The organism is Glutamicibacter sp. AOP12-B1-11, assembly GCF_052379245.1.
GTDB lineage: Bacteria > Actinomycetota > Actinomycetes > Actinomycetales > Micrococcaceae > Glutamicibacter.
In genome coordinates this window covers 1-113638 of the sequence record NZ_JBQSYL010000008.1, presented here as the reverse complement: position 1 = coordinate 113638, position 113638 = coordinate 1, and the positions used below count along the sequence as shown (strand labels likewise).

Sequence of the window (113638 nt, the reverse complement as noted above, 5' to 3'; positions counted from 1 at the left end):
CAAGCGGCTGTCAATCCGCTTAACTACTTGAGGAGATTCTCCTTTGCCAATCTTTGATGCAGCCCGTAGCCCACGACTCGAGGCAATACGCCACGAGAACGTGAGGGCGGCAGCACTGAATATCGGCGAGGTGCTCTCTGAACTGAAAGACGAATTCCCACGGGTAACCGCCTCCAAGATTCGATTCTTGGAGGACAAGGGATTGATTATCCCGCAGCGCACCTCGGCCGGATATCGAAAATATTCCGCCTCCGATGTGAGTCGACTTCGTTTCATTCTCTCAGTACAGCGCGATCAGTACTTGCCGCTAAAGGTCATCAAGGACCATCTCGATGCCATCGACCGTGGTGAAGCTCCCGCAGCATTGCCCGGTGGAGCGCCCACAGCGCCGCAGGCAGTCAATAGCGATATGGTTGAGGCAGTCGACCGTCATTCGCGTCCTGTCTCCCTAGCGGAGCTGCAGGGGCTGACCGGAGCAAGCGAAGAGCTCGTCCATGAGCTAGTTAACTTTGGCCTGGTCGAGCCTGAATCGGGCAAATTCGATGCCCACTGCGTGCGGGTCACCAAGTCCGCCGTCGATCTCTCCAATCACGGTATTGAGCCTCGCCACCTTCGCCAGTTCCGTACCGCTGCAGAACGCGAGTTCTCCTTGATCGAGTCCATCATTGGTGCGGACTTGAAAAAGCCTGAAGTTTCCGCGCGCGCGAGAGCAACCGAAGAAGCTCAAGAAATCTCGCGACAGTGCCTAGAGCTTCATGAAGCGCTCGTGCAGCGTGCGATTTCGCAGCTTGATCGCTAGGCTGATAGCAGGAACGAGTTCGCAACGCTAGGGGGAGTGCATGCTTGAACTAGAATTTGCCGGTATTCGGATTCAGCTTCCATCGAATCAGCCGCTGCTGCTACTTAAGCGTCATGAGCAGAATTTGTATCTCCCTCTCTGGATTGGCGCACCCGAAGCGTCCGCTATCGCCATGTCGGAACAGGGGCTCACCCCGCCAAGACCGATGACTCACGATCTGATAGTTAACATGCTCGAAGCTCTTGAAGTGAGACTTGTGCGAATCGAGATCGTCTCGGTGCAGAATGCAATTTTCACCGCGGAGCTGGTGCTCTCCAACGGCAAGCGCGTCGACTCGCGGTCTTCTGACGCAGTTGCGCTGGCGGTACGTACGCAATGCCCGATCCTGTGCACCGAAGAAGTCATGGAATCAGCGGGGGTTGCCATCGAAATCGAGTCCGAAGACGAAGAGCTTCCCGAGGAACAAATGCGTGAATTCAGAGAATTCCTTGACAATATTGACCCCGAAGATTTCTCCGCCTAGCTCGTCTCCCACTCGTCATTTGCGACACGCCTTAAAGTTAAGCTTGAAGGTCTTTGACCAACGCCCCTTATAGCCGTACCGTCGAAGCATAGAGAAAATTTCTGTTGACCGATACCAGGTTCGTCATCACTCGCACCGGTCAGTCGCATGAAAGTCTCTGGCCTCTCAAATGAATGTGCATATACGCTAGGAGTATTTGGATGGAGTCTAGCCAGACCGGTCCTCGCCATGGGACCACCGGTGGCGTTCAGCGATCCAATACCCAAGGTTTGCTCTTCACCGATGATCTGCCCGAGCTGGATGAACATGCCGGCTACCGGGGACCAGTTGTATGCAAGGCTGCCGGGATTACCTACCGACAGCTGGACTACTGGGCTCGTACTGGTCTGGTTGAACCGGCGGTTCGTGAAGCCAAGGGATCCGGTACTCAGCGGTTGTATTCGTTCCGCGATATCCTGGTCCTGAAAGTGGTTAAGCGCCTATTGGACACCGGTGTCTCGCTGCAGCAGATCCGCACAGCGGTGAGCCACCTCCGCGAACGTGGTGTGGAAGATCTGGCTCAGATTACCTTGATGAGCGATGGCGCTTCGGTTTACGAGTGCACCAGTGCCGACGAAGTCATAGACTTGGTTCAGGCCGGTCAAGGCGTCTTCGGTATCGCCGTAGGCCGAGTGTGGCGCGAAGTTGAAGGAACGCTGGCCATGCTGCCATCGGAAAGCACGGGGGACCAGTTGGTCACCGATGAGCTCGCTTCACGACGCGCTGCTAAGGCCGCCCGTAACGTTAGCTGATGAGTACTTAGAATTGCAAAAGCTTCGGCTCGAACAAACTTCCATAAGTTTGTTCGAGCCGAAGCTTTCTTGTTTCTAAACCCTAGGACTGTGCGTTCTGTGTCGGCGCCGTGGACATGAGGTCCTTGAGTAGCGCATCGAACTGAGAAAGCATGGGGGCAGTGGCCTTGCTTGGCCACTGATGTACCGAATATGCTGCGCCCTGAATCTGCTGCCATTCTGGGTGCTCGGGGATCTCCGGCTTCACCATGGAATCGCCGAACATCTGGCGCATCTCGTTCACTCGGAACGTATGCTCGGCAGAATCCTTGCGCACACGGTTGGCTACCACGCTAACCGGGCCCAGGGACGGAGCGAATTCGCGGCGGAAGAGTTCAAGTGCTCGCTGTGTGCGTTCGGTTCCAGCTACTGAGAACAAGCTAGGCTCAGCGACGAGCAATAACTGATCTGAAGCGCTCCACGCCATGCGGGTTAGACCGTTAAGCGATGGTGGGCAATCGATAAGTACTAGCTGGTATCCGCTGGTGCGGCTCAATAGCTGCGAGAGGCGACGCAAATCTCGTGTACGAAGATCTGGTCGATCATAAATTCCGGTGAACGCGTCGCCCACGGCGACATCGAGTACCGGAATTCGGGTGCGCGATTTCTTCTCGGCAGCTTTTGACTGCCATGCGCTGGCTGCGACATTATCTTGAAGTCGCGCACGGCGAACATTCTTGAGCATTTGCCCAATTGGCTGTTTGCCGTTGGCTCGGGCGCCTAAGCCGGTGCTCGCGTCTGCATGCGGATCTAAATCGATCACGAGCGTCGGAATTCCGGCTGCGAGTGCTGCTGAGGCCAATCCGAGTGTTACGGAGGTTTTTCCTACGCCACCCTTGAGGCTGCTGATGCTCACTACATGCACGGACCAGACCACGCCTTTCACTGCTTGCTGATTAAACGTCCCACCGAATATTTAGTCTCTCTTTATCATAGTGTGCCACGCGGTATTTCCCCGACTCCGCAACGTGGGATTTTTAGCACGAATGTAACTATGTCATAAAAACAGCATGCGGACGCTAGAAAGTCATGTGGTCAGACCACTGGGCGAAATGTTTGGTAATTGTGCACCCCGTCACGGTAGGGTATCCACAGCAGCGGTTAAAAATATCCGTTATGCGAGGCCCTACACCCGGGAAAACGGGAACAAAGCGTCCCACGAAGGACGTTCCCCCGTCTTCCAAATGGGTGTGCTGAATCGATGTAGGGAAACTATGTTTGAGAAAATCTTGGTCGCCAACCGCGGTGAGATTGCAATTCGTGCTTTCCGCGCTGGTTACGAACTAGGCGCAAAAACAATTGCCGTCTACCCATATGAAGATCGTAACTCGATCCACCGCCAGAAAGCGGGAGAGGCCTACCAGATTGGCGAAGAGGGCCACCCGGTTCGCGCCTACCTGGACATTGACGAAATCGTCCGCGTCGCCAAGGAAGCCGGCGCAGACGCGATTTACCCAGGTTACGGATTCCTTTCGGAGAACCCAGACCTGGCCCGCAAGGCTGCAGAAAACGGTATTAAGTTCATCGGTCCAAAGGCGGACGTGCTTGAGCTGGCCGGAAACAAGGTCGCTGCGCTGAAGGCAGCGCGCAAGGCCGGCATCCCGGTATTGGAATCCTCCGAACCGAGCGACGATGTTGACTTCCTCCTAGCCGAGGCCGACCGCATTGGCTTCCCGATCTTCGTCAAGGCAGTTGCTGGCGGTGGCGGCCGCGGCATGCGCCGTGTCGACAAGCGCGAAGACCTGCCCGAGCTAATGGGTGCGGCAATGCGCGAAGCCGGTACCGCCTTTGGCGATCCGACCGTCTTCCTTGAGCAGGCAGTCCTTCGCCCGCGTCACATCGAGGTGCAGATCCTCGCCGATGAGCAGGGCAACGTGGTGCACCTGCACGAGCGTGACTGCTCCTTGCAGCGCCGTCATCAAAAGGTCGTCGAGATCGCTCCGGCACCGAACCTGGATGAGTCCATCCGTCAGGCGCTGTTCCGTGACGCCGTGAAGTTTGCGCAGACCCTGGGTTACCAGAACGCTGGTACCGTCGAATTCCTGGTTGATACCGTCGGTGAGCGGGCAGGACAGCACGTGTTCATCGAAATGAACCCACGTATCCAGGTGGAGCACACGGTGACCGAAGAAGTCACTGATATTGACCTCGTACAGGCTCAGATGCGTATCGCCTCCGGTGAATCGCTGAGCGATCTTGACATCAGCCAGGACAACATCGAGGTTCGTGGTTGGGCGCTGCAGTCGCGCATCACCACTGAGGACCCGGCAAATGGCTTCCGACCAGATGTGGGAACCATTACCGTTTACCGTTCTGCTGGTGGTTCCGGCGTGCGTCTTGATGGCGGCACCATCTACGCAGGCGCAGAAGTTTCCCCGCACTTTGACTCCATGCTGGTTAAGCTCACCTGTCGTGGCCGCGACTACAAGACCGCCGTAGCGCGGGCACGACGTGCGCTGGCCGAATTCCGCGTCCGTGGTGTGGCCACCAACATTCCGTTCATCCAGAATGTTCTCAACGATCCACAGTTCATCGCCGGAGACGTCGCGACCGACTTCATTGACTCGCGCCCGGATCTGCTGACCGGCAACGAATCTCAGGACCGCGGCACCAAGGCGCTGAACTACCTGGCTCACGTGACCGTCAACAAGCCGAACGGCGAACGAATCGATGGCATCGATCCACGCAAGAAGCTTCCGAGCTTCCCGGGGGACAAATCCTCGGAGCCGGAGCGTTCGCCATTCGACGGCCCTTCGAAATCGGTAGCAGCTCCAGCTGGCTGGCGTCAGAAGCTGCTGGATCTGGGGCCCGAAGGTTTTGCCAAGGCGCTGCGCGATGCGAAGGCCGTGGGCGTTACCGACACCACCTTCCGCGACGCACACCAGTCATTGCTGGCCACTCGCGTGCGTACCCGCGATCTGCTCGCCGCTGCGCCTGCCTACGCGCATACCGTGCCGCAGTTGTTCTCCATGGAAGTCTGGGGAGGCGCGACCTACGATGTCTCGCTTCGATTCCTGGGCGAAGATCCATGGAAGCGTCTAGAACTGCTGCGTGCCGAACTGCCGAATATCCCGCTGCAGATGCTGCTGCGTGGCCGCAATACCGTAGGTTATACCCCGTACCCCACCGAGGTTACCGACGCGTTCGTAAAGCAGGCCGCGAAGAGTGGCATCGACATCTTCCGCATCTTCGATGCGTTGAATGACGTCTCGCAGATGGCTCCGGCCATCAAGGCTGTGCGCGAAACCGGAACCGCCGTCGCCGAGGTGGCCCTGTGCTACACCGGCAACCTGCTCGATTCCAACGAGAAGCTGTACACCCTTGACTACTACCTGAATCTGGCTCAGCAGATCATCGATGCCGGTGCACACATTATCGCGATCAAGGATATGGCAGGACTGCTGCGTCCGGCCGCCGCAAAGAAGCTGGTCACCGCTTTGCGCGAACGCTTCGACGTGCCGGTTCACCTGCATACCCATGACACCTCTGGTGGACAGCTTGCTACCCTGATGGCAGCGATCGATGCAGGCGTGGATGCAGTTGATGTGGCTTCGGCTGCGATGGCCGGCACTACCAGCCAGCCTTCTGCCTCTGCCCTCGTGGCAGCGCTTGAGCATACCGAACGCGATTCAGGGCTTTCCTTGGACGCGGTAGCCTCGCTGGAACCGTACTGGGAGGCGGTGCGCGCGATGTACAAGCCGTTCGAATCCGGGCTGCCTGCACCAACCGGGCGCGTATACCAGCATGAAATTCCCGGTGGACAGCTCTCGAACCTTCGTCAGCAGGCCATCGCACTGGGGCTGGGCGAACGTTTTGAGGCCATCGAATCCATGTATGCCTCGGTCAACGCCATGCTCGGAAACGTGGTCAAGGTGACCCCGTCTTCCAAGGTTGTCGGCGATCTGGCATTGCAGCTGGTCGGCTCCGGCGTTCCGGCGGCAGATTTCGAAGCCAATCCGCAGAACTTCGACATCCCGGATTCGGTCATCCAGTTCCTCTCGGGTGAGCTGGGCAATCCTCCGGGTGGCTGGCCAGAGCCATTCCGCACGAAGGCATTGCAGGGCCGCAGCGTGCGCCCACGCGTTGAAGAGCTCTCGGACGAAGACTCGGCGGCGCTCAATGCCGACGACGAGACGATCCGCGCGACCTTGAACCGCTTGCTCTTTGCCGGTCCGACGCGCGACTTCGAGAAGTCCCTGGAGAACTACGGCGACCTGTCCGTGCTGCACACCCGCGACTACCTATTCGGCCTGACCCCAGAGGTTGAGCGCGTGGTGTCCCTTGGTACCGGTGTGCGCCTGCTGGTGAAGCTGATCTCGGTATCCGAAGCTGATGAGAAGGGCTTGCGCACCGTGGTGTTCTCGCTCAATGGCCAGTCGCGCCAGATCAAGGTGCGTGACGAATCGGTCGAGTCGACGGTGAAGAGTGCGGCAAAGGCCGATCCGACCAATTCGGGCCACGTGGCGGCACCGTTCGCCGGCGCCGTGACGGTCAACGTCAAGGTCGGCGACTTGATCGAAGCAGGGCAATCGGTAGCAACCATCGAAGCGATGAAGATGGAAGCTGGCATCACGGCCAACGCTTCGGGTGTCGTTTCGCAGGTAACGTTGGACGGAACCAGCCAGGTGCAGGGCGGCGATCTGCTGCTCGTCATCGAACCAAAGTAAGTCAACGAAGGCGCAGCATTCGCTGAGCAATAGGTGTGGCCCCGGGGACTTTGAACTGGTCCTTGGGGCCACACCTTTGCACATTGGCATCAATGCGCTTGTGCGCGGTCCACCGGAGTAGTACCCCAACGGGCAGATGTGGCACGATGCTCTCTGACGGCTTCGATTTTCACCAAGAAGTCCGGAGAGCTCAAATTCTTGTTCAAGGAGAGACATGAGGATAGCGCGTAAGTCAGGTCCGACGCTGAAGCCAGCCACGTTGCGAGCGAAAGCCATCGCGGCGGGCAAGGTGCGGGAGAACTTGAAAATTACCGTCTTCGCGCTTAGTGCGGCACTGCCGGCCGCAGAACTTGCCGAGTTCCTTGAAGGCCAGTTGGCGCAGCTAGCGCTGAACTCGCAGGTCCACGTCGCGGGCCCCGAACGAGTCAAGGCGGCACTTGCTGGACGCTTCAACGAGGCCGACGTGCTGGTCGTGGTGGGCGATGGCTCCGCAACTGCAGAGCCTGCACTGATGGAGCTAGTGCAGTGGCTACTGCTCAACGGCCGAACGGCACTGGCCGAGAACCTGGTGTACGTGCAGCTCGGTGCGAGAACCTCTGCCACCCCGGCGCCGGTCTTCGAACGGGTTGTGCTCCCAATGAATTTTGCCGAGCAGACGCAGCAAAGCGGCCGCAGGTTGCCCTGGGCCGCTGCATCCCACGAATCGTGGGAACTTGCCGATGCTGTATTGAACTATGCGACGGGCTTATCTGCCGAATAGATTTCGTCGATGACCGCTTCGTAATCCTTGAAGACCACGGCGCGCTTGATCTTCATAGAAGGGGTCAGATGTCCGGAAGATTCGGTGAAGTCCGTCGGTACAATCCGGAAGGCCTTGATCGATTCTGCCCGGCTAACAGAGTTATTGGCTTTGTCGATGAGGGACTGCACGTGGGTCTTTACCTGATCTAGGTCGCTAACCTCTTCCACGGTCAGCGCGGTATCGAGCTGGTGGCGCTCCAACCAACCATGCAATGCCTCTGGGTCCAAGGTGACCAGAGCCGAAATGAACGGCCGGCCATCGCCCAAGACGACACACTGGGAAACAAGCGAATCGGCGCGAATTTGGTCTTCAAGCAGTGCTGGAATTACATTCTTGCCACTGGCAGTAACAATGATTTCCTTCTTGCGCCCGGTGATTCTCAAGAAGCCGTCGGCATCCAGCTCGCCAACATCTCCGGTGCGGAACCAGCCGTCGACGAAGGTTTCGCCTTCCAGCTCGGGGCGGTTGTGGTAACCGCGCATGACACAGATGCCCTTGGCTAGAATCTCGCCATCCTCCGCGATGCGTACAGCGTTGCCCGGTAGCGGTGGACCCACCGTGCCGATCTTAATGCGATCGATGGTGTTCACGGTGATCGGAGCCGTAGTCTCGGTCAGCCCGTAGCCTTCGAGGACAGTCAGCCCGATCCCGTGGAAGAAATGACCGAGGCGTTCTCCTAGCGGGGCACCGCCGGAAACTGCATGGCGAATGTTTCCGCCCATCGCGGCGCGCAACTTGCTGTACAACAGGGCATCGAACAGCTTGTGCTTTAGCTTGAGGACCAGCGGAACCTTGCCGGCGCCTTGAGCTTTGGAATATGCGACAGCAACATCCACGCCGGCATGGAAGATTTTGCCCTTGCCGGCGTCTTCTGCCTTGAGCATCGAAGAGTTGTAGACCTTTTCGAAGACTCGCGGCACCGCGAGAATGAAGTTTGGCTTGAAGGACTGTAAATCAGGCAAGAGATTTTTGACATCCGGGGTGTGTCCCACACGGCAACCGGCGGAAACTGCCAGCACCGAGATGTAGCGGGCGAACACATGCGCCAGCGGCAAGAACATGATCGTCGCGGCTCCCGGATACACGCACTGCGGAAGTTCAGCTGCAGCGTTTTCGGATAGTTCAACGAAGTTTCCATGGGTCAGCTCGCAACCCTTGGGGCGTCCGGTGGTGCCAGAGGTGTATATCAGGGTGGCCACGTCGTTCAGCGTGGCCGAGGCGCGTCGTTCTTCCAACTCTTCGTCGCTAACATTTTCGCCGGCCTTGCGTAGCTCATCGAGGCCACCTTCGAATTGCCAGATGTTGTCCAAGGATTCGAGGGTTTCTTGATGGGCCGCCTGACGGACGACGTTTTCGTGGTTGGGTGATTCAACGACCATGGCGCAGGCTTCGGAATCGGCGACGATCCAGGCGACCTGGCTGGGGGAGGAGGTTTCGTAGATGGGCACGGTGACGCATCCCGCGTACCAGATAGCGAAATCAACGAGTGTCCACTCATAGCGGGTACGGGCCATGAGTCCGATGCGTGACCCCTGCTCAATGCCGGAGGCGATGAAACCACGCGCGATGGCCGAGGCATCGGCTGCGAACTGCGATGCGGTGATGTCCTGCCAAGCCCCACTGGCGGTCGGCACAGAGAATAAGGCAGGGTTGGCTGCCGAATTTGCATGTCGTAGGAGCAGATCGGTGATGTTCGAATTTTCCGGCGAGTGGATGCGAAGTGGCGAGCTAAATTCGCGCATCTGGTACTCAACTCCTGTGGTAAGTGTCCTAGGTTATAACGCCTCGTAAGCTGCGTCACATTTATATTACTCGATAGTAACGTAGCAGTTGCAGTGTTCCAAGTCGATTAGACCTTTGCCCCATCATCTCCCGGATCGCGCTGAGTCGGTAGTCTTCGCAGCAGGTAAAAAATGCCAAGAATCGCCGCTGCGGCCAAGCCCAGATAAATAAACCCCGGTGCACTGCGGAAAAAGATCACGCAAAACAGCAATCCAAAGGGTCCGCCGGCCGCGCCGACCCACGCCAAATTCAACATCGGATCGCCACTGCCCAGAGCGGCGGGCTCTTCGGGAACGAATTCGTCGGGAGTATCTACTGGTTCATAATCGCGTGGTCCGCGAGCGAGCGGCCCGGTGTTGAACAGCTTGTCCAATTGGGTGGCACGTTCGGCAGCGCTTGGCTCGCGAGGAGCCTGCGCGTCGAGACTTTTGAAATTCTCCACCAGTCGATCCCAGCGCGGGTCCTCGGCTTTTGAAGGCTCGTTCTCTGCAGGGCTCATTGGGCCTCTTCCCGTGCCGCGACGTCAGTAATGAAGCGCAGCGATTCCTTGAAAATTTTAGGCGCATCATAATCCAATGTCGCCACATGCCTACTACGTGACAACGCAATTCGCTCGCGCAGAATTCCCGGCCCGAGCCCGTTGAGCAAGGCGTGAACGGATGCATCCGAGACCACGTTGTCCACTGCGGAACGGAGTAACTGTACTGGTGCCGCCACCAATGGCAAACGAGCCCGCGTCTGCGCGAAAAGCTTGTACACCTCATGTACTGCCGCAACCGGCGTACGTTCGTAGGCATTCTCGTCGGCCCCGGGATAGGCAATGTCATTGCTTATCGGCGCGACTGTCCGAACCACCCGGCGCAGATAGCCCGCGTAGGGGGCAACCGGCGAATCGATGACCAAGCCAGGGTTCACCAGGGACACTCCGCTGACATTACGGCGTGATGCGAGGTGCAGTGCCAACGCCCCGCCCATCGAGAGCCCGGCGACAAAAACATGTTGATGCGCGGACGCCAGTTCATCGAAGGCATCCTCCGTCGCCTGGATCCACTGTCCGTAGGGTCGGCCGATCAGATCCTGCCAGCGTGTCTCATGTCCGGGAAGTATAGGTACGCTCGTGTGTACACCATGGCTCTGCAGCGAGTCAGCCCATGGGCGCATAGCCGTCGTGGAGCCGGTGAAACCGTGGATCAGCAATACAGCCACGTCCGAAGCGGACCCGGTTTCCGGGACCAAGGAAGTATCTTTCATCATGTGCACCCCTAAAATTCAACGGTTCACTGTCGAGCGTAGTGCACAATTGTATGGTGTGGGCTAAGGCGCCGTCCGGTTGTCTCCTGCGCAAAGTTGTTCGAAGACGAGAATAAGGAAATGCCACCCCGTGCTCTACGACTTTCTTAAACGGTTCGCGGTCCGGCCATTGTTGCGTATCTTCTTCAAGATCGATCTCCAAGGCATCGAAAATATCCCCGAACATGGTGCCGCGATCCTCGCCTCGAACCACCTGTCGGTCAGCGATTCGGTCTTTCTGCCCGCGAGTCTTGAGCGCCCGGTTATTTTTCTTGCAAAGGACGACTACTTCAACGGCAAGGGGCCCAAGGGACGCTTCGTCGCCTGGTTCTTTCGAAACATTAATCAGCTGCCGATGGACCGTTCCGGCGGCAAAGGCTCCGCGGCCTCGCTGGACAGCGCCAACCGGGCACTGCGAGAAGGCAAATTGCTTGGGATCTACCCGGAAGGGACGCGTTCGCCTGATGGCAGGCTCTACCGAGCCAAGCTGGGAGTAGCGAAACTCGCCATGGAATCCGGAGCTCCAGTCATTCCGGTCGCCATGATCGGCACGGATAGGGTTCAACCTATCGGGCAAGGAGTCCCGCGTCCGGGCCGTATCGGGATCCACGTCGGAGAACCCCTGGACTTCAGCAAGTATGCCGAACAGGTCGATGACCCGCAGGCGCTGCGTCACGTGGCAGATGAAATCCGCAAGGCCATCAACGAGCTTTCCGGACAGAACTATGTTGACGTTTACGCCCCGAAAAAAATCAAAAAATAGTTGGTCTCGCAACACGCCGGACTTCCAGAATCGGTGTGTTACGTCGAGTTGTTACATTCATCGCGGTGCTTTGATGCTCTCGGACGTAGAATTGTTAAGGTGAGCGAAGAAAACCGAACCCCATTGCCTGGCTCTTCTGTAGCCGGCCCCGCCACCGACCCTCAACTTGATGCGTGGCGTGATTTGCCTATTGCCCAACAGCCCACCTGGCGTGAGCACCCGGACTATAGTGCCTCAATATCCGAACTGGGTTCACGTCCGCCACTGGTATTTGCCGGTGAAGTGGATGTCCTCCGCGAACGCCTGGCCGCCGCGGCGCAGGGTAAAGCCTTCCTGCTGCAGGGTGGCGACTGTGCCGAGACCTTCGACGCGGCGACCGCGGATAAGATCTCAGCGCGCGTTAAGACCATTTTGCAGATGGCCGTCGTGCTTACCTATGGTGCTTCGATGCCAGTTATCAAGATGGGACGCATGGCGGGCCAGTTCGCCAAGCCACGTTCTTCAAATGATGAGACTCGCGATGGCGTGACCTTGCCGGCCTTCCGCGGCGACATCGTCAACGGCTATGACTTCACCCCCGAGTCCCGTGCGCATGATCCGAAGCGTCTGGTGCAGGCTTACAACACCTCTTCGGCAACGCTGAACCTGATCCGCGCCTTCACCCAGGGCGGATTCGCAGACTTGCGCAGCGTGCATTCATGGAATGCCGGCTTCATGGCTAACCCTGCGCACTCTGCTTACGAACAGCTTGCCGGAGAGATCGACTCCGCCATCCGCTTCATGGATGCCTGCGGAGCCGACTTCGAAGCACTGAAGCGCACCGAATTCTTCGCTTCCCACGAGGCGTTGCTGCTGGACTACGAGCGTGCCTTGACCCGTACCGATTCGCGTACCGGCCAGCCGTACGACACTTCGGGACACTTCTTGTGGATCGGCGAACGCACCCGCCAGTTGGATCACGCACATGTGGACTTCCTGTCCCGAGTGCGCAACCCGATCGGCGTCAAGCTTGGCCCGAACACCTCGCCAGACGATGCGCTGGAACTGATCGAGAAGCTGGATCCAAACCGGGAACCAGGGCGACTGACCTTCATTACCCGAATGGGTGCGCAGAACATTCGCGAGAAGCTGCCAAATTTGGTCGAGAAGGTCACCGCCTCCGGCGCCCAGGTACTGTGGGTAACCGACCCGATGCACGGAAACACCGTCACCAGCGAGAACGGCTACAAGACCCGCAAATTCGACGATGTCATGGACGAAGTCCGTGGATTCTTTGAGGTCCATGATTCGCTGGGCACCTTCCCAGGTGGCCTGCACGTGGAAATGACCGGTGACGACGTGGCCGAGTGCCTCGGCGGTGCCGACCCGATCCGCCAGGAACAGTTCGACGACCTCTACGAGTCGGTCTGTGACCCACGCCTGAACCACAAACAGTCCCTGGAAATGGCCTTCTTGGTTTCCAGTGCGCTGCAGAGCCGTGGTCGTCGCTAAACGCCCGCGGCACTAATTAACTTTGGCTTCCCGCGATTGCGGGAAGCCAAAGTAATTTAAAATAGCGAAGCCTTTGGTTTAGAACGCGTACAGTCTGACTTCACTGCCGCGTACGGCGCGCTGGTTCCGTGGGGTCTGCATGCGTACCGTGTCCGAGAAGCCGCCAAGCACCGATCGCGTCGAGACGGTGAATCCGGCTTCCTCAAGCGTTGCACTCGCCTCGGCCAGGCTTTGACCGATCACCGAAGGCACCTGAAGGTATTCAGGCCCCTTGGAGACATGAACGGTGACGGTGCTGCCAAACTCAACGGTTTGCTGCCGTGGGCTCTGATCCGCGACCAACCCTTGGTCAACTTTTGGCGAGTACTGCTGCTCGCCGAGCTTCAGCTTCAAGCCGACCTCGCTCAGCGCCTGCTCGGCGTGCTCCGGTGACATCCCAGCGAGGTTAGGTATCTGCACCGGTGCCGGACCCCGCGAGATCACCAATGCCACGGTGTTTTTCCGCCCCGCCAGTTCGCCGGCGGCCGGTGAGCTGGAAGTGACCTGTCCCTTGGCGACGGAGGAGGAATACTCTAGGCTCGTCTTCACTTTGGCCAAGCCCAGATCGGAAAGTTGCTCGGCGGCTTCCTCCTCGGTCACTCCTTCGAGCGCCGGAATTTCGAAGAGTTCCGGGCCGCGAGAAATCAGTAAATCGACGCCCTGAAACTTCATCATGCTTTCACCGGTGCGCGGCTGGGTTTGCACTACGCGGCCGACAGCGATCTCATCGTCATAGACGGAGTTCACTCGTACCGGTACGCCTTGCTCATCAAATTGGGCGACAACCTGGTTTTGCAACATTCCGGTCAGCGATGGGATGCGAATAATGGTTCCCGGGCCGCGGCCGAAGAACCATGCACCAGCAGCGACTAACGCGATGATAAAAATGAGTACCACCAAGATCACCGAACGCCTTCCGGCAGATTTTGGCTTCACCAGTTGATGGGTGGGTATTTGCGCGGTCTTGCGCCATTGTTTCGCCGCGCGTTTTTGCTCCTGCTTCTGCGCGCGAGCTGAACCATGGGTAGTAGCTGGTGCCACGGGTTTTTCGGCCACCAGAGCTGAATCGTCGAACCCAACTAAATCTTCGCGAGAATAAGCCGCAGTGGCGTCCGTTGCCGGTAACGCTTGGACTGGATCGCCGAGGGACAGCTGAGGTGTCACAGTGGTGGGCTGGGCCTCGCGAAGATCCAATACTTCGGTTGCTTGGGAGGCGCTGATGACCGCGGTGGCTTCTTCGAAGGGAACCGCAGAGTAGTCTTCGGTCGTCGAAGCGGCCGTCTCCCCGAGCGTGTTTTCGTCCAACCACCACGGTTGGCGTTGTTCCTCACGATAACGCTGCCACTCGTCTAGTCGTTGCTGCACGGTGGTAGGCATTGCCTCGGCAGCCAATGGGGCCAAGTCCGAAATCTGACCTAGAGAATCGGCATCAAGGTCGAGCTCCTCATCGGTGAGCGTGGAACGGATCTGGATGACATCATCGAGTAAGAAGCCGGCATTCTGCGGACGGAGATCCGGATCTTTTTCTGTGCAGTAGCGCACCAGTTCATCGAGATCTTCGCTGAGCCCTGGAACCATTGTAGAAGGCAACGGCATTGGCGAATCGAGATGTTGCTTCATCATCGCTGCGGGGTTGGATACCGGGAATGGCAACTGACCGGTGAGCATTTGATAGATCATGATTCCAACGGCGTAAATGTCGCTACGCGAATCGGAGGGCGCCCCTGAAACTAGCTCGGGCGAAACATGGGAGAGCGTGGCGACAAGCGTCCCGGACTGAGTATGCGCGCTGGCCGCACGAGCCAGGCCAAAATCGGTGATCTTGATTTCGCCATTATCTGAAAGGAGAACGTTCGCCGGTTTCATATCCCGGTGCACAATGCCTTCGAGGTGCGCGGCACGTAGGCCGCTGCAGATTCGCTCAAGAACGCTTAGCATCTGCCGTGGAGTAAACCGTCCACGTTCCTCGATAACTTGGGAAAGATTACGTCCGCGAACGTACTCCATCACCAGATACACGTGACTTCCGGAAACGGCATGGTCGCGGATGGACACTACATTCGGGTGGGAGATATTCGCTGCGATAATGGCTTCGGACTCGAACCGTTCGCGGACCATCGATTCGCTAGCGTAGTTCTCGTCCAGTACCTTGACGGCCACAGACCGGTGCAAATTCTGATCCATCGCCCGGTATACCCGTGACATCCCACCGAGCGCGATCAGCGTATCTAACCGATAGCGGTGACCAATTACTTGTCCGACGAGCGAGTCTGGTCGATCCGGGCTAATCAAAGAAAACTCCTGCCACAGGGGAGCACGGATGGCGAGTCTGGGACACGACCTTGCTCCTTTCGAACACAGATACTAAGTGTAGGTTACTCAGCTGGCCTGAGAATTTCACGGGTTAAAGTCGAAATCCGCCAGTAGAGTTGCCACTGACGGATTTCGGACAGCAACCCGGGTTGCGAGAACTACCTCGGGTGCAGCTATTACTCTAAGAAGCGCGACGGGCCCGTGCAGCACGACGCTTCAGGGCGCGACGCTCGTCTTCACTCATGCCGCCCCAGACGCCGGCATCCTGCCCGGACTCGATGGCCCACTGCAGGCAGGTTTCCGTGACGTCGCATCGACGGCATACGCTTTTGGCCTCTTCGATCTGTAATAGGGCCGGACCGGTGTTACCCACCGGGAAGAAAAGTTCCGGGTCCTTTTCCAGACACGCCGCGCGGCTACGCCAATCCATGCTTATTGATGCTCCTTGAAATATTTAGGGGAACGAAGACCTCCCAGAAATCGTCACAAACAGAAAACAACTGCGAATAGGAATTGCAGGTGCGTTACGTTGTGTGTACCGGAAAGGTCATCGATGAGTTGGAGAGGTACGAGCAGGGGTGTTCGTTTAACCAACCACATTAGGTTTTCATGTTACGAGAAAGTAAACAAGAGTCACGGAAGTGAAATGTGGTTGAATGCCTGAGTGCTTTCTCACATGGATTTCCGTGGCTCGCTGCGCTAACTGAAGGGGCTGTGGTCGGTGCCATATTCGCCTTCGATGTTGCGCGTTTGAGTTCCTGAGTTGCTTGCACGAAAATTGTTGTCGTGAGCAACAACGAATCTTCCGTATCCCGTCCTCCCAGCGTTTTGGCCGTCTCAGCCCTGACAATGCTCGAAGCGGTGGCGGTCCTGGTTTACGCGGTCAACTACCTAATGCATCTCGCTGACGCCGGGGACTTGAACATGGGCGGCCGAATCTTCATGCTCGTCCTGTGCTTCGCAGCCGGCGCCTGGCAGATCAGCGTTTCCTTCAACTTCTTCCAGGGGAAGGCCTTCACACGCGCACCGATTATCGTGTGGCAGCTGTTCCAATTGATCCTCTCGTTTTCCTTCTTGCAAGGCCCATTTAGCGGTATCGCGATTGCGGCCATCGTGATCGCCGGAATCATCGTCGTGATGTTGTTTGCACCCAAGACAACCATATTTCTAGGAGACCGCCCGCAATCCTAGAAGTCATCCATGTCGATATAGATGGCGCGTGGTTGCCCACGGTAACTGGCGACCGCGCGCCATTTGTTTACCCGCTGTCTCGATTCTTGAGAACTCAATGGCTCCCACGACATGGGTTGCATATCGTGCGGATGGTGGGCTTCGACTAATGCAACACAACGGTCATCGAGTGCCATGCCCGGCGCCCCGATCTCGTAGGCAAGTCGGCTGGAAGGCGGTACGAATAGCACCGGGATCACCGCACGGCTCAGCGCGGAATTTAGCAACCCGGCAAGTCGTGGGTCGTTCGTATGTTCGAGCACCAGCGCGATATTCCCCGGTGCCATTTGGTCAAGCCGTGATTCGAATTCGTCGATTCCGTGCAAGCGTTCTAGCGACCACCGGTGACACAGGCATTTGCTTAGCTCTTCTCGGATCAAAGGGTTTCCACAGATCAGGAGCGTCATCGCCGAGGCAGACAGACTTATCGTGGCATCTACAAATGAACGCTTGCCAAGCGGGAAAGCCCCTGGCTCGGCTAAGTAGGAAGAGTCATCGATATTCGCGTTCCACACGCCTTGTTCCAAGGCCGCGGGCTGGGGCGAACCTAACTGGATGGTGCGTGCAGCGTCGGTACCGCACACCATTATTCCTCGTCCGACCACGCTTGCAGTTTCGGGCAGGCGAGGCCAGGTCATTTTCAAGGATTCGGTGGCCTGAAAAGGAAAGTACCATTGCTCGGTGCACAGCCCTGCGGCTTTGAGCAGCGCCTGATCCCGATCCACCGCGAGGAGGATGGTGGTGCCACCGGCTGCACCGCGACGCAAGAGACCCCCGAGAACTTCGTCGAAGCGTTGAAAATGCTGTGGGTGCAGCAAGGATTGCAGCTGCGCGACACCATGAACTAGAACGAGTAGGCGCGTGTCTTCGCACCGTTCCTCGAGGTAGTCCAGCGCATCTAGAAAGTCGTAAACGTCTTCCCCGGTAATTTGTCGCAGGTGCGGGCTGCTGCGTTCATCTGCGTTCAGCGCGGGCCCGAAACTCAGTATTTTGCGCGGCAGCCGACACAGGCCGGTCAATAGCTGACGAGGGCCAGCCTCCGGAAGGCCACACACCAACAGGCTGCGCCTCGCCTCGCCACCAAGCTCTAGTGGCTCGAGGGCGCCGTGCTCTAGCTGGTCAATCAACCCGCACCAAATAGTGTCTGGCCTCATGGGTGACCAGTCCGAACCGGGTGGTTCAGGTTGCGCGGGTAGTGCCGGGGCAAACGGTGAGCGCGGTAATCGAAGCGTCGCCCAGCGCTGAGCCACAGTTTCCATCTGGTCGTGCAGTGCCTCCATAGCTTCGTAGGCAGTTGGGGGCGCCCCAAAGGTGCAGAGCTGCCGTGCGCGGAGGTTCATTGGCCCTCGTTCGGCCAGTTCACCATAGGGCGGTGGGTCGAAGGCGAGCGCAAATTGGAATTTTCGGGTCTGCCGCGTGGCGCAATGGATGATTGCTTGCCCGGGGTCCAACAGCGAGGCAGCGTCCCGGATACCGACCAGCTCAATGGATTCACCCGGGTCATTAACGCGCAGTGCGATCACGGTATTGAGGTTTGCCCGGGTTTGCCCGGTCAGGGTTCCTGCTGGCCGCTGGGTGCTAAGCAACAGGTGAATGCCCAGAGCCCGGCCCACGGCCGCGAGCCGGTCGATTCGTGGGCTGGCTTCCGGGATGGATTCGCTAAATACCCGAAATTCGTCGATCACCACCAACAGCCTTGGCAAGGCTGGCGCCGGATCGCTCAGTTGTTGGTATTCGAGCAGGTCGCTGCAGCGATAGTTGGCCAGCAGTTGTTCGCGGCGAGTGACCTCGACTTCTAATTGAGCCAGGGTGCGTTGCGCGGCCGCCGCGTCGAGGTCGCTGGCGAAGAGTTGGACATGAGGCAAGGCGGCGAAGACCGAAAGCCCGGCTCCGCCCTTGAAATCGACGAGGACGAAGGCTAATTCTTCGGGGGAGTAATCGGCAGCTAGTTCTTTGACAATGCGGCGTAGCGCCTCGGATTTTCCTGATCCGGTGGTGCCGCAGATCAGCATGTGCGGCCCGTCGGAGTCAAAGTCCAGAACCACCGGATCAAGCTGCGTGGTGGTGCCAATGTGGGCGGTCAACCCGGGTCGTACAGGCTGTCCCTCGCCCGTCGGCGGCGCAGGACTGCTGAGGGGACCGTGGGTTTCGGCGAGGTCCAGACATCGATCGATCAGCCGGGCGAAACGCGGTGCGCTCAGCCGCTGCACGTTCCGCAAGGCCAGCTGCGGATCTTCGAGCGAGGCTAGCGGCAACAGGGGATTCACCCACCAGGTGCCCTGCGGCACCGGGGCGCGGCTCAGCCCGAGCACTATCGACTCCTCGCAGGGCTGTGCTGCGGTGGCCAGCACGTACAGGGAGCGCACTTCGCCGGTCGCCGGTGCTGCCAGCAGGCTTGCGCGTGGAGCCGGTGGCAGCCCGGTGCTCACCCCGGGTAACAGGATCAGACTGGCCGGAAGGCATTCGAGTTGCGGGTCAAGTATCAGTTCCAGCCGTCCGGCAAGGACCGCGGGCAGGTAGCGGGCGAGCAGGGCAAACAGCAGTTCGCAGCTCGCCTTGTCCTGATCGCCGACGATCTGCCAGGCGCCGGGAACGCTGGCGGTGAACACCGGCGAGGGGCAGGGGGCATCCAAAGCGCTGCGCGGTTTCCTGCGCCGCTTCTTCTTCGGCGTCATCTCTTCCGCCGCCGGGGACCACAGCCCTCGGCCGAACACCAGCGGAGGCAATCCGGAATTCGGCATCCCCAACTCGGTACGATCCAACCCGGCGAGCAGAGCGATCCCCAACGGCGGCGCATAGGCCTCACGAGCTAGCGCCACCTGGGCGCGGTGCACCACGGCCTTGGCTTTCCACCGGCGACGCTCGAGGATCAGCTGCCCGGCAGGTACGATTCCCAAGAGGGCCGAAGCGCCGCTGAGCAACAAGAACAACATCGACCCGGTGAGCACCGCCAGCAACACCCCGGAAAGCATCGGAACCAGGGCAGCCAAGCACAAGGCGATCAATCGTTGTAGCTCCGGTTTGTCTGGCAGCTGCCAGCGCAGTTGCTCGGCCGACAGACTCTGGCCGGTATCAAGCAGTACCGGATCGCCGACGCACAATTCGGTGTCTCCCAAACAAAAGCGCGTTCCGCGGTGCAGCTGCAGACGGGTCACCGAACTCCGCTTCCCGACGCGGTCCTCCACCCCGATCGTATTTGCATCATCACAGGTCAGTACCAGGGCCGATTGGTCCACTGCAATTTGGGCATGGTGCCGGGCGATCAGCGGGTCCTGCAGCCACAGCGGGGCACAGCGCCCCAGCCGATGCACGCCTTGGTCCAGTCGCACGCTCGCCCCGGCGTCCGGCCCAGATGCGACAAAGAGTTGCAGCGCGGCAGGCATCCGGACCCCCGAGGTGGCAGTGGCTCGCGGAATATCGGTCAGCAACAGGTGAGTGCGCGCGCTGAGCATCCCACAATCTTCCAGAGCGGTGTCTGCCACAAACCAGCGCGTCGCGCCGAAGGAACCGGCCAAAATTTTGGCCAGCCCAGCGCCGTCTAGCTGCGCGGAAACGTCGAGCCTGAATTGGCGCGGCTGGGCGAAACACCGCGCCGCCAGCAGCAACTCATAGCGCACCATGAATTCTCCTCCTCAATCGCTAGCTGGGTCTTGGCAACACTTCAGCACGCACGATGGTCCACTATTCGAGCCGCACCTCGCACTGTGGAAAACCCGTCGGAGTTTATCCACATCTTCGGGCAAGCTATTGAAAGCGCTAGCCGGTGGGGCTAGGCTCCCTTGACATAGCCCTTCTAGCTAACCTCCAGAAAAGGGTTGCAAGACGCTGTGCCGGTGCCGCGCTCGCCGGTGTACCTCGAAGCATTCGGGAACGATTTTCATAGTTTCGGCTAAGGACTTTGACGTGGACGCGCTATCCATCGTGGAAGACGAAGTGCGAGAGCTGGTGCGCCGGCGCGGACTGGACCCTGGCAGACAACCTGCGCTCATCAGATCCCTGATCGACGATGTCTTGCGTGACTATGACGAACGTTCCCTGCTCGGCGCGGTCCCGGCCATCGGATCGCTCGATCAGGTTCGCCGTTCGGTCTTCGACAATGTGGCAGGATTCGGGGCGCTGCAACCGCTGCTCGATGACCCCAACGTCGAAGAAATATGGATCAACTCGCCGCAACAGGTTTTTTGCGCGCGTGGCGGGCAAAGCGAACTGACGCATATCAGGCTCGAATCCGACGAGGTAGCCGGCCTGGTGGAACGAATGCTGAAATCCTCTGGGCGCCGGTTGGATCTGTCCCAACCCTTCGTGGACTGCCAATTGCCCGATGGTTCCCGACTGCACGTAGTCATCCCGGACATCACCCACGAACACTGGGCGGTGAACATCCGTAAATTCATCGCCCGCGCAACGAAGCTCGAAGATTTGGTGGAAATCGGTTCGCTCAGCCAGGATGGGGCAGCCTTCTTAGGGTGGTCGATCGCCGCCGGGCTCAACGTGGTGGTCACCGGTCCTACCCAAGCTGGCAAGACGACGATGCTCAACTGTTTGGCATCCTCCATCGGATCGCGCGAACGCATCATCACCATCGAGGAGATCTTCGAACTGAATCTGGCCCTGCGCGATGTGGTCAGCATGCAAACCCGTCTAGCAAACTTGGAGGGCACCGGGGAAATCACCATGCGTCGGCTGGTCAAGGAAGCGCTACGCATGCGCCCGGACCGAATCATCGTAGGTGAGGTGCGCGAGGCCGAATCATTGGACATGCTCATCGCCTTGAACTCAGGCATCGCCGGACTGTGCACCTTGCACGCGAACTCTGCGCGCGATGCAATCACCAAGATCTGCACCCTGCCGCTGTTAGCCGGACCCAATATCACCAGCGACTTCACCGTACGGACCGTGGCCGCCTGCATCGACCTGGTGGTGCACTGCACCCGCGACCCGAGCGGAAAACGCTACGTCCAGGAAATCCTCAGCGTGCGGGGCCGGGTGGAGGACGGCCAGTTCGAAACCTCAACGCTTTTCGAATACGGGCAGGGCGAGCTGAACCAGGCATCAGGAGCCGACTGGGCGCACGAGAAATTCGCGCTCGCCGGGATTAACGTCGCCCAATTGCTGATGGAACGCTCATGATCGCATTTCTAGGATTACTCGGCGGGCTGGGCATCGCGTTGATAGTGGACTGGCTGCTTTTCGACCCCACTCCGCCGCGGGCCAAACGCCAGTCGGCGATCCGGTTGTCCCTGCTGCGTGCGGGCATCGTAAGCCTGAGCCCGGCAAAATTTGTGGCGATCTGCGCGGCCAATGGACTGGTGTTCGTGCTGATCACCCTCGCTTTGACCGGTTCGTGGCTTTTTGCCAGCGTGTTTTTGCTCTTCGGGCTGTGGGCGCCATGGGTGTATCTGCGCCATCAGGCGGCTAAACGACAGGCGGCGTTGCACGAACAGTGGCCAGAGGTGGTTGATCACCTGCGCAGCGCCATCCGGGCCGGGCTATCGCTGCCCGAATCGTTGAGCCAGCTGGGCAGCATGGGACCAGAACTGCTGCGCCCGGCCTTTCGCGACTTCGCCCTGGACTATCGGGCCACCTCCAATTTTTCCATTGCACTTGAGCAATTGGGTGCGCGGCTGGCGGATCCGGTCTCCGATAAGATCCTGGCCACGCTGCGCATCACCCGCGAGGTCGGCGGTACCGACCTGGGGCAAACCTTGAGCACCCTGGCAGCATTTTTGCGCGATGACGTGCGCACCAGGGGAGAACTGGCCGCCCGCCAGTCGTGGATCGTTTCCGCGGCCCGGCTGGCGGTTGCGGCCCCCTGGATCCTGTTGCTGGTGCTCGGTACCCAAGACGCGGCGAAAAACGCCTACCTGACCTCGGGCGGAGTGGTAGTACTCATCGCTGGACTGCTCATCTCGCTGTTCTGCTATCGGGTGATGCTGCGCCTTGGCACGTTGCCGGTCGAAGAGCGGGTGCTGGCATGAACTCGCTGATCCCGTGGGCGGTGCTGTGCGGCTTCGGCTTCGGCCTGGGCTTATGGATGATCATCGTCAACCTGCCCGCTTGGCGTCCGATGTCCTTCGCCGAACGCGTTGCCCCGCACATCCGTGTGGGCATGCGTACTTCGAGGATGCTCGAAGATTCCTGGCGGGCCGAATCGCGAAGCCCGGCGGTGGTGCAATTCGCTGCGCCGCTGCTGAACCAGATCAAACGCCTCGCCAGCCTGCACAGCCCCGGCACCGAGACCGTACGCAAGCGGCTTCGTGCCGCAGGATTGAAAGCCAGCGTTGTGGACTACCGCTCGCAAGAGATCATCTGCGCGCTGTTTGGCCTGCTGGCCGGCTCGGCGCTCATGGCCCTGCTCGCGCTGAGCCGGCCCACAAATTTCGCTTTCGCTCTCATCGTGGCGCTCGGCTGCGGCATGCTCGGGTTCATGGCCCGTGGATGGTGGCTGAACGAACAGATTCAGCGTCGTGCCCGCAAGGTTCTCACGCAATTCCCCACGGTTGCGGAGGTTCTCGCCCTCACTGTGGGAGCCGGTGAATCGACCACCGGGGCGATCGAACGGATCTCGCGTATCTGCCATGGGGTGATTGGCGATGAATTCACCGAAACGCTCAACGAAATCCACGCCGGCAACTCGATGATTCAGGCAATGCAGAATATGTCCGATCGTATCCAAGTTGGGGCGATGACCAGGTTCGTCGACGCGATCGTCGTGGCCACAGAGCGAGGCACGCCGCTGGCACAGGTGCTCCGAGATCAGGCTCAAGATGTGCGTGATGCCTCCAAGCGAGAGCTGATGGAAGTTGCCGGAAAACGTGAAATCAGCATGCTGATTCCAATAGTTTTTGGAGTCCTGCCGTTGACCATCGTATTTGCGGTGTTCCCCGGCCTAGCCCTCTTGGAGATGAGCTATTGACAATTTGCCGCAAGATCACAGTATTTGCCAAACGCAAAAATGTTAGGAAGTAATCCCATGTCAAGCTTCCAATCGTGGCTTCTGATCATGTCACTACGGCTGTCCGAAGGTTGCCAGAATTTCTGGCGTCAATTCACGGTGAAGCTGCGCGAAGAGCGCGGCGACGTCCCCGGATGGGTCATGATCACCTTAATGTCCGCTCTGCTCGTTGCCGCGTTGTTGGCCATCGCTGGTCCGCGTTTGCAAGACCTCTTCAACCAGGCGATCGATCGAGTCTCTGGATTAGGCTGAGCCAGGGGTCCGCGAAGATGAGCAGCGCCGCGACCGTGGTACGACGTCGCTTCCGGAGACAAGGCCCGGATGAGGCAGGATCGGCCGTGGCCGAATTCGTTATGATCACCAGCTTGCTGATCGTCATCACGTTAACGCTGATTCAATTGACGCTGGTGCTCCATGTGCGCAATACGCTCACCGACGCGGCGGCCAACGGCGCGCACTACGGGGCGTTGGCAAACCGAACTCCAGCCGACGCGGGCGGTCGAACCCGCCTGTTGATTGCCGAATCCTTGCATAGTGGTTTCGCCCAAAACGTGCAGGTGTCAACGAGCGCGGTTGGGGAAAGCCAGCTAGTGAGCGTCACCGTGTCGACGCGGGTGCCGTTGATCGGGCTACTGCCCAACGGGTGGAATTTGAGTGTTCGCGGCGATGCGGTGCGTTATGGCTAAAAGTACGCCCCGTGCCTCGCACGATGAAGGCAGCGCCATCGTGGAATTTGTGTTCGCCTCCACGGTTCTGCTGATCCCAATGATTTACCTGATCCTCGCGGCCGGTCAACTCCAGGCAGGATCCTATGCAGTGGTCGGCGCGGCCGACCAAGCCGCCAAGGTCTTCGCCGTCGCCGATACTCCCGCCCAGGCGCAGTCCAACGCCCATCAGGTGGTGGAGCGTGCGATGAATAACTTCGGTTTATCCGGTGCCAGCACGCAGATATCCTGCGATCTTGATTGTCTGAGCCCCGGTAGCATCGTCACGATTCAAGTGTCCTTGCGCGTGCAGCTGCCTTTTGTCTCCGACTACTTTGATGTCTCCGTTTTCACCGTCGACGCTGCCTCGACACAACGAATCGACCGTTTTGGATAGCGGCGGGAGGTGGCCGAGGTTGCTGCGGACTGCCCGCGCCGAGGACGGGCAGTCGCTGGTGCTTGCCATTGGGTTGTGCGCGATCACCTTGTTGACTATCTCGGTGGTGCTCGCCGCCAGCGCGGTGAACCTCAAAGCGCGCCAGCTTTTGTCCGTCGCCGATGGTGCGATTGTCGCGGCCGTGGATGAGTTCGAATTTGTAGCCGACGGAGGTCAGCCACGGATCGAACTGAACCAGGCTCAAGTGCGGGCGGCAGTTCAGCGCTATCTGCAGGATGTGGACGCGGGACAGCGTGTCGATAATCTTGCCATTGGATCGGTACAGATTCTGCCCGATGGCCAAGGCGCGCGTTTATCTCTGACTGGTTCGGTACAGCCACCGATCATCGGGTGGATCGTCCCGTCCGGGGTGAATATCAGCGTCAATTCCTCCGCGCGCACCGTTTTGAGCAGATAGTGTCGCGAGCTTAAGCCGTCCGCTTTCATGGCGTAGGCTTAGATAACTATGGCAAAAACTGACTTCTCCGCTGAAATTCGTTCGCTTCGATCCACTTTCTCTGCGATTGAGGACGTAAGCGACGTTGCTCAAATCAAGGCCGATATCGCCATGCTTTCGGAAGAGGCCGGTGTCCCTGACCTATGGGATGATCCAGCCAGCGCGCAAGTTGTCACCAGCAAGCTGTCCCATCGCCAGACAGAACTTGAACGCCTGAATAAGTTGCGCACGCGAATTGACGATCTTGAAGTTCTCGTGGAACTTGCCGAAATGGAAGACGACGACGAAACCCTGGTCGAAGCCGACAAGGAACTCATCTCGATCCACAAGGCGCTGGATGAGCTGGAAATCGTCACATTGCTCAATGGCGAGTTCGATTCGCGCGGTGCGGTGGTGACGATCCGTGCCGGAGCCGGCGGCGTCGATGCCGCAGACTTCGCCGAAATGCTGTTGCGCATGTACCTGCGCTGGGCGGAAAAGCACGGTTACAAGGCCACCGTAATGGATACCTCCTATGCGGAAGAAGCAGGGTTGAAATCCGCTACCTTCGAAATCGACGTTCCATACGTCTTCGGAACTCTTTCCGTCGAAGCCGGAACCCACCGCCTGGTACGGATCTCACCTTTCGACAATCAAGGGCGCCGTCAAACCTCCTTCGCTGCGGTGGAAGTTGTGCCCCTGATCGAACAGACCGACACCATCGAAATACCCGAATCCGAGCTTCGAGTGGACGTCTTCCGCTCCTCGGGACCAGGTGGACAAAGCGTGAACACCACCGACTCGGCGGTCCGCATGACGCACATTCCCACTGGCACCGTGGTGTCGATGCAGAACGAGAAATCACAGATCCAGAACCGCGCCGCCGCCTTGCGCGTCATGCAGTCGCGTCTGTTGCTGATTAAGAAGCAACAGGAAAGTGCGCAGAAGAAGGAGCTGGCTGGAGACGTTAAAGCATCGTGGGGTGATCAGATGCGCTCCTACGTGCTCAACCCTTATCAGATGGTTAAGGATCTGCGTACCGAACACGAGGTCGGCAACACTCAGGCGGTACTCGACGGTGAAATCGATGATTTCATTGATGCTGGAATCCGTTGGCGAGCGGGAAACCGACGCCCCGCGAACTAACTCAAAGGCCTGGAACTGAAATAGTTTCAGGCTTTTTTGTTTCCAAATTTCTCTAATTTTTAGAACTAAAAAGTTCAAGTTTATCGCCGATTTCGAGGCGATATCCTAGGAATTCAGCTACCTGAAAATCAAGTACATGCTAGGATGAAATGGTTGCTGCGGGCATTGCACCCTGCGGTTTTCGCGATTCTAGTAGCTCAGAACCCGCTCGATGTAGGCACCTTGGCCTCTTTGAAGCCGTCGGAAGCGCCATCGATAATGGCAGATAGACGCGAAAATTAGGTGCATCATTTTGCGAGACCACGGCAACGAATGAACAACCGAGAATCTATGGATTTGAACGGATGTTTGCGCGCAATTGTGTGTGGCATTTCGGTTTTTAAGGAAAGAAATCGCATTAATGCGACCGTGCTGTCCCGGAATCGGGACAGCTCTTTGCGTGCCAGTACGAGGATGCGAAGTAACTGAAAACGATACGTAACGATGAGTGAAGGAAGTGATTGATGGATAGAGGGCTTATGTACGTCGGCTAAGCGAATCCTCGCGAATCATTTCGCGGGATGAGACGTGCGAACCACGCATCAAAGGTTCCGAGGCTTGCCTCGGAAGATGCCAATTCTCAACTACGTCGTTTGAAGGAGGTGGCGTGTGAACAACCCGGAAACGGTCGGTTTCAGCGCCTTGATCATCGTACTTTTACTGGTCTTATTCTATGGGGGAACTTTTTTTGTTTCCACGAAGATTGGCCAGAAAAATGAAAACGCCGACGGTTACATGACCGCAGGCAATAAAATCGGATTCGGAATCTCCGCGGCCAGTATGACCGCGACATGGATCTGGGCATCCTCAATGTATGCCTCCGCCGCCTCGGGCTACACCTACGGCATCAGTGGTCCTATTCACTACGGTCTCTGGGGCGCCCTGATGATTCTGTTCATCTACCCGTTCGGTAAGCGGATCCGTAAAGTCGCACCGAAGGCTCATACCCTGGCCGAAGTTATGCACGCCCGCCACGGTCGCTCTAGCCAGCTGATGCTAGCCGGTTCGAACATCGTCGGTTCGGTCATTTCATTGATGTCCAACTTCATCGCCGGTGGCGTGCTCATCTCCATGCTCTCTCCCTTCAACTTCATTCAAGGCGTACTCGCGGTAGCCGGTGGCGTACTGCTCTACACGCTGTGGTCCGGATTCCGCGCCTCGGTTCTCACCGACTTCATGCAAGTTATGGCGATGCTTGGCGCCGTGGCAATCATCGTCCCGTTCATTTTCTTCGCTGCCGGATTCCCCGCGGCGTTCGAGACCGGTGCCGGCAACCTGAGCGCCCAACAGTCGAACTTCTTCTCTTCCGAAGCATTCCTGAACCAGGGTGCCCCGTATATCGCAGCGGTGTTGGCTTACGCAATCGGTAACCAAACCATCGCACAGCGTCTGTTCGCTGTTCGCGAGGATTTGATCAAGCCGACCTTCATCACCGCCACCATCGGCTACGGCGCCATGGTTATCGGTGTCGGCATGATCGGCGTACTAGCCCTGTACCTAGGCTTCGAACCAACCGATGGCAACGTCAACAACATCATTCCGGAAATGGCCATGAGCTACCTGCCTGGTATCTTGTTGGCTCTGTTCTTCGTGATGATCATCGGTGCGCTTTCATCCACCGCTGACTCGGACCTAGCTGCTTTGTCATCGATCATGATGGCCGATGTTTACGGTCAGAACGTTGCAGGCAAGAAGAAAGCCAATCCGAAGACCATGTTGTTGGTTGGACGTATCACGATGATCGTGGCAACGGTCTTGGCGGTCTGCCTCGCTAGTTTGCAATTGAACATCCTTGACCTTTTGGTCTTCGTCGGTGCACTCTGGGGAGCTTTGGTGTTCCCAGTGCTTGCCAGCTTCTACTGGAAAAAGGTCACAAACAAGGCCTTCACCGCAGCGGTATTGGCCGCCTTGGCTGTTTTCATTCCGGTGCGTTTCGACTTGATTCCAATGGTCGGATTCACCGCCATAGTCATTGAGCTCCTGGCGATTCTTGGTATCGGCATTGTGCTTGGTCTGATGAGTTTCGGCTTCTTTGGGCTGCGTCCTGCATTGATCGTCGGCACCATCGCCTCGCTCGTCGCAGCACCATTCTGCTTCGGCTTCTTGCGTGACTACACGACCTTGACCGCCTCGCTCGTCGCTTACTCGGTGAGTACCTTGATTTGTTACTTCATGTCGTTCCGTTCCAAGGAAGACTTTGACTTCGCGGTCATCGCCGAGCGCGCTGGCGACTTCGACCCGGTCGAAGAACTAATCAGCACCGCCACAAGTGGTGCGGATAAAACCGAAGGTACGAATACTCCGAAGGGGAAGGGATAAACATGCTGGCACTCACCATTTACGTATTGGCCTGGCCCGTGGTCGTTGCCGGAGTGGCGATCTTTATTGGCAGGGCCTTCATCATCGAGGCCCGCGCAGCAAAGCGCAATGGCCACCCGCTGATCTAGCATTCTAAATTCGGGGGTAAGTGCCGGTCATGTGCCGACGCTTACCCCCGAGATATTTAACGGCGGCCAGATCAAGATCCCTTGTTGGATAGGTCGGGCCCTTGAGTTATCCGGAAGTACCGCTGATGTGCGGAAGGTCACCGGGGCCACTTGTTTGACGAAAAAGTAGTCAGGTCACTGTGCTTCACGGTTTGCGCCAAGCCTGTGGAAACAGCATGAATGTGACAACACACCGTCCCAGCCGCACGCGATGTTCACGTTGCACCGATAAGGTTTGGAAGACTGGCGCATCAAAAACGTTCGATCTCGACCTGAGTTTCCGTGGGTCGCGCCCCGACGGCAACTAGCGATTGAAGACATGATTAAATTCGAAAATGTCTCGATGGTTTACGAGCCGAAGCAGAAGAATGCTGCTTTGAATGACGTAAACATCGAGGTTAACCGTGGCGAATTCGCCTTCTTAGTTGGAGAATCCGGCTCGGGAAAGTCTACTTTTCTGAGCTTGATACTGCGCGAAAAACGAGCCACGGACGGAGCGGTATACGTTGCAGGTCAAAACCTGAACCGTATCCCGAGCCGACGCGTGCCCAAATTGCGCCGCGACATCGGATTCGTGTTCCAGGACTTCAGACTGCTTCGCGAACGGACCGTGTTCGATAACGTCGCGTTTGCGATGGAAGTTATCGGTGCCTCACGCGCGCAAATTCGTGAACGTGTTCCGGACGCGCTGAGAATGGTCGGACTAGAAGATAAGGCCCGCCGTAAACCAACCGAACTTTCAGGTGGCGAGCAGCAGCGCGTGGGTATTGCCCGCGCCATCGTGAACAAGCCATCGATCCTGCTTGCCGATGAGCCGACTGGTAACCTCGACCGCAAAAACAGCGTCGAGGTCATGAACGTGCTTGATCGGATTAACCAGAATGGCACCACCGTGCTGATGGCCACGCACGCACATGAACTGGTCAGCGAATTCCGTCATCGCGTCATTGAACTGAGTAAGGGCAACGTCGTCCGCGACGAAGCTGATGGTCAGTACACGGCGATGACCACCGTAATTAATCAAGATGGTTCTCGCGAGCTGCTCACCGGTGAGGCCGCTAAGGAAGCATCTGGCGAGCTCGCAACGAACGTAGAGAAGGACGAGGACCAGTGAGACTAGGATTCATCCTCCGCGAGGCTGCTAAGGGCCTTCGGCAAAATGTCATCATGGTCGTCTCTGTTGTTTTGGTGACTTTCGTATCCCTGACCTTCGTGGGCGCTTCGGCGTTGCTGCAGCTGCAGATCAACCAGATGAAGGGTTACTGGTATGACCGCATGGAAGTTGCGGTCTTCTTGTGCGACGACAACACCGCCGCGCCGAATTGCGCCGGCGAGGGGGTCACCGATGAGCAGCGCACGAGTATCCAGCACCTGCTGGAATCTGACGAGATGGCTCCGTACATCAAGGAATTCGCGTATGAGTCGAAGTCTGATGCGCTGAAGAACTTCAAGGAGCAGTACAAGAACTCCTCACTTGTCGATCAGGTCACCGAAGATCAGCTTCCGGAATCGTTCCGTGTTGGGCTAGTTGACCCGGAGAAATATCCGGTGATCAACGAGGCGTTCTCCACAGTAGCGGGCGTGGATTCGGTGGTGGACCAACGCGAACTTTTGGAAAAGGTTTTCCAGCTCGTACGAGTAGCATCGGCCGCCGCGGCGGTGGTGGCGATCGTGATGATTGCCTGCGCGGTGCTGTTGACCGGCACGACCATTCAACTTTCTGCGATGCACCGGCGTCTGGAAACCACGATTATGCGTTTAGTCGGTGCTTCGAAAACGACCATTCAACTTCCGTTTATTATCGAAGGCGTGATTGCCTCCGTTATCGGTGGTTTACTTGCTTCGGGCACCCTGTGGCTGCTTGTGAAGTTCCTTGTTCAAGATAAACTCGCCAACGAAAACGTTGGAGTTGCCTTCATTTCGACGAATGAAGTTCTACTCGTTGCTCCAGGGCTCTTGATTATTGGTATCGTTTTGGCCACAATTTCTTCAGTGGTAACGTTGAAGCGTTACCTGAAGGTTTAGTTGTTCGTTATCTTTGGTCGAACTTCAGAACTTGATGCACAAAAACCTCTAAGGAGCAGTATGCTGTCCAACGCGGTGCGACGTAAGTTCCTACGCGCCACCATCGGTGGAGCCCTTGCTTTGTCACTTACTTTGCCGGCGGGGATCGTACTCGCCGACGAACTGGATGACCGTAAGGAAAAGGTCGAACAGAACATCGACAACCTCGAACAGGATATGGAAGTCCTAGACGCGGATATCGTTGAGACGGATCGCAAGCTGCGAGAGCAACAAGCACAAGTTCCGGTGGCAGAAGCGGCCTTGGCTGACGCGCAAAGCCGTGTAGCGAATGCCCAAGCCACCGTCGCTGACCTGACGAATCGGTTGATCAGCGCCCAGGCCACGCGTGACAAGGTTGCCAAGGCGATCGAAGAAAACGCAGCCAAGATTGCTGAAGCTGAAAACACCATGGCGCAGATCGCCTCCGAGGCATACAAGCGCGGTGGAGTTTCTAGTGGTCTAGACATGATCCTGAACATGGACTCAGCCACTGCCATGGCCGAAGGTCTCGACATGGCCAATAGGGCTATGGATTCTCAGAACGCCGTATATAACGATCTGGCGCAAGAGAAGGCAACGGACGAAAGCAACAAACTTCGCCTGGCCGCCGTAGAGGAAGAAATTTCTTCGCTCAAGGGGCAAGCCGAAGAAGCTCTCGCGCAGGAACAGGGCGCTCGCGATGCAGCGCAATCGGCCAAAGATGAACTGAACGCCCTCGTGGCCAGCACCGAATCACTCAGTGCCGAGCTGGAATCTAAGAAGCCGCAGATTCAGGCGAAGCTGAAGTCGCAAGAGCAGGAATACGCCACGGTTAACCAGCAGATCAAAGAACGCCAAGAGCGCTTGATCCGCGAAGAAGCCGAGCGCAAGCGCAAGGCGGAGGAGAAAGCTCGCAAGGAAGCCGAGGCGGAGCGTCAGCGCATCGCCAAAGAGAAGGCAGCCTACGAGGCCGAGCAGGAGCGCCAAGCCGCCGAAGCGAAGCGGAAGCAGCAGACGTACAAGAAGAAGCAATACGTCGCTCCCAAGGCAAAACCGAAAACCGAATCCCGCGCGGAACCAAGTAGCTGGGGCTTGATCAAGCCAACGAGCAGCTCGCGTATTACTTCCAGCTTCGGCTGGCGTCCGACCCCGGCGGGAACCATCGACTACACCGGTCGCGGCGGCTATGTTCACGCAGGCGTTGACTGGGGCTTCGGTGGCCAGTGTGGTTCGCCGGTTGTCGCAGCTACCAGTGGTGAAGTGTGGTTCGCCGGATGGGGTGGTTCCTCGGGCAACAAGGTGACTGTTTCGCACGGTGTCGTCAAGGGCAAGGCTTTGGCAACGAACTACCACCACCTTTCACGTATCGCTGTGAGCAACGGCCAGCACGTCAACCAGGGCCAGGTCGTCGGGTACGTGGGCACCACCGGCAACTCGACCGGTTGCCACCTGCACTTCGAAACGATCATCAACGGTTCGCACGTGAACCCATTGGGACTTCTCTAGCGTTAGACTTGTTATTTGTGCGCGGGAATCCGCCCGCGACATGCAAGGAGTGTCATGGCTAAGAAGAACCAAGAAGATCGCATCATCGCGAGCAACCGCAAAGCGCGCCACGATTTTGAGATTCTAGATACCTTCGAAGCGGGCATGGTGCTGACAGGGACCGAGGTCAAGTCGCTGCGCGAAGGTAAAGCTTCGCTGGTGGACGGATTCGGCCAGTTCTACCGCAATGAGCTCTACATTGAGAATTGCTACATTCCTGAGTACCTGAACGGTTCGTGGACTAATCATGCCGCACGCCGCCGCCGCAAGCTCTTGCTGCATCGTGCAGAACTGCTTAAGATCGAACGAAAAATCTCTGAGTCAGGCCTGACCATCGTCCCGCTGAAGTTGTACTTCAAAGACGGGCGCGCGAAGATCGAAATCGGCGTGGCTCGCGGTAAGCGCGAATACGATAAGCGACAGACGCTGCGTGAACAGCAAGATAACCGCGAAGCACTGCGTGCAATGCGAGAGCGTAATCGCGGACACGCATAAGCGTGAGGCGAAACTCGTTGGGATACCCTCCAAGATTGCGCTATGATTGTTTAACGCACCTTTGGTGTGGTTGTACCCGGGAAACCGGGACTGACAACAAAATACGGGGATGATCGGTTTCGACGGTGTGAGTCGCGACAGATGAAGCGGGCCGAGGATGCAAAGTTATCTCGTAAACGCTCTTTGCAAAACAATAAGTGCCGACTCAAAGCGCACTGACTTCGCTCTCGCTGCCTAAGCAGCCAGACAGTCCGTAAGCCAGGGGATGCTATCGCCCCTGTACCTTACGTCATTTAGATAGCCCCTGTATCCAGCGGCCGTTACCGCTGTTGGGTACATATTTTGGTAACTGTGCCTGGATCAACCACATGTTTGCGTGATGGTTGGGGCAGAGAAAATCCGCAGCAAACTGCGCCCGGAGAAGACCTGGCAACACCACATCGGACGGGAGTTCAATTCTCCCCATCTCCACGTATTTTAGCCCCGGGATCCTAGTGATCCCGGGGCTTCTTTTTTGCTCGACGCCCAAATCGGCTTGACCATTGGCCGCGCGACCATGGCTCAACACGATACGCGGCACCTCGTTACCTTCCAATCGTTTCTTTCAATCAAGGTCCGAGGGATCCTCGCGGAAAATGGCAACGCTACTGCTGCTGTCCGGCGTTCTCGGGGTCATATGACGCAGCTGAGGCGACGCGTATCCCACCCGGACATCACAGCCTCGGCGTAGGCATGCGCGGCCTGAAGGTACACCCAGTAGGCGTCCTCGACGGTGATCACGAATGAACTTGTCTCCGGCGATTCCCAGCTTGTGGTTCCGTGCTGCGGTGTCCAGCCTTTGAAGGCTGCGATGCTTCGAGCTACCAGACCATTGAGGTATTGGTTTATTTTCTCGTCGGCTGATTGCTGCGGGTTCTCCGGCGTGGTGAGCTCATTGGCATAGTAGCGCAGCTCGGTGGAACCGATGTTGGCCCCAGTTCCCGCCTCAAAGGCGGGCGTCATCCGAGATCCCGGGGCACTTCATCGGCGGTAAAGCCGGCAAGGGGCAGCGCAACTGCCAGGGGGTGCGGGGCTAATCTCGTCAGGAATCCTCCGTCAGGCATCGGCAGGAGTTGTATCGTTCGGGGTGGAGAAATATCGTCAGACGATGCAGAACCACGGCCACCCGCCTAGCGGTTTCGTGGGCAAATCCTTCGGCCGGCAATTTCTGCGAGCAATAATCCAGTGGATAGGGCAGGTCCAGGCAGGGTGGTCGAGGGCGAAATCCTTGCGGTGGCCGCGGCAATGAATATTGATGGCGCAACGTTTGCAACTCGACTAACTCCGGTCTCCAGCAGGCTTCGGACCACCGGTTTCGGGCCCTCCCAGCTGTGGATATGATAGGTAACAAGGAGCCTTGCGAGCGAGTCCATGTCGCGGGGCTGCCGTTTACCACCTAGACTTAAACAGAACGGCCAAGCCGATGGCCAGATCGCTGAAACGGAGTGAGATCGAAAACGATGGGTAAAAACGGTTCCCAGCGGGTATCACCGGCAATTTCGGCAATCTATGCTGTGATCGCGTTCCTCCTCGAGGTTGGATTGCTTTTCGCCGCCGCGCTGGCCGCCATCGCATTCATTCCCTGGCCGACGATTCCAGCGATCCTCGTGGTCGTGGTGCCTTTGCTGATCATCTGGGCGCTGTTCTTCTCGCCTAAGGCGAAGTTCCGGCTCCGCTTGCGCACACGCTTGATGCTCATTCATCTGATTTACCTGGTCGGTGCCTACGTGCTCTGGCTGAGCGTGGATCATTCATTCACCGATCAATCGCAAATCTGGGCGATCGCGATGCTTTCCTTGACTGGAATTAGCGCAATCTTGATTCTGGCTACCGGCGGATATGTGGTTCCACATGACCGCGAGAAGCGTGCACCGGTCGCGCCGCAACCTGCACAGGATGCCAAGCGCAGCCAAAATCGTGGACGCCGCGCGGCACGCTAAGTTTTCGCTGCAAGTAATGAGGGGCTCGGTCGGCTGACCGGGCCCTTGCTCATACCCGCCACGCAAGGTTTAGACGTTCAGCAACCAGCCCAGCAGCCCGGCGGTTCCGGCCAGTGACAGCGTGCCTAACAGGAACATGATGGCGCGGGCGCGGTTTACCTCGTAGAGCAGGTGGAAGCCGACGAAGAGGGTGCTTGCCGTCGTCAACGAACCGCAGAATCCGGTCGTCAGCAACCATAGCCGGTCCGCGGTAGATGTGCTGCCGGCGAAGTTATCCCGAGCGAGCTCTAGTCCGTGAGCGTGCGCATAGCCAAGGAAAAGGCCCAGCGCGAAGGTTCCAACGATGTTGGCGGCGAGGATTCCGAGCGGCCAGCCACGCCAGAGGCTGTGGGTATCGCCATGGGTGGCAGGAAGCGCTCTGTCAAGCAGATATCGTCCCACCGCGCCCAGCGCCCCAGCCAGCAGCAAGAGCCCGATCATGGGCGGCCCTCGGACGCTGGGACCAGACGCAGGATGACTCGGTGGGTGGTGAAGACCGCGGCCAGGCACAGGGCGACGGTCAGGGCCAAATAGCCCAGGTAGCCGGTGGCGCTCATCGCGGTGAAGAGCAGCAGCACGGTGGACAGGGTGGTGAATGCGCCACAGAAACCGGTACCGGCGGCCAGCTGGAGCAGCGGATTCAATGGCCTGCGGGCGCCGTAGGCGCTCAGCCCGGCCAGGGCGGTGCTGCCCAGCACATTGACCAGCAATGTCGACGCGGCCCACTCGTTGGCTGGCAGGAGCATGTCCACCCCGACCCGGACGTAGGCTCCGAGTGCGCCGCCAATTGCTACCGCAAAGAGCCGGTAGACGGTCTCCCTGCGGATCACAGTTCGCGAACCCAGATCAGCGATGCCGAGATGTAATCCAGGCCGTGCGGAATCTCGATAACCGCTCCGGGGACGAGCCCCAGGTCCTTGGCGCGGCGCAGGAAATCCGGGTCCTCGTCGCTGACCCGGCAAATGACCGCGCGCGGTCCGTCGAAGCGGTCCAGCCGTTGCGCATCGCGTGCGGCCAGCACGCCGGCGGCCGAGGGGATTGCGTCTCCGTGCGGGTCTACCGCCGGGTGGCCCAGACGTGCATGCAGCGCGTCGATGAATCGGTCGGTGACGGTATGCTCGAGCTGTTCAGCCTCGTCGTGGACCTCGTCCCAGCCGTAGCCGAGCTCATCGCGCAGGAAGGTCTCTAGGATGCGGTGCCGGCGCACCATGCGCAGCGCTTCGCGCCGCCCGGTGGCGCGAAGCGAGATGGCCCCGCGCGGAATATGGTCCACCAGGTTCTTGGCCGCCAGCTTTTGCACCATCGCGGTGGCCGAGGCGGGGGACAGGCCCAGCTGGTCGGCCAGCGCACCGGTGCCGACCGGTGTCTCTTCCCACTCGGTGAGCAGGTACAGCGCCTTGAGGTAGTCTTCCTCGCTGGTGGTCAGCTTGCGCGGATCATATCCGGGCATGGCTAGCCGCGGTTCAGATAGGGCAGGATCGCGTCGTGCAGCTTCCCGTTGCTGGCCAGCGCGTTGCCTTCGTGGCAGCCCTCCACGCCGGCGATGCTGGTGAAGCGGCCACCGGCCTCGCGTACGACGGGGACCAGCGCGGCCATGTCGTAGAGCTCCAGTTCCGGTTCGAAGGCGGCGTCCACCGCGCCCTCGGCGACCAGCGCGTAGGACAGGAAATCGCCATAGCCGCGGGTGCGCCAGGCCGTCCCAAGCAGTTCGAGCAGGCCATCGAGCTTGCCGCGCTCCTTCCAGCCGTTCAGCGACGCGTAGGACAGCGAGGCGTCGGGCAGTTCGGCCACCGCCGAGACCGCCAAGCGGCGTTGGCCTTCGCTGCCCGGCTCGGTGACGAACGCCCCCAACCCGGTGGCCGCATGCCAGCGGCGGGAAAGCGCCGGAGCGGAAACCACGCCGAGCACCGGCTCGTCGTCGATGAGCAGCGCGATCAGGGTCGCCCACACCGGCACGCGGCGCACGAAGTTCTTCGTCCCGTCGATCGGGTCGATGACCCAGCGCCGGGAACCGGTGCCGTGCACCCCGAATTCCTCGCCGAGCACCGAATCTTCGGGGCGGTGCGCGGCGAGCTCTGCGAGGATCAATTCCTCGGCGCCGCGGTCGGCGTCGGAGACCGGGGTCATATCTGGTTTGGTTTCCACCCGCAGGTCGTTCGAACCGTAGCGGGCCAAGGTGAGCGCATCGACCTTATCGGCCATCGCCAAGGCGAATTCAAGGTCTTGCTGCAAGGTGTATTCGGCCATGGTGTGGTGGCGCTAGAGCGCGCCCAGCTCCTTCTCGTGCGTGGTGTCCTCGGTGGTGATCAGTCGGCGGTAGGATGCCAGCCGGGAGGCGGCGGCCGGAGGCGTTGCCGGATCCTGCACCCAGGCTTCCAGCGCGCAGCCGGCGGCGTTGGCATGGTGGTTGCAGCCGCGCGGGCAGCCGGTGGCGATATCCGCCAGCTCCTCGAAGGCGCCCAGAATATTGTCCGGATCCACCAGGCCCAGCCCGAAGGACCGGATGCCGGGGGTGTCGATCAGCCAGCCGCCGGCGGCCTCGCCCAGGCGCAGCGCCAACGCATTCGACGAGGTGTGCCGGCCGCGGCCGGTCACCGAGTTCACCTGCCCGGTGGCACGGGTGGACCCGGTCAGCGCGTTGACCAGCGTGGATTTGCCCACCCCGGAATGGCCGAGCACCACCGACACGCAGCCGGAGAGCAGCTCTTCAAGTTCGTGCAGCGCGCCGACCGCGAGCCGGGCGCTGGATCCGTCGGCGCCGCGCGCATCCACGCCGGTGGCCTCATCCCCGGTGGTGCGCGAGATGACTACCGGCAGTGCCAGCCCCTCGTAGTGGCCCAGGAATTCGGCAGGGTCCTTCACATCGGCTTTGGTCACGCAGAGCACCGGCTGGATCCCGGCGTCATAGGCGGCCACCAGGGCGCGGTCCACGAAGCCGGTGCGCGGCTCGGGGTTGGCAGCGGCGACCACGATCACCAGCTTGTCGACATTCGCCACGACCACCCGCGCGGTCGCGTCGGTGTCATCGGCGCTGCGGCGCAGCAGCGTGGTGCGTTCCTCGATGCGCACCAGCCGTGCCAGGGTGTCCGGCTTGCCGCTGGTGTCGCCGACCAGCGCCACCAGATCCCCGGGCACCACCGCCTGGCGGCGCAGCTCGCGGGCGCGCGCGGCGACCACGATCCGCTCCTCGGGCGTGTCCTCGTCCAGAATCGCCGTGTAGCGCCCGCGGTCCACGGTGATGATGCGTCCGATGACCGCCTTCTCGTAGGCCGGGCGCTCCTTGGTGCGCGGGCGGGAGCCCTTCTTATTCGGCCGGACCCGCACGGTGAAATCGTCGTATTCGCTGTAGCTCATCAGCCAGCCTGACCCGGTGCGCCAGGCGCCGCGGTGCCGGCCATCTGCGCCCACAGCCGCGGGAAATCTGGCATGGTCTTGGCGGTGGTGGCGATGTTTTCCACGCGTACCCCGTCGATGGCCAGACCCAGCAGCGCGCCGGCGGTGGCCATCCGGTGGTCCTCATAGCTGTGCAGGTCCGCCGCCTGTAGCGCACCGGGTTCGATGCGCAGCCCATCCTCGGTGGCGCGCACTCGGGCGCCCACCTTGGCCAGCTCGGTTTCCAGCGCGGCGAGCCGGTCGGTTTCGTGGCCGCGCAGGTGCCCGATGCCGTGCAGCGTACTCGGCGCATCGGCCAGTACGCACAGCGCCGCCAGGGTGGGGGCCAGCTCGGAGGCGTCCGCGTAGTCGATCCCGTGGATGGTCCCGGAGCCGCGCACCGAGAGCACCCCGTCCGCGGAGCGCGCGACCTCGGCGCCCATGGCGCTAAGGATCTGCACCCATTTACCGCCGACCTGGGTGGTGTTTTCGGGCCAGAAGGGCACCCGCACGGTGCCTGCGGTGGCCAGCGCCGCGGCCAGGAACGGTCCGGCGTTGGACAGGTCCGGTTCCACGGTGACGGTGAAGCCGGCGATGGCCCCGGGGGCGATCTGCCAGCCGCGCCCGTCGGCGTCCTCCGCGACCGCAACGCCTAGTTCGCGCAGCGTGGCCACGGTCATCAGGATGTGGTCGGGACTGGCGATCTGCCCTGCGGCGGCCCGCAGGTGCAGCCCGCCGGGCAGCGCATGCCCGATGAGCAGCATCGCGGAAATGAATTGGGAGCTGGCCGAAGCATCGATGGTGACCGATTCGCGCGCGGCCACCGCGGAGGCATCCATGGTGAAGGGCAGCATGGAGGGCTGTGCGTCGAAGTCGAATTTGACGCCGAGCGCGGCCAGCGCGTCAAGCACCGGGGCCATCGGGCGCACCCGGGCGGCGGGGTCCCCGTCGAAGTGGACCTTCGCCCCGGTGACGGCCGCCAATGCGGGCACAAAGCGCATCACGGTGCCGGCCAGTCCGCAGTCCACGCGCGGGGTTTCGGCGCCCGCGGGGACACCGGGGGTGAGCACCACCGTGGTGGATCCGTCCTCCTGCGCGGTTCGCTGAACGCGCACGCCGAACTGCTCCAGGGCGCGCAGCATCAGTTCCGTATCGCGGCTGATCAGCGTGTTGTGGATCGTGGAGGGTGAATCTGCCAGCGCGGCCAACACCAGATACCGGTTGGTCAAGGATTTCGACGCCGGAACGCTCACCGTCGCATCCAGCGCGCCGGAGGCAAAAGGTGCCTCCCACCAGTTCAGCTCGCTTCCATGAGTGCTCACAGAGATAATCGCACTTCCTTCAAATCAGCCGTTGGACTCTTGGCATAATTCTAGCCGAGAGCGTGGCGGGAATAACCGCACAGCTACCGCGGTTGAGATAAGTGTGACGACGATTGAAGACATTCAGACGCAGCAGACGGCTTGCCCCGGTGTGAGCCGCACCCTGTCCAGCCATCGGGCCAAGCGCGTAGACTCTGTGGTGATGACTGATAACACCGTGGACACGGACTTGCCCGATGTGAGCAAGGAGACCGATCAACAACGTCGCGAGCGCTTCGAACGCGATGCGCTCGGCTATGTCGACCAGCTGTACTCGGCGGCGCTGCGCATGGCGCGCAACCCGTCGGACGCCGAAGATTTGGTTCAGGAGGCCTTCACGAAGGCCTACTCGGCATTCCATCAGTACAAGCCCGGCACGAATCTGAAGGCCTGGCTGTACCGGATTCTGACGAACACCTACATCAACCTGTACCGCAAGCGGCAGCGCGAGCCGCAACGCACCTCCACCGACACGGTCGAGGACTGGCAGATGGCCGCCGCGATGGAGCATTCCTCCACCGGGTTGCGCTCCGCGGAGGCCGAGGCCTTGGACCACCTGCCGGACTCGGATGTGAAGGCTGCGCTGCAGTCCATCGGCGAGGATTTCAGGATGGCTGTCTACTTCGTGGACGTCGAGGGCTTCAGCTACAAGGAAGCGGCCGAAATCCTCGGGGTGCCGATCGGCACGGTGATGTCTCGGTTGCATCGCGGACGCAAGTCGTTGCGTGAACTACTCGCAGATTATGCAGCCGACCGCGGCATCAAGCCGGCGGAGAGCAAAACCAAGGCCACAGCGAAGAAAGCAGAGAAGTAGCGATGGACTGTAACTCATTGGGGGATTGCGCCGATGACCGCATGGTGCGCATCTATGAATACCTAGACGGTGCGTTGACGCTCAATGACCTCAAAGACGTCAAGGCACACCTGGACCACTGCCCGGAATGCACCGAGCAGTACGACCTGGAATGCATTATCCGTTCGGTGGTGCGCCGCAGCTGCCAGGAGCATGCCCCGCAGCAGCTGAAGGCGAATATCATCACGCGTATTTCGCAGATTCGGATCGAATCCGGACACTGATTTTCACGCTTTTGCCGCCGGTGCGAGGCGCAGGCGGCCAAAGGGCATAAGAAAAACCCCGTATCCTTCGAAACTTCGAATGCTACGGGGTTCTTTTTACTCGCATCGCTTAGCTGTTTGGGCGCTTGCCATGGTTGGCACCGCCACGCTTGCGATCTTTACGCTTACGCGAACGCTTCGACATGGTGACTCCTTTGCGCGATCAATATTTCTCTTCCCGATTTCTCGGGTCGGCTAGTAGTCTTTCACACCTTGATGTGATTTCCCTAACCAGAGGCCCGGGCCGCGATTCGCGGTCCGACGGCTTAGCTGGCGTCGGGTTCGGGCAGGTCCAGCCAGGAGTACCAACCGCGGTGCAGCACCAGCCACGCCATCAGCCCATAGCCGGCCTGTCCGGGCACTCCGCCGGAAGCCGTCAGGTCGCTGCGCCACTGCGAATGCGCCCGCAACGGGGTGAAGGTGTCGATGTAGTGGTGGTTGCGGCGCAGGGCCACATCCGAATAGACCCGGTTCAATTCCGCGACACGTTCGTTGCGCGCGTCGTCCAAGCCCGGGGCCGGGCCGACGAGCAAGGCCTTGATGCTCATCTGCGAGGCCGAGTCGAGAATGTTGGCCAGGTTCAGCCGGCTGCGCGCGGTGGTCAGCCCGAGGTCGACGTCGCGATCGGAGAGCGCGATGACCAGGCGGTTTTCTACCTGATCGCCGAAACGGCGGGAGGCTTCCCCCATCCAGCGTTCGGCCAAGGCCTCGGAACCTTCGGCGGGGCTGGCGAGCACGAAGGACTGCAAGCGCAATGCCGGGTCCTGGGTCCGAGCCAGCACGCGGCCGAACCAGCCCAGCGCACGCGGGTCGCCATGTCCTGCAAGTAGCTCATCGCCGATGGCGGTGATGCGGATGGTGCGAAACTCCAACTTGGCGACCTTTCGTTGGGAAATCTGAATCTTTGTCAACCTTAGCAGTGTTGACTTGCCGGATCGGGGAGGACAAGGCGGGTTAAATGCCACAGCCGGCGAACCCGGCTCCGTGTTGACGGGGTCGGGTTCGCCGGCTGTGCGCCGTTCAACCGAGCGTGTCGGCTAGCGGGCGAAGGCCTGCTTCAGCAGCACCGCGGCTTCGGCGTCGTGACGCTTGGCGGTACCGGCAGAGGTCGCGGCCGAGGCCGGACGCGAGACAAGGGTGACCTTCTTCTCCAGCTCCGGGGCGACGTACAGGCCGAAGAACGGCCATGGGCCCTGGTTGGCTGGTTCGTCCTGAACCCACGAAACCGTGGCGTTCGGGTACTTGGCCAGCTCGGCAGCGATCTGCTCGGCCGGAGCCGGGTAGAGCTGCTCGACGCGGACGATCGCGACCTTCTCGTCCTGCGCCTTGGTGCGCGCGGCGAGCAGATCGTAGTACAGGCGACCGGAAACCAGCAGCACCTTCTCCACGGCATCCGCGTTGGCGATCGACTTGTCGCCGATGACCTCCTGGAAGCCGCCGGTGGTGAAGTCCTCCACCGAAGTGGCCGCGGCCTTCAAGCGAAGCAGCTGCTTCGGGGTGAAGACGATCAGCGGCTTGCGTGGCCGGGCGTAGGCCTGGCGGCGCAGCAGGTGGAAGTGGTTGGCACCGTTCGAAGGCTGGGCGACCACCATGTTGTTCTCCGCGCACATCTGCAAGAAGCGTTCGATGCGCGCCGAGGAGTGGTCCGGCCCCTGGCCTTCGTAGCCGTGCGGCAGCAGCATCACCAGGGAGGTGGACTGCGACCACTTCTGCTCGGCCGAGGAGATGAACTCGTCGATCACGGTCTGCGCGCCGTTGACGAAGTCACCGAACTGCGCTTCCCACATCACCAGCGCATCCGGGCGCTCCACCGAGTAGCCGTATTCGAAGCCGAGGGCCGCGTATTCCGAAAGCAGCGAGTCGTAGATCCACAGCGGTGCCTGGCCTTCGCTCAGGTGGTGCAGCGGGTACCACTCGTTGTCGTTCTCGCGGTCGTGGAAGACCGAGTGGCGCTGCACGAAGGTGCCGCGGCGCGAGTCCTGGCCTGCCAGACGAACCGGCACGCCTTCCATGGACAGCGAGCCGAGGGCCGCCAGCTCGGCGAAGCCCCAGTCGATGCCGCCTTCGCGGGACATCTTCTCGCGGCGTTCGAGCAATGCCTTGAGCTTGGTGTGCATGGTGAAGTCTTCGGGCACCGCCAGGTGGGCCGCGCCGATCTTCGCCAGCGTCTGCTCGCTGATCGCCGATCCGCGGGCGCCGTCGACGGTGTTCTCGTCGGCGGCCTGCGCGAAAGGCTTCTCCAGGTCGTTGATGGTCGAACCCGGGGTGATGATCGGGATCGGGGAGGTCTGGGCGGCATGCGTCTCGGAGAAGATGCGCTCCAGGTTCTCCTTGTATTCGGCCAGCACGTTCTCGGCTTCTTCCGCGGTGATGTCCCCGCGGCCGACGAGGGCCTCGGTGTACAGCTTGCGGGTGGAGCGCTTCGCCTCGATCAGGTTGTACATGATCGGCTGGGTCATCGAGGGGTCGTCGCCCTCGTTGTGGCCGCGGCGGCGGTAGCAGATGAGGTCGATGACCACGTCCTTGCCGAACTTCTGGCGGTACTCGAAGGCCATCTGGCCCACGTGCACCACTGCCTCCGGGTCATCCCCGTTGACGTGGAAGATCGGTGCCTGCACGGTGCGTGCCACGTCGGTGGCGTACACCGAAGAGCGCGAAGAACTCGGAGCGGTGGTGAAGCCGATCTGGTTGTTCACGATCACGTGCACGGTGCCGCCGGTCTTGTAGCCGGGCAGCTGGCTCATCGCGAGCACCTCGGAGACGACGCCCTGGCCGGCGAAGGCCGCATCGCCGTGCACCAGGATCGGCAGCACGTTGTTCTTCGAGCCCATGCGGTCCAGCTTCGCGCGGGTGATGCCCTCGAGCACCGGATCCACGGCTTCCAGGTGCGACGGGTTGGCCGCCAGGTAGACCTTGGTGGCGTTGCCGGCGTCCGAGGTGTAGGAGCCCTCGGTGCCCAGGTGGTACTTCACGTCGCCCGAACCCTGGACGGAGCCCGGGGTTGCGGTGCCTTCGAATTCGCGGAAGACCTGTGCGTAGGTCTTGCCGGCGATGTTTGTCAGCACGTTCAAGCGGCCGCGGTGCGCCATGCCGATGGCCACCTCGTCCAGCTGCTCGTCGGCGGCGTCGGAGATGATCGCGTCGAGCAATGGAATCAGCGACTCACCGCCCTCCAGGGAGAAGCGCTTCTGGCCGACGAACTTGGTCTGCAAGAAGGTTTCGAAGGCCTCGGCGGCGTTCAGCTTGCTCAGGATGCGCAGCTGCTCGTCGCGGGTCGGCTTCGCGTAGCCGGACTCCAGCTTCGCCTGGAACCACTCGCGCTCTTCCGGGTTCTGCAGGTGCATGTACTCGGTGCCGGTGGTGCGGCAGTAGGCGTCGCGCAGGATGCCCAGCACGTCGCGCAGCAGCGCGCGGTTCTTGCCGCCCAGCCCGCCGGCAACCCATTCGCGATCCAGATCCCACAGGGTCAGCCCATAGGTCTGGATGTCCAGGTCCGGGTGCTTGCGCTGGACGTATTCCAGCGGGTTGGTATCGGCCATCAGGTGGCCGCGCACGCGGTAGGAGTTGATCAGGTGCTGGATGCGCGCGACCTTGTTGACCGCCAGGTCGACGTCGACCTGGTTGTCGATGGCCCAGCGCACCGGCTCGTAAGGGATGCGCAGCTGCTCGAAGATCTCATCGTAGAAGCCCTGCTCGCCGAGCAGCAGTGCCTCGACCAGCTTCAGGAATTCGCCCGAACCGGCACCCTGGATGACGCGGTGGTCATAGGTGGAAGTCAGCGTGATGTGCTTGCCGATGCCGAGGGACGCGACGGTCTTCTCGGATGATCCGCGGTACTCGGCCGGGTATTCCAGCGCGCCGACACCGATGATCGCTGCCTGGCCCTTGGACAGGCGCGGCACCGAGTGCACGGTGCCGATGCCACCGGGGTTGGTCAGCGACACGGTGGTGCCGGAGTAATCGTCGGCGGTCAGCTTGTTGTTGCGGGCCCGCTTGATCAGGTCCTCGTAGGTGGCCCAGAACTCGTTGAAGCTCAGGGTCTCGGCGACCTTGATATTCGGGACCGCGAGCATGCGCGAGCCGTCCGGCTTTGGCATGTCGATCGCGATGCCGAAGTTCACGTGAGCCGGCTGGACGGCGGTCGGCTTCTTGTCGATCACATCGTAGGTGACGTTCATCGACGGGATCTGCTTCAGCGCGCGAATCACGGCGAAGCCGATCAGGTGGGTGAAGGAGATCTTGCCGCCGCGGGCGCGCTTGAGGTGGTTGTTGATGACGATGCGGTTATCGATCATCACCTTGGCCGGAACCGCGCGCACGGTGGTGGCGGTCGGCACGGTGAGGGAAGCATCCATATTGGTTGCGATGGCCTTCATTGGCCCGCGCAACGGGGTGCGCTTCTCCTCGCCGTACAGCCCGGTGGAAGGCGTTGCCTTCGGAGCCTGGGCCGGAATCGGAGCAGTCTTCGGCGCTGCTTCCTTTGCTGCTGGTTCGGCTTTGGCCGCGGCCGGCGCGGGAGCCGATTCGGTGCTGCGCGCCTCGGCCGCGGCGCGTGGTGCGCCCTGGCCGTTGGCTGCAGGAGCAGGTTTCGCCGCCGCTGCCGCCGCCGGCGGCGCGCTCGGCGCGGCCTTGGCCGCGGATGCTGCCGGTGCTGCCGGTGCGTTGTTTTCGGTGGTGAGGGACTCGAAAATGTCCCACCATTTCTTATCGACCGAGTTCTTATCGACGAGATACTGCTGGTACAGCTCGTCTACTAGCCACTCGTTTCCACCAAACTCTTCAGTAAGTCGGTGGTGTGCTTGCTCTGGCACGTGCAACGCCTCTTCCCTGATTTCTACGTTGTTCTAGCTTGAGCCGGTGGTAGCCCGAGGACGTGAATAATGGCCACCGATACTCACAAGATTTCTAGACCTGCGCCCCAGTCTAGTGACTTTTCCAAGGGATTTGCCACGAGTCGTCGGGAATCTCACGAAAGTGGCGCTTAACACTGCCCATTTAGCTTGTTTCCCGTACCGCTGGTCGTGCGTGCGTGGCTATTGTGCGCGAAGCGGGTTCATTGGATAGAATGAATCGCACTATGGAATCTCATTCTCCTAGCCGGACCGCCGCCCGCGGGCGCAGTGCCGGCCACCTTTGCCATCGTCCGGAAGGCTCCGCCTCCCAATTGGAGCCTTCTAGTTGCCGCTTACGGCAACATAGACGCAATTTAACCCATTCACCCCGGGGGCGTGGTTAGCCGCCCATGGAATGGATCTACATACTTTTCGGCCTGCTGCTGATTCTGGGCACAGGCTTCTTCGTGGCCGTGGAATTCTCCCTCGTTGCCCTCGACAAGAGCACCGTTCAACAGGCCATCGATCGCGGCGAACGCGGTTCCAAGGCGCTGTTGCAGTGCTTGACCTCGCTGTCCACCCAGCTTTCCAGCTGCCAGCTGGGCATCACCCTGACCACCTTGCTCACCGGCTATGTGCTCGAACCGGCGATGAGCAAGCTCCTGGCTCCGGTGCTCGAGAACATCGGCGTGGTGGGAGCCAGCTCCAAGGCCATCTCGGTGGTCATCTCCATGGTGATCGCCACGCTGCTCTCGATGCTGATCGGCGAGCTGGTGCCCAAGAACCTGGCCATCGCGAAGGCCATGGCCGTGGGCAAGGCGCTGGCCCGCCCGCAGCTGATCTTCACCGCCATCTTCAAGCCCGCCATTGTGCTGCTCAACGGCTTTTCGAACTCGGTGCTGCGCAAATTCTTCGGGCTGGAGGCCAAGGAAGAAATTTCGGCCGCCCGCAGCGCCCAGGAGCTCGCCTCGCTGGTGCGCCGTTCGGCGGAACTCGGCACGCTGGACATCCAAACCGCGCGCTTCGTGGAATCGACCATCGAATTCTCCGAACGCACCGCGGCCGATGTGATGACCCCGCGCACCTCGATGTCCACCATCGAGTCCGAGGCGGCACTATCCGAACTGATCCTGATGAGCGCGGACACCGGGTTCTCCCGGTTCCCGGTCACCGAGGGATCGAGCGATGACATCCAGGGCATCTGCCATGTCAAGGCCGTGGTCTCGGTGCCGCGCGAACGCCGCGCGGCGCTGCAGGTCGGCGAATTTGCGCGCGATGCGCTCTACGTGCCGGAAACCATCCACCTCGACGTGCTGCTCGAGCAGCTGCGCGCCGCGGAATTCCAGGTGGCCATCGTGATGGACGAGTACGGCGGAACCGCCGGGCTGGTCACCCTGGAAGATCTGGTCGAAGAGATCGTCGGAGAGGTCTCCGATGAGCACGACGAGGACGAGGAAGAGGCGGTCACCCAGCCGGACGGCAAATGGCTGTTCCCCGGCATGTACCGCCCGGACCAGGTCAACGAACACTTCGCGAGCGATATCATCGCCGACGATTCGGCCTACGACACCATCGGCGGGTTCATGCTCTCCGAGCTGGGGCGTTTGGCCGAACTGAACGATGCGGTGCAAACCGAGGCGGGAATTTTCACGGTGACCGAGCTCGATGGCCGCCGGATCGCCCAGGTGCGCTTCGAACCTGCCACGCACACCAAGGAGGAGTCCAATGAGTGATTTCATCGGGCTGGCCTGGCTGGTCGTGCTGCTGGCGGTCAATGCATTTTTCGTCGCCGGCGAATTTGCGGTGATGTCCGCGCGCCGCTCGCAGATCGAGCCGCTGGCCGACGAGGGAAACAAGCGGGCGAAGATCGCGCTGTATGCGATGGAGCACGTCTCCATCATGCTCGCGGTCTGCCAGCTGGGCATCACCGTCTGCTCGCTGCTGATCCTGAACATCTCCGAACCGGCGCTGCACCACCTGCTGGAGGTGCCGATGACGGCGCTGGGCATGCCGGAGCAGATCGCGGACACCGCCGCCTTCCTCATCGCGCTGGTGCTGGTGACCTTCCTGCACGTGACCTTCGGCGAAATGGTGCCGAAGAACATCTCGGTCTCCGTCGCCGACAAGGCGGTGCTGGTGCTGGCCATGCCGCTGGTGGGCGTGGCCAAGGTGCTCAAGCCGATCATCTCGATGCTCAACGGCGCGGCGAACCTGTTCCTGAAGCTCTTCGGCGTCGAGCCGCAGGACGAGGTGACCAGTTCCTACACCGCAGCGGAGGTCCGCTCGATCATCGACACCTCCTCCCAGGAGGGCACGTTGCGCAACGAGCATGCGCTGCGGCTGACCAAGGCGCTGGAATTCTCCACCGTCACGGCCGCCTCCTGCATGGTTCAGGTCGATGACCTGTTCACCCTGGAGTGGGGGCAGACCACCGCGCGCGAATTCGAGAAGAAGGTCGGCAAGACCGGCTACTCGCGCATGCTGATCACCCGCGACGAGGTGCCGGTGGGCTACTGGCATGTCAAGGACGTGATGCTGATCGACGACGCGCACTCCACCGCGCCGCTGCGCGACCTGCCGCTGCACCCGCTGGGCGTGGTCAAGCAGGACGCGGAAATCGAGGAGGCGCTGGAGAGCATGCGCCAGGAGGGCAACCACCTCTCGGCCGTGGTCGACGAGGCGGGGCACACCATCGGCGTGCTGTTCCTGGAGGACATCATCGAGGTGCTGGTCGGCGAGATCAGCGACTCGACGCAGAAGCGCCACGCTCCACCGAGCAAGGCGAACGGCAATTAGTCTCACAGCCAAACGCGTAATGCGAACCAGTCGCAACTGGTAGGATTGACTGCGGCACCGCTTCAGCGGTGCCGCAGTCTTCTTTAAGCGCGAAAGCCGGTTCATGAGCACATCCCCGATTGTCACCTTCGACGCCGCACGCCTGGCCTTCGGGTCCCGGGTGCTGTGGGAGGGGCTGGACCTGCAAGTGCAGCCCGGGGAGTTCTTGGCGGTGCTCGGGCCCAACGGCTCGGGCAAAACCAGCTTTATCAACACCATGCTCGGCACCACGGCCCTGAACGCCGGTACCGTGTCCATCGCCGGGGACCCGGTGCGCCGCGGCTCGGAGCTGGTGGGCCTGATCCCGCAGCAGCGCCCCTTCGGCGACAACGTGCCCCTGCGCGCCCGCGACCTGGTGGCCCTGGGCGTGGACGGCAACCGCCCCGGCATCCGGCTGGCCCGCCGAAAGGTTCACGCGAAGGTGGACGAACTGCTCGAGCTGGTCGGCGCGCAGGACTACGCGCACCGCCCGGTCTCCGATCTTTCCGGCGGCGAACAGCAGCGGCTGCGCGCCGCGCAAGCGCTCGCGGGGGATCCGCGGGTGCTGCTCTGCGACGAGCCGCTGCTCTCCCTGGACCTGCACCACCAGCAGGCGATCAGCGAGGTGATCCACCGCCAGGCCGTGCAGCACGGGGCCGCGGTCATCTTCGTCACCCACGAGATCAACCCGATCCTGCCCTATGTGGACCGGGTGCTCTACCTGGCCGAGGGCAAATTCCACCTGGGCAGCGTCGACGAAGTGATGCGCTCCGAGGTGCTGAGCGCGCTCTACGGCGCCCCGGTGCAGGTGTTGCGCGTCAACGGGCGGATCGTGGTGCTCAGCGGCGACGGGAACCGGGCGCTGCCGCCGGACGGGCATGAGCACCCCGAAGACCACGCACTAGAGACCGGAAGGTAGGCGCGCGATGAATTTCGCAGACTTCCTGGAGCGCACGCTGAATTTTGATGACTACGCGCAGCTGCTGCCGCTGGTGACCAACTCGCTGATCGCCGGGGCGGCGCTGGGCATCGTCGGCGGGCTGATCGGCATCTTCATCATGATGCGCGATATGGCCTTCGCGGTGCACGGCATCGCCGAACTCTCCTTCGCCGGGGCGGCCTTTGCGCTGCTCATCGGCGTGGATGTGGTCACCGGCTCGGTGTTCGGCTCGCTGGTCGCGGCGCTGGTGCTCGGCGTGCTGGGCACCCGGGCCAAGGACCGCAACTCCATCACCGGGGTGCTGATGCCCTTCGGCCTGGGGCTCGGGATCCTGTTCCTCTCGCTCTACGAGGGGCGCAGCGCCAATAAGTTCGGCCTGCTCACCGGGCAGATCGTCGCGGTGGACGATGTGCAGCTTTCCGGCATGCTGGCCCTTTGCGCGGTGGTGGTGCTCGCGCTGCTGGTCGTCTGGCGGCCGCTGACCTTCGCCTCGGTGGACCCGGTGCTGGCCAACGCCCGCGGGGTGCGCACCGGCGGGCTGTCGATAATCTTCATGGTGATCCTCGCCCTGGCGGTGGCCGTCGCCATCCAGGTGGTCGGCGCGCTGCTGGTGCTGGCGCTGCTGATCACCCCGGCCGCCGCGGCCCTGCGGATCAGCTCCAACCCCGGGCTCACGGTGTTCCTGGCGATTCTCTTCGCCGAAATTTCGGTGCTCGGCGGGATCCTGCTGGCGCTGGCCGGCTCGCTGCCTATCAGCCCGTATGTGACCACCATATCCTTCGTGATCTACCTGGTCTGCCGGGGGATCGAGGCGCTGCGCTCCCCGCGCAAGCACCTGGTCTAGCCGAGCGGCCCAACGGCCCGCTCGGCGCAGCGCGAAGGCCGCCCACCGTAAATGGGGGCGGCCTTCGCCTTTGGGGTTCGATGGAGCCGTTCAGCTGGCCTTGCGGCGGCACTCTTCGCAGAGCCCGTAGATTTCCACGGTGTGCTCCGGGTCGGTGAAGCCGTTTTCCTGCGCGACGCGCGCGGCCCAGCGCTCCACCGCCGGGGCGAGCACCTCCACGGTCTTCGAGCACACCCGGCAGACCAAGTGGTGGTGGTGCACCTCGGTGAGGCACTGGCGGAAGCGCGCCTCGCCGTCGCCGCTGCGCAGCACGTCCACCAGCCCGTCGTCGGCCATGGACTGCAAGAGCCGGTAGACGGTGGCCAGCGAGACCTTCTTCTGCGTATCCACCAGCCAGCGGTGCAGTTCCTGGGCGGTCGCAAAATCATCGACCTCGCCCAAGGCCTCGGCCACCGCGAGCCGCTGCTTGGTCACGCGGGTTTCTGGCTGCACCATCGACTTGCACCATTCCTTCTGAAAAGCTGTTTCGGGCGAAACGCGTTCGGCCCCGTTCCACCCAATTTTAGCCAACTTTTCGGCCGAGTGCGTGTCAGTGGCTGGCCGAGGGCGCGCCGTCGGCCTAGGCTGAAGCTATGCGCATCACATTACGCGGGCATTCCTGCTTGGAAGCCACCACCATCGACGGTTCGCTGCTGCTGGATCCGGGCAGCTTTTCGCAGCTGGACGGGGCCTTCGCCGGCATCAGCGCCGTGCTGCTCACCCACCAGCACCCCGACCATGCGGACCAGCGCCAGATCCTCGCCGCGGTGCAGGACAGCTCGCTGCTGCGCGTGTATGCCCCCGATGCGCTGGCCCGGATCCTGCGCGAGCAGCTGCCGGCGCCCAAGCGGGCGCAGATCATCACCGTGGCGCCGGGGGAGGACTTCGTGGTCGGCGGCATCCGGGTGCGCACCTTCGGCGGAACCCACGCCACCATCCACGGCTCGATCGAGCTGGTGGCCAACGTCGGCTACCTGCTGGGCGACGAACAGCTCTTCCACCCGGGAGACAGCTACCAGGTGCCGATCGGCATCCGCCCGCAGGTACTGCTGCTGCCGCTGATGGCCCCGTGGGCGAGGATCGGGCAGACCATGGACTTCGCCACCGCGCTGAACGCGCCGGTCTGGGTGCCGATCCACGACGGGCTGCTCAACGAACGCGGACTGAACCTCTTCGACACCATGCTCGGCGCCCGCGCCGAAGCCAACGGCAGCCTGCTGCGCCGGCTGGAGGCGGGCACCACCTACCTGCTCGACGAGCTGGCCGAAGGCAGCGGGCAGAATTCCGGAACACCGGCGGGAGACCGAAAATGAACACGCTGATCAGCGCCGCGGAACTCGCCGCCAAGCTAGCCGATGAAAGCCTGGTGCTGCTCGATGTGCGCTGGGTGCTCGGCCGCGACGACGGGCAGGAGCACTACGCCGCCGGGCATATCCCCGGCGCGGTGTTCGTCGAGATGGAAACCGAGCTTTCGGGGGCGACCGGAGCGCATACCGGCCGCCACCCGCTGCCCGAACCGGCCGACTTCGAGGCCGCCGCGCGCCGCTGGGGGATCGGAGCGGATTCCTTCGTCGTCGCCTACGACGATTCCGGGGCGCTGGCCGCCGCCCGCGCCTGGTGGCTGCTGCGCCACGCCGGCTTTGAGAACGTGGCCGTGCTCGACGGGGGACTGGATGCGTGGAAGGAACGCGGCGGCCACCTGGCCACCGGGATCGAGACCAGGGAGCCGTCGGAGGTGGCGCTGAGCTGGGGCGGGATGCCGGTGCTCGAATACCAGGAGCTGGCCAGCTACTCCGGCACGCTCATCGACTCGCGCGCCACCGCCCGCTACCTGGGCATCCAGGAGCCGATCGACCCGGTAGCCGGGCATATCCCCGGGGCGCGCAACCGGCCGACCACCGACAACCTCGACGCGCAGGCCAAATTCTTTTCCGCCGAGCGGCTCGCGGCGGCCTTCGCCAAAATCGCGCCGGAAAACCTTCCGCTGGCGGCCTATTGCGGCTCCGGGATCACCGCCGCCCACCAGGTGCTCGCCGCCGAGCACGCGGGCCGCACGGCCGCCCTCTACCCGGGCAGCTGGTCGCAATACTGCTCCTACCCGCAGTCTCCGATCGCCACGAGCGATGAACAACACCGCCACTAACCGAGCCGAGAAAGGCCGCCATGAGCACGCTCTTCACCAAAATTATCGACGGCGAGATCCCCGGACGCTTCATCTGGTCCGATGAGAGCTGCGTCGCGTTCCTGTCCATCGGACCGCTGACCGACGGGCACACCCTGGTGGTCCCGCGCGCGGAGATCGACGAATTCACCGACGCCGACGAGGCGCTGCTCAGCCACCTGAACCTGGTGGCCGCGAAGATCGGCCGCGCGCAGAAACGCGCCTTCAACGCGCAGCGCGCCGGGCTGATGATCGCCGGTTTTGAGGTGCCGCACCTGCATGTGCATGTCTGGCCGACGAACTCGCTGGCCGATTTTGACCTGTCCAACGCGATGCTGAACCCGGAGGCGGCACGCATGGACGCGAGCGCGGCCAAGCTGCGTGCGGCCCTGCGCGAAGACGGGCACAGCGAATTTGTGCCCGCCGATTGAGCCTGCGCGGTTCATCCGCTACCAGTCGCTGGTGCCCAATCAACGCGGGGTGCACCCCGGCATTTTCGCGCTGGTCAACAAGCTGGGCGCGCAGGGGGAACTGAGCCCGGCCGAGCACGCGCGCTGGCGGGCCGGAAACGACTGGTACAACGCGGCCTACCCGAATCCGAGCCTCAGCGACCCGCAGGTCTACGACCGGGCGCTCAACCCGGGCGCGGCCGCCTGGTTCAAGCACGGCGCCGTGCACCTGCTGGCGCGCGTGGAGCCCTACCTGCTGCTGCTCGATGCGCACCAGATCCGTTGGGAACGGCTGGAAACTGCCGATCCGGGCCGCATCGTCTACGAGGACCCGGTGCAGGTGATCGCCGCCGGCGGGCCCCGCGGCTAGAGCGCCGCGAGCCCGTCCTTGATGGCCTTGCGGATGCGCTTCTCGCTGACCGAATAGGCGGTGCCCAGCTCCTGGGCGAACAGCGAGATGCGCATCTCCTCGAGCATCCACTTCACCTCGCGCAGCCCGGCCGGGGTGCGCGCGCCCTCCGGCACCCGCCCCAGCGCGCCGTCGTAGTCGTCCTCCAGCTTCTGGATCACCGTCAGCGACTGCCCGTCGCGGGTGACCGCCCCGGAATTGAGCTTCACCAACCGCGATTCGATGCCCGCCAGGTAGCGCGGCAGGCGCATCAGGTGCGCGGCCCCGGTGGCGGCGATGAACCCGGGGTAGATCAGCTGCTCCAGCTGCGAGCGGATGTCGCTGACCGCGGCGTACATCGCCAGCGACTTGGTGGACTTCAGCTGATTCGCCACCCGGGTCGCGGCGCCGAACACCTGGGAGATCACCGAGGTGATCGAGAAGACCGTGTCGATCTGCTCGGCGCGCACGGTTTCGAAGAGCTTCTCATAGCCCGCCTCATCCATCGGTAGCGCCTCGGGCACCAGCTTGTCCACCGCGGCCATGGTGCAGTCGGCGATCAGCTCGTCGATCGACCCGTGCGGGTTCTGGCTGAACGCCAGCCGCTCGGCATTGCTCAGGTGCCCGATGACGAACTTCGCCGCCGGGGGCAGGCGCAGCATCAGCAGCCGGATGATCCCGGCCCGGTGCGCGGCATCGCGTTCGGCCGCGGTGCGGTAGACGCTCAGCGCCGCATCCCTGCCGGCGTCGTGCAGCCCCGGATAGGCGGTGATCTCCTGGCCCATCACCGTGGTGGTGACCTGGGCCGGCAGCGCGTTCCCGGCCGTGCGCAGCTTCGGCCAGCCGGTCAGCCCGCGCTGGTCCCACTGCCCGGAGCCGGGCGCCGACTTCGGAGCCTTGGCCGGCGGGGTGCCCTTGGATCCCTTCGCGCCCTTGGCCTGCGCCGGGGCCGCGGCGCGCACGGTGGCGGGGGAGTTGACCTGGCTGGACAGCGCGGCCCGGTTCGCCGCGGCCAGCTTGTACTGCAGGGCGGAGAGGTCATCGCCGTGCCCCAGCAGCTTTCCGGCGGCGTCCACCACCTCGAAGCCGAAGCGCAGGTGCGCGGGCAGCGCGGAGAAGTCGAAGATCGCCGGGTCCACCACGATGCCGCGCAGCCGGCGCAGCACCAGCGCCAGGGAAACGGCCAGGTCATCGGTGCCGGGATCAAAATCCGCGTCGAGCATGGCCAGCGCCTGGCCTGCCACATCCGGGGCGGGCACGAAGTTCTTGCGGATCGCCTTGGGCATGGAGCGGATCAGCGCGGTGAGCAGCTCGTGGCGCAGCCCCGGGATCAGCCAGGCGAAGCGCGCCGGATCGAGCTGGTTGAGGAACACCACCGGCACCTGCAGGCTCACCCCGTCCCCTTCGGCGTCGGCGGCGGCCGGGTTGTACTCGTAGCTCAGCGGCAGCGCGATGGACCCGTGGGACCAGGTGCGCGGGAACGCGGTCTCATCGAGCTGCTGTGCGTCGCCGGCGAGCACCGCGGCCGGATCGAAGTCCAGCAGGCCCGGATCCTTGGCCGCCGCGCGCTTGAACCAGCGGTCGAAGTGCCGCTCGGAGACCACCTCTTCGCCCAGCCGGGCATCGTAGAAGTCGAACAGGTCCTCGTCGGAGATGCGCAGATCGTGGCGGCGCATCCGGGTTTCGAGCTCCTCCACCTCGGCGAGCACCGCCCGGTTGCGCGCGAAGAACTTGTGGTGGGTGCGCCAGTCGCCCTCCACCAGCGCATGCCGGATGAACAGTTCGCGGGCCAGCGGCTTATCCACCCGCCAGTAGTGCATGCGGCGCTTGAGCACGATCGGCAGCCCGAAGAGCGTGACCTTCTCGTAGCCCATCACCGAGCCCATTTTCTTGGACCAGTGCGGCTCGGAGTAGCTGCGCTTGAGCAGATTCGGGGCGAGCTCCTCCACCCAGGCGGGGTCGATGACCGCCGCGGTGCGCGCCCAGAGCCGGGAGGTCTCCACCAGCTCGGCGGCCATCACCCAGGTCGGGGACTTCTTGAACAGCGCGGAGCCGGGGAAAATCGAAAAGCGCCCGCCGCGCGCGCCCTGGTAGTCGCGTTTGCGCTCGTCATAGAGCCCGATATGCCCCAGCAGCCCGGACAGCAGCGACTTGTGGACCTGATCCTCGTTGGCCGCCGGGTCCACCGGGGCCGCGGCGACGGTGATGTCCAGCGACTTGGACAGCTGGCGCAGCTGGGTGAACAGGTCCTGCCATTCGCGCACCCGCAGGTAGTTGATGTGCTCGGCCTTGCACAGCCGGCGGAAGGCCGAGGAGGACAGCTCCTTCTGCTGCTCCTGCAAATAGGCCCACAAGTTCAGCAGCCCGATGAAGTCGGACTTCTCATCGGCGAAGCGCTTATGCAGTTCGGCGGCGCGTTCGCGCTGCCCGGTGTCCTCGCTGGGCCGCTCGCGCGGATCCTGGATGCTCAGCGCGGCGGCGAGCACCATCAGCTCCTTCGCCACCCCGCGCTCCGCGGACTCCAGGATCATCCGGCCCAGGCGCACGTCCAGCGGCAGTTGGGCGAGCTTGCGGCCGATCTGCGTGACCTGCGCGCGCTTGTCTTCGCCCAGTGCGCCCAGTTCGCGCAGCAGATTCACCCCGTCGGAGATCGCCCGCGCGTCCGGCGGCTGCACAAAGCCGAAGTCGGCCACGTCGGCGGCGGTGGCCACCACGCCCATGGAGATCATCTGCAGGATCACGCTGGCCAGCGAGGTGCGCAGGATCTCGGGGTCGGTGAATTCCGGGCGCGCGGCGTAGTCCTCTTCGGAGTACAGCCGGATCGCGATGCCCTCGGAGACGCGCCCGCAGCGGCCCGAACGCTGATTCGCGCTGGCCTGCGAGACCCGCTCGATGGGCAGGCGCTGGACCTTGGTGCGGTGCGAATAGCGCGAGATGCGTGCGGTGCCGGTGTCGATCACATATTTGATGCCCGGCACGGTCAGCGAGGTTTCGGCCACGTTGGTGGCCAGGATCAGCCGCGGCGCGGACCCCGGGTGGAAGACCCGGTGCTGTTCGGCCAGCGAGAGCCGGGCGAACAGCGGCAGCACCTCGTAGCGCGGCAGCCGCTTGTTGCCGGCCACCATCGCGCGCAAGGCATCGGCTGCGTCGCGGATCTCGCGCTCCCCGGAGAAGAAGATCAGGATGTCTCCCGCCTCCTCGGCGGACAGTTCGCGCACCGCGTCGGTCACCGCATCCAGCGGGTCGCGGTCGTCTTCCAGCGCGTTCGCATCCGCCTCGTCCGGCTCTTCGCCGCCGGCCTCCAGCGGCCGGTAGCGGATTTCCACGGGGAAGGTGCGCCCGGAGACCTCGAGGATCGGCGCGGGCACCAGCGCACCTGCAGCATCGAGGGTGCCGAAGTGCGCGGCGAAGCGTTCGGGGTCGATGGTCGCGGAGGTGATGATGATCTTCAGCTCCGGGCGCTGGACCATGATCTGCTTGAGGTAGCCGAGCAGGAAGTCGATGTTCAGGCTGCGCTCGTGCGCCTCGTCGATGATGATCGCCGAGTACTTCTTCAGCAGCCGGTCGCGCTGGATCTCGGCGAGCAGGATGCCGTCGGTCATCACCTTCAGCTTCGTCTGGCGCGAAACCTCCCCGGTGAAGCGCACATGGAAGCCCACCTCGTCGCCGATGCTCGTGCCCAGCTCCTCGGCGATGCGCTCGGCCACGGTGCGCGCGGCCAGCCGGCGCGGCTGGGTGTGCCCGATCATGCCGTGCTTGGCCAACCCGAGCTCGAGCAGCATCTTGGGCAGCTGGGTGGTCTTGCCGGACCCCGTTTCGCCGGCGATGATCACCACCTGGTTCTGGCGCACCGCATCGAGGATGTCGGCGCGGCGGGCAGAAACGGGAAGGGCTTCGGGATAAGAAATGGTGAGGGCCATGATGTGCCCATTCTATTCCGGCCAGGCGGCTGCCGGCAGACACCGCGACTCAGCGCGCCCGCGGGGGCGCAAAACCGGCCGCGCGCCGGCAAAAACCCTTGATCTGCGTCACAGTGCGGCGAAGTCAATTTTTAAATCCGTCCACCGAAATGCCGGCAGCCTCGCTGGCCCGAATACGGATTCGCGCCCGAGAGCACGCCAAATGCCCACTTGTGTCCGGCATTGGCCGAATCAAGGGGCAAACGTCTTTGGCATCACCGGGTTCATCGGCGAAGTGAGGTCTTTCACATGTAAGATCGTGGGTAATCACCTGCACGTGGTTCGGGCAGTTCCCGGTTCGCTTGTCTTCGCCGATGAGCTGGCTACCGGGCCAACGCGCACAGGGACATCACTCGCACAGGGAACATGTTGAAAGGATCACCATGAAGCGATTCACAGCTTTGAAACTAGCCGCAGTGGCTGCCACCGGCGCCTTGGCGCTCACCGCCTGCGGCTCGGACACCGGCAGCGAGGGTTCCGGCGACGGCGGAGCCGCCGCCGAGGGCCCGGTCAAGATCGGCATTTTCCAGTATGTCTCGCACCCATCCCTTGACGCCGTCACCAAGGGCTTCAAGCAGGGCATGGAAGACGCCGGCTACACCGGCGACAAGATTTCCTACGACGACAACAACGCGCAGGGCGACCAGGCCACCAACGCCTCGATCGCCGGCAAGCTCGCGGCCGACAGCGACATCGACCTGGTCTTGGCGATCGCCACCCCGTCGGCGCAGGCCGCGGCCCAGTCGATCACCAGCATTCCGGTGCTCTTCTCCGCGGTCACCGATCCGGTGGACGCGAAGCTGGTGGCCTCCAACGAGGCTCCGGGCGCCAACGTCACCGGCACCTCGGACAAGAACCCGGTCAAGGAGCAGCTGGAACTGCTCAAGACGCTCTCCCCGGATGCGAAGAAGGTCGGCATCGTCTACTCCTCGGGCGAGGCGAACTCCGCCATCCAGGTCCAGTGGGCCGAGGAAGCCGCCGGCGAGCTCGGCCTGACCATCGAGAAGTCCGCCATCTCCGCGCCTTCCGAGGTGCAGCAGGCGGCCAACTCACTGGACGTCGACGCCTACTACGTGCCCACCGACAACGCGGTAGTCTCCGCGCTGGAAGGCCTGCTGCAGACCGCGCAGGGCAAGAAGGTCCCGGTGATCGCCGCCGATGGTGACTCCGTAAAGCGTGGCGCCACCGCCACCTACGGCATCAACTACGAGAAGCTCGGCGAGCAGACCGCGATGATGGCGGACAAGCTGCTCAAGGGCGAGGCGGAACCGGCCACCATGCCGGTGGAAACCCTCACCGAGGTGGAGCTGTACCTGAACGAAACCGCCGCGAAGAAGATCGGCATCGAGTTCTCCGCGGAACTGAAGTCCGAGGCGGTCGAAACCTACTAGGGCCAAAGCACCACCCACCTGCGAGGAAGGCGAGGCGAGCACGTAGACGCCTCGCCTTCCTCGTGACCAAGAACTTTCCCACAACTCAAGGATCCAATTATGATCACAGCGGTTGAACTCGGGCTCATCTACGCCCTGATGGCGCTCGGGGTATATCTGACGTTCCGCATCCTGGATTTCCCGGACCTCACCGTCGACGGCAGCTTCACCACCGGTGCCGCCGTCGCCTCGGTGGGCATCGTGAACGGGATGAACCCCTGGCTTGCCACGCTGCTCGCCTTCTTCGCCGGCATGGTCGCCGGCGCGATCACCGGCCTGCTGCATACCAAGGGCAAGATCGACGGCCTGCTCGCCGGTATTCTGACGATGATCGCCCTCTATTCGATCAACCTGCGCATCATGGGCAAGGCGAATACGCCGCTGCTCGGCGAGGACACGCTGATCAGCCCGCTGCGCACGGCGGGAATTCTCGGCTCCGCGGGCTCGATCCTGATCCTCTTCGCCGTTGCACTGATCTTCGTGGCCGCGATCGTCTGGTTCCTGCACACCGAAATGGGCATGGCGATGCGCGCCACGGGCGATAACCACGAGATGATCCGCTCCTTCGGGGTGAGCACCGATAACCAGAAGATCCTGGGCCTGGCCCTGTCCAACGGCTTTGTCGCCCTCTCCGGCGCGGCGATCGCCCAGTACCAGGGCTTCGCCGATGTCGGCATGGGCATCGGCGTGATCCTGATCGGGCTGGCCTCGGTGATCGTCGGCCAGGCCATCTTCACCCAGCGCTACATCTGGCTGGCCGCGCTGGCCGTCGTCTTCGGCGCGGTCATCTACCGGCTGGTCATCCAGTTCGCGCTAGTCGCCGGGCTGGAGGTCAACGACATGAAGCTGATCTCCGCGGTGCTCGTGGTGGTGGCGCTGCTGCTGCCGAAATGGAAGGGCTTCCAGAAGATCGTGAAAACCTTCAAACGCAAGGATTCGGACGCCGCGCCGATCCAGGAAGAGGTGCGCAGCAATGCTTGAAATTTCCAACCTCTCACGGACCTTCTTCCCGGGAACCGTCAACGAGCGCAAGGCGCTGCGCAATATCAACCTGAACCTCGGACCCGGCGAATTCGTCACCGTCATCGGGTCCAACGGGGCGGGCAAGTCCACGGTGCTGAACATGGTCGCCGGCAAGCTCTTCCCGGATACCGGGACGGTCACCGTCGACGGCAAGAACGTCACCAAGATGGCCGACTACACCCGCGCCAGGTACATCGGCCGGGTCTTCCAGGATCCGATGGCCGGCACCGCGCCGACGATGACCATCGAAGAGAATATGGCCCTGGCGCACGCCCGCGGCCGCTTCCGCGGTTTGGGCATGGGGGTGGGCGCCAAGCGCCGGAAGCTGTTCGTCGAGGAGCTCAAGTCCCTGGAGCTGGGGCTGGAAAAGCGCTTGAAGACGAAGGTCGGGCTGCTCTCGGGCGGCCAGCGCCAGGCGCTCAGCCTGCTGATGGCCACCTTCTCCAAGCCGAAGATCCTGCTGCTCGATGAGCACACCGCCGCGCTGGATCCGCAGCGCGCGGCCCTGGTCTCGCGGCTGACCAACGAGATCGTGCAGCGCCATGCGCTGACCACGCTGATGGTCACGCACAATATGGAACAGGCGCTGGCCCTGGGCACCAGGCTGATCATGATGCATGACGGGCAGATCATCCTGGACCTCGACCAGGAGGCGAAGAGCAAGATGACGGTCAAGGGCCTGCTGGGCGAATTCGAGAAGATCAAGGGCGCGCAGCTCGACGATCGCACGATGCTGCAGTAGCTTTTTCTTGGCTTTTGCCTCCGCTGGCCGCCGGTGTTCCCTGTAGTTCAGGGTTCGCCGGCGGCCATCGGTGCTTTAACCGGACAACGCGGCGGCGCGGGGCGTACTAGGGTTGGAGCGGTTGATGTTTCCCGCTCGCGGCTTCCGCAGCCCCGGCGAGCACCGCATGAAAGGTCCAGGTGGATAGATGGCACGCAGGCAGATTCCGGTGATCGCGCTGACCGGATACTTGGGGGCCGGCAAAACCACCGTGCTCAATCACCTGCTGCGCACCCCGGGGGCGCGCATCGGGGTGGTGGTCAACGATTTCGGGACCATCAACGTCGACGCCGGGCTGATCACCGGGCAGGTGGACGCCGCGCAATCCATCGCCGGCGGCTGCGTGTGCTGCCTGGACGACTCCGGGGGGCTGGATGAGGCCCTGTCCAGGCTCGCCGCACCGCGGCTGCGGCTGGACGTGATCATCATCGAAGCCAGCGGGGTGGCCGAGCCGCTGTCCCTGGCCCGGCTGATCCGCTTCAGCCAGGCGAAGAACATCCGCCCCGCCGGGCTGATCGAGGTGGTGGATGCGGCGAACTACTTCGAGACGGTGGACACCCATGCCGATCCGCCGGCGCGTTTCGAGGCCGCCTCGCTGGTGGTGCTGAACAAGCTCGACCAGCTGGAGCAGGAAGCCCACCCGGGCGCGGGCCAAGCCGACGTCCTTGAGCGCATCACCGAGCGCATCGCCCTGCGCAATCCGCGCGTGCCGCTGGTGCACGCGGTGCGCGGGGCCATCGACCCGGAGCTGGTATTCGACGTGGCGCTGGCCGAAGACCCCGAGGACCAGCTGCCGCTCGGCGCGCTCATGCGGGCCGAACACGGCTCGCACACCCACCAGCATGCCGCCTCGGTGAGCGTGACCGCCGGCGCACCCATCGCCGCCGGCGCGCTGCTGGACCTGCTCGAGCGCCCGCCGTCCGGGGTCTACCGGCTGAAGGGGATCGTCCAGGTGGCCACGGCCCGCGGCGCGAAATCCTGGGCGGTGAATCTGGTCGGACGCCATATCCATGTGGCCGCGCATCCTTCAAGCGATGCTGCGGGGCTGGTGGCCATCGGCGTCGGGATCGATGAACATCTGGTGCGCGGAGCGCTAGCGCAAACGCTGCGGCCGGCACAGGGTCCGGACGCGGAAGGGATGCGCCGGCTGCAGCGCCATGCCCGGCTGAGCGCCTGAGCGCCAGCCTGCCGAGGCGGGGCAGCGATCGAGCGAGCGCGGGGAAAAGAAAAAGGCCCCGCGACTGCGGAACCTTTTTGCTGGTGCCCCTGAAAGGAATCGAACCTTCGGCCTTCTGCTCCGGAGGCAGACGCTCTATCCACTGAGCTACAGAGGCATGTTGCTGGGCAACAGGAAAAATACTATCAGGTGAAAGCGCCATCTGCGCAATTGGCCCGGCGGCGCGCCAACGCGGGTGATGCCTGCAGCATCACAGGGGGCAAAGTCATCAATGCCCAAGATGCCTGCGAAAAACCGCTATTCTTGAACGGTGACTCCTGAAGAACTCTCCGCTGCCATATCCGCATGCCTGACGCAGGCCGTAGCCGCCGGCGAAATCGCCGTCGAGGTACCCGACACCGTGCGCGTCGAGCGACCCAAAAGCCGTGAGCACGGCGACTGGGCGACCAACATCGCGCTCCAACTGGGCAAGAAGGCCGGCATGGCCCCGCGCGACTTCGCGCAGATGCTGGTGCGCCGGCTTTCCGAAGTCCCGGGCGTCGGCGCGGTGGAGATCGCCGGACCCGGCTTCCTGAACATCACCGTGGACGCGGCGGCCGCCGGCGAGCTGGCCCGCTCCATCGTCGAGGCCGGGGCGGGCTTCGGGCACAACCAGGCGCTGGCCGGGCACGTGGTCAACATGGAATTCGTCTCCGCCAACCCCACCGGCCCGCTGCATATCGGCCACACCCGCTGGGCGGCGCTGGGAGACGCGATCGCCCGCGTGCTGCGCGCCTCGGGCGCCGAGGTGACCAGCGAGTACTACATCAACGACGCCGGCAACCAGATGAACGTGTTCGCCCGCTCGGTGTACAACCGCATGCATGGCCTGCCGGTCCCCGAGGGTGGCTACCCGGGGGAGTACATCAAGGAACTGGCCGACATCGTGCAGGCCGCCGCCCCGGAACTTGCCGAGCAGGACGAGGCCACCGCGCTGCCCAAGCTGCGCGAACTGGCCTACACCGCGCAGCTGGCGGACATCAAGTCCACGCTGGCTGACTTCGGCGTGCACTTCGACGTGTTCTACTCCGAATCCACCCTGCATGAGGGCGGTGCGGTGGCGGACGCCGTCGCCCGGCTGCGCGAACAGGGCCACATCTTCGATCTGGAGGGCGCGGTCTGGCTGCGCACCACCGACTTCGGCGACGACAAGGACCGGGTGCTGATCCGCGCCAACGGGGAACCGACCTACTTCGCCGCCGACGCCGCCTACTACCTGTCCAAGAAGGACCGCGGCTTCAGCGAGAAGATCTACCTGCTCGGAGCCGACCACCACGGCTACGTCAACCGGCTGAAGGCCATCGCCGCCTGCGCCGGGGACGACAAGGACAAAAACATCGAGGTGCTGATCGGCCAGCTGATTTCCGTCAACGGGGCCAAGCTCTCCAAGCGCGCGGGCAATATCATCGAGCTGCGCGATTTGATCAACTGGATCGGCGCCGACGCGCTGCGCTACTCGCTGGCCCGCTACCCGGCCGATTCGCCGATCGCGCTGGATCCGGAGCAGCTGAAGAAGAACACCAACGACAACCCGGTGTTCTACGTGCAGTACGCCCACGCGCGCTCCTTCGGCGCCTCGGCGAACGCGGTCGCCAAGGGCGTCACCCGTGAGAGCTTCGACGCGGCGCTGCTCACCGACCCGAGCGAGAACGAACTGCTGGCCGTGCTCGGCCAATTCCCCTCGGTGGTCGCCGGGGCCGCGCAGTCGCGCGAGCCGCATCGCATCGCCCGCTATGTGGAGCAGGTCGCCGGGGCCTACCACTCCTGGTATGCGGCCACCCGCGTCACCCCGCTGGGCGACGAGCCGGTGCAGGAAGTGCACCACACCCGGTTGTGGCTGAACGACGCCACCACCCAGGTGCTGGCCAACGGACTCGGACTGCTGGGCGTTTCGGCCCCGGAGAGGATGTAATTCTTATGACCGCTTCACCACTGGCTCCGGCCTGGCTCAGTTTCCCCGCCGACCCCAACGCGCTGCGCGAGGTGCAGTGGGCCTCCGGAGTTTCCCGCGATGCCCACGGCGAGCTGGCCGTGCAGGGCGTGGCGGTCTCGGAACTGGCCAGGGAATTCGGCACCCCGCTGTTCGTGCTGGACGAAAACGACTTCCGCGCCCGCGCCCGCGGGTTCAAGACCGCCTTCGATGCCGCCTTCGCGCAGCTGTGCGGCGCGGTGGACGTGTACTACGCCGGCAAGGCGTTCTTGTGCACCGAGGTGGCCCGCTGGGTCACCGCCGAGGGATTGCGCCTGGACACCTGCTCCGGCGGCGAGCTCGCGGTGGCCCAGGCCGCCGGAGTGCCCGGGGCGAAGCTGTCGCTGCACGGGAACAACAAGTCCGTGCCGGAGATCGCCCGCGCCCTGCACATGGGCGTGGGACGCATCGTCATCGACTCGCTGGACGAGCTGGAACGCGTGATCTTGGTCGCAGCCGCGGAGGGGGTCACGGCGCAGGTGATGCTGCGCCTGACCCCCGGGGTGCACGCCTCCACCCACGAGGCCATCGCCACCGCGCACGAGGACCAGAAGTTCGGGCTGTCCATCCAGCCCGGGCCCACCGGCACCTCCCCGGCGCTGGCGGCCATCGCCCGCGCCCTGGAGGCCCCGGGCATCAACCTGCTCGGCCTGCACGCGCATATCGGCTCGCAGATCTTCGACGCCGAGGGCTTCGCCATCGTGGCGCGCACGATGCTCGGCATCCTCGCCGAGGTGCGCGAACGCCACGGGGTCACGCTGCCCGAACTGGATCTGGGCGGCGGCTACGGCATCGCCTACACCGAGGCCGACCACCCCTCCACCCCGGCGAAGCTCGCCGGGCAGATGGCCGAGGTGGTCGCCGCGACCTGCGCGCAGCTGGGCATCGACTGCCCGCGCCTGTCCATCGAACCGGGCCGCGCCATCGCCGGGCCCTCGACCTTCACCCTCTACGAGGTGGGCGTGCGCAAGGACGTGTTCGTCGAGGACGGGGCCGGGGGCACCGCGCCGCGGCGCTACGTGTCGGTGGACGGCGGGATGAGCGACAATGCCCGGCCGGTGCTCTATGACGCGGATTACAGCGCCGTGCTGGCCAACCGTGTGACGCAAAGCGACGCGATTATTTCTCGCGTAGTTGGGAAACACTGCGAGTCGGGTGACATAGTCGTGAATGACGTTTACCTGCCCGAGGACGTAGCCGCCGCCGATTTGCTGGCGGTTCCGGGCACCGGCGCCTATTGCTGGGCGCTGTCGAGCAACTACAACTACCTGACCCGTCCGGCGGTGGTTGCGGTGCGCGACGGCCAAGCCCGTCTGATCGTGCGCAGGGAAACCGAATCCGATTTGTTGGCCCGTGACATGGGAGTTTAAGTGAGCGGTGAAAAAAGCCTGAAGGTCGCCCTGCTGGGTTGCGGCACGGTAGGTGCCCAGGTGGCACGAATCCTGATCGAGGACAGCGGCGCCCTGGCGGCCCGCTCCGGCGCGAGTTTGGAACTGACCGGGATTGCCGTGCGCAACCTGGAGGCCAAGCGCGATGTGCAGCTCGACCAGCAATTGTTCACCACCGATGCCAATGCGCTGATCGACGGCGCCGACGTGGTGATCGAGCTGCTCGGCGGCATGGAGCCGGCCGGGGAGTACATTTCCCGGGCGCTGGCCCGCGGGGCCAGCGTGATCACCGGGAACAAGGCGCTGATCGCCGCCCGGGGCGCCGAATTGAACGCGCTGGCCGCCGCCTCCGGCGCCCAGCTGCGCTACGAGGCCGCGGTGGCCGGGGCGATTCCGATCCTGCGCCCGATCGCCGATTCGCTGGCCGGGGACCACATCACCAAGGTGATGGGCATCGTCAACGGCACCACCAACTTCATCCTCGACGCGATGGACACCACCGGCGCCGCCTTCGACGACGTGCTTGCCGAAGCCCAGGCGCTGGGTTATGCCGAGGCCGATCCGACCGCCGACGTGGGCGGGCACGATGCCGCCGCGAAGGCCGCGATCCTCGCTTCGCTGGCCTTCCACACCACCGTCTCCTCGGACCAGGTGCACACCGAGGGCATCACCGAGGTGACCGCCGCCGACGTATCCGCCGCCGCCGCGGCCGGCTACGTGATCAAGCTGCTGGCCATCGCCGAGAAGTCCGAGCAGGGCATTTCGGTGCGCGTCTACCCGGCGCTGGTAAACCGCAACCACCCGCTGGCCACCGTGCACGGTGCGTTCAACGCGGTGTTCGTCCAGGCGCAGAACGCCGGGGACCTGATGTTCTACGGCGCAGGAGCCGGCGGCAACGCGACCGCATCGGCCGTGATGGGCGACGTAGTCGCCGTCACCCGCCAGCTGGCCGCCGGGGCCCCGCTGCCCAATGGCTCCGCGGATGCCGCCGCGAGCCTGATGGACTTCTCCGCGATCACCACGCGCTACTGGATCGGCTTGACCGTCTCCGACGAGCCCGGAGTGCTCGCGCGCATCGCGGCGATCTTCGGCGAGCATGGGGTCTCCATCGAATCCATGAACCAGCAGGCGGCGCTGCCGGATGCGGCAGCCCAGCTGCGCATCCTCACCCACCAGGGCACCGAGGCCGCGCTCAGCTCCACCGTGGCGGCGCTCACCGCGCTGGACGCGGTGGATTCAGTCCTATCCGTAATGCGAGTTGAAGGAAACTAAGTGGCGCATCAGTGGCGTGGAGTCATCCGCGAATATGCCGACCGGCTGCCGGTCGATGAGAACACCCAGGTCATCACGCTCGGCGAAGGCGGGACCCCGCTGGTCTTCGCCCCGGCGCTGAGCGAATTGACCGGATCGAGCGTCTATCTCAAGGTCGAGGGCATGAACCCGACCGGCTCCTTCAAGGACCGCGGCATGACCATGGCGATGACCGCCGCGGTGGCCGCCGGCGCCAAGGCCGTGGTCTGCGCCTCCACCGGCAACACCTCCGCCTCCGCCGCGGCCTACGCCACGCAGGCCGGGCTGAAGTGCGCGGTGCTCGTCCCGGAGGGCAAGATCTCCATGGGCAAGATGTCCCAGGCGATCGCGCACGGCGCGGACATCATCCAGATCGACGGCAACTTCGACAACTGCCTGGACGTGGCCCGCAAGCTCAGCGAGAACTACCCGGTGTTCCTGGTGAACTCCGTGAATCCGGCGCGCATCGAAGGCCAGAAGACCGGCGCGTTCGAGGTCGTCGACTTCCTCGGCGACGCCCCGGACTACCATGTGCTTCCCGTCGGGAACGCGGGCAATATCACCGCCTACTGGAAGGGCTACAAGGAGTACGCGGCCGAGTACACCACCCAGGCCGGCGGCAAGCTGCCGGCGGTCTCCACGAAGACCCCGATCATGTGGGGCTTCCAGGCCGCGGGCGCCGCGCCGATCGTGCTGGGCCACCCGGTCACCGAACCGGACACCATCGCCACCGCGATCCGCATCGGCAACCCGGCCAGCTGGGAGCAGGCCGAGGCCGCGCGCGATGAATCCGGGGGACAGATCGATTCGGTGACCGACGAGGAAATCCTCGCCGCGCACCGCTGGCTCTCCTCCCGCGAGGGCGTGTTCGTGGAACCTGGTTCCGCCGCCGGGGTTGCCGGGCTGATCAAGCACCACGGCGCCGGCAACGTGCCCAAGGGCAAGAAGATCGTCATCACCGTCACCGGCCACGGCCTGAAGGACCCGAACTGGGCCCTGCAGAACCCGGACGGCACCACGGTGGAACCGACCAAGGTCGGCTTCGACGTGGTCGAAGTTGCCACCGCCCTGGGCCTGGCCTAAAAAATGCAGCATCGGCCCGCCGCATCATCCCTCGATGCGGCGGGCCGAGCACTATCCGAGCCAAGATTGATACGCCGATGAACCCCGAACTTCTCGAAGGAACCATGACGCAGCAGATCGCCCTGGGCCAGCACCTCATCGTGGCCCCTCCGGCCACCAGTGCAAACCTCGGCCCGGGCTTCGACTCGCTGGGCCTGGCGCTGGAATACCGCGACCGCCTCGAAATCCGCACGGTAGAGCAGAGCTCCGTGACGCTGACCGGGCAGGGCGCGGACACGCTGCCCACGGACGAGTCGCACCTGATCATCGCGCAGATGCACGGCTACTGGAAGGCGCGCGGTTTCGCTCCGGTGGGCATCGAGCTGAAGGCGGAGAACAATATCGAGCATGCCCGCGGCATGGGATCCTCCGCCGCGGCCATCGTTGCCGCCTTCGCCGCCGCCGACGCCTTGCTCCCGGAAGATGCGCGCGGCGGCATCGACGCCATCTTCCAGGCCGCCGCCGCCTGGGAGGGGCACCCGGATAACGTGGCCCCGGCCGTGTACGGGGGATTGAGCATTTCCACCACCGATGCGGCAGGTAGCTTCACCACGGTGGCCGTGCCGCTGCACCCGGCGGTGCGCGCGGTGCTCGCCGTGCCCTCGAACGGGCTCTCCACCGAGGCCGCCCGCGGGGTGCTGCCGGCGCAGATCGACCACGCGCAGGCCTCGGCGAACTCCGCCAGCGCCGCGCTGCTCATCCACGCGCTGAGCAATGACCCAAGCCAGCTGCTCGGCGGAACCCGGGACTACCTGCACCAGGACTACCGGGCGGTGGCCATGCCCGAAAGCGCCGCGCTGCTGCGCGCCTTGCGCGGGAATTCGCTGGCCGCGGTGGTCTCCGGGGCCGGTCCCACGATCTTGACCCTGGTCTCCGATGAGGCCCAGCTGCAGGCCGCCCGCGCCGTAATCGAGTCATTCGCCACAGGATCTTCGGTGTCGTGGAGCATTAAAGTGCCCGAACTGGCCAAGAACGGTGTTACAGTAGAAGTGCTGTAACACTCACGGCAGACCGGATTGCTGAGCGCATTGCGCAGTAATGAATCCACTTGGCCAGTGTTGATCGGGCGAAATCGGTTTACCGAACTTTCGTTCGTCCAGCCGTTCCGGATCTTTTCTGCAGTTCGCAGCACCTCTGATATCCCACGTTTGTGCACTCCTCGTGCCGTCGAGATATCAACCTTTTAAGTCCAGCGTTTGCCTTACACAATCTTTTAGCGTGAGCGGCCTGGATGGCGTGACGACCATCGAATCTCGGTCGTGACGCCTATACATACGGCACAGTGGGTTGCTTGAACCAGCCCATCCTACGAGTCAGAAGGAACTTTCGTGACCGAAACCACAAGCCTCAACGAAGGCGTGGACACTAAGACTTCCGAAACCAAGAGCGCCGGCCTGGCCTCTTTGAAGATGACCCAGCTCCAGCAGCTGGCCTCCCAACTAGGCATTACCGGCGGATCGCGCATGCGCAAGGCCGATCTGGTGAAATCCATTGGCGATCATCAGCGCGGTGGCTCTGTAGCCTCCAAGGAAACCGGCAAGGAATCCGCCAAGGCAGCCAAGGCTCCGGCCAAGGAGCAGAGCGAAACCGCCGAAAAGGCTCCTGCGAAGAAGGCGGCGGCCAAGGCCCCGCGCGGTCGTCGCGCACCTAAGGCCGAGGCCGAAGCGCCAACTCAGGGCGAGGCTTCGACCCAGGCGGCAGCTCCGGCAGCTGCGGCAGAGCCGAAGACCGAGCAGGCCGAAAAGCCAGTGCGGGCACGTCGCACCTCGCGTCGCGTCACCGACTCGGGCAAGATCAGCGCTCCGGCAGCCGAAGGCGGCGAAACTCCGCAGCCAGCGGCCGAGCAGGCTCCGGCCGCGAAGGCCGAGCAGACGCAGGCTCCACGCCAGCGTCGTAACTCGCGTGCGAAGGCCGAACCGGTCGCCGCGGAGAACACCGAAGCCGCTGCGGAAGCCAAAGCAGATGCTGGCGCATCGGCCCCGGCCGCCGAGGGCGAAAACCAGCCGGAGGCCCGCGAAGAGCGGCGCGAACGCGGCAACCGCCGGGAACGCAATTCCAATCGTCGCGAGCGCAACGCCGACCGTGGCGAGCGCACCGAGCGCAGCGAGGCCGATACCGACCGCAACGATCGCGAAGAGCGCGGCGAACGCGGCAACAACCGCAACGAGCGTGAAGAGCGCGGCAACAACCGCAACGAGCGCGAAGAGCGTGGCGAGCGCGCCAACGACCGCAATGACCGGCGTGAGCGCAGCAACGACCGCAATAGCGACCGCAACAACGAGCGCAACGACGAGCAGGGCGCAAACGACTCCGAAGACCGCAATGAGCGTTCCAACGATCGCAATGACCGCAATGCCGAGCGCAGCGAACGCAACCGCAACCGCCGCGAACGCAACCGCGGGGACCGGAACGACCGCAGCGATCGTAGCGACCGCAATGATCGTAACGATCGCAACGACCGGAACAACCGCAACCGCCGCAACCGCCGTGATGACCTGGACGAGCCACAGCTGAGCGAAGACGATGTCTTGCTGCCGGTGGCTGGCATCCTGGACGTGCTGGAGAACTACGCGTTCGTCCGCACCTCCGGTTACCTGCCAGGCCAGAACGACATCTACGTCACCCTGGGCCAGGTCAAGAAGTACAACCTGCGCAAGGGCGATGCGATCGTCGGTGCGGTCCGCGCTCCACGCGATGGCGAAACCCCGAATCCGCGCCAGAAGTTCAACGCCCTGGTGCAGCTGACTTCGGTGAACGGCAAGAAGCCCGAAGACAACAAGGAGCGCGTCGAGTTCAACAAGCTCGTCCCGCTGTACCCAACCGAGCGCCTGCGCCTGGAAACCGATCCGAAGCTGGTCGGCCCACGTGTGATCGACCTGGTCGCCCCGATCGGCAAGGGCCAGCGTGGCCTGATCGTTTCGCCTCCGAAGGCCGGCAAGACCCTGATCCTGCAGGCTATCGCGAACGCGATCACCATCAACAACCCAGAAGTGCACCTGATGATGGTGCTCGTTGATGAGCGTCCCGAAGAAGTCACCGACATGCAGCGCACCGTGAAGGGCGAGGTCATCGCCTCCACCTTCGACCGTCCGGCAGATGACCACACCACCGTCGCCGAGCTCGCCATCGAGCGCGCCAAGCGCCTGGTGGAAATGGGCATGGACGTCGTGGTCTTGCTTGACTCGATGACCCGCCTGGGCCGTGCGTACAACCTGGCCGCTCCTGCTTCCGGACGTATCCTGTCCGGCGGTGTGGATTCGGCCGCGCTGTACCCGCCGAAGCGCTTCTTCGGTGCCGCCCGCAATATCGAGAACGGCGGCTCGCTGACCATTCTGGCCACCGCGCTGGTGGAGACCGGGTCCAAGATGGACGAGGTCATCTTCGAGGAGTTCAAGGGCACCGGCAACATGGAGCTGCGCCTTTCGCGCAAGCTCGCCGACAAGCGCATCTTCCCGGCGGTCGACGTCAACGAGTCCTCGACTCGCCGCGAAGAGCAGCTGATGAGCGCCGAAGAGGTGCGCATCATGTGGCGCCTGCGCCGGATGCTCTCGGGCATCGATCCGCAGCAGGCCCTCGAGGTGCTCACCGGCAAGATTCGCGAAACCGAATCGAACGCCGAATTCTTGATGCTGGTCAACAAGACCACTCCCAACAAGGATTAGCACCCCTGACCGCCATGGCGTTCAGGCAGTCGGCATTTCACGCCGACCGCCTGGACGCCATCGGCGCGTCACACGACATAGACTTTGACTACAGCGCGCGACGCACGATCCGTGGGCCGGGCAACGCATAACAGGAAGAACAGCCAACATGTTTGAATCCGTCAAGACGCTACTTGAGGAGCACGCCGCGATTCAGGCGGAGCTTTCAGACCCAGCAGTCTACGCCGACCAGGCCAAGGCCCGCAAGCTCGGACGACGTTCGGCTCAGCTCAAGGGCATCGTCGACGCGTACAACAAGTGGAAGCAGGCCACCGAGGATCTGGAAGCCGCGCAGGAAATGGCCGATGAGGATCCGGAGTTCGCCGAAGAGGTTGAAACCCTCAAGGTGGCCTTGCCCGAGCTGGAGGAGAAGCTGCGCCGCCTGCTGATCCCGCGCGACCCGAACGACGCACGCGACGTGATCCTGGAGGTCAAGGGCGGCGAAGGCGGCGACGAGGCGGCGCTGTTCGCCGCAGACCTGCTGCGCATGTACACCCGCTTCGCCGAGCACAAGGGCTGGAAGGTGGAGATGATCTCCTTCAACGAGTCCGATCTGGGCGGCTACAAGGACGCCCAGGTGGCGATCAAGGGCAAGTCCAACGACCCGGCCGAAGGCGTCTACGCGCAGCTGAAGTTCGAGGGCGGCGTGCACCGCGTGCAGCGCGTGCCGCAGACCGAGTCCCAGGGCCGCATCCACACCTCGGCCGCCGGCGTGCTGGTGCTGCCCGAGGTGGACGAGCCCGAAGAGGTGGACATCCACGCGAACGACCTGAAGGTCGACGTGTACCGTTCCTCCGGCCCCGGCGGGCAGTCCGTGAACACCACCGACTCCGCGGTGCGCCTGACCCACATCCCCACCGGCATCGTGGTCGCCATGCAGAACGAGAAGTCGCAGATCCAGAACCGGGAAGCCGCGATGCGCGTGCTGCGTTCGCGCCTGCTGGCCCACCAGCAGCAGATCATCGACGAAGAGAACTCCGCCGTGCGTGCCAGCCAGATCCGCACCATGGACCGTTCCGAGCGCATCCGCACCTACAACTACCCGGAAAACCGCGTCGCGGATCACCGCACCGGCTACAAGGCGTACAACCTGGATGCGGTGATGGACGGCGAGTTGGCTCCGGTGATCGAATCCTGCATCCAGCTCGATGAAGAAGAGCGCCTGGCGGCGCTGGGCGAACGCTAAGCGGCAAAGAGCCATAGCGTGGAGCAGCTGAATACCGCGCGGCGGGCCGCCGCCGCGGTTCTCTCCGACGCCGGGGTGCCAAGCCCCGGCGTCGATGCCGACCTCTTGCTGTGCTTCGTCACCGGGGACAGCCGTGCCGAGCTCAAATTGCGCGAGCTGCGCGGGGAAAACCTCGACGAGGCACAGTACGCACAATATCTGGACCTTGTAGACCGACGGGCGCGGCGCATCCCGCTGCAGCACCTGACCGGAGAGGGCCATTTCCGCTACCTGACCCTGCAGGTCGGGCCCGGGGTATTCTCGCCGCGCCCGGAAACCGAGTCGGTGGTGCAGGTAGGCCTGGACTTCATCGGCTCGCTACAAGGTTCACGTTGTGTAGACCTGTGCTCCGGGTCCGGGGCGATCGCCGCCGCGCTGGCCACCGAACTGAGCGCATCCACCGTGTGGGCGGTGGAACTCTCCGCCGAGGCGATCGGCTATACCCGGGCGAACTGCGAACCGCTGGGCGTGAGAGTCCTGCACCAGGACGCGGCGCAGCTGCCCGTTGCCCTGCACCGAACCATGGACCTGGTGATTTCGAACCCGCCGTACATCCCGCCCAACGCGATCCCGCGCGAGGTCGAGGTGCGCGAGCACGACCCGCAGATGGCGCTGTACGGGCTGGGCAGCGACGGGCTGCGGATCCCGCGGGAGGTTTCCGCCGAAGCCCTGCGGCTGCTGCGCCCGGGCGGCATGTACGTGATGGAACACGCGGAGGTGCAAGCCGCCAGCGCCGCCGCGATGCTGGCCGAACTGGGTTTCGAGGCGGTTACCGGGCACCAAGACCTCACCGGACGGGCACGAGCCACCAGCGGCCTTGCCCCGTTATCCTCCGACCGCATGAAAGAATAAACCCGTGAGCACAACATTTGATGTCAGCAACGCAGAGCAGCGCGCCGCAGCGATCACCGCAGCCAAGGAAACCCTCGGCGAGAAGCGCTGCATCGTCCTACCCACCGACACCGTCTACGGGATCGGCGCCGACGCATTCAGCCCGCAGGGCGTCGCCATGCTGATGGCCTCCAAGGGCCGCTCACGCAATATGCCGCCTCCCGTGCTGATCGCCCAGGTCGCCACCATGGACGGGCTCGCCCGGGACATCCCCGATGAAGCCCGCAAGCTCGCCGAGGCCTTCTGGCCCGGCGCACTGACCCTCATCCTGCAGGCACAGCCCTCGCTGACCTGGGATCTGGGGGAGACCCGCGGCACCGTCGCGCTGCGCGTGCCCAACGACGACACCGCGCTGGAACTGCTCGGCGCCACCGGACCGCTGGCCGTCTCCTCGGCCAACCGCACCGGCCAGCCGGCGGCGACCACCGTGGACGAGGCGATCGCGCAGCTCGGCGAGAGCGTGGACGTGTACCTCGACGGCGGCGCGCGCGGCAGCTCCGATGGCGGCGCCACCCTGCCTTCGACCATCGTCGACGCCACCGGCGAGACCCTCCGCGTGGTCCGCGCCGGCGCCATCGACATCGGCGAACTGCGCGTCGTGGTCCCGAACATTGCGGATGTGGAGCCCCAGGCTCCGAGCCAGGACGCATGAGAAGCTACGTCCTGCTGATCGCGTTCAGCTTCGCCACCTCCTTTTTGCTGACCCCGATCATCCGTTCGATCGGCCACCGCTTCACCCGCAGCCAAATGGTGCGCGAACGCGACCAGCACAACGCGCCGATCGTGAAATTCGGCGGGTTGGCGATCATGATCGCCTTCGGCGCCGGGCTCTGGCTGGCCAGCCACTTCAGCTTCTTCGCCGGGGTCTTCGAAAACGGGCTGACCATCCGCGGCATCGCCATCGCACTGGTGATGATCGCGCTGCTCGGACTGTGGGATGACGTCGGCGACCTGCGCTGGTACTACAAGGCGGCAGGCCAGGTGGCCATCGGCGCGGTGATCGCCGGACACGGCATCCTGATCCGCTCGCTGCCGGTTGGCACCTGGCGGATCGAGGAGCCCTGGGCACAGGGAGCCCTGACGGTGTTTCTGGTCGTGCTGACCATGAACGCCATCAACTTCTCCGACGGGCTCGACGGGCTCGCCGCGGGCCTGGCCGCTATCGGCGCGGCCACCTTCTTCCTCTACTCCTACATCCTGGCCACCCATGTGAGTGCCGATGACTACGCGAATGTCGGAGCGCTGCTTTGCGCTTTGTTACTCGGTGCGTGTGTGGGATTCCTGCCACATAATTTCAACCCCGCGAACATCTTCATGGGGGAGACCGGGGTGCTGACCATCGGGCTGATCCTGTCGGTTTCGGCCATCGCGGTCACCGGCGACGTGCAGGGGCTCGATGCCCATCGTTTCCGCAATGTGCCGGCCTACATGCCGATGGTGCTGCCGATGGTGATCGTCTTCCTGCCGGTGCTCGATCTGAGCCTCTCGGTGGTGCGCCGCCTGCTCAACAAGCGCTCGCCCTTCTCCCCGGATTCCAAGCACATCCACCACCGCATGCTCTCCCAGGGCCACTCGGTGCGCAAAAGTGTGGTGTTGCTCTACATCTGGGCGGCATTGGTGGCCGCTACGGTCGTATCGATCGCCTTCATACCGCTGGTCATCTTGATTCCGGTCATCGTGATTCTGGTTATCGGAGCCGCCTTGCTCACCTGGTGGCCGCTGGTCTCGGTGCGTTACACCAACCTTCGAGCCAAGCTCGGGAAGTAACCAGAACCCAAGCAGTTTCTATCTCGTGTAGAATTCATGGTGGATCATCTCCCGCGAGGGCAATAACCGCGCGGGGGAAATGAGTATCATCAGCATCATCCGGTGCCCGATGGATCGTCGAAAGTGAACAGAGGAGGATGCGGAGATGAATTCACGTTCTGACCGCATAACCGCCTCTGCCGCTCCGAAGTCCATCTGGCTGCCAATTCTTGGTATCTCCGTGCTGTACTCGTTGATCGCAACGGCCGCATTTTTCCTGATTTCGTGGCTGCTTGCAGATTTGCGATACGCACTTTCCGGGGCGTTTGCCGCCGGCTTAGTGATCGGCTTCTTCGCCGTCAGCATCTTGATTGCTGAGGCCGCCGGACGAATCCGCAGCACGTGGGCGATGCCCGCGTTTCTGGGAACATTCGTCATCAAGGTATTTGGCATTGCCTTCGTGCTGTTGAACCTGGGGTTGCCCGAATGGGTCAACCGTCAGGGATTCGTGCTCGCAGCTGCGGTCTCACTCGTTGCCTGGCAGGTCGGCGAGGTTCGCGCCTTCATGAAGACGCGCCTTGCCATCTACAACGAGTCATAGACATTTAGCCCGCGACGTTTATGTCATGGGTGAGCTGTGAGTTTGATAGGCTTACTACGGGTCATTTTCGGCAATTCGTTTAAATACGAGGGGCCGTCTCCGAAAGGCATTCTCAGGGGAACCTGAGGGTGGCACTTCATCAACGTCGATGTGCTATGCAAAAGCGTTGATGGAACCCGTTTGATTTTTTCTTCACAAGGTGAGAGGCAGTTACCGCCAGTCACCGCCTTTTGCCCGTGACCGTTACTGCAGAGAGGACAGCGCGTTGTTCGCGTTTGCGCTCCCAATGGCCTCAGAAGAAGGCGGATTCATTCCGCCATCCGTATCCGATACTCACCTCCCAGATATTTTCCCTTGGATGGTTGAGTACGGCACCGGTTTCGGCAAGCAGATGCTCATGATCGTGCTTTCGATCGTGCTCATTACTTGGTTCTTCACCGCGGCCATCAAGAACCCGAAGCTGGTTCCAAGCAAGACGCAGTACCTCGCCGAGTCCGGCTACGCCTTCGTGCGTAACGGAATTGGCCGCGACATCATTGGTGAGAAGAACTTCCGTCCTTGGATTCCTCTGCTGTTCGCGACCTTCTTCTTCGTCCTGCTGAACAACCTCTTCGGAGCAATTCCGTTCCTGCAGATTCCATCGTTCTCACACGCTGGTTCTGCATACGCGATGGCCATCATCATCTACGGCACCTGGATTGCCGTGGGTTTGAAGAATCATGGTATTCGCTACTTCAAGTTGGCCGTCGTTCCATCCGGTGTTCCGGGCTGGATCATGCCACTGATGATTCCACTGGAAATCATCTCTAACTTCATCGTTCGCCCACTGACGCACTCGCTGCGTTTGATGGCAACGATGCTGGCCGGTCACATGATCGTGATGCTGGCAGCTGCCGGCGCACGTCACCTGATCGTTGTTCAGGATTCCTTGGCTATGAATGGTCTTGGCATCTTGGTCATCCTCGGATCGGTCGCAATGTACTTCCTGGAACTGCTGATCATGGTGCTGCAGGCGTTCGTTTTCGCCTTGCTTACCGCGATCTACCTCCAGGGTGCAATTGAAGCCGACGCCCACTAAGGCCAACACTTCTTCTAACCACTAAAGATCTTCCTTGAGTCGCTCAAGGAATACCTCACAACCTACCGGCAAAAGTTCGGTATCTTGAAAGGAACATAATCACATGTTGCATGGCTCCCTGAATATGATCGGCTACGGCCTGGCTGCAATCGGTTCGGCAATTGGCGTGGGCTTGATCTTCGCTGCTTACATCAATGGTGTTGCACGTCAGCCAGAAGCTCAGCGCATCCTGCAGCCAATCGCAATGCTTGGCTTCGCACTTGCCGAAGCACTTGCAATTTTGGGCCTGGTTTTCGCTTTCGTTATCGGCGCCTAGTCTTTTCGCGACTGTAGTAGTGGCCTCGCCACTGTTGCGAGGCGTACACACATGCGGAAACTAGTAGATAGGAATAGTGAGAATGAACAGCACTGAATTCATCCTCGCTGCGGGCGAATCGGTTAACCCGCTGTTGCCGAACCCGTGGGAGATTCTCGTCACGGGCGTTGGCTTCGCGGTATTGCTCTTCATCGTCATCAAGGTGATTGCTCCGAAGTTTGAGCAGTCCTATGAAGATCGCGTCACCGCGATCGAAGGTGGACTTGAGAAGGCTGAGGCCGCTCAGAAAGAAGCAGAGGAGACCTTGGCTCAGTACAAGGCCCAGCTTCTGGAAGCGCGCACCGAAGCTAACCGCATCCGTGAGGAAGCACGTAGTGAAGGTGCACAGATCCTTGCCGATCTGAAGACCAAAGCAACCGATGAGGCTACTCGTATCACCGAGCAGGCTCAGCGTCAGATCGAAGCAGAGCGCACCAGCGCCCTTGCTTCGCTTCGCAGCGATGTTGGCTCTTTGGCCACCGAGCTTGCAAGCAAGATTGTTGACGAAGCTCTGCAGGACGATACCCGTGCACAGCGCGTGGTTAATTCGTTCCTGACCGATTTGGAAGCTCAGCAGAATGCAGGTGCATCGAACTAATGGCAAGTGTATCGAGCGAGTCATTGGCAAAGGCCTTGGAGTTCTTGGAACCAAAGCTGGCGCAGGCATCTGTTGATCTGCCGAAGGATCTGTTCGCGGTCCTGGAAGTACTGGATGCAAATGCCGGTCTTCGCCGCGCATTGACTGATCCAGCACGTGAAGCTGCCGCTAAGGCAGGCCTTCTGGCCCAGCTGTTGCGCGGAAAGGTTTCGGCTGACGCCGAAGCAATCGTCGCAGAGTTGGCTTCGTACCGCTGGAGCTCGGAACGCGACATTAGCGATGCGCTCGAAACGCTGGCAGTCACCGCGGTCACCGCGGTGGCAGAGCAGCAGGACGGCGCTTCGGGGCTGGCCAAGCTGGAGCAGGATCTGTTCTCCTTCATCGAGGTAGTTCGTTCTAACCATGAACTACAGCGTGCGTTGGATGAGGCGCAGGCCCCAGCCGAAGCAAAGAGCGCCCTGGCGCTCAAGCTCGTGCCTAACGCGTCGCGAACCTCGAAGGTATTGATCCAGCAAGCGGTGGCAGCTCCTCGTGGGCTCAAGCCAATGGCCTTGGTGGAACGTTTCGTTGAGTTGGTGGCCAAGCGCCAGCAGCGCTGGATCGCTACGGTGACCAGCTCTGTCCAGCTTTCCGAGACTCAGCTTCAGCGACTTCAGCAGGGCTTGAACAAGTTCTACGCTCGCGAGCTGAACCTCAACACCTCCATCGACCCAAAGTTGGTCGGCGGATTGGTGGTCAAGGTTGGCGACGAAGTTGTCGACGCTTCCGTGGCATCACGCGTGGCCGATTTGCGCCGCGCACTGGCTAGCTAGGAATTTTCGGTGGGGGAGCGATCCCCGCATCGAAGTCCTAGCTAACCAGGACCACAACAGACTTCATTCATATTCGATTCGTAATCTTTTTCTACGGATCACAATTTAGGAGAGCAGGGACTGCAGATGGCCGATTTGACCATCAATGCCGACGACGTCCGTAATGCCCTAAACGAGTTCGCTACTTCCTACGAACCGGGTAAGGCAGAGCGTACCGAGGTGGGACGCGTCGTCAGCGCGAGCGACGGCATCGCCAAGGTGGAGGGTCTTCCTTCCGTCATGGCCAACGAGTTGCTCAAGTTCGAAGACGGAACTCTGGGCCTGGCCCAGAACCTTGACACCCGCGAAATCGGTGTTGTCGTGCTTGGTGACTTCACCGGCATCGAAGAGGGCCAGAAGGTTGAGCGCACCGGCGAGATCCTTTCGGTTCCAGTAGGCGACGCCTTCCTGGGCCGCGTGGTTGACCCATTGGGTGAGCCAATGGATAACCTGGGCCCAATCGAGGCCGAGAGCCGCCGTGCACTGGAACTCCAGGCACCAGGCGTCACCCAGCGCAAGAGCGTGCACGAGCCAATGCAGACCGGTCTGAAGGCTATCGACGCCATGATCCCGATCGGCCGTGGCCAGCGTCAGCTGATCATTGGTGACCGCCAGACCGGTAAGACCGCTATCGCGGTTGACACCATCTTGAACCAGCGCGCCAACTGGGCCTCCGGCGACGAGACCAAGCAGGTTCGCTGCATCTACGTAGCGGTTGGACAGAAGGCATCGACCATCGCTGCCGTACGTCAGACCCTCGAAGAGCAGGGCGCTTTGGAGTACACCACCATCGTGGCCTCCCCGGCATCCGACCCAGCTGGCTTCAAGTACCTCGCCCCTTACGCAGGCTCGGCCATCGGCCAGCACTGGATGTACGGTGGCAAGCACGTGTTGGTCGTCTTTGACGATCTGTCCAAGCAGGCTGAAGCATACCGCGCCGTGTCGCTGTTGCTGCGCCGTCCACCAGGACGCGAAGCCTACCCAGGCGACGTGTTCTACCTACACTCCCGCCTGCTTGAGCGTTGTGCCAAGCTCTCCGACGAACTCGGTGCAGGTTCGATGACCGGTCTGCCGATCATCGAGACCAAGGCAAACGACGTGGGCGCGTTCATCCCGACCAACGTGATCTCGATCACCGACGGTCAGATCTTCTTGCAGTCGGACCTGTTCAACGCCAACCAGCGTCCAGCCGTCGACGTGGGTATCTCCGTATCCCGCGTGGGTGGTTCGGCACAGGTCAAGGCCATGAAGAAGGTCTCCGGTACGCTGAAGCTCGAATTGGCCCAGTACCGCGACATGGCGGCCTTCGCCATGTTCGCTTCGGACCTGGACGCCGCTTCCAAGCAGCAGCTCACCCGTGGTGCACGTCTGATGGAACTGCTCAAGCAGGGCCAGTACCAGCCGTACGCCGTGGAAGATCAGGTTGTATCGGTTTGGGCCGGCACCAACGGCTACCTGGACGATGTTCCAGTGGAAGACGTCCGCCGCTTCGAAACCGAGTTCATCGATTACCTGCGTCACCGCACTCAGGTGCTGACCGTTATCGGCCAGACTGGCAAGCTGGAGAACGAGACCGTGGAAGCCATGAAGGCTGCCGTCGTCGACTTCAAGGCTGGCTTCTTCGGTGAAGGCGATGACCAGCTGGTTGCAGCCGGCCACGAAGAGCATGACGCTCTGAACGCCGAGTCCGTCGACCAGGAAAAGATCGTCAAGCAGAAGCGCTGACATTTTCTTTACGCAGGGGTGGGGCGCTGCTAGCGGCGCCACGCCCCGATCGTAAGGATTAAGGAAAGGACACACATGGGAGCCCAGATTCGGGTCTACCGCCAGAAGATCGGTTCGACTTCGTCGATGCGCAAGATCTTCAAGGCGATGGAACTGATCGCTGCATCCCGCATCGGCAAGGCACGTGCGCGTGTTTCGGCTTCATTGCCGTATGCCAATGCGATTACCCGTGCAGTAACCGCCGTCGCGTCCCAGGCCGATGTCGATCACCCATTGACCACCGAGCCGGCGCAGGTTCGCCGCGCCGCGGTCTTGGTTATGACGTCGGACCGAGGCCTCGCCGGGTCCTACTCCGCCAGCGTTCTGAAGCAGGCAGAGCATCTCGTGGAACTCCTGCGTGAGGAAGGCAAGGAAGTCAAGACCTATTTGGTCGGCCGCAAGGCTCAGGCTTACTTCGATTTCCGTTCGCGCGAGTACGCCCGAGTGTGGACCGGGGACACCGATTCCCCGCGTTTCGAAACCGCACGCGAGCTGCGCGAAATCCTCCTAGAGGACTTCGCTACCGATTACGAGCAGGGCGGTGTGGAGGAGATCCACGTCGTATACACCCAGTTCAAGTCGATGGTCACGCAGGAACCGACGGTCATCCGTCTGTTGCCGTTGGAGGTAGTCGAGGATGAGACCGAGACGCCAACCGACGAGTTGTTGCCACTGTACGAATTTGAGCCATCGCCGGAGGAAGTGCTTGACGCGCTGCTTCCGCGGTACATCGATTCGCGATTGTTCAACGCCCAGCTGCAGTCCGCAGCCTCGGAGCTCGCTGCTCGTCAGCGTGCGATGAAGGCTGCTGGCGACAACGCTGGCGAACTAATCAAGAAGTACAAGCGATTGCTCAACAATGCCCGTCAGGCTGAAATCACCCAGGAGCTTTCGGAAATTATTGCCGGCGCAGACGCGCTGAACAGCTAAATTTCGAAACTCCGACCAGACAAGAAGTGAGAAAGATGACTGCCCAACTCAACGAGCAGGTTACCGCAGGGGCCACCGGTCGTATTGCCCGCGTGATTGGCCCGGTCGTGGACGTCGAGTTCCCTGCCGATGCACTGCCTTCAATCTACAACGCCCTCACCGCCGAGCTAACCCTCGCCGGTGTAACCAAGACCATTACCTTCGAGACCAGCCAGCACCTCGGTGACAACATGGTCCGCGCGGTATCCCTCCAGGCCACTGACGGCCTGGTACGCGGTACCCAGGTAATCGACACCGGCGCTTCGATTTCCGTCCCTGTTGGCGACGGCGTCAAGGGCCACATCTTCAACGTTTTGGGCGAAGCCCTGGACGTTGACAACTCGGAGATCCAGGTCACCGAGCGCTGGCCAATCCACCGCCAGCCACCTAAGTTCGCAGACCTTGAGGGCTCGACCGAGATGCTGGAAACCGGCATCAAGTCGATTGACCTTCTCACCCCGTACATCAAGGGTGGCAAGATTGGTCTGTTCGGTGGCGCAGGTGTGGGTAAGACCGTGCTGATCCAGGAAATGATCACCCGTGTGGCACGTAACTTCGGCGGTACCTCGGTATTCGCCGGTGTGGGCGAGCGCACCCGTGAAGGCAACGACCTCTGGGTCGAAATGGAAGAAGCCAACGTTCTGAAGGACACCGCCCTGGTGTTCGGCCAGATGGATGAGCCACCTGGAACTCGCTTGCGCGTGGCACTGTCGGCACTGACCATGGCGGAGTACTTCCGCGATGTGCAGAACCAGGACGTGCTGCTGTTCATCGACAACATCTTCCGCTTCACCCAGGCCGGTTCCGAGGTGTCGACCCTGCTGGGCCGCATGCCTTCGGCCGTGGGTTACCAGCCGAACTTGGCCGATGAGATGGGCCTGCTGCAGGAACGCATCACCTCGACGAAGGGCCGCTCGATCACCTCGATGCAGGCCGTCTACGTCCCGGCCGATGACTACACCGACCCGGCTCCAGCTGCAACCTTCGCTCACTTGGATGCAACCACCGAACTGTCGCGTGAAATCGCGTCGCGTGGTCTGTACCCGGCGATCGATCCGCTGACCTCGACCTCGCGAATCCTGGATCCGCAGTACATCGGTCAGGCGCACTACGACACTGCCATCCGCGTGAAGGCTATTCTGCAGAAGAACAAGGAACTGCAGGACATCATCGCGATCCTCGGCATTGACGAACTGGGCGAAGAGGACAAGATCGTCGTGTCGCGTGCACGCCGTATCCAGCAGTTCCTGTCGCAGAACACCTACACCGCAAAGCAGTTCACCGGTGTTGAGGGTTCGACCGTTGAAATCAAGGACACCATCGAAGGCTTCACGGCCATTTGCGATGGCGACTTGGACCACATCGCAGAGCAGGCGTTCTTCAACATCGGCGGTCTTGATGACGTCGAGCGCCAGTGGGCCGAAATCCAGAAGGCCAGCTAACCATGGCCGAACTTCAGGTCGAAATCGTTGCGGCGGACCACTTCGTGTGGTCCGGCGCTGCGAAGCTGGTCAAGGCACGTTCGGTTGACGGCGAGATCGGCGTTCTGCCCGGTCACGTTCCGATGCTGTCGGTGCTTGCCGCTGGGGATCTGGAAATCGATCCAGTTTCCGAAGCGCGCTTCTCGGTGCAGATCGACGGTGGCTTCTGCTCCGTCGATTCGGATCGCGTAGTGATCGTCGCCGATAACGCTGTGATTGGTACCGCAGCGTAGGCATTGAATTGATCGAGATAACCGCACCAGTTCTGATAGCGCTGCTGGTATTAACCTGCATCGTGTTGTTCTTCGGTGCCATGGGTGTGCGCCGCATTCAATTGCGGCGCACCCTGGGCACCTTCGACGCCTCCATCCGCACGCCCAAGGGCCGCTGGATGATGGCGATCGGCCGCTACGGCGGGGGACATCTGGACCTGTTGCGGTTTTTCTCTGTCTCCCCGGTGCCCAGCTACGTGCTGCAGCGCCGCGGATTAGAAATGAACGGTTGGCGTCGGCCCAGCGAGGATGAAGCGATGCAGATTCCTCAGGGGTTCGTCATCGTGCAGCTCACCCAATCGGGCGAAGAGCAGCTGCTTGCGATGGACTACCGCGACTACACGGGTTTCTCCGCCTGGCTTGAAGCCGGGCCGATCGCCGGCAGCTGGCAAATCTGAGCCAGCGCCGCAAAAACGCAACCCGCCGTGTCCACCCATTGGGTGGACACGGCGGGATGCGCTGTTTAAACCGGATGCGGGCTAGAGGACCTGCCCGTTGCGGATCACCTGCTGCAGCTGCAGCTTCGCGTCAAGCATCACCACGTCGGCGCAGAAGCCATAGTGCAGGCTGCCGACCTCGTCGGCCAGGCCGATCAGCGCGGCGGGGATGGAGGTGGCGGACTCGATGGCCCGGGTCAGCGGGATGCCCGCGTCGACCGTGCAGCGCAGCACCTCAAGCAGGGTGCTGGTGCCACCGGCCAGCGAACCGTCGGCCAGGCGGGCCTGCGAATCCTTGACCTCAACCTGCGCCGGGCCCAGCGAGTAGTGCCCGTCGCTCAGCCCCGTGGCGGCCATCGAATCGCTGACCAGCACCACATGGCGCCCGCCGATCAGGTTGAACACCAGGCGGACCGTATCGGGGGACAGGTGCACATCATCGGCGATGAGTTCCACGAAGGCGTTGCCGCGCGAGGCCTCCTCCAGGCAGGCGGCCACCGGACCGGGCTCACGGTGATGCAGCGGAGGCATGCCGTTGAACAGGTGGGTGACGGTGGGCTTCTCGGTGAAGCCGTCCACCCCGGCGTTGCTCAGCTGGTCGCGGGCGTAGCGCAGGGATGCGGCGGTGACCTCGGCGCTCGCGTTCGTGTGCCCTAGGGAGGGCACGACGCCGAGGATCACCAGCTGTTCGATCAGCTCCTCGCAGCCGGCCAGCTCCGGGGCGTAGGTCATGGTGCGCAGCTGGCCGCGGCTGGCGGCCACGAGCTCTTCGACAAATTCGGGGTCCGGGTCGGTGAGGTAGCGCGGATCTTGCGCCCCGCAGCGCGCCGCTGAAAGGAAGGGGCCTTCGGCGTGGATGCCGGCGATCTGGCCCGCCTCGGCGAATTCGGCCAGAATTTCGGCCGCCCGGGTCATCTCGCCCTGCTCGGCGGTGACCAGCGAGGCGAGCAGGGTGGTGGTGCCGGCGCGGTGCAGGTACTCCAGGGCGTCGGTGACCGGCCCGTGTTCCGGGGCGGCGAAATCGGCGCCGAGGGCCCCGTGGCAGTGCAGGTCGATCAGCCCGGGGATGAGGATGGTGCCTTCGGGCACCGGATAGTCGGTGAATTCTTCCGCCTCGGGCAGGGCGAGCCAGTCGTCGCGGTTGCCCGCGAAACGGATTCGATCGTCCTCGATGGCCAGCACGCCATCGCTGACTTCCTGTCCATCGGAGACGAGAGTGGCGAAAATGGCGTAACGCGAAGCGGTATTCATGTACCTAGCTTAGAAGAGTCTGCCCGCAGAGTCATCGACTCCGCGCATTGCATCGTAATCCAGGGTCAGGCAGCGGATCCCGCGGTCCTCGGCCAGGGTGCGGGCCTGCGGCTTGATCTGCTGTGCGGCGAACACTCCGGTGACCGGTTTGAGCAGCGGATCGCGGTTGAGCAGCTCCAGGTAGCGGGTGAGCTGCTCGACACCGTCGATGTCTCCGCGGCGTTTGAGTTCCACCGCCACCGCGGCGCCGGAGGAATCGCGCGCCAGGATGTCCACCGGGCCGATGGCGGTCATGTACTCGCGGCGCACCAGCCGGTGACCGTCGCCGAGCAGCCCGATCTGCTCCGCCAGCAGGCGCTGCAGATCGGCCTCCACGCCGTCCTTGATCAGCCCCGGGTCCACGCCGAGCTCATGAGCCGAATCGTGCTCGATCGAATGGAAGCTGATGGTCAACTTGTCATCGGTCTTCGCGCTGGTCACATGCCAGACGCTGAGCGCGCCGAGGGCGGCGGCGTCCTCATCGGGACTCGCCTCACGTAATACCAGCGGCGGATTCATCCAGTTCAACGGCTTGTAACTGCCGCCGTCGGAATGGATCAGCACCGAACCATCGGCCTTGACCATGATCAGCCGGGTAGCTAGGGGGAGGTGGGCTCGAAGACGGCCCTCGTAATCTACTGAACACTTTGCAACCACTAAACGCACCCGACCTACTTTACCGGTTCGTGCCGCCGGTGCGCGATACGGCATGATTAAAGGCATGCCACGTTCGAACCGCCCGCGCCGCAAACCAGGATCCGCACCGAATGCTCGTTCGCGGTCCAGCGCGCCGCAGGGCAATGACGAAGATTGGATGCAGCGCGCCCGCTATGGGGTGGTGCGCCTGCAGGATGCCCCGGACGGGCAATGGCATGTGCGCAAGGTGTCCCCGCTGAACGCGGTGAAAACCTACACCTGCCCGGGCTGCCATCGAATGATCACCCCGGGCGTGGCGCACCTGGTGACCTGGCGGGCCGATCATTGGTCCGGGGACGATGCGGCCGCGGCGAATCGCCGGCACTGGCATCCGAACTGCTGGGAATCGCGCTCCTACCGCTACTAGAGCCGGTCCTGGCGGGCGATGAACACCTCGCGCAGCAGGATCATCGCCGAGGCGGCGACCGGGATGGCCATCAGCGCCCCGGTGATCCCCACCAGCGTGCCGCCGGCGATCACCGAGATCACCGCGACGGCCCCGGGCACCGCGACGGCCTTGTTCATTATGCGCGGGGAGACGAAGTAGGCCTCCATCTGCAGGTAGCCGAAGTAGCAGACCGCGTAGATCAGCGCCGTCTGCCAGCCCAGGGTGAGGGTGACCAGGGTGACCAGCACCCCGGCGATCACCGCGCCGACCAGCGGAATGAAGGCCAGCATCGCGACCAGCAAGGTCAGCAACGCCGCGAAGGGGACCTCCAGCAGGGTCATCAGCGCCAGCGCGACGAGCGCGTTGAGCACCGCCACCGAGGCCTGGCCCATGACGTAGTTGCCCACCGAGCGGGTGATGCGGGTAGCGATTTCGCTGGCGCGCGTCCGCTTGGAGCGCGGGACCAAGCGCATCGAAAACGACATCATGCCCGGCAGCGAGGCGAGGAAGTAGATCGCCAGGACCAGCACGATCAGTACGCCGAACATCGACTGGGCCACCGTCTGGGAGACGCCCAGCACGCCGCCGAACACGTTGGTGACCGCGCCGGAATCGCCGAAGAAGCGCTGCACCTCGGTATTAACGCGCGCCGAGAGCGCATACTGCGCATCGATCTGCCTGACCCACTGGCTGTTGAGGAAGTTGTCGGTGATTTCCGGGGCGCGGGAGATGAATTGGGTGATCTGCGTGACCAGCGTCGGGATGATCAGCGCCATGAACCCCGCGAAGATTGCCAGCAACCCGACCATTGTGGAGGTGACCGCCAGCGGCCGGTTCAACCCGCGGCGCATCAGGAACCGCACCACCGGGTCCAGTCCCAGGGCGATGAACAGGGCGATCGCAATCCAGGTGATCAGCGAGCCGACATTGGTCAGCAGGTAGTAGCCGGCCAGCGCCATTCCCACGCCGATGGTGCCCAAGAAGCCCATGGAGATCGGGTGCAGGGCGGGGATCGGCTCGGGGGTCCCCTGATCGGTGGCCTCCGGGAGCTCACCGAACGAGTTGGGGCGGCGCGGGGATTTCAGCAGTGCGTTCACCTTGGCGGAAAGCCGGCGTGCCCACTGCGCGGTGGGGGATTCGGGCTCGGCGGAACCCTGCTCGGGCTGCCCGGCGGACGGCTCGGTGGCGGAGGGGTGCGCGGGGTTGGTTGCCGGGTCCGGAAGTTCATTGGGCGGCTGATTACTCTCCATGGCACCGAGCATACCGCCGGAATGGGTTCTGAAAGTGCTCTATGACACTCCGACATGGTCATTTGAGCCACTTCACAGGTAGATCGCGGAACCATTGGGGCGATGGACTCGTTAGACTTGTGAAAGAACAGCTGTGACCGTTGGCGAATAGGTGAAGTCGTGCGAAAAGTTATCTCCGTGATCGCGATCCTGCTTGGGGCCGTTGCCCTGGTGGTAGGGATCGGACAGAAGACCTTTTGGGCTCCGCCCGAAACGGTCACCGCAAGCATGCCAGAATTTGAATCCGAGGCGCCGCTGACGGTTATCCAACCGTCGGTGCAGAATGCCAATGCCGAACCGGTGGAGCTGGTGATCAGCGGAGACGGCGAGTTCACCGCCTCGCTGGCGCGCAGCTACGACGTCGAGGCGTGGGTCGACAACGCCTCCCATGTCGAGCTGACCGGAGTGGACCGCGAAAACCACCAGCTGGTCGCCGAACTGATCGACGGGGAGAAGAAGACCCCGAACCCGGCTGGCGATGACTTGTTCTTCGACTCGCAGAAGGCCGATGGCACGATGACCTACCGCTGGACCGCGCCGGATAACGGCGACTGGTCGCTGCTGCTGGCCGCCGATGGCACCAAGGCGGCGCCAACCGATATTTCGGTCACCTATGCCAACGACGATGCCATGCCATGGGCGCTGCCGCTGATCATCATCGGCGCGCTGCTGCTCGTCTTCGGTGTGGCCCTGCTGCTGATGCGCGTGATCAAGCCTTCCAAGCCTGCGCGCCGCGCCGAAGCTGCCTCCCCGAGCGCCATGGGCGGCTCGACCACGCAGAACTCGCTGGCCATGGTCGCGGTGCTCGCCTTGGCCGTGGGCGGGGTCAGCGTGCCGATGGCACCGTCGGAAGACAAGCCAGCCGAATCGGCCAAGGCATCGGACTCCGCGAAATCCGAGGAATCGGAGAAAGCGGAGGAATCCAAGCCCGCCGACGACTCGAAGCCGGCCGACGAATCGACGTCCGCGGAAGCCGAACCCGATAGCTACCCGGTGCTCACCGAGGAGCAGCTGCAGCGGATCCTGGGCGACGTGGAGAAACAGATCGGCAAGGCCGACGAGAAGAATACGAAGAAGGACCTGGATGCCCGTACCTCCGGTGCCTTCAAGGACCTGCGCACCAAGCGCTACGACATCCTGAATGACGACATCAAGATCGCCAAGCCGCTGGCGCTGAAGACCGCGGTGATTCGCTCGGCCGCCGTGCCAAATAGCTCCGAGGCGAAATTCCCGCGGGTGATCTCGGTGGTGACCGCAAAGGACTCGGATCCGGCCACCTTGCCGATGGCGTTGACCCTGAAGCAGGACAGCGCTCGCGAAAACTACAAGGTCAGCTTCGCCGCGCAGATGCTGCCGAACTCGACCTTCCCGGGCATCGCGGTGGGAGACCCCTCGATCCAGCAGCTGGGCAGCAATGCCGAAGGGCTGAAGGTCAAGCCGGAAGAGGCGCTCGATCAGCTCGCGGACGTGTTGACCAACGAGAAGTCCAAGCACAAGGGCAACTTCGCGGAATCCGAATTCATCAAGGCGATCCACTCGGGGCAGAAGAAGGAAAAGGAAGAAGCCAACGAGGCGAATGTGAAGTACTCGCGCTCGGTCAACAAGAAGGACACGCAGGTGATCTCCACCCCCGATGGCGGTGCGATCGTCACCGGCCGGCTGAACCAGAAGGCAGTATTCGAGCGCACCGAGGATGCAGATCCGCTGGAGAGCGCCGACGAGCTGACCAAGAAGTTGCTTGGATCGAGCACCTCTACCGGTAACGTAGAGATCACGTACGCCGAACCGGTGATGATGTACATCCCAGCGTCCGGCAATGACGACAAGATTCAGCTTGTCGCCAGCGAGGTAGTGTTGCTGAGCGTCAAGCAGGCGGAGGAGAACTAATGACCGAACCACATATTCCCTCGGCGCGCGGAGCCATCGATTTAGGCTCCCTGGCCGCCCACGGCCCGCAGGCCACCGAGGAGAACGCACCCGGCGCGGCGGCTAGCTGGACGCTGACCCTGGACGAGGCCGCATTCCAGCAGTTTGTCGGGCTCTCCCAGCAGGTGCCGGCGATCGTCTCCCTGGGTTCGCCTCGGGTGCAGGTCTCCGCAGACCTCGACGCCGCGCTGAAAACCCTCGTGGATCGCCGCGCCGGCAAGATGGTGCTCGGCCTGGTGGACGCGGAGAAGTACCCGAATATCGCCCAAGCGTTCAAGGCGGAGCAGATCCCGATGGTGATCGCGTTGGTCAACGGCCAGCCGGTCCCGCTCTTCCAAGGCCCGGCAGCTGCCGAGCAGATCGACCAGGTGCTCAACCAGCTGGCCGAACTGGGCGTGCAGCAGGGCTTGGCCGGGAGCGTTCCGGCCTTCTCCGGCGGAAGCGAAGAGCAGCCATTGCCGCCGCTGCACCAAAAGGCGGTGGATGCGATCGACGCCGGTGACTACGCCGCCGCCGAGGCAGCCTACCTTGAGGCGCTCAACGAAAAGCCCAACGATCAGGACGCCCAGGTCGGCGTCTACCAGGTGCGTTTGCTCTCCCGCACGCAGGCCCTGGAGCTGAACGAGGCGCGAGCCGCCGCGGCAGAAAACCCGGATGATCTCACCGCGCAGCTGAACGTTGCGGATCTGGACCTGGTCGGCGGACATGTGGAAGACGCCTTCGCCCGGCTGGTCTCGCTGATCTCGCGGTTGGCCGATGAAGACCGCGAACGGATCCGCCGCCGGCTGATCGAGCTCTACGCGGTGATCGGCAACGCGGATCCGCGCGTGGCGGCATCGCGCCAGAAGCTGGCCCGCGTGCTGTTCTAAGCACCCGCAGCCCATGACGGCCCACTTTCATTGCTCAGGCGATGAAAGTGGGCCGTTTTATTCTGCCCGGATGCTCCTACCACGGGCCTGGGCTACGAGATTAACTCCAAAGGATGATGCGTCTTGACTTGGCAGGTTGATATTCTCGACACATGAATAGCATGGCGCTCGAAATAAGGAACCTTGCCAAGCAATTTGGTGACAAGGTGGCGGTGAACAATGTCAGCCTCCAGGTGCCCGCCAAGTCCTTCTATGGACTAGTCGGACCCAATGGTGCAGGCAAAACGACGATGCTTTCAATGGCGACCGGACTGCTGCGCCCGGATCAGGGCAGCGCGCTGGTCAACGGGGTGGACATCTGGGCGGAGCCGCACACCGCCAAGCGGACCCTGGGCGTGCTCGCCGACGGGGTGCGCCAATTCGACCGGCTGACCGGCCGGCAGCTGGTGACCTACGCCGGCCTGCTGCGCGGCATGGACCGCGAGGAGGTCACCACGCGCACCGAAGACCTGCTGCGCGTGATGGATTTGAGCGCGGACGGCGACAAACTCGTCGTGGACTACTCCGCGGGCATGACCAAGAAGATTTCGCTAGCGACCGCGATGATCCACTCGCCGAAGCTGCTGGTGCTCGATGAGCCCTTCGAAGCGGTGGACCCGGTTTCCGCGGCGAATATCCGCGACATCCTCAACGACTACGTCGCCTTCGGCGGCACCGTGATCGTTTCTTCGCACGTGATGGACCTGGTCCAGCGCATGTGCTCGCATGTGGCGGTCATCGACGGCGGCGTGCTCAAGGCCTCGGGCACGGTGGACGAGGTACGCGACGGGATGTCCTTGGAGGACCGCTTCGTCGATCTGGTCGGCGGCCGTGGCACAAGTGAAGGGCTGTCATGGTTGCGTACATCCTAAAGCTGAAGCTGCGGCTACTGGCCAACGGCTTCAAGCGCAGCCCGTGGCAGCTGGCGGGCGTGATCATCGGTGGGCTTTACGCGCTGGGCATGGTGGTGATGCTGTCGCTGGCCATGTGGTTTAGCGCCGACAACTTAGAGGCGCGCGGCTGGGTGAGCGTGCTGGTCGGTTCGGTGATTGTGCTCGGTTGGGCGGTGATCCCGCCGATGATCACCGGTGTGGACCTGACCCTGGAGCCACAGCGCTTCGTCCACTTCGGCATCGAGGCCAAGACCTTGGCCCGCGGGCTGATCCTCGCCGGGTTCATCTCGGTTCCGGCCTTTCTGACGATGCTTGCGGTGCTGGGCTTTTCCACGATCTGGCGACTGGATCCATTGGCGCTCATCGTTGGGCTGCTCTGTGCGATCGGCACCTGGGTGATGGCGATTCTGCTCTGCCAGTACCTGACGATCATGGCCACCGCGCTGCGCGCCAAGCGCCGTTTCCGCGAGCTGTCTTTCGGTGTGCTGTTCTTGCTGTTGATCAGCCTGGGCCCGATCATCACCACGATCGCCACCAACGTCGAATCGATCTTCGACCTGCTGATCCCCGCCACCAAGGTCCTTGCGTTCACCCCGCTCGGTGCCTTTGCAGCCGTGCCAAATGACTTTGCCACCGGTCAGTTCGCGGCCTTGGGGCTGCACCTTGCGTTGGCGCTGGTCTACCTGGCCGGGCTGTATCTCTTGCTGACCCGAGCCACCGGCAAGGCCACGGTCACTCCGCCGGCCGCGCAGCGTGCATCGAGCGCGAAGGGATTGGGGTTCTTCAAAATCACCCCGGCTACGCCCAGCGGCGCGGTGGCCGCGCGCGCCCTGACCTATTGGTTCAAAGACCCGCGCTATGCGTTGAGCGTGATCATGGTGCCGATGCTCCCGATCATCTTCTACTTTGCCAGCGGAACCACGGGAAACTACTCCATGATGCTGCTGCTCGGTCCGTTGATCGGCATTTTGATGGGTTTCTCGATCTCCGCGGATGTCTCCTATGACAACACCGCCTTTGCGCTGCATGTGCTGACCGGTGTGACGGGCAAGGACGATCGTTTGGGCCGCGTGCTGGCGTGCTTCGCACTGGTCATCGTGCCGCTGATCCTGGCCGCGGTCTTGCCGGCCACGCTGACCGGTCAGCCGTGGCGTATTCCCGGCGATCTGGGAATGTCCATAGGAGCGTTCCTGATTGCGTTGGGCGTCGCCTCGATCGCTTCGGCGCGGTACACCTACGCGGTGCCGCTGCCTGGGGACAATCCGATGAAGACTCCGCCAGGCAATGGTGCCCGCGTGGCGCTGACTCAGCTGGCGACCTTTGGCATCATGGGTGTGCTGCTGATTCCAACGCTGGTGCCATATATCTTCGGTTGGGTGACTCAATCGATGCTGGCCGGATACATTACCGTCGCGGTCGGCCTGATCACCGGTTCCATCATGCTGTTCCTTGGGATCAAGATTGGTGGCAAGACCATGGACGCGCGTCAGCCGGAGCTGATGCAAGCGGTGCTGGTCAACCGCTAGACAGCAAACCCTGCAACGCCCGCATCAACCGGGTCGGATTTTCTCCGACCCGGTTGATGCGGGCGTTGTCTTAACTCACGAACTAACCGAATTGATGCCCTGGTCTCCTGCGCCTTGCGCGGTCACGGTCGTGGGCGGAGTTCTCCCGCTCACCAGTGGCTAGTCCCAATACGTATTACGCCGCGGCTGCTGCTCCGGATCAACATGCTTCGGCAAAATCACATGCGGCAACCCATCCACCAATACCACCTGGATCCGCCCCGCATCGGCATCCATATGCGCACCACGGCACAAAGCCCCCAAATTGCCCAGCTTCGTCTCCCCGCCCTTCCACCACGGATCAATATGGTGGAACTCCACCTTCTCCGGCGGCTCCGTGCACCCGGGCACAATGCACCCGCGATCGCGGGCCAGCACCGCCCGCTTGAGCTTCTCCGGCACGATGCGTTGGGCTCGGCCATAATCAAGCAGTTCGCTCTTCGAATTGAACACCGCCGGTATGATCTCGGCCTCGCACAAGAGCCGTCTCAGCTCGCCGGGCGGCAGATGCACCCCGTGCGCGGTCCGTGCATCCCCGGCGGCCAGATCCTGCAGGTTCTCCAACTTCAGATGCACGATCACCTCGGGCCGGATCCGCGACCCTCCACCAGCAGTGGTGGTGGTGAGGATGTCCAGCAGCGCGTTCAGCGCCCGTTCGGGCACGGTCGCGATGGTTTCGGTCTCTTCGGGGTCCCAGCGTGCTTCGTTGCCCACGCCTTCGGGAAGGAAATCCGGGAGGCCCGAACTCGCGGTGTTTGGTTCGGTGGTGGCTTCCGGTACGGCCGGTTCGAGAATGCTCGGATCCACGGCCGACGCAGCGTCTTCATCCTCGTCGGTGCCGTTTTGTTCGCTGCTGGTCGTCTCGATGGCCTCGGATGCTTCTGCTTCGTCGTGGGACGGTGCAGGGTCTCCGGGGTTCGTGCGCACCGCCTGCCCCACCCGGGTGCGCGGATTATTGGCCTGCGCGATCAACGAATCGAGCACCTCTCCCTCCAGCGTGCTCACCCGCAAGAGGAACTCCCGGCTCAGCGCATTGCGCACCGGCAACGCATACAACCCGCGCCGCACCGACGCTTTGGTCGCGGTACCCGGCGTGGTGGCGGCGCTGCTGATCAGCTGCGTCACGTGCTTCTCGGCTTCCTTCACGCTCTGCGCCCCGCGCAGCACCTCGGCGGCGTGTTCCTCCACCGCCCGCCCATCAGCATGGCGCAGTGTCGCCTCGGTGCCGATGCCTTCGAAGGTCAGATCCTTCGGTTCGCGTTTAGCCAGCTTGCGGCTGGTCTCCTGCACGAGGGACGGATGCAGCACCGGGGCTCTGGCGGGATCCGGGCTAGTGAACAGCGCGCCGAGGTGGGTGAAGCGCGGCGGGACCGACTGGCCTGCCGGGTCCCGGCGGCCAATGAGATCACTCGCATCCTGGATGAGGGTGGCCGCTTCGGTGTAGGGCAGGTGAAGCCAAGAGGCTAAGAGGGCGGCGGGGTCCAGGAAGCTGGGCCGCCCGGTGCAGCGCTGCGCGTCCCGGCTGGTGTCGGCTCCGGTGGTGCGCAGCGCGTCCAGTTCGTCGGTGTGGAGGGTGTGAGCGTTGGTGGCCGCGATGCGGTCCGCGGCGGCCACGCGCATGCGGGCGGCTTCATCGGCCAGCGCTTGACCGGCGGTGGCGAGTTCGAGGGCCAGGCGTGGGTCCTCGGTGCTGGCCAGGTGTTCGCGCAGGGTGGTGAGCAGCTGTGTGGTGCCGGTGAACAGGGCCCGCAGGTCGGTGCCCGCCAGGCTCGGGGACAAGCCTGGGCCGGTGAGCTCGGTGAGCTTCCGGTCCAGCTGGCTGAGGGTGTCCCCGAGGGCGGTGGTGTTCATGGGTTCGAGTATGCGCCCGGACAAACGGAGGTGAGCGTGCGGAGCGCGGACTGTGGATAAGCCTCCGCGCAATTAGGCTGCGCAGACACACCCGGTGGCATCGGAGGTTTGAAATGACTTGAGCCCGTCGGGGCAGGACGGCGGCGGCGGAGGATAAATGTGCTGGTTGTGCGGGTATTCATGCGCGTCCTGCCGGGGCAGCGGACGAGTCAAGGGGATGGCGGTGTGGACAAGCTCCCATCGCCGAGGGTGCCGTGCTGGGCCGTGGCGTACTAGAATTGGTGGCATGGTGGAACAGTCTGAAGAAACCCGTGGTGGAACATCAACGATCGAACGCACGGAGACGACGCATGGCGTCGAGGCCGGCGATCATGAGCGCTTTGCGCACTATGTGCAGAAGGAAAAGATCATGGAGTCGGCGTTGTCCGGCGAGCCGGTGATCGCGCTGTGCGGCAAGGTGTGGACGCCGGGCCGTGACCCGAAGAAGTTCCCGGTCTGCCCCGAATGCAAGGAAATCTACGAATCCATGATGGGTTAAGTAGCGGGACAACCAGCAGGAACCATCGGGAAAAGGTAAATGACCGAGACACTTTTTGATTTTGGTGACAAGCTTCCGCTGGAAGACAAGCTCCCTCCGGCATACCCGGAACGGGCTGCCTGGGGAACCGGGCCGAAGCTTCGTGCCTGGCAGGCCGAGGCGCTGGCAAAATACTTTGACGCCGAACCACGGGACTTCATGGCCGTGGCGACCCCCGGTGCGGGTAAAACTACCTTCGCGCTGCGCCTGGCGAAGGTGCTGGTCGATTCGGGCAAGATCAACCGGATGATCGTCGTCGCGCCCACGGACCACCTGAAAAAGCAGTGGGCCGATGCCGCGGCACGTGTGGGAATCGCGCTGGATCCGAACTACAAGAACTCCGATGGGCGGCACGGCTCGCACTACTTGGGCGTCGTGGTGACCTATGCGCAGGTGGCGCAGAAGCCAGCGGTGCACCGGGCGAAAACCGAAGGCGCGCGCACGCTGGTCGTGATGGACGAGGTGCACCACGCAGGCGACGCGCTCTCCTGGGGCGATGGCATTCGCGAGGCCTTCGAGCCGGCCACCCGCCGGCTGGCGCTGACCGGTACTCCGTTCCGCTCGGACGCGGCGCCGATTCCCTTCGTGCAGTATGTGGACGAGGGCGATGGCATCCGCCGCTCGAAGGCGGATTACACCTACGGCTATGGCAAGGCGCTGGCGGACCACGTGGTGCGCCCGGTGCTGTTCATGGCCTATTCCGGGGCGATGCGTTGGCGCACCGCGGCCGGCGAGGAGATGGAAGCCGAGCTCGGCGCCGGATTCACCAAGGATGTCACCGCGCATGCGTGGCGCACCGCCTTGGACCCGCACGGCGACTGGATTCCTTCGGTGCTGCGTGCGGCGGATCGCCGGCTTTCCGAGGTGCGGCGCACCGTGAAGGATGCCGGCGCCCTGGTGATCGCCACCGACCATGAGGACGCGCGCGGTTATGCCACCCAGCTGGAGGCGATCAGCGGCGAGAAGGTCACCACCATCCTCTCGGATGACCCGAAGGCCTCGCAGAAGATCGACGATTTTGCCGCCTCGGATTCGCGCTGGATGGTCGCGGTGCGCATGGTGTCCGAGGGTGTGGACGTGCCCCGGCTGTGCGTGGGCGTGTATGCCACTTCCACCTCGACCCCGCTGTTCTTCGCGCAGGCCGTCGGGCGTTTTGTGCGCAGCCGCAAGCGTGGCGAGGTCGCCAGCGTGTTCCTGCCCTCGGTGCCGGTGCTGATGGCGCTGGCCAACGAGATGGAGATCGAACGCGACCACGCGCTGGACCGCGAAGGGGAGAAGCTCGAAGACGGACTGGACGACGCGTTCCTCGAAGAGGCGAATCGCGAGGAGAAAGCCAGCGACGAGCTGAACAAGGCCAAATTCGAGGCGCTGAATTCCCAGGCCTCCTTCGACCGGGTGCTCTTCGATGGCGGCGAATTCGGCACCGGCGCGGAGCTGGGCAGCGATGAGGAGCTCGGCTTCCTCGGGATTCCCGGCCTCTTGGATACCGAGCAGGTGTCCGCGCTGCTGCGCGAGCAGCAGAACAAGCAGATTTCGCGCGGGGCCACGAAGCCCGAACCGGTCAGCGACCACCGGCGGATGATGGACCTGCGCTCGAAGCTGTCCAAGAACGTCTCGGCCTGGGCTTCGCGCACCGGCGTGCCGCATGGGCAGGTGCACAACAAGCTGCGCAGCGTATGCGGCGGTCCGGCGGTGCCGCAGGCGACCGCGGACCAGCTGCAGGCGCGCATCGACAAGCTGCAGGATTGGTTCGTCGGGCGCAAATAGGTCCGGCGATCCGCCGACGGCGCCCCGCATCATGCGGGGCGCCGTCGGCGTTTAACGAAGGCTCGGGGCGCGGGGGCTGGCCGCTTCCAGGCCTGTGGCCAGCGCCGTGAACCGAACGGAATCCGAGCGGCGAGCAGTTGTTATTTTCGCTCTTGAAAGTCGCCATTCCATGCAGCCTGCCCGCCAGGATCCGGTAGGACCCGGCTTCGGGCACCGCTTGCTTTCCTCGCATTGCTGGACAGGGCCGCCGAGCGCATGACGCAAACATCGTCTCCGCGGCCGGCGGCGTTGAGCCCAGCTGCGGGATGCACCTTTGGCGTACTTGCTTCCGGCCGCTCGCAAGGAGCTTTCCCAGAGCGGCTCGGCCTAGGAACTGCTGGAAACCGTTCCGTGTCTTGCGCCGTTGCTCCCGGATTCGCTTCTGCCACGGCATGAATCGCCAATGCGACGCGGTTCCCAAAATCGCAAGTTCTGACTAAATATCAAAATACTTTGCGATTCATGAAAGTTGCATATAGGCTAGCTGGCATGCCAAGTACCACAGCCATGGGCCCGATCGGCGAGCGGATCCGGACCGCAATCAAAAAGAGCGGCAGTTCGCAGCGGGAGATCGCCGCGCAAATTCGCATCGATGAAACGAAGCTCTCCAAGTCTTTGAAAGGATTGCGGCGGTTTACCGCCGACGAGCTGCTGCGCCTTGCCACAGCTACCGGGGTGACGGTCAGCTGGATCATGGGCGAGGAGAGCTCTGCGGTTTCCGCCGCCATCCCGAGACTGGAGGGTGCCGCTGAGCGTCTCCCGTCGGCTGATCAAAAGTTAGGCCATCGCAAAATTATCGAAACGGCTTGGCGATTATTTGCCGAGCAGGGCTTTGAATCGGTGCGGATTGCCGACATCGCGGCCGAAGCCGGAGTATCCAGCGCGACGGTCCATTATTACTTCCCGACCAAGCAGGAACTGTTCGGCGCGGCCATGAACTACTCGGTGAAACTGGCCTATAACCGACAAGTCGCGTGGCTGAGCGAGGTAACCGACCCGGCCGAGCGGTTGACCAGGCTGCTTGAGCTGCAATCTCCCGATGGGCGAACCGCGGAGCTTGAATGGTCGATCTGGGTCCAGATGTGGAACAAGATCACCGTGGATGGACGCTACGACGAGGCCTATGTCGAGAGTTACCGGCGCTGGGTAGCGACCGTACGCAGCACGATCGAGGATGGCCAACGCCAGGGGCTGTTCCGGGCGGGCGACCCCGACAGCATGTCGCTGGAACTGACCTCGCTGATGGATGGATACGGCATCAAGGTGCTGACCCGGGTGATCGACAAGCCGGCCATGGCCCGCGGATTGCGCGACTATCTCCGGCGCTGCATCGCGTTGGACGGATCCCGGGCCGATTCCCGTTGGGCCGCGGAATCCCGGTAATTCGCAGACCGGGCAAAAGAGCTACAAAAGGAGATTAGAGATGAACCGAAAAATAATCTTGACCTGCGCCCTGACCGGAGCAGGCGACACCACCGCAAAGAGCGAATTCGTTCCGGTGACTCCGGAAGAAATCGCCAACGATGCGATTGCCGCGGCACGGGCCGGTGCCTCGGTCGTCCACATCCACGTGCGCGATCTGCAGACCAGGCTCAGCTCGCGCAAGGTCGAATACTACCGCGAGGTCGTTGAACGCGTCCGCGCCTCGGAGGTGGACCCGGTCATCAACCTGACCGCCGGAATGGGCGGGGACCTGGTCCTCGACCCGCAGAACCCGACCGCCCAGCAGCCGGGCACCGACCTGGTCAGCGGCCTGGAACGGCTGCCCCACGTCGAGCAGCTGCTGCCGGAAATCTGCACGCTGGACTGCGGTTCGCTGAACTTCGGCGATGGCAGCAACCTCTACGTCTCCACTCCGGACATGCTGCGCGAAGGCGCGGCACGGATCCAGCAGCTGGGGGTGCGCCCGGAGCTGGAGATTTTCGACACCGGGAACCTGTGGTTCGCCAATGTCATGGTGCAGGAGGGATTGATCGACCCGCCGCCGCTGTACCAGCTGTGCATGGGCGTGCCCTACGGGGCCCCGGTGGACCCGGGCCTGCTCCACGCGATGGTCAACCTGCTGCCCAAGGGCGCGGAATTCACCTCCTTCGCCATCGGCGCCAACCAGCTGCCCTGGGTGGCCCAGTCGGTGCTGGCCGGCGGCCACGCCCGCGTCGGCCTGGAGGACAACCTGTACCTGTCCAAGGGAGTGAAAGCCACCAACGCGCAGCTCACCGACCGCGCGGTGGGCATTATCGAATCCCTGGGCGCCGAAGTGGCGACCCCCGACGAGGCCCGCGAAATCCTCGACCTCAAAGTCCAGATCCCGGCAGGAGCCTGAGCATGGAACGCATTCGCGCAATCAACGACATCGACACCATCGCCTGCATCGGTGCAGGAACCATCGGCGGCGGCTGGGCCGCCTACTTCCTGGCCCGCGGCTACCAGGTCAAGGTCTGGGACCCGGCACCCGACGCGGCCGCGAAACTGGGACGGCTGATCGAGGCGGCCTGGCCGGCCCTGGAACAGCTGGACATGGTCCACGGAGCGGACAAGAACGCCTTCAGCGTGCACACCGATTTGTCCGAAGCGGTCGCCGGGGCGGGGTTCGTGCAGGAATCGGCCCCCGAACAGCTAGAGCTCAAGCGCAAGCTGTTCGCGGAGCTGGACGCGGTGGTGGATCCGGACGTGGTCATCGGTTCCTCCACCTCCGGCTACCCGATGACGGATATGGCCGCGGCGCTGGCGCACCCCGAGCGTTTTGTGGTCGGCCATCCGTTCAACCCGCCCTACCTGATCCCGCTGGTCGAGGTGGTCGGCGGCGAGCTGACCAGCAAGCGGGCCGAGGCATGGGCCGCCGAATTCTACGAGCAGATCGGCAAGTCGGTGATCCTGATGGACCGCGAGGTCCCCGGATTCATCGCCAACCGCCTGCAGGAGGCGCTGTGGCGCGAGGCGCTGCACATGATCGACAACGGCGAGGCCACGGTCGAGCAGATCGACCGTTCGATCACCGACGGCCCGGGGCTGCGCTGGCCGATGCATGGCCCGATGCTCACCTTCCATCTGGCCGGCGGCGAAGGCGGCATGGCGCATATGCTCGACCATTTCGGACCGTCGCTGAAGTCGCCGTGGACGCGCCTGGATGCCCCGGAGCTGACCGGTGAGCTGCGCGATTCGGTGGTGGCCGGCTGTGACACGGCCGCCGGCGAACGGAGTTTCGGGCAGCTGGTCGCCGAACGCGACGCCGGGATTATCGCCATCCGCAAACTTGCCGGAGGCCGGGGATGAGCGCCCAACAGCCGGGGCTGCTGAGCAGCTACGAAACGACGGTTGACGCGGCCTGGATCGATTACAACGGGCACATGTCCGAGCCCTACTACGTGCTGGTCTTCGGATACGCCACGGATGCCGCGATGGAGTCGCTGGGCCTGGGGGAGGACTACCGGGCCGCCAGCGGCTGCTCGCTCTACACCGTGGAAGCCCATGTGCGCTACCTGCAGGAGGTTTCGCTCGGCGAACCGCTGAGCGTGCGCACGGTGCTGGCCGGCTTCGGCGCGAAGAAACTGCATCTGGCTCACGAGCTGTACCGCTCGGGGCAACTGGTGGCGACCGAGGAAATCCTCGGGCTGCACGTGGACCAGGCGGCCGGGGCCACCGTGCCGTTTGGGCCCGGCATCCTGTCCGCGGCCCGGCGCGCTGCCGCGGACCCGCCGCCGTGGTGCGGGCGCAGGATCGGGTGAGGAACCGGATCCAGCCCGCGCCGGCAAGGCAGTGACGACAAAGCGACCTCAGGTGGAAAACATGGCAAAGCAGAATACCCCGCGGGAACCGCACCCCGCCCGACCCCGGCCTCCGATGCGCAAGCTGCTCAAGGAATTCACCCAGCCCGGGCTGGTGCATCCGGCCCTGATTCCGGGCATCGGCGTAGAATCGACCAGGCAGGATTTCCGCACCAATAAACTTGTCTTCGCCTTATCCGGCGCGTTGATTGTGGCGGTGATTCTCTGGGCCGTGCTGGCACCTGATACCGTCGCCACGCTCGGCGGCACGGCGCTGTCCTGGGTGACCACGAACTTCGGCTGGATGTTCGGGCTGCTCTCGATCGCGATCGCCGTGTTCATGCTGGTGGTCGGCTATTCGCGCACCGGCGGCATCCGCTTGGGCGCCGACGATGAGAAACCCGAATTCTCGACCGTGTCCTGGGTGGCGATGCTGTTCTCGGCCGGCATCGGCATCGGCTTGCTGTTCTATGGCCCCTATGAACCGCTGGTCTACTTCCAGGATCCGCCCTACGGGTTCGAGTCGGCCGCCGGAACCCCGGATGCCATGCACGATGCCATGGCGCAAACCATGCTGCACTGGGGCCCGATCGCCTGGGCCTACTACGCGCTGGTCGGCGGCGCCATCGCCTACAGCGCCTACCGGCGCGGGCGTCCGCCGCTGATCTCCTCGATCTTCGAACCGATCTTCGGCGCCCGCACCCACGGTCCGATCGGCATGGCCATCGACATCTTCGCCATCCTGGTGACGCTGTTCGGCACGGCCATCTCGCTGGGCATCGGCGCCCTGCAGATCGGCCGCGGCTACCAGATGGTCAGCGGGGCCGGGCCGGTGGGCAACACGTTCCTGATCGGCTCGATCGCCGTGCTGACGGTGCTGTTCATCCTTTCGGCGGTCTCCGGGGTCAAGCGCGGCATCCGCGCCCTGTCGAACCTGAATATGGTGCTGGCCGGGATGCTGGCGCTGTTCATCTTCATCGTCGGGCCGACCCTGTTCATCTTGAACTTCATGCCCGCCAGCATGGCCGCGTTCTTCGGCGAGCTGTGGACCATGCTGATGCGCAACCCGAACCAGAGCCCGGAAGCGGCCGAGTTCATGGGCGGCTGGACCACCTACTACTGGGCCTGGTGGGTGACCTGGACCCCGTTCGTGGGCCTGTTCATCGCCAAGATCTCCCGCGGCCGCACGCTGCGCGAGTTCGTGACCGTGGTGATCATCGTCCCCGCGCTGGTCTGCTTCTTCTGGTTCTCCATTTTCGGCGGCACCTCGATGTGGATGGAGCTGACCGGCCAGGGCATCAGCGATGCCGGTTCGCCGGAGGCGATGCTGTTCGCGGTCCTGGACCAGCTGCCCGGAGGCACCGTGCTGTCGATCATCGCGATGGCCTCGATCATCGTCTTCTTCGTCACCTCGGCCGATTCGGCCTCGATCGTCATGGCCTCGATGTCGCAGCGCGGCCGGCCCGAGCCTTCGCGCTGGGTCACCGTGGTGTGGGGGCTGCTGCTGGGGCTCACCGCGGCCTCGCTGCTGCTGGCCGGCGGAGCGGAGGGGCTGGCCGGACTGCAATCGCTGATGGTGGTCTCGGCACTGCCGTTCGCCTTTGTGGTGATGGGCATCATGATCGCCTGGTGGCGCGATCTGCGCACCGATCCATATATTCTGCGGGTCAAGTTCGCCCATGCGGCGATCGCCCAGGGCATCCGCCGCGGCATCGAGGACTTCGGCGATGACTTCGTGTTCAACGCCACCGAGGTGCGCAAGGAGGAAGGAGCCGGTGCCGGGCTGGGCACCAAGGATCCGCTGCTGACCGACTGGTACCTGCAGGCCACCGGGGAGATCGACCTGGTCAACCCCGCGGATATCGCCAGCAGCCGGCAGCCCGGAGCGATCCAGCGCGAGCGCCAGGCGGAGCCCACGCCTACCGCATCCGCAGATGCTTCGCTGGCCGTGGGCGAAAAGTAGCCGGTGCGGCGGCGCAGCGACAGGCTGCAGGATTGGTTTCTCGGGTGCAAATAGGTCCGGCGAACGACCGACGGCGCCCCGCATAAAGCGGGGCGCCGTCGGCGTTTTACGAAGGCTCAGGGCGCGGGGCTGACCGGTTCCAGCCCCAGGGTAAGCACGATGGCTCCGGCCTCGCGCAGCTGGGTGTAGACCGCCGGCAGGTTCTGCGGGCTCACCGCCGCGGTCAGCGGGGCGAGCACGGTGGTGCTGAATCCGGCGCGGGCGGCATCCAGCGCGGTGGCGCGCACGCAGTGATCGGTGGCGATGCCCACGATATCCACCGTGGTGATGCCTCGCTCGCGCAACCATTGATCCAGCAGGGCGCCGGACTCATCCTCCGGGGCCGCGCCCGGATCCAGGACCCGGGCCTCGAACCCCGAGTAGGCGGCGGTGAAGCGGCCCTTGGCGAAGTGCGCGTCGACTTCCAGCGCGGCGATGCTTGGGTGCAGCTCCGCGCCTTCGGTGCCGGCGACGCAGTGCACCGGCCAGGAGTCGGCGAAGTCCGGGGCCTCGGAAAAGTGGGCTCCCGGATCGATATGCCAGTCCTGGGTGGTGATGATCGCGCTGTAGGACTCGCGGCGGGCCATCACATCCTCGGCGATCGCGGCAGCGACGGCGTTGCCGCCGGCCACGGCCAGCGGGCCGCCTTCGCAGAAATCCGGTTGGACATCGACAACTAGCAGGGCTCGAGTCATGTTTTGCTCCTAATCATTGCGAGTGAATAGGGTTTTAACCATAATACTGCCTCGGCGCTCAGTCCTCGCGGATGATCGTCGGGATGACCGGCTCGCCGCGCTGGAGCTTGCGTGCCACTCCGGGCATTTCCTGGATCGAGGCGTGGTGGCGCGCCCTGGCCTTCTCCACGCCGGCCGCGCCGATGAAGGACTCATCGATCCGGCCCGCGGTGACGAAGGGCACCGAAAGCTGGCGCTCGGGCCCGCCGGTGCTGTACTCCTCGAGCGAGACGATCTCCGCGGTGGCACGGTTGCGTTCGTTCAGCTGGCGGACCGCGTGCTTGCGCCCGCCGACGCTCGCCTTGTTCGCCGAGGCCTTCGCCACCGGAATCCAGCTGCCGGCCGAATCCTGCCGGGCGACGAGCTTGTAGACCATCGAGGCGGTCGGGTGCCCGGAACCGGTGACCAGGGCGGTGCCCACGCCGTAGGAATCCACCGGTGCGCTGCCCAGGGCCGCGATCGCGTATTCGTCCAGATCAGAGGTGACGGTGATCTTGGTGTTCCAGTTGCCCAGGTCGTCGAGCAGCTCGCGCACCCAGCCGGCCTGCTGGACCAGGTCGCCGGAGTCCAGACGCACCCCGCCGAGCTCGGGACCGGCCACCTTGACCGCGGTGCGCACCCCGGCCTCCACCTCGTAGGTGTCCACCAGCAGCGTGGTGTCTTTGCCCAGCGATTGGATCTGCGCGGCGAAGGCCTGCTCTTCGGTGTCGTGCAGCAGGGTGAAGGAGTGCGCGGAGGTGCCTACCGTCTTGATCCCGTAGCGTGCGCCGGCCTCCAGATTGGAGGTCGAATCGAATCCGGCGATGATCGCGGCGCGGGCCGCGGCCACCGCGGATTCCTCGTGGGTGCGCCGGGAGCCCATCTCGATGCACGGACGGGTGCCGGCCGAGGCGATCATGCGCGAGGCGGCCGAGGCGATGGCCGAATCGTGGTTCAGGATCGAGAGGATGTAGGTTTCGATCACGCAGGCCTCGGCGAAAGTGGACTGCACGGTGAGGATCGGGGAGTGCGGGAAGTAGAGCTCGCCCTCGGCGTAGCCGGTGATGTCGCCGGTGAACTTGAAGTTCTCCAGGTAATCCAGGGTTTGCTTGTTCACCACCTTGGTATCCGAGAGGAAGCGCAGCTGCGCGTCGCCGAAGTGGAAGTCCTTGAGGCCTTCGAGCAGGCGACCGGTGCCGGCGACCACGCCATAGCGTCGTCCCTCGGGCAGTCGGCGCGAGAAGGCTTCGAACACCGAGGGGCGGTGAGCGGCGCCGGAGGCGAGGGCCGCCTGCAGCATGGTCAGCTCGTAGTGATCGGTAAAAAGGCTGGTGAGCATGTGGTGCTCCTGATCGAAAAGTGGATGGACCGGCCTTTACTGTATAACGCCTCACGCTTGCGGTGATATTCACAACGCACCGCGCCTCCTGGCAAGATGGGGCGTAAAATGAGAATTATGACCGCTATGCCCGATGTAATGACGAACCCCGAGACCCTCAAGGCGCAGGATAAGGCCTGGCGCCTTATCGTGTGGAACGACCCGGTGAACCTGATGAGCTATGTCTCCTATGTGTTCCAGTCGTATTTTGGCTTCACCCGCGAGCGCGCCGAACAGCTGATGCTGCAGGTGCACAACGACGGTTTTTGCGTCGTGCGCAGCGGTGCCCGGGAGGCGATCGAGTCCGACGTGCATGCGATGCACGGCTTCGGATTGCAGGCAACCATGACCCAGGAGGCCTAAGCTACGTGGCAAAGGCCTTTAAAAGTGGCGCGCGCGGAATCACCGGTACGCTGCACGCCTCGGAACGGAAATTGCTGCGCGAACTCTTCGGCGACGTCATCACGGTGCTCGAAGAACGCGCCGCGGTGCATGAGCTGCCCGAGGATATCGATCCGCTGTACGCGCTGACCGGGATGCGCCCAAAGAGCGCGGATCTTCCCGAACCATCCGATGCCGCGGTCAAGCGGCTGCTTCCGGATGCCAGCGAGGACAAGGCGGTGGCCGCGGAATTCCGCCGGCTGACCGAAGCGGATCTGATCGCCGAAAAGACCTCTTTATTACGCGAGGCCCAGCTTTTGCTGGAGACCGAGAAGCTGGTGCTCCAGGTCCCGGCCGCGCAACGCTTCGCGCGGGCGTTGAACGATGTGCGCCTGGTGCTCGCCGAGCGGCTGGACATCCGCGACGAGGCGGATTCGGAGCGGATCGCCCAGCTGGTCGATGCCGCGGCCGTGCAATCGCCGCAAGAGTATCTGGGATTGGTGTACAACTTGGTCTCCTGGGTGCAGGACACCTTGATGCAGGCACTGATGAATGCGGAGCGCTAGGCGATGAACTCCTACTTCGCCAGTTCTCCGCTCAGCGCGCCAAATGCCAATACCCCGATCGGGATCTTCGATTCAGGGGTCGGTGGACTGACCGTGGCCCGCGCGATCATCGACCAGCTGCCGGGCGAATCGTTGATCTACGTCGGAGACACCGCGAACTCGCCCTACGGCCCGTTGCCGATCGCCCAGGTGCGGGCCAATGCGCTGGGCGTGATGGACGAGCTGGTGGACGCCGGGGTGAAGCTGCTGGTGATCGCCTGCAATTCGGCCTCCTCGGCGGTGCTGCGTGACGCCCGCGAACGCTATACCGCGCGCTACGGGATCCCGGTGGTCGAGGTGATCCAGCCGGCGGTGCGCCGTGCGGTCGCGGCGACGAAGAATGGGAAGATCGGGCTGATCGGCACCCAGGCGACGGTGGGATCGCGCGCCTACGAGGACGCTTTTGCCGCCGCGCCGTCGTTGAAGGTGCACGCGGTGGCCTGTCCGCGGTTTGTCGAATTTGTGGAGTCAGGGATTACCGCCGGTGCCGAGCTGCTGGCGCAGGCCGAGGAATACCTGGCCCCGCTGAAGGCCGCCGAGGTGGACACGCTGATCCTGGGCTGCACCCACTATCCGCTGCTCACCGGCGTGATTTCCTACGTGATGGGGGAGTCGGTCACCCTGGTCTCCAGCGCCGAGGAGACCGCAAAGGATGCCTTCCGCGCCTTGACGACCCATGAATTGGTACGCGAGGACCAGCTGGCGGCGCGTCACGAATTCCTTGCCACCGGGAACGCTGATAGTTTTGGGGTATTGGCTCGCCGATTCCTCGGACCGGAAGTATTGCAGGTGCGCCATGTGGACCATGTGGCCGCCCACTATCCCACCGGTGCGATCACCAGGCTAACCCCGGAACTGATTGCCGCGGCGAAAGCGAGTAAGCAATGAAGCTGACCATTATCGGGTGCACCGGGTCGTTCCCGGGCCCGAGCTCCCCGGCGTCCTGTTACCTGGTCACTGCCTTTGATGGCACTCGCGACTGGAAGATCCTGCTCGATCTTGGCTCCGGCGCCCTGGGCGTCCTGCAGCGCTATACCGATATCAAGGACCTCGATGGGATCATGATTTCCCATCTCCACCCGGATCACTGCATGGACCTGTGCGGCATGCACGTGGCCATCCGCTGGGACCCAAACGGCTGGAACCGCGAAAAAATGCTGGTTCATGGGCCGGCGGATACCGCCAATCGGATCGAGACCGCCTACGGCCTGCCCGAGGGCGACACCATGCACAAGGACTACGACTTCCGCCAGTGGACCGCGCTGCAGCCGGTGAATATCGGCCCATTCACCATCACCCCCTACCCGGTGCGCCACCCCATCGAAGAGTCCTACGCCTTGCGTGTCGAGGCCCGCGAGCCTGGCCCCGACGGGGAACTGCTGACCAGTGTGCTGACCTACTCGGGGGATACCGATACCTGCCAGGGGCTGGTGGATGCCGCCCGGGGTTCGGATATCTTCCTCTGCGAAGCGGCCTTCGAGGAGGGCCGCGACGACGCGATCGACGGGGTGCACCTGACCGGCAAGCGTGCCGGGCAGATGGCCACCGAGGCGGGCGCCGAGCGGCTGCTGCTGACCCACATTCCGGTGTGGACCGATATCAACAAGGTCGTCGACGAGGCGAAGGAAACTTATGACCGCGGGATCGCCGTGGCAATTTCCGGGGTGACCTACGGGGTCTACTCCGGCTCCCTGAAAGAGGACAAGCACCCGACGCTGTTCAAGGGCGACCGCGGAACCGACTACCTCAAGTCCCGCACCGGCTCGCTGCCGAAGATCAACTACGAGAAGGTCCGCAAGTTCCCGCTGCTCAAGCGCAAGAAGTAGCGGGCAGGGTTTTGCGGCACGGGTAGGCAACCGAACCCGCCGCACCCACGGGCCAACCCAACAGAGGAACTGAACTATGCCATCGGCACCGCGACGCAGCGTAAATCTGGGCAAGCAACATCCCGAGGCCTACAAGGCCCTGATCGAGTTGAATGCGCAGGCCGAAGCGGCGCTGGTGGCCTGCGGTCTGGACCCGCTGCTCGGTGAGCTGGTCAAGATCCGTGTTTCGCAGCTCAACGGCTGCGCCTTCTGCCTGCGAATGCACACTCGCGATGCGCTGAAACTCGGGGAGACGTCCGACCGCTTGGCTGTGCTGGCCGCGTGGTGGGAATCGCAATACTTCAGCGAGGTGGAGGCCGCGGCGCTGGCCCTGGCCGAAGAGGTCACGCAGCTTGAGGTGCCGCCGTCGCGCGCCGGGGACACCGCGGTGCTCAGCGCGGAGCAAGTCTCCGCGATCAGTTGGCTTACCATCGTGATGAACAGCTGGAATCGGATCGCGATTCGCAGCCAGTACCCCGTCGCACCTTGATCACCGGAAATCGCCGTTCGGCTGAGGGATCAGCCAGCCAGACCGGTGATTTCGCTCACCGAACTCTAGCGAGCAGAATTGCCGCGTGCTAGCTTGGAAAGCACACCCCGCTGAGGACTCGCGGGGCAATTAACTACCTACACCATGGACGCGAACCCGCAAGGACTTCCTATGGACTACTTCTAAGGAGTACCTCGTGTCCTCGGTTCTTCGACGCATCATTTACGTCTTTTCCTATGAGCTCTTCGCCATTGTGCTGACCTCCGTGGCCTTGGTCCTCTTGGGTTTTGGCGGCGGGCATTCCGGTATTGTCGCCGTGACTTCTTCGGTCGTGGCCCTGATCTGGAACTACATCTGGACCTCCCTGTTCGAGGCATGGGAAAAGCGCCAGGAGTCCCAGGTGCGCACCGTGGGGCGCCGGATTGCCCACGCGCTCGGGTTTGAAGGCGGATTGGTGCTGATTCTTGTGCCGATTCTCGCCTGGATCCTCTCGGTTACGCTGCTCGAGGCGTTGGTCCTGGAAGCAGGATTGCTGGTGTTCTTCCTGATCTACACCTTCGTCTTTGCCTGGCTCTTCGACCGTGTCCTACCGGCCAAAAAATGCCCATCTGCCGAGGTCGAAGAATCGGTGATTTAGCACCGCCCGCCAGCCAAGTCGAGTTGGCACCCTGTTGGACTAAACACCCTGGCTTCTGGTGCCGTCACAGACCCGGAAGCCGGGGTGCTTTCGTTAGGATGGAAGCATGACTTTACGTGCCGACGGCCGCAGCGCCGCGCAACTTCGCGACATCACCATCACCCGTGGATGGTCCACCCAGGCCGAAGGCTCGGCTCTGATCGAATTCGGAAATACCCGCGTGCTGTGCACCGCTTCCTTCACCCAGGGCGTGCCGCGCTGGCTCAAGGGCGAGGGGACCGGCTGGGTTACCGCAGAATACGCGATGCTTCCACGTGCCACCAACACCCGTAACTCCCGCGAAGCGGTCAAGGGCAAGCTGTCGGGCCGCACCCATGAGATTTCCCGACTGATCGGCCGCTCGCTGCGCGCGGTGGTTGACACCAAACAGCTGGGCGAAAACACCATCGTGCTCGACTGCGACGTATTGCAGGCAGATGGCGGAACCCGCACCGCCGCGATCACCGGCGCCTATGTGGCGCTGGCCGAAGCGCTGGAATGGGCCCGCCGCGAGGGAATCCTGAAGTCCAACGCGAAGGTGCTCTCCGATTCTGTCGCGGCGATCTCCGTGGGCATTATCGACGGTACCCCGATGCTCGACCTGCCTTATGAGGAGGACGTTCGCGCGGAGACCGACATGAACGTTGTGGTCACCGGTTCCGGTGACTTCGTCGAGGTGCAGGGTACAGCGGAGGGCGCACCGTTTAAGCGTGCAGAGCTCGACGCATTGCTGGACCTTGCATTGATCGGGACCACCGAGCTGGCGCAGATCCAGACCGAGACCCTGCGAAACGCCAAATGAGCGAGGCAGTTCTCGTCCTAGCCTCACGCAACCAGGGCAAGCTGCGCGAACTGCGCGAGCTGCTGCGCGGCCAGGTGACTGGCCTGGATGTCGACACCCAGGTCATCGACGCGGCCACCGCCGGCGCCCCGGACCCGGTCGAGGATCAGGTCACCTTCGAGGGCAATGCACTGAAGAAGGCCAAGGAGATCAGTGCCGCTACCGGGCTGATCGCGCTGGCCGATGATTCGGGATTGAGCGTTGATGTCTTAGGCGGGGCACCCGGGATCTTCTCGGCTCGCTGGTCTGGATCGCACGGTGACGACGAAGCGAATATCGACCTGTTGCTGGGGCAGCTCGGCGATATCTCCGAAGAACACCGTGGCGCCGCGTTCGTCTGCGCCGCGGCACTGGCTACTCCGAGTGGTGCGCAGCAAGTGGAACTCGGCAAGCTTGTAGGCCGGCTGCGCCGCGAGCGTGCCGGCGAGCATGGCTTCGGCTACGACCCGGTCTTCCAGCCCAAAGATTCCAACCGTTCCTTGGCTCAGTTCTCGGCAGAGGAAAAGAACTCGATCTCGCATCGCGCCCAGGCATTCAAACTGTTGCTACCAGCGATTATCACTGAGGTCAGCAAGGCATTAGCCGTCAAATAAGCGCCAGCGTGACTTGGCGCAGATAGCCACCGGGCTTCTGGTGAACCGGCCGGCTCTCCGCATTTCCCCGATATGGGAAATACGGAGAGCCGGCCGGTTTTTTCGTGCGCGGAAGGCAGTGGTATTGCATAATTTTCACCCAGGTTCTATGGTTAGTTACATGAGTAATGAACCAATGAACTGGTTGGGAGATTTGGTTCCACAAACGAGGGGAAGTGCATGGCGTGATCGATGATTCGAAACCGATTTTCATGCAGATCGCCGAGCTGATCGAAAATGATATTTTCGCTGGCGTGCTTGCCGAAGAGGCCCAAGTGCCATCGACAAACGAATTCGCCGCCTTTTACCGGATCAATCCGGCAACTGCGGCCAAAGGAATTAACAAGCTCGTTGAAGAAGGGCTGTTGTATAAGAAGCGGGGGATCGGGATGTTCGTAGCACAGGGCGCGCCGGAACGGCTGAGGCAAAAGCGTCGACAGAAATTTAATGACCTGTACGTCCAGCCGCTGACGGCCGAAGCGGGGAAACTTGGCATCGGAGTTGAGGAGCTGATGGACATGATCAAATCCGCACATCCATTGGATTCGACCCACGGAGGTATGAGTGATGTCTGAGAAAATCGCAGTTTCGGCGCAACGGCTGACTAAGACGTTTAAGGACGTCAAGGCGCTGGATGACGTTACCCTGCAGCTAGAATCCAACAAGATCTACGGTCTGCTCGGCCGCAATGGCGCTGGCAAGACGACCCTGATGTCGATCCTCACCGGTCAGGGGTACCCCGGCAGTGGCGAGATCGAGATCTTCGGGCACGCGCCCTTCGAGCATGATGCAACCCTGTCCCGCATCTGCTTCATTCGTGAATCGCAGAAGTACCCCGATGAGTACAAGGTCTTTCAGGCGTTCAAAGCAGCGTCCCTCTTCTTCGAAAATTGGAACGAGGCGCTAGCCCAGGAGCTGATCGCAGACTTCAACTTGCCGGTCAAGCGCAAGATCAAGAAGCTATCCCGCGGCCAGCTTTCGGCCGTTGGAGTGATCATTGGCCTGGCTTCGCGGGCCGAAGTGACCTTCTTCGACGAGCCATACCTGGGCCTGGATGCGGTGGCTCGGCAGATCTTCTACGACCGACTGGTGGAAGATTTTTCGCTGTATCCACGCACGATCGTGCTCTCCAGCCACCTGATCGACGAGGTCGCAAATCTCCTCGAACACGTGATCATCATCGACGGTGGTCGCATTGTGATGGACAGCGATGCTGAATCCCTTCAAGGGGCCGCGGTGACGGTCAGCGGCAACTCGAGCACGGTGCACGAGTTTATCGAGGGTTACCCGGTCATTCACCGGGATTCTCTGGGAACGCTGGCGAGCATCAGCATCCGAGCGCGACTTTCGGAGAGGCAACAAACCGAAGCGCGAGAACTGGGTCTTGATCTCAGCCCCGTTTCACTACAGCAACTGGTCGTACGGACTGCCTTGGGGCAGCCGGTTCAAAGCGAAACAACCGAAGGCGATGAGGAGGCAAAGCAATGGAGCGTGTAATAAAGGTAGTTCGCATGCAACTGATCAACAAATGGGTCTTTATTGGCCTCCCGCTGTTGATTCTCGGCTGCTCTTTTATTTTCTCGTTGGCGATCTTCTGGATAGTCCGCGAAGCCGGAGCCGAGGGAGCCGTTTATGGCGGCGGAGCCCAAGCGCCCATGTGGTACTTTTTGGCGTTGGGTATCCAGGCACTGACCTTAACCTTCCCCTTTTCTCAGGCCATGAGCGTCTCGCGACGCAGTTTCTACCTCGGAACGGTCCTATTGTTTTCGGCCTGCGCACTGGCGCTATCGATCTTCTACTACTTGATGGGACTGGTGGAGAAGGCAACCGGTGGTTGGTGGCTGGATTCCCGGTTCTTCGCCTTGGAGTGGATCGCGGATAACAACGCGGCGGTTCAGGTAGGTTTCTACTTCGTGCTGATGGTACTGCTGTTCATGATCGGCTTCTTGATCGCCACGATCTACATGCGTTGGAAGACGACCGGCATGGTGGTCTTCTTCATTGGACTAGGAGTTGTGCTCCTCGGAGTTGCCGCGCTGATGACCTTCAGCGATTTTTGGGACAATTTCTGGAGCTGGGCGCTGACTTGGACTGCTGCCGGGGTGACCTTGTGGGGTGGTGCCGTAGCGGTGGTGATGGCCGGCGGTTCGTATCTGACCTTGCGTAAGGCAACAGTGGCCTAGCCGCCCGATAGATGGCCTGATACCCGGGGAGCGAATCACTCGCTTCCTGGGTATTCTGCTACCCGGAGACCCAGCGCAGCGCGATCCCTATCCCATCGACTTCGCACCGTCGATGGACTCGCGGATGATGTCGGCGTGCCCAGCATGCTGCGAAGTCTCTGCACCGATGTGAAGCAATGACCGGCGCACGCTAAGGCTCGCACCAGGTTCGTTCCATGGAGCCGGCGGTAGCTCGAAACGTCGATCAAGATCCGCAAGGGTAGTCACTATCTCCTCGGTGCGTGCGGCGCAGGCATCGTAATCAGCAATGATTTCCGCCAGAGTCTGATCTGCTCCCATTTCAAACTGAGCCTGCCGAATCGCGTATTCCTCCGCTCCCCACTGCGCAAAATGCTTCCCATTGACCGACTGGGCCTCCATGCCTTCGACGACAAATCGCGCCCAGGAATCCTCGGTGGCGGTAACGTGCTTAATGATTCCTCCTAAGCAGAGGGCACTGGCCGTGGGGCGAAGCCTGGCCTGATCATCGCTCAGCCCGCGGGTCGTATTTTTCAGGAAGAAACGGGCCTCCGCCAGCAGCCCCAAGATGTCTTGGCGTTCGGGAGATAGCGAAACCATGGTGCTCCTTGGAAAGGTCAATGCTTGGATGGGAAGTGCTGTGCCCAACGATACGACGCTCCGCAGCTGGGCCACAGCCTTCGAATTGAAACAGGTCGGGCCGAAAACTCAAAGACTAGGCGAATAATTCCTGTCCCAAGCCAGGTCGAATCGGGTCTATCGAGAGCTGCATGGAGCAACAGATGGGCTTGAAATAGCACTTTTCCCGCAGTGGTTTTGGTCGCCAGGGTGGGGAAGAGGCGAATTGCCCACGGTCGGCAAAATCAGCCTGCCGACGCCGGGGCGGTCGCCAGATGATGAGGGCTTGGCCGGTCAGGGTTAGCCGAACAACCATAAATCATGTCTCGATCGTGACCGAGCATGGCAAGGCGTTTCTTTTCCAATGACGGATGGCACCTTTCTTGCTACCCTACATACACCGCTGTCGAGCCCGATGGATACTGAATCCACCTCGGCAATTCATGGAGAATCAGGAGAGTGGCCATGAACGCCCTGCCGACCGGAACCCGCGCACCCGATGGCGCCTTGGAGCTGCGCAGAGTTTTCACGGTGCCAGCCGCAGAGCTTTGGACCTACCTTGCTGTTTCGGATCGAACTGCTTTGTGGTTCGGCAGTTGGCGGGGTGACCCCAGCAGCGGGGAAGTGGAAGTGGCTTTGACCGCCGAGGAAGGAACGCCCCGCGAGAAAGTCGAGATCCTGAGCTGTGACCGGGCTGCTTACCTGCTTAGCGTCAGCACCGGGGAAGGCGAGGAAGTTTGGCGGTTGGAATTATCGATCGAGGAAGTTTCGGACGGCAGCAAGCTGGTGTTCAGGATGCCGGGGCTCGATCCGAGCATGGCCGGCTCGGTGGGTCCTGGGTGGGATTACTACCTGGACCGGCTGGTGGCAGCCGTTTCCGGTGCCGATGCCGATGAAATCCGATTCGAACCGGATTATTACCCAGCACTTAGCGGCTACTACGAGTCGCTCTTCCCAACCGCCCCCCGGGAGTAATCGCTTGCGTATA

At 62.6% G+C, this 113638-nt stretch carries 106 protein-coding genes, 1 tRNA gene, 1 other RNA gene and 1 pseudogene; 82 read left to right on the top strand and 27 right to left on the bottom strand.

Annotation, left to right across the window (positions count from 1 at the left end; translation table 11 throughout):
- Window positions 1-43: 43 nt before the first annotated feature.
- From ftsR to ACT3UQ_RS06645, 3 genes are all read left to right on the top strand, one after another.
- Entirely contained in the window at window positions 44-799 is a 756-nt protein-coding gene (gene ftsR / locus ACT3UQ_RS06655; protein WP_105554320.1) for a transcriptional regulator FtsR, read from the top strand.
- Between the two features lie 40 nt (window positions 800-839).
- Window positions 840-1322 carry a bifunctional nuclease family protein gene (locus tag ACT3UQ_RS06650; RefSeq protein ID WP_105554319.1) on the top strand — a complete coding sequence of 161 codons (483 nt, stop codon included), beginning with the start codon at window positions 840-842 and terminating at the stop codon, window positions 1320-1322.
- A gap of 200 nt (window positions 1323-1522) precedes the next feature.
- The gene (locus ACT3UQ_RS06645) at window positions 1523-2113 is read left to right on the top strand and encodes a MerR family transcriptional regulator (protein ID WP_096284180.1); all 591 of its coding nucleotides are present in this window, start codon (window positions 1523-1525) and stop codon (window positions 2111-2113) included.
- A gap of 82 nt (window positions 2114-2195) precedes the next feature.
- On the opposite strand, the gene ACT3UQ_RS06640 is transcribed toward ACT3UQ_RS06645, so the two are convergent.
- Window positions 2196-3017 carry a ParA family protein gene (locus tag ACT3UQ_RS06640; protein WP_105554356.1) on the bottom strand — a complete coding sequence of 274 codons (822 nt, stop codon included), beginning with the start codon at window positions 3015-3017 and terminating at the stop codon, window positions 2196-2198.
- A 349-nt stretch (window positions 3018-3366) separates the two neighbouring features.
- On the opposite strand from ACT3UQ_RS06640, the gene ACT3UQ_RS06635 reads away from it, so the two are divergent.
- Window positions 3367-6819 (top strand): pyruvate carboxylase, encoded by a 3453-nt coding sequence (locus tag ACT3UQ_RS06635; RefSeq protein ID WP_105554318.1) that lies wholly within the window; start codon window positions 3367-3369, stop codon window positions 6817-6819.
- Between the two features lie 214 nt (window positions 6820-7033).
- A complete protein-coding gene (locus ACT3UQ_RS06630; RefSeq protein WP_105554317.1) occupies window positions 7034-7579 on the top strand; it encodes a hypothetical protein in 546 nt (181 codons plus the stop codon).
- On the opposite strand, the gene ACT3UQ_RS06625 is transcribed toward ACT3UQ_RS06630, so the two are convergent.
- From ACT3UQ_RS06625 to ACT3UQ_RS06615, 3 genes are all read right to left on the bottom strand, one after another.
- Entirely contained in the window at window positions 7552-9363 is a 1812-nt protein-coding gene (locus ACT3UQ_RS06625; protein ID WP_105554316.1) for an AMP-dependent synthetase/ligase, read from the bottom strand. The genes ACT3UQ_RS06630 and ACT3UQ_RS06625 overlap by 28 nt on opposite strands.
- Before the next feature lie 107 nt (window positions 9364-9470).
- Entirely contained in the window at window positions 9471-9902 is a 432-nt protein-coding gene (locus tag ACT3UQ_RS06620; protein ID WP_444636737.1) for a hypothetical protein, read from the bottom strand.
- Window positions 9899-10657, bottom strand: a complete 759-nt coding sequence (locus ACT3UQ_RS06615) for an alpha/beta hydrolase (protein WP_105554315.1) — start codon at window positions 10655-10657, stop codon at window positions 9899-9901. The genes ACT3UQ_RS06620 and ACT3UQ_RS06615 overlap by 4 nt, the downstream gene beginning before the upstream one ends.
- Before the next feature lie 127 nt (window positions 10658-10784).
- On the opposite strand from ACT3UQ_RS06615, the gene ACT3UQ_RS06610 reads away from it, so the two are divergent.
- Both ACT3UQ_RS06610 and ACT3UQ_RS06605 read left to right on the top strand, forming a co-directional pair.
- Entirely contained in the window at window positions 10785-11456 is a 672-nt protein-coding gene (locus tag ACT3UQ_RS06610; protein ID WP_105554314.1) for a lysophospholipid acyltransferase family protein, read from the top strand.
- A 99-nt stretch (window positions 11457-11555) separates the two neighbouring features.
- On the top strand, window positions 11556-12947 hold the full coding sequence (locus ACT3UQ_RS06605) for a class II 3-deoxy-7-phosphoheptulonate synthase (RefSeq protein WP_374954806.1): 1392 nt from the start codon (window positions 11556-11558) through the stop codon (window positions 12945-12947).
- Window positions 12948-13025: 78 nt separating this feature from the next.
- On the opposite strand, the gene ACT3UQ_RS06600 is transcribed toward ACT3UQ_RS06605, so the two are convergent.
- A complete protein-coding gene (locus ACT3UQ_RS06600; RefSeq protein ID WP_258133710.1) occupies window positions 13026-15278 on the bottom strand; it encodes a Stk1 family PASTA domain-containing Ser/Thr kinase in 2253 nt (750 codons plus the stop codon).
- A gap of 202 nt (window positions 15279-15480) precedes the next feature.
- Window positions 15481-15729 (bottom strand): WhiB family transcriptional regulator, encoded by a 249-nt coding sequence (locus ACT3UQ_RS06595; protein ID WP_096256388.1) that lies wholly within the window; start codon window positions 15727-15729, stop codon window positions 15481-15483.
- A 356-nt stretch (window positions 15730-16085) separates the two neighbouring features.
- Here ACT3UQ_RS06595 and ACT3UQ_RS06590 point away from each other — a divergent pair, with 356 nt between their 5' ends.
- The gene (locus tag ACT3UQ_RS06590; RefSeq protein WP_105554312.1) at window positions 16086-16490 is read left to right on the top strand and encodes a hypothetical protein; all 405 of its coding nucleotides are present in this window, start codon (window positions 16086-16088) and stop codon (window positions 16488-16490) included.
- Here ACT3UQ_RS06590 and ACT3UQ_RS06585 read toward each other — a convergent pair.
- Window positions 16487-20149 (bottom strand): FtsK/SpoIIIE domain-containing protein, encoded by a 3663-nt coding sequence (locus tag ACT3UQ_RS06585; RefSeq protein WP_444636734.1) that lies wholly within the window; start codon window positions 20147-20149, stop codon window positions 16487-16489. The genes ACT3UQ_RS06590 and ACT3UQ_RS06585 overlap by 4 nt on opposite strands.
- A 283-nt stretch (window positions 20150-20432) precedes the next feature.
- Between ACT3UQ_RS06585 and ACT3UQ_RS06580 the strand changes: the two genes are divergently transcribed.
- The 15 genes from ACT3UQ_RS06580 to ssrA all read left to right on the top strand — a co-directional run bounded on the left by ACT3UQ_RS06580 (window position 20433) and on the right by ssrA (window position 33288).
- Window positions 20433-21659, top strand: a complete 1227-nt coding sequence (locus tag ACT3UQ_RS06580) for a CpaF family protein (protein ID WP_105554310.1) — start codon at window positions 20433-20435, stop codon at window positions 21657-21659.
- Window positions 21656-22507 carry a type II secretion system F family protein gene (locus ACT3UQ_RS06575; RefSeq protein WP_105554309.1) on the top strand — a complete coding sequence of 284 codons (852 nt, stop codon included), beginning with the start codon at window positions 21656-21658 and terminating at the stop codon, window positions 22505-22507. The genes ACT3UQ_RS06580 and ACT3UQ_RS06575 overlap by 4 nt, the downstream gene beginning before the upstream one ends.
- A complete protein-coding gene (locus tag ACT3UQ_RS06570; RefSeq protein ID WP_444636732.1) occupies window positions 22504-23445 on the top strand; it encodes a type II secretion system F family protein in 942 nt (313 codons plus the stop codon). Before ACT3UQ_RS06575 ends, ACT3UQ_RS06570 begins: the two co-directional genes overlap by 4 nt.
- A gap of 87 nt (window positions 23446-23532) precedes the next feature.
- A complete protein-coding gene (locus tag ACT3UQ_RS06565; protein WP_374954808.1) occupies window positions 23533-23736 on the top strand; it encodes a hypothetical protein in 204 nt (67 codons plus the stop codon).
- A gap of 86 nt (window positions 23737-23822) precedes the next feature.
- Window positions 23823-24170, top strand: a complete 348-nt coding sequence (locus ACT3UQ_RS06560; protein WP_258133707.1) for a TadE family protein — start codon at window positions 23823-23825, stop codon at window positions 24168-24170.
- Entirely contained in the window at window positions 24163-24585 is a 423-nt protein-coding gene (locus tag ACT3UQ_RS06555) for a hypothetical protein (RefSeq protein ID WP_105570105.1), read from the top strand. Before ACT3UQ_RS06560 ends, ACT3UQ_RS06555 begins: the two co-directional genes overlap by 8 nt.
- 19 nt (window positions 24586-24604) lie before the next feature.
- The gene (locus ACT3UQ_RS06550) at window positions 24605-25042 is read left to right on the top strand and encodes a hypothetical protein (RefSeq protein ID WP_105554305.1); all 438 of its coding nucleotides are present in this window, start codon (window positions 24605-24607) and stop codon (window positions 25040-25042) included.
- A 48-nt stretch (window positions 25043-25090) separates the two neighbouring features.
- Window positions 25091-26206 carry a peptide chain release factor 2 gene (gene prfB / locus ACT3UQ_RS06545; RefSeq protein ID WP_105554304.1) on the top strand — a complete coding sequence of 372 codons (1116 nt, stop codon included), beginning with the start codon at window positions 25091-25093 and terminating at the stop codon, window positions 26204-26206.
- 648 nt (window positions 26207-26854) lie between these two features.
- Complete coding sequence (locus ACT3UQ_RS06540) at window positions 26855-28564, top strand: sodium:solute symporter family protein (RefSeq protein WP_105554303.1); 1710 nt, start codon at window positions 26855-26857, stop codon at window positions 28562-28564.
- 2 nt (window positions 28565-28566) lie between these two features.
- A complete protein-coding gene (locus tag ACT3UQ_RS06535; RefSeq protein WP_219843951.1) occupies window positions 28567-28692 on the top strand; it encodes a putative transporter small subunit in 126 nt (41 codons plus the stop codon).
- Between the two features lie 358 nt (window positions 28693-29050).
- Entirely contained in the window at window positions 29051-29845 is a 795-nt protein-coding gene (gene ftsE / locus ACT3UQ_RS06530; RefSeq protein WP_105554302.1) for a cell division ATP-binding protein FtsE, read from the top strand.
- Window positions 29842-30756 carry a permease-like cell division protein FtsX gene (gene ftsX / locus ACT3UQ_RS06525; RefSeq protein WP_105554301.1) on the top strand — a complete coding sequence of 305 codons (915 nt, stop codon included), beginning with the start codon at window positions 29842-29844 and terminating at the stop codon, window positions 30754-30756. Before ftsE ends, ftsX begins: the two co-directional genes overlap by 4 nt.
- 60 nt (window positions 30757-30816) lie before the next feature.
- Window positions 30817-32280 (top strand): M23 family metallopeptidase, encoded by a 1464-nt coding sequence (locus ACT3UQ_RS06520; RefSeq protein ID WP_105554300.1) that lies wholly within the window; start codon window positions 30817-30819, stop codon window positions 32278-32280.
- Window positions 32281-32334: 54 nt separating this feature from the next.
- Window positions 32335-32814 (top strand): SsrA-binding protein SmpB, encoded by a 480-nt coding sequence (gene smpB, locus ACT3UQ_RS06515; RefSeq protein ID WP_105554299.1) that lies wholly within the window; start codon window positions 32335-32337, stop codon window positions 32812-32814.
- Window positions 32815-32919: 105 nt separating this feature from the next.
- Window positions 32920-33288: a transfer-messenger RNA gene (gene ssrA, locus ACT3UQ_RS06510) on the top strand.
- A gap of 198 nt (window positions 33289-33486) precedes the next feature.
- Here the strand turns inward: ssrA and ACT3UQ_RS06505 are convergent.
- A complete protein-coding gene (locus ACT3UQ_RS06505; RefSeq protein WP_444636729.1) occupies window positions 33487-33816 on the bottom strand; it encodes a hypothetical protein in 330 nt (109 codons plus the stop codon).
- A 497-nt stretch (window positions 33817-34313) separates the two neighbouring features.
- Between ACT3UQ_RS06505 and ACT3UQ_RS06500 the strand changes: the two genes are divergently transcribed.
- Window positions 34314-34793 (top strand): DUF2568 domain-containing protein, encoded by a 480-nt coding sequence (locus ACT3UQ_RS06500; protein WP_105554297.1) that lies wholly within the window; start codon window positions 34314-34316, stop codon window positions 34791-34793.
- Window positions 34794-34862: 69 nt separating this feature from the next.
- Here ACT3UQ_RS06500 and ACT3UQ_RS06495 read toward each other — a convergent pair whose 3' ends face one another.
- Genes ACT3UQ_RS06495 through aroA form a run of 6 tightly spaced genes read right to left on the bottom strand, consistent with a single transcriptional unit; the run spans window position 34863 to window position 39526 of the window.
- On the bottom strand, window positions 34863-35273 hold the full coding sequence (locus tag ACT3UQ_RS06495; protein WP_105554296.1) for a fluoride efflux transporter FluC: 411 nt from the start codon (window positions 35271-35273) through the stop codon (window positions 34863-34865).
- Window positions 35270-35662 carry a FluC/FEX family fluoride channel gene (locus ACT3UQ_RS06490; RefSeq protein ID WP_181148554.1) on the bottom strand — a complete coding sequence of 131 codons (393 nt, stop codon included), beginning with the start codon at window positions 35660-35662 and terminating at the stop codon, window positions 35270-35272. The genes ACT3UQ_RS06495 and ACT3UQ_RS06490 overlap by 4 nt, the downstream gene beginning before the upstream one ends.
- Entirely contained in the window at window positions 35659-36282 is a 624-nt protein-coding gene (locus tag ACT3UQ_RS06485) for a metal-dependent transcriptional regulator (RefSeq protein WP_105554295.1), read from the bottom strand. The genes ACT3UQ_RS06490 and ACT3UQ_RS06485 overlap by 4 nt, the downstream gene beginning before the upstream one ends.
- 2 nt (window positions 36283-36284) lie before the next feature.
- Window positions 36285-37079, bottom strand: coding sequence for an inositol monophosphatase family protein (locus ACT3UQ_RS06480; protein ID WP_105554294.1), 795 nt, complete (start codon window positions 37077-37079; stop codon window positions 36285-36287).
- 12 nt (window positions 37080-37091) lie between these two features.
- Entirely contained in the window at window positions 37092-38186 is a 1095-nt protein-coding gene (rsgA, locus tag ACT3UQ_RS06475; RefSeq protein WP_105650738.1) for a ribosome small subunit-dependent GTPase A, read from the bottom strand.
- Window positions 38186-39526: a 3-phosphoshikimate 1-carboxyvinyltransferase gene (aroA, locus tag ACT3UQ_RS06470; protein WP_258134045.1), complete on the bottom strand. Its 1341-nt coding sequence runs from the start codon at window positions 39524-39526 to the stop codon at window positions 38186-38188. The genes rsgA and aroA overlap by 1 nt, the downstream gene beginning before the upstream one ends.
- Window positions 39527-39728: 202 nt before the next feature.
- Between aroA and ACT3UQ_RS06465 the strand changes: the two genes are divergently transcribed.
- Both ACT3UQ_RS06465 and rsrA read left to right on the top strand, forming a co-directional pair.
- Window positions 39729-40379, top strand: a complete 651-nt coding sequence (locus ACT3UQ_RS06465) for a sigma-70 family RNA polymerase sigma factor (RefSeq protein ID WP_096284260.1) — start codon at window positions 39729-39731, stop codon at window positions 40377-40379.
- 2 nt (window positions 40380-40381) lie between these two features.
- Window positions 40382-40642: a mycothiol system anti-sigma-R factor gene (gene rsrA, locus ACT3UQ_RS06460; RefSeq protein ID WP_096283949.1), complete on the top strand. Its 261-nt coding sequence runs from the start codon at window positions 40382-40384 to the stop codon at window positions 40640-40642.
- A gap of 109 nt (window positions 40643-40751) precedes the next feature.
- Here rsrA and ACT3UQ_RS06455 read toward each other — a convergent pair whose 3' ends face one another.
- From ACT3UQ_RS06455 to ACT3UQ_RS06445, 3 genes are all read right to left on the bottom strand, one after another.
- The gene (locus ACT3UQ_RS06455) at window positions 40752-40826 is read right to left on the bottom strand and encodes a 50S ribosomal protein bL37 (protein WP_374954809.1); all 75 of its coding nucleotides are present in this window, start codon (window positions 40824-40826) and stop codon (window positions 40752-40754) included.
- A gap of 121 nt (window positions 40827-40947) precedes the next feature.
- Window positions 40948-41553, bottom strand: a complete 606-nt coding sequence (locus ACT3UQ_RS06450; protein WP_105554291.1) for a GDSL-type esterase/lipase family protein — start codon at window positions 41551-41553, stop codon at window positions 40948-40950.
- Window positions 41554-41718: 165 nt separating this feature from the next.
- The gene (locus ACT3UQ_RS06445; RefSeq protein ID WP_444636726.1) at window positions 41719-45492 is read right to left on the bottom strand and encodes a multifunctional oxoglutarate decarboxylase/oxoglutarate dehydrogenase thiamine pyrophosphate-binding subunit/dihydrolipoyllysine-residue succinyltransferase subunit; all 3774 of its coding nucleotides are present in this window, start codon (window positions 45490-45492) and stop codon (window positions 41719-41721) included.
- A 431-nt stretch (window positions 45493-45923) separates the two neighbouring features.
- Between ACT3UQ_RS06445 and ACT3UQ_RS06440 the strand changes: the two genes are divergently transcribed.
- The 4 genes from ACT3UQ_RS06440 to ACT3UQ_RS06425 all read left to right on the top strand — a co-directional run bounded on the left by ACT3UQ_RS06440 (window position 45924) and on the right by ACT3UQ_RS06425 (window position 50111).
- On the top strand, window positions 45924-47246 hold the full coding sequence (locus ACT3UQ_RS06440; protein ID WP_105554289.1) for a hemolysin family protein: 1323 nt from the start codon (window positions 45924-45926) through the stop codon (window positions 47244-47246).
- Window positions 47239-48309, top strand: coding sequence for a hemolysin family protein (locus ACT3UQ_RS06435; protein WP_096283941.1), 1071 nt, complete (start codon window positions 47239-47241; stop codon window positions 48307-48309). Before ACT3UQ_RS06440 ends, ACT3UQ_RS06435 begins: the two co-directional genes overlap by 8 nt.
- Before the next feature lie 103 nt (window positions 48310-48412).
- Window positions 48413-49246 carry a metal ABC transporter ATP-binding protein gene (locus tag ACT3UQ_RS06430; protein WP_444636724.1) on the top strand — a complete coding sequence of 278 codons (834 nt, stop codon included), beginning with the start codon at window positions 48413-48415 and terminating at the stop codon, window positions 49244-49246.
- Window positions 49247-49253: 7 nt separating this feature from the next.
- Window positions 49254-50111 carry a metal ABC transporter permease gene (locus tag ACT3UQ_RS06425; RefSeq protein WP_105554286.1) on the top strand — a complete coding sequence of 286 codons (858 nt, stop codon included), beginning with the start codon at window positions 49254-49256 and terminating at the stop codon, window positions 50109-50111.
- 90 nt (window positions 50112-50201) lie between these two features.
- On the opposite strand, the gene ACT3UQ_RS06420 is transcribed toward ACT3UQ_RS06425, so the two are convergent.
- Window positions 50202-50606, bottom strand: a complete 405-nt coding sequence (locus ACT3UQ_RS06420) for a Fur family transcriptional regulator (protein ID WP_096283935.1) — start codon at window positions 50604-50606, stop codon at window positions 50202-50204.
- Between the two features lie 137 nt (window positions 50607-50743).
- On the opposite strand from ACT3UQ_RS06420, the gene ACT3UQ_RS06415 reads away from it, so the two are divergent.
- Genes ACT3UQ_RS06415 through ACT3UQ_RS06400 form a run of 4 tightly spaced genes read left to right on the top strand, consistent with a single transcriptional unit; the run spans window position 50744 to window position 53130 of the window.
- Window positions 50744-51463: an MBL fold metallo-hydrolase gene (locus tag ACT3UQ_RS06415; RefSeq protein WP_444636722.1), complete on the top strand. Its 720-nt coding sequence runs from the start codon at window positions 50744-50746 to the stop codon at window positions 51461-51463.
- Window positions 51460-52293 (top strand): sulfurtransferase, encoded by an 834-nt coding sequence (locus ACT3UQ_RS06410; RefSeq protein ID WP_444636720.1) that lies wholly within the window; start codon window positions 51460-51462, stop codon window positions 52291-52293. The genes ACT3UQ_RS06415 and ACT3UQ_RS06410 overlap by 4 nt, the downstream gene beginning before the upstream one ends.
- Window positions 52294-52313: 20 nt before the next feature.
- A complete protein-coding gene (locus ACT3UQ_RS06405) occupies window positions 52314-52742 on the top strand; it encodes an HIT family protein (RefSeq protein ID WP_105554283.1) in 429 nt (142 codons plus the stop codon).
- A gap of 31 nt (window positions 52743-52773) precedes the next feature.
- Window positions 52774-53130 (top strand): hypothetical protein, encoded by a 357-nt coding sequence (locus tag ACT3UQ_RS06400; RefSeq protein WP_444615456.1) that lies wholly within the window; start codon window positions 52774-52776, stop codon window positions 53128-53130.
- Here the strand turns inward: ACT3UQ_RS06400 and hrpA are convergent.
- Window positions 53127-57068 (bottom strand): ATP-dependent RNA helicase HrpA, encoded by a 3942-nt coding sequence (gene hrpA / locus ACT3UQ_RS06395; protein ID WP_444636718.1) that lies wholly within the window; start codon window positions 57066-57068, stop codon window positions 53127-53129. The genes ACT3UQ_RS06400 and hrpA overlap by 4 nt on opposite strands.
- 422 nt (window positions 57069-57490) lie before the next feature.
- Between hrpA and ACT3UQ_RS06390 the strand changes: the two genes are divergently transcribed.
- The 4 genes from ACT3UQ_RS06390 to ACT3UQ_RS06375 all read left to right on the top strand — a co-directional run bounded on the left by ACT3UQ_RS06390 (window position 57491) and on the right by ACT3UQ_RS06375 (window position 61518).
- Window positions 57491-58498: an ABC transporter substrate-binding protein gene (locus ACT3UQ_RS06390; protein ID WP_105554281.1), complete on the top strand. Its 1008-nt coding sequence runs from the start codon at window positions 57491-57493 to the stop codon at window positions 58496-58498.
- A gap of 99 nt (window positions 58499-58597) precedes the next feature.
- Window positions 58598-59518: an ABC transporter permease gene (locus ACT3UQ_RS06385; protein WP_444636716.1), complete on the top strand. Its 921-nt coding sequence runs from the start codon at window positions 58598-58600 to the stop codon at window positions 59516-59518.
- The gene (locus ACT3UQ_RS06380) at window positions 59511-60302 is read left to right on the top strand and encodes an ABC transporter ATP-binding protein (RefSeq protein WP_105554279.1); all 792 of its coding nucleotides are present in this window, start codon (window positions 59511-59513) and stop codon (window positions 60300-60302) included. Before ACT3UQ_RS06385 ends, ACT3UQ_RS06380 begins: the two co-directional genes overlap by 8 nt.
- Before the next feature lie 187 nt (window positions 60303-60489).
- A complete protein-coding gene (locus ACT3UQ_RS06375) occupies window positions 60490-61518 on the top strand; it encodes a CobW family GTP-binding protein (RefSeq protein ID WP_444636714.1) in 1029 nt (342 codons plus the stop codon).
- 81 nt (window positions 61519-61599) lie between these two features.
- Here the strand turns inward: ACT3UQ_RS06375 and ACT3UQ_RS06370 are convergent.
- Window positions 61600-61675: transfer RNA gene (locus ACT3UQ_RS06370), tRNA-Arg, on the bottom strand.
- A gap of 153 nt (window positions 61676-61828) precedes the next feature.
- On the opposite strand from ACT3UQ_RS06370, the gene argS reads away from it, so the two are divergent.
- The 20 genes from argS to ACT3UQ_RS06270 all read left to right on the top strand — a co-directional run bounded on the left by argS (window position 61829) and on the right by ACT3UQ_RS06270 (window position 83256).
- Window positions 61829-63469 carry an arginine--tRNA ligase gene (gene argS, locus ACT3UQ_RS06365; RefSeq protein ID WP_444636712.1) on the top strand — a complete coding sequence of 547 codons (1641 nt, stop codon included), beginning with the start codon at window positions 61829-61831 and terminating at the stop codon, window positions 63467-63469.
- Between the two features lie 5 nt (window positions 63470-63474).
- Entirely contained in the window at window positions 63475-64896 is a 1422-nt protein-coding gene (lysA, locus tag ACT3UQ_RS06360; RefSeq protein WP_444636710.1) for a diaminopimelate decarboxylase, read from the top strand.
- Window positions 64897-66186: a homoserine dehydrogenase gene (locus ACT3UQ_RS06355; RefSeq protein ID WP_444636708.1), complete on the top strand. Its 1290-nt coding sequence runs from the start codon at window positions 64897-64899 to the stop codon at window positions 66184-66186.
- Window positions 66187-67287 carry a threonine synthase gene (gene thrC, locus ACT3UQ_RS06350; RefSeq protein ID WP_444636706.1) on the top strand — a complete coding sequence of 367 codons (1101 nt, stop codon included), beginning with the start codon at window positions 66187-66189 and terminating at the stop codon, window positions 67285-67287.
- Window positions 67288-67391: 104 nt separating this feature from the next.
- Complete coding sequence (thrB, locus tag ACT3UQ_RS06345; RefSeq protein ID WP_105570136.1) at window positions 67392-68324, top strand: homoserine kinase; 933 nt, start codon at window positions 67392-67394, stop codon at window positions 68322-68324.
- Between the two features lie 330 nt (window positions 68325-68654).
- Window positions 68655-70988: a transcription termination factor Rho gene (gene rho, locus ACT3UQ_RS06340; RefSeq protein WP_444636704.1), complete on the top strand. Its 2334-nt coding sequence runs from the start codon at window positions 68655-68657 to the stop codon at window positions 70986-70988.
- A gap of 148 nt (window positions 70989-71136) precedes the next feature.
- A complete protein-coding gene (prfA, locus tag ACT3UQ_RS06335; protein ID WP_105554272.1) occupies window positions 71137-72213 on the top strand; it encodes a peptide chain release factor 1 in 1077 nt (358 codons plus the stop codon).
- Window positions 72214-72231: 18 nt separating this feature from the next.
- Entirely contained in the window at window positions 72232-73104 is an 873-nt protein-coding gene (gene prmC / locus ACT3UQ_RS06330; protein ID WP_444636702.1) for a peptide chain release factor N(5)-glutamine methyltransferase, read from the top strand.
- A gap of 4 nt (window positions 73105-73108) precedes the next feature.
- Window positions 73109-73795, top strand: coding sequence for an L-threonylcarbamoyladenylate synthase (locus tag ACT3UQ_RS06325; protein WP_105554270.1), 687 nt, complete (start codon window positions 73109-73111; stop codon window positions 73793-73795).
- Window positions 73792-74910: an MraY family glycosyltransferase gene (locus ACT3UQ_RS06320; protein WP_105554269.1), complete on the top strand. Its 1119-nt coding sequence runs from the start codon at window positions 73792-73794 to the stop codon at window positions 74908-74910. The genes ACT3UQ_RS06325 and ACT3UQ_RS06320 overlap by 4 nt, the downstream gene beginning before the upstream one ends.
- Before the next feature lie 145 nt (window positions 74911-75055).
- Window positions 75056-75490 carry a hypothetical protein gene (locus tag ACT3UQ_RS06315; RefSeq protein WP_105554268.1) on the top strand — a complete coding sequence of 145 codons (435 nt, stop codon included), beginning with the start codon at window positions 75056-75058 and terminating at the stop codon, window positions 75488-75490.
- A 286-nt stretch (window positions 75491-75776) separates the two neighbouring features.
- Window positions 75777-76568 (top strand): F0F1 ATP synthase subunit A, encoded by a 792-nt coding sequence (atpB, locus tag ACT3UQ_RS06310; protein WP_105554267.1) that lies wholly within the window; start codon window positions 75777-75779, stop codon window positions 76566-76568.
- 103 nt (window positions 76569-76671) lie between these two features.
- Entirely contained in the window at window positions 76672-76884 is a 213-nt protein-coding gene (locus ACT3UQ_RS06305; RefSeq protein WP_013348621.1) for an ATP synthase subunit C, read from the top strand.
- An 82-nt stretch (window positions 76885-76966) separates the two neighbouring features.
- The gene (locus ACT3UQ_RS06300) at window positions 76967-77521 is read left to right on the top strand and encodes a F0F1 ATP synthase subunit B (protein ID WP_096283894.1); all 555 of its coding nucleotides are present in this window, start codon (window positions 76967-76969) and stop codon (window positions 77519-77521) included.
- The gene (locus ACT3UQ_RS06295) at window positions 77521-78333 is read left to right on the top strand and encodes a F0F1 ATP synthase subunit delta (RefSeq protein WP_105554266.1); all 813 of its coding nucleotides are present in this window, start codon (window positions 77521-77523) and stop codon (window positions 78331-78333) included. Before ACT3UQ_RS06300 ends, ACT3UQ_RS06295 begins: the two co-directional genes overlap by 1 nt.
- Before the next feature lie 126 nt (window positions 78334-78459).
- Window positions 78460-80097: a F0F1 ATP synthase subunit alpha gene (gene atpA, locus ACT3UQ_RS06290; RefSeq protein WP_105554265.1), complete on the top strand. Its 1638-nt coding sequence runs from the start codon at window positions 78460-78462 to the stop codon at window positions 80095-80097.
- A gap of 75 nt (window positions 80098-80172) precedes the next feature.
- Window positions 80173-81066: a F0F1 ATP synthase subunit gamma gene (locus ACT3UQ_RS06285; protein WP_096283888.1), complete on the top strand. Its 894-nt coding sequence runs from the start codon at window positions 80173-80175 to the stop codon at window positions 81064-81066.
- 35 nt (window positions 81067-81101) lie between these two features.
- Window positions 81102-82547, top strand: a complete 1446-nt coding sequence (gene atpD / locus ACT3UQ_RS06280) for a F0F1 ATP synthase subunit beta (protein WP_096283886.1) — start codon at window positions 81102-81104, stop codon at window positions 82545-82547.
- A 2-nt stretch (window positions 82548-82549) separates the two neighbouring features.
- Complete coding sequence (locus ACT3UQ_RS06275; RefSeq protein WP_096283884.1) at window positions 82550-82819, top strand: F0F1 ATP synthase subunit epsilon; 270 nt, start codon at window positions 82550-82552, stop codon at window positions 82817-82819.
- A gap of 8 nt (window positions 82820-82827) precedes the next feature.
- Entirely contained in the window at window positions 82828-83256 is a 429-nt protein-coding gene (locus ACT3UQ_RS06270; protein WP_444636699.1) for a DUF2550 domain-containing protein, read from the top strand.
- Between the two features lie 81 nt (window positions 83257-83337).
- Here the strand turns inward: ACT3UQ_RS06270 and ACT3UQ_RS06265 are convergent, their stop codons facing one another.
- Together ACT3UQ_RS06265 and nucS are read right to left on the bottom strand one after the other, a co-directional pair.
- Window positions 83338-84546 (bottom strand): N-acetylglucosamine-6-phosphate deacetylase, encoded by a 1209-nt coding sequence (locus tag ACT3UQ_RS06265; RefSeq protein ID WP_105554263.1) that lies wholly within the window; start codon window positions 84544-84546, stop codon window positions 83338-83340.
- 9 nt (window positions 84547-84555) lie between these two features.
- Window positions 84556-85251 carry an endonuclease NucS gene (gene nucS, locus ACT3UQ_RS06260; protein WP_105554262.1) on the bottom strand — a complete coding sequence of 232 codons (696 nt, stop codon included), beginning with the start codon at window positions 85249-85251 and terminating at the stop codon, window positions 84556-84558.
- 55 nt (window positions 85252-85306) lie between these two features.
- Here nucS and ACT3UQ_RS06255 point away from each other — a divergent pair, with 55 nt between their 5' ends.
- Window positions 85307-85648, top strand: a complete 342-nt coding sequence (locus ACT3UQ_RS06255) for an ATP/GTP-binding protein (protein WP_105554261.1) — start codon at window positions 85307-85309, stop codon at window positions 85646-85648.
- On the opposite strand, the gene ACT3UQ_RS06250 is transcribed toward ACT3UQ_RS06255, so the two are convergent.
- The gene (locus ACT3UQ_RS06250; protein WP_258138810.1) at window positions 85645-86919 is read right to left on the bottom strand and encodes an AI-2E family transporter; all 1275 of its coding nucleotides are present in this window, start codon (window positions 86917-86919) and stop codon (window positions 85645-85647) included. The two genes, ACT3UQ_RS06255 and ACT3UQ_RS06250, sit on opposite strands and share 4 nt — an antisense overlap.
- Before the next feature lie 159 nt (window positions 86920-87078).
- Here ACT3UQ_RS06250 and ACT3UQ_RS06245 point away from each other — a divergent pair, with 159 nt between their 5' ends.
- The 4 genes from ACT3UQ_RS06245 to ACT3UQ_RS06230 all read left to right on the top strand — a co-directional run bounded on the left by ACT3UQ_RS06245 (window position 87079) and on the right by ACT3UQ_RS06230 (window position 92211).
- Window positions 87079-88845: a hypothetical protein gene (locus tag ACT3UQ_RS06245; RefSeq protein ID WP_105650734.1), complete on the top strand. Its 1767-nt coding sequence runs from the start codon at window positions 87079-87081 to the stop codon at window positions 88843-88845.
- Window positions 88845-89753 carry a tetratricopeptide repeat protein gene (locus tag ACT3UQ_RS06240; RefSeq protein WP_105554258.1) on the top strand — a complete coding sequence of 303 codons (909 nt, stop codon included), beginning with the start codon at window positions 88845-88847 and terminating at the stop codon, window positions 89751-89753. Before ACT3UQ_RS06245 ends, ACT3UQ_RS06240 begins: the two co-directional genes overlap by 1 nt.
- 152 nt (window positions 89754-89905) lie before the next feature.
- Window positions 89906-90664, top strand: coding sequence for an ABC transporter ATP-binding protein (locus ACT3UQ_RS06235; protein WP_096283870.1), 759 nt, complete (start codon window positions 89906-89908; stop codon window positions 90662-90664).
- Window positions 90646-92211 (top strand): transporter, encoded by a 1566-nt coding sequence (locus ACT3UQ_RS06230; RefSeq protein ID WP_105554257.1) that lies wholly within the window; start codon window positions 90646-90648, stop codon window positions 92209-92211. Before ACT3UQ_RS06235 ends, ACT3UQ_RS06230 begins: the two co-directional genes overlap by 19 nt.
- 159 nt (window positions 92212-92370) lie before the next feature.
- On the opposite strand, the gene ACT3UQ_RS06225 is transcribed toward ACT3UQ_RS06230, so the two are convergent.
- A complete protein-coding gene (locus ACT3UQ_RS06225) occupies window positions 92371-92913 on the bottom strand; it encodes a DUF222 domain-containing protein (protein WP_444636765.1) in 543 nt (180 codons plus the stop codon).
- Window positions 92914-94387: 1474 nt separating this feature from the next.
- On the opposite strand from ACT3UQ_RS06225, the gene ACT3UQ_RS06220 reads away from it, so the two are divergent.
- The 7 genes from ACT3UQ_RS06220 to ACT3UQ_RS06190 all read left to right on the top strand — a co-directional run bounded on the left by ACT3UQ_RS06220 (window position 94388) and on the right by ACT3UQ_RS06190 (window position 102211).
- Window positions 94388-94639 carry a DUF3039 domain-containing protein gene (locus ACT3UQ_RS06220; protein ID WP_105554255.1) on the top strand — a complete coding sequence of 84 codons (252 nt, stop codon included), beginning with the start codon at window positions 94388-94390 and terminating at the stop codon, window positions 94637-94639.
- 39 nt (window positions 94640-94678) lie between these two features.
- A complete protein-coding gene (locus ACT3UQ_RS06215) occupies window positions 94679-96445 on the top strand; it encodes a DEAD/DEAH box helicase (protein WP_105554254.1) in 1767 nt (588 codons plus the stop codon).
- 528 nt (window positions 96446-96973) lie between these two features.
- The gene (locus tag ACT3UQ_RS06210) at window positions 96974-97867 is read left to right on the top strand and encodes a TetR family transcriptional regulator C-terminal domain-containing protein (RefSeq protein WP_258134038.1); all 894 of its coding nucleotides are present in this window, start codon (window positions 96974-96976) and stop codon (window positions 97865-97867) included.
- 40 nt (window positions 97868-97907) lie between these two features.
- Entirely contained in the window at window positions 97908-98807 is a 900-nt protein-coding gene (locus ACT3UQ_RS06205; RefSeq protein ID WP_444636695.1) for a 3-keto-5-aminohexanoate cleavage protein, read from the top strand.
- Window positions 98808-98809: 2 nt separating this feature from the next.
- A complete protein-coding gene (locus ACT3UQ_RS06200; RefSeq protein ID WP_105570119.1) occupies window positions 98810-99757 on the top strand; it encodes a 3-hydroxyacyl-CoA dehydrogenase NAD-binding domain-containing protein in 948 nt (315 codons plus the stop codon).
- Window positions 99754-100209, top strand: coding sequence for a thioesterase family protein (locus ACT3UQ_RS06195; protein ID WP_105570120.1), 456 nt, complete (start codon window positions 99754-99756; stop codon window positions 100207-100209). The genes ACT3UQ_RS06200 and ACT3UQ_RS06195 overlap by 4 nt, the downstream gene beginning before the upstream one ends.
- Window positions 100210-100270: 61 nt before the next feature.
- Window positions 100271-102211: a BCCT family transporter gene (locus ACT3UQ_RS06190; RefSeq protein WP_444636692.1), complete on the top strand. Its 1941-nt coding sequence runs from the start codon at window positions 100271-100273 to the stop codon at window positions 102209-102211.
- Between the two features lie 116 nt (window positions 102212-102327).
- Here the strand turns inward: ACT3UQ_RS06190 and ACT3UQ_RS06185 are convergent, their stop codons facing one another.
- Both ACT3UQ_RS06185 and ACT3UQ_RS06180 read right to left on the bottom strand, forming a co-directional pair.
- Entirely contained in the window at window positions 102328-102945 is a 618-nt protein-coding gene (locus tag ACT3UQ_RS06185) for an isochorismatase family protein (protein WP_105570122.1), read from the bottom strand.
- A gap of 58 nt (window positions 102946-103003) precedes the next feature.
- The gene (locus ACT3UQ_RS06180; RefSeq protein WP_105650809.1) at window positions 103004-104302 is read right to left on the bottom strand and encodes a nicotinate phosphoribosyltransferase; all 1299 of its coding nucleotides are present in this window, start codon (window positions 104300-104302) and stop codon (window positions 103004-103006) included.
- 117 nt (window positions 104303-104419) lie between these two features.
- Between ACT3UQ_RS06180 and clpS the strand changes: the two genes are divergently transcribed.
- The 11 genes and pseudogenes from clpS (at window position 104420) to ACT3UQ_RS06125 (ending at window position 112014) form a co-directional block, all read left to right on the top strand.
- Window positions 104420-104704 carry an ATP-dependent Clp protease adapter ClpS gene (clpS, locus tag ACT3UQ_RS06175; protein ID WP_105570124.1) on the top strand — a complete coding sequence of 95 codons (285 nt, stop codon included), beginning with the start codon at window positions 104420-104422 and terminating at the stop codon, window positions 104702-104704.
- Between the two features lie 5 nt (window positions 104705-104709).
- On the top strand, window positions 104710-105288 hold the full coding sequence (locus tag ACT3UQ_RS06170) for a DUF2017 domain-containing protein (protein ID WP_105650808.1): 579 nt from the start codon (window positions 104710-104712) through the stop codon (window positions 105286-105288).
- A gap of 3 nt (window positions 105289-105291) precedes the next feature.
- Window positions 105292-106215, top strand: coding sequence for a glutamate racemase (gene murI / locus ACT3UQ_RS06165; protein WP_105554245.1), 924 nt, complete (start codon window positions 105292-105294; stop codon window positions 106213-106215).
- Window positions 106212-107006 (top strand): annotated as a pseudogene (locus tag ACT3UQ_RS06160) (MBL fold metallo-hydrolase); the annotation flags it as partial. The gene murI and the pseudogene ACT3UQ_RS06160, both read left to right, overlap by 4 nt.
- A 223-nt stretch (window positions 107007-107229) precedes the next feature.
- Window positions 107230-107682, top strand: a complete 453-nt coding sequence (locus tag ACT3UQ_RS06155) for a carboxymuconolactone decarboxylase family protein (RefSeq protein ID WP_105554243.1) — start codon at window positions 107230-107232, stop codon at window positions 107680-107682.
- Between the two features lie 196 nt (window positions 107683-107878).
- A complete protein-coding gene (locus tag ACT3UQ_RS06150; protein ID WP_105554242.1) occupies window positions 107879-108319 on the top strand; it encodes a PACE efflux transporter in 441 nt (146 codons plus the stop codon).
- Between the two features lie 106 nt (window positions 108320-108425).
- Window positions 108426-109160, top strand: coding sequence for a ribonuclease PH (rph, locus tag ACT3UQ_RS06145; RefSeq protein ID WP_105554241.1), 735 nt, complete (start codon window positions 108426-108428; stop codon window positions 109158-109160).
- On the top strand, window positions 109157-109792 hold the full coding sequence (gene rdgB / locus ACT3UQ_RS06140; protein ID WP_444636688.1) for an RdgB/HAM1 family non-canonical purine NTP pyrophosphatase: 636 nt from the start codon (window positions 109157-109159) through the stop codon (window positions 109790-109792). Before rph ends, rdgB begins: the two co-directional genes overlap by 4 nt.
- Before the next feature lie 224 nt (window positions 109793-110016).
- Complete coding sequence (locus ACT3UQ_RS06135) at window positions 110017-110406, top strand: GntR family transcriptional regulator (protein WP_258133683.1); 390 nt, start codon at window positions 110017-110019, stop codon at window positions 110404-110406.
- Window positions 110399-111328: an ABC transporter ATP-binding protein gene (locus tag ACT3UQ_RS06130; protein ID WP_105554239.1), complete on the top strand. Its 930-nt coding sequence runs from the start codon at window positions 110399-110401 to the stop codon at window positions 111326-111328. The genes ACT3UQ_RS06135 and ACT3UQ_RS06130 overlap by 8 nt, the downstream gene beginning before the upstream one ends.
- A gap of 14 nt (window positions 111329-111342) precedes the next feature.
- Entirely contained in the window at window positions 111343-112014 is a 672-nt protein-coding gene (locus tag ACT3UQ_RS06125) for a hypothetical protein (RefSeq protein WP_258134036.1), read from the top strand.
- Between the two features lie 87 nt (window positions 112015-112101).
- Here the strand turns inward: ACT3UQ_RS06125 and ACT3UQ_RS06120 are convergent, their stop codons facing one another.
- Complete coding sequence (locus ACT3UQ_RS06120) at window positions 112102-112632, bottom strand: DinB family protein (RefSeq protein WP_105554237.1); 531 nt, start codon at window positions 112630-112632, stop codon at window positions 112102-112104.
- A gap of 483 nt (window positions 112633-113115) precedes the next feature.
- On the opposite strand from ACT3UQ_RS06120, the gene ACT3UQ_RS06115 reads away from it, so the two are divergent.
- Window positions 113116-113625 carry an SRPBCC domain-containing protein gene (locus tag ACT3UQ_RS06115; RefSeq protein ID WP_444636686.1) on the top strand — a complete coding sequence of 170 codons (510 nt, stop codon included), beginning with the start codon at window positions 113116-113118 and terminating at the stop codon, window positions 113623-113625.
- Window positions 113626-113638 lie beyond the last annotated feature (13 nt).

What these genes read in the sequence shown, in the direction of transcription:
- rsrA (WP_096283949.1), top strand. Translation starts at nt 40,382, where the DNA reads ATGGACTGTAACTCATTGGGGGATTGCGCCGATGACCGCATGGTGCGC.
- ACT3UQ_RS06155 (WP_105554243.1), top strand. Translation starts at nt 107,230, where the DNA reads ATGCCATCGGCACCGCGACGCAGCGTAAATCTGGGCAAGCAACATCCC.
- ACT3UQ_RS06440 (WP_105554289.1), top strand. Translation starts at nt 45,924, where the DNA reads ATGGAATGGATCTACATACTTTTCGGCCTGCTGCTGATTCTGGGCACA.
- ACT3UQ_RS06405 (WP_105554283.1), top strand. Translation starts at nt 52,314, where the DNA reads ATGAGCACGCTCTTCACCAAAATTATCGACGGCGAGATCCCCGGACGC.
- ACT3UQ_RS06200 (WP_105570119.1), top strand. Translation starts at nt 98,810, where the DNA reads ATGGAACGCATTCGCGCAATCAACGACATCGACACCATCGCCTGCATC.
- atpD (WP_096283886.1), top strand. Translation starts at nt 81,102, where the DNA reads ATGACTGCCCAACTCAACGAGCAGGTTACCGCAGGGGCCACCGGTCGT.
- ACT3UQ_RS06255 (WP_105554261.1), top strand. Translation starts at nt 85,307, where the DNA reads ATGCCACGTTCGAACCGCCCGCGCCGCAAACCAGGATCCGCACCGAAT.
- ACT3UQ_RS06215 (WP_105554254.1), top strand. Translation starts at nt 94,679, where the DNA reads ATGACCGAGACACTTTTTGATTTTGGTGACAAGCTTCCGCTGGAAGAC.
- ACT3UQ_RS06425 (WP_105554286.1), top strand. Translation starts at nt 49,254, where the DNA reads ATGAATTTCGCAGACTTCCTGGAGCGCACGCTGAATTTTGATGACTAC.
- ACT3UQ_RS06430 (WP_444636724.1), top strand. Translation starts at nt 48,413, where the DNA reads ATGAGCACATCCCCGATTGTCACCTTCGACGCCGCACGCCTGGCCTTC.
- atpB (WP_105554267.1), top strand. Translation starts at nt 75,777, where the DNA reads ATGGCCTCAGAAGAAGGCGGATTCATTCCGCCATCCGTATCCGATACT.
- ACT3UQ_RS06520 (WP_105554300.1), top strand. Translation starts at nt 30,817, where the DNA reads ATGCTGTCCAACGCGGTGCGACGTAAGTTCCTACGCGCCACCATCGGT.
- ACT3UQ_RS06570 (WP_444636732.1), top strand. Translation starts at nt 22,504, where the DNA reads ATGAACTCGCTGATCCCGTGGGCGGTGCTGTGCGGCTTCGGCTTCGGC.
- ACT3UQ_RS06230 (WP_105554257.1), top strand. Translation starts at nt 90,646, where the DNA reads ATGGTTGCGTACATCCTAAAGCTGAAGCTGCGGCTACTGGCCAACGGC.
- ACT3UQ_RS06210 (WP_258134038.1), top strand. Translation starts at nt 96,974, where the DNA reads ATGCCAAGTACCACAGCCATGGGCCCGATCGGCGAGCGGATCCGGACC.
- ACT3UQ_RS06195 (WP_105570120.1), top strand. Translation starts at nt 99,754, where the DNA reads ATGAGCGCCCAACAGCCGGGGCTGCTGAGCAGCTACGAAACGACGGTT.
- ACT3UQ_RS06315 (WP_105554268.1), top strand. Translation starts at nt 75,056, where the DNA reads ATGAATTCACGTTCTGACCGCATAACCGCCTCTGCCGCTCCGAAGTCC.
- ACT3UQ_RS06115 (WP_444636686.1), top strand. Translation starts at nt 113,116, where the DNA reads ATGAACGCCCTGCCGACCGGAACCCGCGCACCCGATGGCGCCTTGGAG.
- ACT3UQ_RS06435 (WP_096283941.1), top strand. Translation starts at nt 47,239, where the DNA reads ATGAGTGATTTCATCGGGCTGGCCTGGCTGGTCGTGCTGCTGGCGGTC.
- ACT3UQ_RS06465 (WP_096284260.1), top strand. Translation starts at nt 39,729, where the DNA reads ATGACTGATAACACCGTGGACACGGACTTGCCCGATGTGAGCAAGGAG.
- ACT3UQ_RS06645 (WP_096284180.1), top strand. Translation starts at nt 1,523, where the DNA reads ATGGAGTCTAGCCAGACCGGTCCTCGCCATGGGACCACCGGTGGCGTT.
- ACT3UQ_RS06385 (WP_444636716.1), top strand. Translation starts at nt 58,598, where the DNA reads ATGATCACAGCGGTTGAACTCGGGCTCATCTACGCCCTGATGGCGCTC.
- ACT3UQ_RS06285 (WP_096283888.1), top strand. Translation starts at nt 80,173, where the DNA reads ATGGGAGCCCAGATTCGGGTCTACCGCCAGAAGATCGGTTCGACTTCG.
- ACT3UQ_RS06275 (WP_096283884.1), top strand. Translation starts at nt 82,550, where the DNA reads ATGGCCGAACTTCAGGTCGAAATCGTTGCGGCGGACCACTTCGTGTGG.
- ACT3UQ_RS06390 (WP_105554281.1), top strand. Translation starts at nt 57,491, where the DNA reads ATGAAGCGATTCACAGCTTTGAAACTAGCCGCAGTGGCTGCCACCGGC.
- prfB (WP_105554304.1), top strand. Translation starts at nt 25,091, where the DNA reads ATGGCAAAAACTGACTTCTCCGCTGAAATTCGTTCGCTTCGATCCACT.
- ACT3UQ_RS06650 (WP_105554319.1), top strand. Translation starts at nt 840, where the DNA reads ATGCTTGAACTAGAATTTGCCGGTATTCGGATTCAGCTTCCATCGAAT.
- rdgB (WP_444636688.1), top strand. Translation starts at nt 109,157, where the DNA reads ATGAGCGAGGCAGTTCTCGTCCTAGCCTCACGCAACCAGGGCAAGCTG.
- ACT3UQ_RS06415 (WP_444636722.1), top strand. Translation starts at nt 50,744, where the DNA reads ATGCGCATCACATTACGCGGGCATTCCTGCTTGGAAGCCACCACCATC.
- murI (WP_105554245.1), top strand. Translation starts at nt 105,292, where the DNA reads ATGAACTCCTACTTCGCCAGTTCTCCGCTCAGCGCGCCAAATGCCAAT.
- ACT3UQ_RS06190 (WP_444636692.1), top strand. Translation starts at nt 100,271, where the DNA reads ATGGCAAAGCAGAATACCCCGCGGGAACCGCACCCCGCCCGACCCCGG.
- hrpA (WP_444636718.1), bottom strand. Translation starts at nt 57,068, where the DNA reads ATGGCCCTCACCATTTCTTATCCCGAAGCCCTTCCCGTTTCTGCCCGC.
- ACT3UQ_RS06410 (WP_444636720.1), top strand. Translation starts at nt 51,460, where the DNA reads ATGAACACGCTGATCAGCGCCGCGGAACTCGCCGCCAAGCTAGCCGAT.
- ACT3UQ_RS06595 (WP_096256388.1), bottom strand. Translation starts at nt 15,729, where the DNA reads ATGGATTGGCGTAGCCGCGCGGCGTGTCTGGAAAAGGACCCGGAACTT.
- ACT3UQ_RS06205 (WP_444636695.1), top strand. Translation starts at nt 97,908, where the DNA reads ATGAACCGAAAAATAATCTTGACCTGCGCCCTGACCGGAGCAGGCGAC.
- ACT3UQ_RS06555 (WP_105570105.1), top strand. Translation starts at nt 24,163, where the DNA reads ATGGCTAAAAGTACGCCCCGTGCCTCGCACGATGAAGGCAGCGCCATC.
- ACT3UQ_RS06235 (WP_096283870.1), top strand. Translation starts at nt 89,906, where the DNA reads ATGAATAGCATGGCGCTCGAAATAAGGAACCTTGCCAAGCAATTTGGT.
- ACT3UQ_RS06250 (WP_258138810.1), bottom strand. Translation starts at nt 86,919, where the DNA reads ATGGAGAGTAATCAGCCGCCCAATGAACTTCCGGACCCGGCAACCAAC.
- lysA (WP_444636710.1), top strand. Translation starts at nt 63,475, where the DNA reads ATGACCGCTTCACCACTGGCTCCGGCCTGGCTCAGTTTCCCCGCCGAC.
- ACT3UQ_RS06505 (WP_444636729.1), bottom strand. Translation starts at nt 33,816, where the DNA reads ATGACGCCCGCCTTTGAGGCGGGAACTGGGGCCAACATCGGTTCCACC.
- ACT3UQ_RS06120 (WP_105554237.1), bottom strand. Translation starts at nt 112,632, where the DNA reads ATGGTTTCGCTATCTCCCGAACGCCAAGACATCTTGGGGCTGCTGGCG.
- ACT3UQ_RS06635 (WP_105554318.1), top strand. Translation starts at nt 3,367, where the DNA reads ATGTTTGAGAAAATCTTGGTCGCCAACCGCGGTGAGATTGCAATTCGT.
- ACT3UQ_RS06495 (WP_105554296.1), bottom strand. Translation starts at nt 35,273, where the DNA reads ATGATCGGGCTCTTGCTGCTGGCTGGGGCGCTGGGCGCGGTGGGACGA.
- ACT3UQ_RS06480 (WP_105554294.1), bottom strand. Translation starts at nt 37,079, where the DNA reads ATGGCCGAATACACCTTGCAGCAAGACCTTGAATTCGCCTTGGCGATG.
- ACT3UQ_RS06265 (WP_105554263.1), bottom strand. Translation starts at nt 84,546, where the DNA reads ATGAATACCGCTTCGCGTTACGCCATTTTCGCCACTCTCGTCTCCGAT.
- atpA (WP_105554265.1), top strand. Translation starts at nt 78,460, where the DNA reads ATGGCCGATTTGACCATCAATGCCGACGACGTCCGTAATGCCCTAAAC.
- ACT3UQ_RS06620 (WP_444636737.1), bottom strand. Translation starts at nt 9,902, where the DNA reads ATGAGCCCTGCAGAGAACGAGCCTTCAAAAGCCGAGGACCCGCGCTGG.
- ACT3UQ_RS06295 (WP_105554266.1), top strand. Translation starts at nt 77,521, where the DNA reads ATGGCAAGTGTATCGAGCGAGTCATTGGCAAAGGCCTTGGAGTTCTTG.
- clpS (WP_105570124.1), top strand. Translation starts at nt 104,420, where the DNA reads ATGACCGCTATGCCCGATGTAATGACGAACCCCGAGACCCTCAAGGCG.
- ACT3UQ_RS06535 (WP_219843951.1), top strand. Translation starts at nt 28,567, where the DNA reads ATGCTGGCACTCACCATTTACGTATTGGCCTGGCCCGTGGTCGTTGCC.
- smpB (WP_105554299.1), top strand. Translation starts at nt 32,335, where the DNA reads ATGGCTAAGAAGAACCAAGAAGATCGCATCATCGCGAGCAACCGCAAA.
- ACT3UQ_RS06375 (WP_444636714.1), top strand. Translation starts at nt 60,490, where the DNA reads ATGGCACGCAGGCAGATTCCGGTGATCGCGCTGACCGGATACTTGGGG.
- ACT3UQ_RS06320 (WP_105554269.1), top strand. Translation starts at nt 73,792, where the DNA reads ATGAGAAGCTACGTCCTGCTGATCGCGTTCAGCTTCGCCACCTCCTTT.
- ACT3UQ_RS06220 (WP_105554255.1), top strand. Translation starts at nt 94,388, where the DNA reads ATGGTGGAACAGTCTGAAGAAACCCGTGGTGGAACATCAACGATCGAA.
- ACT3UQ_RS06615 (WP_105554315.1), bottom strand. Translation starts at nt 10,657, where the DNA reads ATGATGAAAGATACTTCCTTGGTCCCGGAAACCGGGTCCGCTTCGGAC.
- ACT3UQ_RS06380 (WP_105554279.1), top strand. Translation starts at nt 59,511, where the DNA reads ATGCTTGAAATTTCCAACCTCTCACGGACCTTCTTCCCGGGAACCGTC.
- prfA (WP_105554272.1), top strand. Translation starts at nt 71,137, where the DNA reads ATGTTTGAATCCGTCAAGACGCTACTTGAGGAGCACGCCGCGATTCAG.
- ACT3UQ_RS06485 (WP_105554295.1), bottom strand. Translation starts at nt 36,282, where the DNA reads ATGCCCGGATATGATCCGCGCAAGCTGACCACCAGCGAGGAAGACTAC.
- ACT3UQ_RS06420 (WP_096283935.1), bottom strand. Translation starts at nt 50,606, where the DNA reads ATGGTGCAGCCAGAAACCCGCGTGACCAAGCAGCGGCTCGCGGTGGCC.
- thrB (WP_105570136.1), top strand. Translation starts at nt 67,392, where the DNA reads ATGACGCAGCAGATCGCCCTGGGCCAGCACCTCATCGTGGCCCCTCCG.
- ACT3UQ_RS06500 (WP_105554297.1), top strand. Translation starts at nt 34,314, where the DNA reads ATGGGTAAAAACGGTTCCCAGCGGGTATCACCGGCAATTTCGGCAATC.
- rsgA (WP_105650738.1), bottom strand. Translation starts at nt 38,186, where the DNA reads ATGAGCTACAGCGAATACGACGATTTCACCGTGCGGGTCCGGCCGAAT.
- ACT3UQ_RS06305 (WP_013348621.1), top strand. Translation starts at nt 76,672, where the DNA reads ATGTTGCATGGCTCCCTGAATATGATCGGCTACGGCCTGGCTGCAATC.
- ACT3UQ_RS06180 (WP_105650809.1), bottom strand. Translation starts at nt 104,302, where the DNA reads ATGCTCACCAGCCTTTTTACCGATCACTACGAGCTGACCATGCTGCAG.
- ACT3UQ_RS06240 (WP_105554258.1), top strand. Translation starts at nt 88,845, where the DNA reads ATGACCGAACCACATATTCCCTCGGCGCGCGGAGCCATCGATTTAGGC.
- ACT3UQ_RS06575 (WP_105554309.1), top strand. Translation starts at nt 21,656, where the DNA reads ATGATCGCATTTCTAGGATTACTCGGCGGGCTGGGCATCGCGTTGATA.
- ACT3UQ_RS06125 (WP_258134036.1), top strand. Translation starts at nt 111,343, where the DNA reads ATGCAACTGATCAACAAATGGGTCTTTATTGGCCTCCCGCTGTTGATT.
- ACT3UQ_RS06185 (WP_105570122.1), bottom strand. Translation starts at nt 102,945, where the DNA reads ATGACTCGAGCCCTGCTAGTTGTCGATGTCCAACCGGATTTCTGCGAA.
- ACT3UQ_RS06585 (WP_444636734.1), bottom strand. Translation starts at nt 20,149, where the DNA reads ATGGTGCGCTATGAGTTGCTGCTGGCGGCGCGGTGTTTCGCCCAGCCG.
- ACT3UQ_RS06625 (WP_105554316.1), bottom strand. Translation starts at nt 9,363, where the DNA reads ATGCGCGAATTTAGCTCGCCACTTCGCATCCACTCGCCGGAAAATTCG.
- rph (WP_105554241.1), top strand. Translation starts at nt 108,426, where the DNA reads ATGACTTTACGTGCCGACGGCCGCAGCGCCGCGCAACTTCGCGACATC.
- ACT3UQ_RS06300 (WP_096283894.1), top strand. Translation starts at nt 76,967, where the DNA reads ATGAACAGCACTGAATTCATCCTCGCTGCGGGCGAATCGGTTAACCCG.
- ACT3UQ_RS06130 (WP_105554239.1), top strand. Translation starts at nt 110,399, where the DNA reads ATGTCTGAGAAAATCGCAGTTTCGGCGCAACGGCTGACTAAGACGTTT.
- ACT3UQ_RS06630 (WP_105554317.1), top strand. Translation starts at nt 7,034, where the DNA reads ATGAGGATAGCGCGTAAGTCAGGTCCGACGCTGAAGCCAGCCACGTTG.
- ftsE (WP_105554302.1), top strand. Translation starts at nt 29,051, where the DNA reads ATGATTAAATTCGAAAATGTCTCGATGGTTTACGAGCCGAAGCAGAAG.
- ACT3UQ_RS06565 (WP_374954808.1), top strand. Translation starts at nt 23,533, where the DNA reads ATGTCACTACGGCTGTCCGAAGGTTGCCAGAATTTCTGGCGTCAATTC.